This window comes from Ruegeria sp. E5 (genome assembly GCF_056534105.1).
Genome location: NZ_JBQFPA010000005.1, coordinates 225,407 through 340,749 on the forward strand (window position 1 = coordinate 225,407; position 115,343 = coordinate 340,749).

104 protein-coding genes, 1 tRNA gene and 1 riboswitch (1 of these 106 cut by a window edge) are annotated in these 115,343 nt (G+C 55.8%); of the genes, 34 read left to right on the top strand and 71 right to left on the bottom strand.

Translation table 11 applies throughout. The features are described from left to right. Window positions 1-131: 131 nt before the first annotated feature. Window positions 132-1,778, bottom strand: coding sequence for a hypothetical protein (locus ACR0BI_RS18260; protein WP_170597602.1), 1,647 nt, complete (start codon window positions 1,776-1,778; stop codon window positions 132-134). Between the two features lie 450 nt (window positions 1,779-2,228). Here ACR0BI_RS18260 and ACR0BI_RS18265 point away from each other — a divergent pair, with 450 nt between their 5' ends. After that, entirely contained in the window at window positions 2,229-3,623 is a 1,395-nt protein-coding gene (locus ACR0BI_RS18265) for an alpha/beta fold hydrolase (protein WP_480562572.1), read from the top strand. Window positions 3,624-3,974: 351 nt separating this feature from the next. On the opposite strand, the gene ACR0BI_RS18270 is transcribed toward ACR0BI_RS18265, so the two are convergent. From ACR0BI_RS18270 to ACR0BI_RS18285, 4 genes are all read right to left on the bottom strand, one after another. Continuing rightward, window positions 3,975-4,175 carry a hypothetical protein gene (locus ACR0BI_RS18270; RefSeq protein WP_170392775.1) on the bottom strand — a complete coding sequence of 67 codons (201 nt, stop codon included), beginning with the start codon at window positions 4,173-4,175 and terminating at the stop codon, window positions 3,975-3,977. A gap of 658 nt (window positions 4,176-4,833) precedes the next feature. Continuing rightward, window positions 4,834-5,823, bottom strand: a complete 990-nt coding sequence (locus tag ACR0BI_RS18275; RefSeq protein ID WP_480888637.1) for a HupE/UreJ family protein — start codon at window positions 5,821-5,823, stop codon at window positions 4,834-4,836. Continuing rightward, complete coding sequence (locus ACR0BI_RS18280; RefSeq protein ID WP_480878965.1) at window positions 5,820-6,614, bottom strand: peptidyl-prolyl cis-trans isomerase; 795 nt, start codon at window positions 6,612-6,614, stop codon at window positions 5,820-5,822. Before ACR0BI_RS18280 ends, ACR0BI_RS18275 begins: the two co-directional genes overlap by 4 nt. Window positions 6,615-6,808: 194 nt before the next feature. Continuing rightward, a complete protein-coding gene (locus tag ACR0BI_RS18285) occupies window positions 6,809-8,731 on the bottom strand; it encodes a DUF3604 domain-containing protein (protein ID WP_480562570.1) in 1,923 nt (640 codons plus the stop codon). A gap of 712 nt (window positions 8,732-9,443) precedes the next feature. Here ACR0BI_RS18285 and ACR0BI_RS18290 point away from each other — a divergent pair. Together ACR0BI_RS18290 and ACR0BI_RS18295 are read left to right on the top strand one after the other, a co-directional pair. Further along, the gene (locus tag ACR0BI_RS18290) at window positions 9,444-11,219 is read left to right on the top strand and encodes an amidohydrolase (protein WP_480562569.1); all 1,776 of its coding nucleotides are present in this window, start codon (window positions 9,444-9,446) and stop codon (window positions 11,217-11,219) included. A gap of 439 nt (window positions 11,220-11,658) precedes the next feature. Next, a complete protein-coding gene (locus tag ACR0BI_RS18295; RefSeq protein ID WP_170392770.1) occupies window positions 11,659-12,360 on the top strand; it encodes a hypothetical protein in 702 nt (233 codons plus the stop codon). Window positions 12,361-12,531: 171 nt separating this feature from the next. Here ACR0BI_RS18295 and ACR0BI_RS18300 read toward each other — a convergent pair whose 3' ends face one another. The 4 genes from ACR0BI_RS18300 to ACR0BI_RS18315 are packed head-to-tail and all read right to left on the bottom strand — an operon-like array spanning window position 12,532 to window position 18,397. After that, entirely contained in the window at window positions 12,532-14,049 is a 1,518-nt protein-coding gene (locus ACR0BI_RS18300) for an ABC transporter permease (RefSeq protein WP_480562568.1), read from the bottom strand. 10 nt (window positions 14,050-14,059) lie between these two features. Further along, window positions 14,060-15,109, bottom strand: coding sequence for a quaternary amine ABC transporter ATP-binding protein (locus tag ACR0BI_RS18305; protein ID WP_170392768.1), 1,050 nt, complete (start codon window positions 15,107-15,109; stop codon window positions 14,060-14,062). Window positions 15,110-15,167: 58 nt separating this feature from the next. Beyond that, window positions 15,168-16,136, bottom strand: coding sequence for an ABC transporter substrate-binding protein (locus tag ACR0BI_RS18310; protein ID WP_170392767.1), 969 nt, complete (start codon window positions 16,134-16,136; stop codon window positions 15,168-15,170). Window positions 16,137-16,171: 35 nt separating this feature from the next. Then, window positions 16,172-18,397 carry a DUF1989 domain-containing protein gene (locus ACR0BI_RS18315; RefSeq protein WP_480562567.1) on the bottom strand — a complete coding sequence of 742 codons (2,226 nt, stop codon included), beginning with the start codon at window positions 18,395-18,397 and terminating at the stop codon, window positions 16,172-16,174. 203 nt (window positions 18,398-18,600) lie between these two features. On the opposite strand from ACR0BI_RS18315, the gene ACR0BI_RS18320 reads away from it, so the two are divergent. Continuing rightward, window positions 18,601-19,611 carry a LacI family DNA-binding transcriptional regulator gene (locus tag ACR0BI_RS18320; protein ID WP_170392765.1) on the top strand — a complete coding sequence of 337 codons (1,011 nt, stop codon included), beginning with the start codon at window positions 18,601-18,603 and terminating at the stop codon, window positions 19,609-19,611. A 737-nt stretch (window positions 19,612-20,348) separates the two neighbouring features. Here the strand turns inward: ACR0BI_RS18320 and ACR0BI_RS18325 are convergent. Then, the gene (locus ACR0BI_RS18325) at window positions 20,349-21,197 is read right to left on the bottom strand and encodes a LysR family transcriptional regulator (RefSeq protein WP_170818946.1); all 849 of its coding nucleotides are present in this window, start codon (window positions 21,195-21,197) and stop codon (window positions 20,349-20,351) included. An 86-nt stretch (window positions 21,198-21,283) separates the two neighbouring features. Here ACR0BI_RS18325 and ACR0BI_RS18330 point away from each other — a divergent pair, with 86 nt between their 5' ends. The 4 genes from ACR0BI_RS18330 to ACR0BI_RS18345 all read left to right on the top strand — a co-directional run bounded on the left by ACR0BI_RS18330 (window position 21,284) and on the right by ACR0BI_RS18345 (window position 24,280). After that, complete coding sequence (locus ACR0BI_RS18330; RefSeq protein WP_170402540.1) at window positions 21,284-21,751, top strand: cytochrome c; 468 nt, start codon at window positions 21,284-21,286, stop codon at window positions 21,749-21,751. Window positions 21,752-21,764: 13 nt separating this feature from the next. After that, the gene (locus ACR0BI_RS18335; RefSeq protein ID WP_480562566.1) at window positions 21,765-22,673 is read left to right on the top strand and encodes a c-type cytochrome; all 909 of its coding nucleotides are present in this window, start codon (window positions 21,765-21,767) and stop codon (window positions 22,671-22,673) included. Between the two features lie 158 nt (window positions 22,674-22,831). Next, window positions 22,832-23,713 (top strand): cation diffusion facilitator family transporter, encoded by an 882-nt coding sequence (locus tag ACR0BI_RS18340; protein WP_480562565.1) that lies wholly within the window; start codon window positions 22,832-22,834, stop codon window positions 23,711-23,713. A 159-nt stretch (window positions 23,714-23,872) separates the two neighbouring features. Beyond that, window positions 23,873-24,280 carry a hypothetical protein gene (locus ACR0BI_RS18345; protein WP_480562564.1) on the top strand — a complete coding sequence of 136 codons (408 nt, stop codon included), beginning with the start codon at window positions 23,873-23,875 and terminating at the stop codon, window positions 24,278-24,280. 71 nt (window positions 24,281-24,351) lie between these two features. On the opposite strand, the gene ACR0BI_RS18350 is transcribed toward ACR0BI_RS18345, so the two are convergent. Continuing rightward, window positions 24,352-24,780, bottom strand: coding sequence for a MerR family transcriptional regulator (locus ACR0BI_RS18350; protein ID WP_170402534.1), 429 nt, complete (start codon window positions 24,778-24,780; stop codon window positions 24,352-24,354). Window positions 24,781-25,099: 319 nt separating this feature from the next. Between ACR0BI_RS18350 and ACR0BI_RS18355 the strand changes: the two genes are divergently transcribed. Beyond that, a complete protein-coding gene (locus ACR0BI_RS18355; RefSeq protein WP_480537045.1) occupies window positions 25,100-25,399 on the top strand; it encodes a hypothetical protein in 300 nt (99 codons plus the stop codon). A gap of 41 nt (window positions 25,400-25,440) precedes the next feature. On the opposite strand, the gene ACR0BI_RS18360 is transcribed toward ACR0BI_RS18355, so the two are convergent. Continuing rightward, a complete protein-coding gene (locus ACR0BI_RS18360; RefSeq protein ID WP_170611868.1) occupies window positions 25,441-26,103 on the bottom strand; it encodes a L,D-transpeptidase in 663 nt (220 codons plus the stop codon). A 215-nt stretch (window positions 26,104-26,318) separates the two neighbouring features. Next, window positions 26,319-26,531: riboswitch (cobalamin riboswitch) on the top strand. A 76-nt stretch (window positions 26,532-26,607) separates the two neighbouring features. Between ACR0BI_RS18360 and ACR0BI_RS18365 the strand changes: the two genes are divergently transcribed. Continuing rightward, entirely contained in the window at window positions 26,608-27,291 is a 684-nt protein-coding gene (locus ACR0BI_RS18365; RefSeq protein ID WP_170392744.1) for an energy-coupling factor ABC transporter permease, read from the top strand. A 105-nt stretch (window positions 27,292-27,396) separates the two neighbouring features. On the opposite strand, the gene ACR0BI_RS18370 is transcribed toward ACR0BI_RS18365, so the two are convergent. The 10 genes from ACR0BI_RS18370 to ACR0BI_RS18415 all read right to left on the bottom strand — a co-directional run bounded on the left by ACR0BI_RS18370 (window position 27,397) and on the right by ACR0BI_RS18415 (window position 40,204). Next, complete coding sequence (locus ACR0BI_RS18370) at window positions 27,397-28,020, bottom strand: transglutaminase-like cysteine peptidase (RefSeq protein WP_480562563.1); 624 nt, start codon at window positions 28,018-28,020, stop codon at window positions 27,397-27,399. Between the two features lie 504 nt (window positions 28,021-28,524). Further along, window positions 28,525-29,946: an AMP-binding protein gene (locus tag ACR0BI_RS18375; protein WP_480562562.1), complete on the bottom strand. Its 1,422-nt coding sequence runs from the start codon at window positions 29,944-29,946 to the stop codon at window positions 28,525-28,527. Continuing rightward, a complete protein-coding gene (locus ACR0BI_RS18380; protein ID WP_480562561.1) occupies window positions 29,939-30,784 on the bottom strand; it encodes a hypothetical protein in 846 nt (281 codons plus the stop codon). Before ACR0BI_RS18380 ends, ACR0BI_RS18375 begins: the two co-directional genes overlap by 8 nt. Beyond that, complete coding sequence (locus ACR0BI_RS18385) at window positions 30,781-32,112, bottom strand: hypothetical protein (RefSeq protein ID WP_480562560.1); 1,332 nt, start codon at window positions 32,110-32,112, stop codon at window positions 30,781-30,783. The genes ACR0BI_RS18380 and ACR0BI_RS18385 overlap by 4 nt, the downstream gene beginning before the upstream one ends. Beyond that, on the bottom strand, window positions 32,109-33,209 hold the full coding sequence (locus ACR0BI_RS18390; RefSeq protein ID WP_480562559.1) for a BtaA family protein: 1,101 nt from the start codon (window positions 33,207-33,209) through the stop codon (window positions 32,109-32,111). The genes ACR0BI_RS18385 and ACR0BI_RS18390 overlap by 4 nt, the downstream gene beginning before the upstream one ends. Then, on the bottom strand, window positions 33,202-35,658 hold the full coding sequence (locus tag ACR0BI_RS18395) for a PEP/pyruvate-binding domain-containing protein (RefSeq protein WP_170663002.1): 2,457 nt from the start codon (window positions 35,656-35,658) through the stop codon (window positions 33,202-33,204). The genes ACR0BI_RS18390 and ACR0BI_RS18395 overlap by 8 nt, the downstream gene beginning before the upstream one ends. Continuing rightward, window positions 35,655-36,566: a UbiA family prenyltransferase gene (locus ACR0BI_RS18400; protein WP_480562558.1), complete on the bottom strand. Its 912-nt coding sequence runs from the start codon at window positions 36,564-36,566 to the stop codon at window positions 35,655-35,657. Before ACR0BI_RS18400 ends, ACR0BI_RS18395 begins: the two co-directional genes overlap by 4 nt. Then, the gene (locus ACR0BI_RS18405; protein WP_480562557.1) at window positions 36,563-37,801 is read right to left on the bottom strand and encodes a hydroxymethylglutaryl-CoA reductase; all 1,239 of its coding nucleotides are present in this window, start codon (window positions 37,799-37,801) and stop codon (window positions 36,563-36,565) included. Before ACR0BI_RS18405 ends, ACR0BI_RS18400 begins: the two co-directional genes overlap by 4 nt. A 370-nt stretch (window positions 37,802-38,171) precedes the next feature. Then, entirely contained in the window at window positions 38,172-39,539 is a 1,368-nt protein-coding gene (locus ACR0BI_RS18410) for a sensor histidine kinase (protein ID WP_480888638.1), read from the bottom strand. After that, complete coding sequence (locus ACR0BI_RS18415; protein WP_480562556.1) at window positions 39,536-40,204, bottom strand: response regulator transcription factor; 669 nt, start codon at window positions 40,202-40,204, stop codon at window positions 39,536-39,538. Before ACR0BI_RS18415 ends, ACR0BI_RS18410 begins: the two co-directional genes overlap by 4 nt. A gap of 139 nt (window positions 40,205-40,343) precedes the next feature. Between ACR0BI_RS18415 and ACR0BI_RS18420 the strand changes: the two genes are divergently transcribed. The 5 genes from ACR0BI_RS18420 to ACR0BI_RS18440 all read left to right on the top strand — a co-directional run bounded on the left by ACR0BI_RS18420 (window position 40,344) and on the right by ACR0BI_RS18440 (window position 45,988). Further along, a complete protein-coding gene (locus ACR0BI_RS18420) occupies window positions 40,344-41,432 on the top strand; it encodes a tricarboxylate transporter (protein WP_480562555.1) in 1,089 nt (362 codons plus the stop codon). 79 nt (window positions 41,433-41,511) lie between these two features. Next, the gene (locus ACR0BI_RS18425) at window positions 41,512-43,542 is read left to right on the top strand and encodes a tripartite tricarboxylate transporter permease (protein ID WP_170565303.1); all 2,031 of its coding nucleotides are present in this window, start codon (window positions 41,512-41,514) and stop codon (window positions 43,540-43,542) included. A gap of 92 nt (window positions 43,543-43,634) precedes the next feature. Further along, window positions 43,635-44,723: a 4-oxalomesaconate tautomerase gene (locus ACR0BI_RS18430; RefSeq protein WP_480562554.1), complete on the top strand. Its 1,089-nt coding sequence runs from the start codon at window positions 43,635-43,637 to the stop codon at window positions 44,721-44,723. Between the two features lie 51 nt (window positions 44,724-44,774). Further along, window positions 44,775-45,011 carry a hypothetical protein gene (locus ACR0BI_RS18435; RefSeq protein WP_170391780.1) on the top strand — a complete coding sequence of 79 codons (237 nt, stop codon included), beginning with the start codon at window positions 44,775-44,777 and terminating at the stop codon, window positions 45,009-45,011. Further along, complete coding sequence (locus tag ACR0BI_RS18440) at window positions 45,008-45,988, top strand: D-2-hydroxyacid dehydrogenase family protein (RefSeq protein WP_170392732.1); 981 nt, start codon at window positions 45,008-45,010, stop codon at window positions 45,986-45,988. Before ACR0BI_RS18435 ends, ACR0BI_RS18440 begins: the two co-directional genes overlap by 4 nt. Here the strand turns inward: ACR0BI_RS18440 and ACR0BI_RS18445 are convergent. Continuing rightward, complete coding sequence (locus ACR0BI_RS18445) at window positions 45,957-47,021, bottom strand: AbrB family transcriptional regulator (RefSeq protein WP_170424977.1); 1,065 nt, start codon at window positions 47,019-47,021, stop codon at window positions 45,957-45,959. The two genes, ACR0BI_RS18440 and ACR0BI_RS18445, sit on opposite strands and share 32 nt — an antisense overlap. A gap of 78 nt (window positions 47,022-47,099) precedes the next feature. Here ACR0BI_RS18445 and ACR0BI_RS18450 point away from each other — a divergent pair, with 78 nt between their 5' ends. Genes ACR0BI_RS18450 through tcuB form a run of 3 tightly spaced genes read left to right on the top strand, consistent with a single transcriptional unit; the run spans window position 47,100 to window position 50,246 of the window. Continuing rightward, entirely contained in the window at window positions 47,100-47,780 is a 681-nt protein-coding gene (locus ACR0BI_RS18450) for a GntR family transcriptional regulator (RefSeq protein WP_170392730.1), read from the top strand. A gap of 11 nt (window positions 47,781-47,791) precedes the next feature. Continuing rightward, window positions 47,792-49,186: an FAD-dependent tricarballylate dehydrogenase TcuA gene (tcuA, locus tag ACR0BI_RS18455; RefSeq protein WP_480562553.1), complete on the top strand. Its 1,395-nt coding sequence runs from the start codon at window positions 47,792-47,794 to the stop codon at window positions 49,184-49,186. Continuing rightward, window positions 49,176-50,246 carry a tricarballylate utilization 4Fe-4S protein TcuB gene (gene tcuB / locus ACR0BI_RS18460; protein ID WP_480562552.1) on the top strand — a complete coding sequence of 357 codons (1,071 nt, stop codon included), beginning with the start codon at window positions 49,176-49,178 and terminating at the stop codon, window positions 50,244-50,246. Before tcuA ends, tcuB begins: the two co-directional genes overlap by 11 nt. Before the next feature lie 226 nt (window positions 50,247-50,472). Here the strand turns inward: tcuB and ACR0BI_RS18465 are convergent, their stop codons facing one another. Beyond that, complete coding sequence (locus tag ACR0BI_RS18465; protein ID WP_480562551.1) at window positions 50,473-53,565, bottom strand: hypothetical protein; 3,093 nt, start codon at window positions 53,563-53,565, stop codon at window positions 50,473-50,475. 670 nt (window positions 53,566-54,235) lie between these two features. Here ACR0BI_RS18465 and ACR0BI_RS18470 point away from each other — a divergent pair. Then, the gene (locus tag ACR0BI_RS18470; RefSeq protein ID WP_170597535.1) at window positions 54,236-55,270 is read left to right on the top strand and encodes a hypothetical protein; all 1,035 of its coding nucleotides are present in this window, start codon (window positions 54,236-54,238) and stop codon (window positions 55,268-55,270) included. Between the two features lie 58 nt (window positions 55,271-55,328). On the opposite strand, the gene ACR0BI_RS18475 is transcribed toward ACR0BI_RS18470, so the two are convergent. After that, a complete protein-coding gene (locus ACR0BI_RS18475; protein ID WP_480562550.1) occupies window positions 55,329-55,565 on the bottom strand; it encodes a chlorhexidine efflux transporter in 237 nt (78 codons plus the stop codon). Window positions 55,566-55,669: 104 nt separating this feature from the next. Between ACR0BI_RS18475 and ACR0BI_RS18480 the strand changes: the two genes are divergently transcribed. Together ACR0BI_RS18480 and ACR0BI_RS18485 are read left to right on the top strand one after the other, a co-directional pair. After that, a complete protein-coding gene (locus ACR0BI_RS18480) occupies window positions 55,670-55,930 on the top strand; it encodes a helix-turn-helix domain-containing protein (RefSeq protein WP_170597531.1) in 261 nt (86 codons plus the stop codon). Window positions 55,931-55,933: 3 nt separating this feature from the next. Then, a complete protein-coding gene (locus ACR0BI_RS18485) occupies window positions 55,934-56,572 on the top strand; it encodes a substrate-binding domain-containing protein (RefSeq protein ID WP_170597529.1) in 639 nt (212 codons plus the stop codon). Here ACR0BI_RS18485 and ACR0BI_RS18490 read toward each other — a convergent pair. From ACR0BI_RS18490 to ACR0BI_RS18515, 6 genes are all read right to left on the bottom strand, one after another. Next, window positions 56,569-56,745 (bottom strand): hypothetical protein, encoded by a 177-nt coding sequence (locus ACR0BI_RS18490; protein ID WP_480562549.1) that lies wholly within the window; start codon window positions 56,743-56,745, stop codon window positions 56,569-56,571. The genes ACR0BI_RS18485 and ACR0BI_RS18490 overlap by 4 nt on opposite strands. 84 nt (window positions 56,746-56,829) lie before the next feature. After that, window positions 56,830-57,450 carry an SDR family oxidoreductase gene (locus tag ACR0BI_RS18495; protein WP_480562548.1) on the bottom strand — a complete coding sequence of 207 codons (621 nt, stop codon included), beginning with the start codon at window positions 57,448-57,450 and terminating at the stop codon, window positions 56,830-56,832. Between the two features lie 56 nt (window positions 57,451-57,506). After that, window positions 57,507-58,622: a lyase family protein gene (locus tag ACR0BI_RS18500; RefSeq protein ID WP_170425004.1), complete on the bottom strand. Its 1,116-nt coding sequence runs from the start codon at window positions 58,620-58,622 to the stop codon at window positions 57,507-57,509. Continuing rightward, window positions 58,615-60,129, bottom strand: coding sequence for a tripartite tricarboxylate transporter permease (locus tag ACR0BI_RS18505; RefSeq protein WP_170392722.1), 1,515 nt, complete (start codon window positions 60,127-60,129; stop codon window positions 58,615-58,617). Before ACR0BI_RS18505 ends, ACR0BI_RS18500 begins: the two co-directional genes overlap by 8 nt. Before the next feature lie 6 nt (window positions 60,130-60,135). Next, a complete protein-coding gene (locus ACR0BI_RS18510) occupies window positions 60,136-60,603 on the bottom strand; it encodes a tripartite tricarboxylate transporter TctB family protein (RefSeq protein WP_480562547.1) in 468 nt (155 codons plus the stop codon). Between the two features lie 69 nt (window positions 60,604-60,672). Then, the gene (locus ACR0BI_RS18515) at window positions 60,673-61,632 is read right to left on the bottom strand and encodes a tripartite tricarboxylate transporter substrate binding protein (RefSeq protein WP_170597523.1); all 960 of its coding nucleotides are present in this window, start codon (window positions 61,630-61,632) and stop codon (window positions 60,673-60,675) included. 103 nt (window positions 61,633-61,735) lie between these two features. Between ACR0BI_RS18515 and ACR0BI_RS18520 the strand changes: the two genes are divergently transcribed. Then, window positions 61,736-62,653 (top strand): LysR family transcriptional regulator, encoded by a 918-nt coding sequence (locus tag ACR0BI_RS18520; protein WP_170392719.1) that lies wholly within the window; start codon window positions 61,736-61,738, stop codon window positions 62,651-62,653. 231 nt (window positions 62,654-62,884) lie between these two features. Here the strand turns inward: ACR0BI_RS18520 and ACR0BI_RS18525 are convergent, their stop codons facing one another. Continuing rightward, window positions 62,885-63,781, bottom strand: a complete 897-nt coding sequence (locus ACR0BI_RS18525; protein ID WP_480562546.1) for a LysR family transcriptional regulator — start codon at window positions 63,779-63,781, stop codon at window positions 62,885-62,887. Between the two features lie 70 nt (window positions 63,782-63,851). Between ACR0BI_RS18525 and ACR0BI_RS18530 the strand changes: the two genes are divergently transcribed. After that, window positions 63,852-64,298 (top strand): VOC family protein, encoded by a 447-nt coding sequence (locus tag ACR0BI_RS18530; RefSeq protein ID WP_170597518.1) that lies wholly within the window; start codon window positions 63,852-63,854, stop codon window positions 64,296-64,298. A gap of 27 nt (window positions 64,299-64,325) precedes the next feature. Beyond that, window positions 64,326-65,081 carry an isochorismatase family protein gene (locus ACR0BI_RS18535; RefSeq protein WP_480562544.1) on the top strand — a complete coding sequence of 252 codons (756 nt, stop codon included), beginning with the start codon at window positions 64,326-64,328 and terminating at the stop codon, window positions 65,079-65,081. A gap of 325 nt (window positions 65,082-65,406) precedes the next feature. Here the strand turns inward: ACR0BI_RS18535 and ACR0BI_RS18540 are convergent, their stop codons facing one another. Next, entirely contained in the window at window positions 65,407-66,243 is an 837-nt protein-coding gene (locus ACR0BI_RS18540) for a TauD/TfdA family dioxygenase (RefSeq protein ID WP_170597514.1), read from the bottom strand. Between the two features lie 507 nt (window positions 66,244-66,750). Further along, window positions 66,751-67,671: a LysR substrate-binding domain-containing protein gene (locus ACR0BI_RS18545; RefSeq protein ID WP_480888639.1), complete on the bottom strand. Its 921-nt coding sequence runs from the start codon at window positions 67,669-67,671 to the stop codon at window positions 66,751-66,753. A gap of 163 nt (window positions 67,672-67,834) precedes the next feature. Between ACR0BI_RS18545 and ugpB the strand changes: the two genes are divergently transcribed. From ugpB to ACR0BI_RS18570, 5 genes are all read left to right on the top strand, one after another. After that, entirely contained in the window at window positions 67,835-69,145 is a 1,311-nt protein-coding gene (ugpB, locus tag ACR0BI_RS18550; protein WP_170392713.1) for a sn-glycerol-3-phosphate ABC transporter substrate-binding protein UgpB, read from the top strand. Between the two features lie 61 nt (window positions 69,146-69,206). After that, window positions 69,207-70,088, top strand: coding sequence for a sn-glycerol-3-phosphate ABC transporter permease UgpA (ugpA, locus tag ACR0BI_RS18555; RefSeq protein ID WP_155150415.1), 882 nt, complete (start codon window positions 69,207-69,209; stop codon window positions 70,086-70,088). A gap of 20 nt (window positions 70,089-70,108) precedes the next feature. After that, a complete protein-coding gene (gene ugpE, locus ACR0BI_RS18560; RefSeq protein WP_170392936.1) occupies window positions 70,109-70,945 on the top strand; it encodes a sn-glycerol-3-phosphate ABC transporter permease UgpE in 837 nt (278 codons plus the stop codon). A 3-nt stretch (window positions 70,946-70,948) separates the two neighbouring features. Beyond that, entirely contained in the window at window positions 70,949-72,004 is a 1,056-nt protein-coding gene (gene ugpC, locus ACR0BI_RS18565; protein ID WP_170425030.1) for a sn-glycerol-3-phosphate ABC transporter ATP-binding protein UgpC, read from the top strand. Continuing rightward, entirely contained in the window at window positions 72,004-72,951 is a 948-nt protein-coding gene (locus tag ACR0BI_RS18570) for a glycerophosphodiester phosphodiesterase family protein (RefSeq protein ID WP_480562543.1), read from the top strand. Before ugpC ends, ACR0BI_RS18570 begins: the two co-directional genes overlap by 1 nt. Before the next feature lie 431 nt (window positions 72,952-73,382). Here the strand turns inward: ACR0BI_RS18570 and ACR0BI_RS18575 are convergent, their stop codons facing one another. The 8 genes from ACR0BI_RS18575 to ACR0BI_RS18610 all read right to left on the bottom strand — a co-directional run bounded on the left by ACR0BI_RS18575 (window position 73,383) and on the right by ACR0BI_RS18610 (window position 81,938). Then, on the bottom strand, window positions 73,383-73,991 hold the full coding sequence (locus ACR0BI_RS18575) for a histidine phosphatase family protein (protein ID WP_170625063.1): 609 nt from the start codon (window positions 73,989-73,991) through the stop codon (window positions 73,383-73,385). 417 nt (window positions 73,992-74,408) lie between these two features. Then, complete coding sequence (locus tag ACR0BI_RS18580; RefSeq protein WP_480562542.1) at window positions 74,409-75,908, bottom strand: mannitol dehydrogenase family protein; 1,500 nt, start codon at window positions 75,906-75,908, stop codon at window positions 74,409-74,411. Continuing rightward, the gene (locus tag ACR0BI_RS18585) at window positions 75,908-76,681 is read right to left on the bottom strand and encodes an L-iditol 2-dehydrogenase (RefSeq protein WP_170392708.1); all 774 of its coding nucleotides are present in this window, start codon (window positions 76,679-76,681) and stop codon (window positions 75,908-75,910) included. The genes ACR0BI_RS18580 and ACR0BI_RS18585 overlap by 1 nt, the downstream gene beginning before the upstream one ends. Further along, window positions 76,678-77,682, bottom strand: a complete 1,005-nt coding sequence (locus ACR0BI_RS18590) for an ABC transporter ATP-binding protein (protein ID WP_170425039.1) — start codon at window positions 77,680-77,682, stop codon at window positions 76,678-76,680. Before ACR0BI_RS18590 ends, ACR0BI_RS18585 begins: the two co-directional genes overlap by 4 nt. A gap of 11 nt (window positions 77,683-77,693) precedes the next feature. Continuing rightward, a complete protein-coding gene (locus tag ACR0BI_RS18595; protein WP_170543174.1) occupies window positions 77,694-78,524 on the bottom strand; it encodes a carbohydrate ABC transporter permease in 831 nt (276 codons plus the stop codon). Between the two features lie 12 nt (window positions 78,525-78,536). Then, the gene (locus tag ACR0BI_RS18600; protein WP_480562541.1) at window positions 78,537-79,403 is read right to left on the bottom strand and encodes a carbohydrate ABC transporter permease; all 867 of its coding nucleotides are present in this window, start codon (window positions 79,401-79,403) and stop codon (window positions 78,537-78,539) included. A 109-nt stretch (window positions 79,404-79,512) separates the two neighbouring features. After that, complete coding sequence (locus ACR0BI_RS18605) at window positions 79,513-80,817, bottom strand: ABC transporter substrate-binding protein (RefSeq protein ID WP_170392705.1); 1,305 nt, start codon at window positions 80,815-80,817, stop codon at window positions 79,513-79,515. Window positions 80,818-80,912: 95 nt separating this feature from the next. Continuing rightward, window positions 80,913-81,938 (bottom strand): LacI family DNA-binding transcriptional regulator, encoded by a 1,026-nt coding sequence (locus ACR0BI_RS18610; protein ID WP_170565216.1) that lies wholly within the window; start codon window positions 81,936-81,938, stop codon window positions 80,913-80,915. 121 nt (window positions 81,939-82,059) lie between these two features. Here ACR0BI_RS18610 and xylB point away from each other — a divergent pair, with 121 nt between their 5' ends. Further along, window positions 82,060-83,496 carry a xylulokinase gene (gene xylB, locus ACR0BI_RS18615; protein ID WP_480562540.1) on the top strand — a complete coding sequence of 479 codons (1,437 nt, stop codon included), beginning with the start codon at window positions 82,060-82,062 and terminating at the stop codon, window positions 83,494-83,496. A 473-nt stretch (window positions 83,497-83,969) separates the two neighbouring features. Here xylB and ACR0BI_RS18620 read toward each other — a convergent pair whose 3' ends face one another. From ACR0BI_RS18620 to ACR0BI_RS18710, 19 genes are all read right to left on the bottom strand, one after another. After that, window positions 83,970-84,104, bottom strand: a complete 135-nt coding sequence (locus ACR0BI_RS18620) for a hypothetical protein (RefSeq protein WP_480537039.1) — start codon at window positions 84,102-84,104, stop codon at window positions 83,970-83,972. 203 nt (window positions 84,105-84,307) lie between these two features. Further along, window positions 84,308-84,382 (bottom strand) — tRNA-Phe (locus ACR0BI_RS18625). Window positions 84,383-84,461: 79 nt separating this feature from the next. Further along, a complete protein-coding gene (locus ACR0BI_RS18630; protein WP_170513305.1) occupies window positions 84,462-84,644 on the bottom strand; it encodes a DNA gyrase inhibitor YacG in 183 nt (60 codons plus the stop codon). After that, window positions 84,641-85,663 carry a ribonuclease E/G gene (locus ACR0BI_RS18635; RefSeq protein WP_170597498.1) on the bottom strand — a complete coding sequence of 341 codons (1,023 nt, stop codon included), beginning with the start codon at window positions 85,661-85,663 and terminating at the stop codon, window positions 84,641-84,643. Before ACR0BI_RS18635 ends, ACR0BI_RS18630 begins: the two co-directional genes overlap by 4 nt. Then, window positions 85,660-86,238, bottom strand: coding sequence for a Maf family protein (locus ACR0BI_RS18640; protein ID WP_170392701.1), 579 nt, complete (start codon window positions 86,236-86,238; stop codon window positions 85,660-85,662). The genes ACR0BI_RS18635 and ACR0BI_RS18640 overlap by 4 nt, the downstream gene beginning before the upstream one ends. Before the next feature lie 10 nt (window positions 86,239-86,248). Further along, window positions 86,249-86,467 (bottom strand): translation initiation factor IF-1, encoded by a 219-nt coding sequence (gene infA / locus ACR0BI_RS18645; RefSeq protein ID WP_005978431.1) that lies wholly within the window; start codon window positions 86,465-86,467, stop codon window positions 86,249-86,251. A gap of 90 nt (window positions 86,468-86,557) precedes the next feature. Continuing rightward, window positions 86,558-87,433 (bottom strand): carbon-nitrogen hydrolase family protein, encoded by an 876-nt coding sequence (locus ACR0BI_RS18650; protein ID WP_170402459.1) that lies wholly within the window; start codon window positions 87,431-87,433, stop codon window positions 86,558-86,560. 333 nt (window positions 87,434-87,766) lie between these two features. After that, window positions 87,767-88,003, bottom strand: a complete 237-nt coding sequence (locus ACR0BI_RS18655) for a hypothetical protein (protein WP_170648561.1) — start codon at window positions 88,001-88,003, stop codon at window positions 87,767-87,769. Between the two features lie 134 nt (window positions 88,004-88,137). After that, window positions 88,138-88,692 (bottom strand): DUF333 domain-containing protein, encoded by a 555-nt coding sequence (locus ACR0BI_RS18660; protein ID WP_480562539.1) that lies wholly within the window; start codon window positions 88,690-88,692, stop codon window positions 88,138-88,140. Between the two features lie 86 nt (window positions 88,693-88,778). Continuing rightward, a complete protein-coding gene (locus ACR0BI_RS18665) occupies window positions 88,779-89,123 on the bottom strand; it encodes a DUF427 domain-containing protein (RefSeq protein WP_170392698.1) in 345 nt (114 codons plus the stop codon). A gap of 63 nt (window positions 89,124-89,186) precedes the next feature. Further along, window positions 89,187-90,977, bottom strand: a complete 1,791-nt coding sequence (locus ACR0BI_RS18670) for an aminopeptidase P family protein (protein WP_480562538.1) — start codon at window positions 90,975-90,977, stop codon at window positions 89,187-89,189. A gap of 77 nt (window positions 90,978-91,054) precedes the next feature. Then, window positions 91,055-92,221, bottom strand: a complete 1,167-nt coding sequence (locus tag ACR0BI_RS18675; protein WP_170733710.1) for an alpha/beta hydrolase — start codon at window positions 92,219-92,221, stop codon at window positions 91,055-91,057. A 265-nt stretch (window positions 92,222-92,486) separates the two neighbouring features. Further along, window positions 92,487-94,364 carry a cobaltochelatase subunit CobT gene (gene cobT / locus ACR0BI_RS18680; RefSeq protein WP_170392695.1) on the bottom strand — a complete coding sequence of 626 codons (1,878 nt, stop codon included), beginning with the start codon at window positions 94,362-94,364 and terminating at the stop codon, window positions 92,487-92,489. A 121-nt stretch (window positions 94,365-94,485) separates the two neighbouring features. Further along, the gene (cobS, locus tag ACR0BI_RS18685; protein WP_010437533.1) at window positions 94,486-95,472 is read right to left on the bottom strand and encodes a cobaltochelatase subunit CobS; all 987 of its coding nucleotides are present in this window, start codon (window positions 95,470-95,472) and stop codon (window positions 94,486-94,488) included. Between the two features lie 145 nt (window positions 95,473-95,617). After that, on the bottom strand, window positions 95,618-98,965 hold the full coding sequence (locus ACR0BI_RS18690; RefSeq protein WP_480562537.1) for an error-prone DNA polymerase: 3,348 nt from the start codon (window positions 98,963-98,965) through the stop codon (window positions 95,618-95,620). Then, complete coding sequence (locus ACR0BI_RS18695; RefSeq protein WP_480562536.1) at window positions 98,962-100,437, bottom strand: Y-family DNA polymerase; 1,476 nt, start codon at window positions 100,435-100,437, stop codon at window positions 98,962-98,964. The genes ACR0BI_RS18690 and ACR0BI_RS18695 overlap by 4 nt, the downstream gene beginning before the upstream one ends. Before the next feature lie 101 nt (window positions 100,438-100,538). Continuing rightward, window positions 100,539-101,270, bottom strand: coding sequence for an amino acid ABC transporter ATP-binding protein (locus tag ACR0BI_RS18700; protein ID WP_010437537.1), 732 nt, complete (start codon window positions 101,268-101,270; stop codon window positions 100,539-100,541). Further along, window positions 101,270-102,103, bottom strand: a complete 834-nt coding sequence (locus ACR0BI_RS18705) for an amino acid ABC transporter permease (protein ID WP_010437538.1) — start codon at window positions 102,101-102,103, stop codon at window positions 101,270-101,272. The genes ACR0BI_RS18700 and ACR0BI_RS18705 overlap by 1 nt, the downstream gene beginning before the upstream one ends. A gap of 1 nt (window position 102,104) precedes the next feature. Continuing rightward, window positions 102,105-102,920 (bottom strand): ABC transporter substrate-binding protein, encoded by an 816-nt coding sequence (locus tag ACR0BI_RS18710; protein WP_170402438.1) that lies wholly within the window; start codon window positions 102,918-102,920, stop codon window positions 102,105-102,107. Between the two features lie 322 nt (window positions 102,921-103,242). Here ACR0BI_RS18710 and ACR0BI_RS18715 point away from each other — a divergent pair, with 322 nt between their 5' ends. Continuing rightward, a complete protein-coding gene (locus ACR0BI_RS18715) occupies window positions 103,243-103,803 on the top strand; it encodes a CHAP domain-containing protein (protein WP_170392689.1) in 561 nt (186 codons plus the stop codon). A gap of 152 nt (window positions 103,804-103,955) precedes the next feature. Here the strand turns inward: ACR0BI_RS18715 and ACR0BI_RS18720 are convergent, their stop codons facing one another. Beyond that, window positions 103,956-104,441 carry a RidA family protein gene (locus ACR0BI_RS18720; RefSeq protein ID WP_480562535.1) on the bottom strand — a complete coding sequence of 162 codons (486 nt, stop codon included), beginning with the start codon at window positions 104,439-104,441 and terminating at the stop codon, window positions 103,956-103,958. A gap of 199 nt (window positions 104,442-104,640) precedes the next feature. After that, window positions 104,641-106,032, bottom strand: coding sequence for an aminotransferase class III-fold pyridoxal phosphate-dependent enzyme (locus tag ACR0BI_RS18725; protein WP_170392687.1), 1,392 nt, complete (start codon window positions 106,030-106,032; stop codon window positions 104,641-104,643). 221 nt (window positions 106,033-106,253) lie between these two features. Between ACR0BI_RS18725 and ACR0BI_RS18730 the strand changes: the two genes are divergently transcribed. Then, window positions 106,254-107,882 carry an acyl-CoA synthetase gene (locus ACR0BI_RS18730; RefSeq protein ID WP_170392686.1) on the top strand — a complete coding sequence of 543 codons (1,629 nt, stop codon included), beginning with the start codon at window positions 106,254-106,256 and terminating at the stop codon, window positions 107,880-107,882. Here the strand turns inward: ACR0BI_RS18730 and ACR0BI_RS18735 are convergent. The 6 genes from ACR0BI_RS18735 to ACR0BI_RS18760 all read right to left on the bottom strand — a co-directional run bounded on the left by ACR0BI_RS18735 (window position 107,879) and on the right by ACR0BI_RS18760 (window position 112,391). Beyond that, on the bottom strand, window positions 107,879-108,211 hold the full coding sequence (locus ACR0BI_RS18735; RefSeq protein WP_480562534.1) for a DOPA 4,5-dioxygenase family protein: 333 nt from the start codon (window positions 108,209-108,211) through the stop codon (window positions 107,879-107,881). The genes ACR0BI_RS18730 and ACR0BI_RS18735 overlap by 4 nt on opposite strands. An 88-nt stretch (window positions 108,212-108,299) precedes the next feature. Next, entirely contained in the window at window positions 108,300-108,938 is a 639-nt protein-coding gene (gene maiA, locus ACR0BI_RS18740; RefSeq protein ID WP_480562533.1) for a maleylacetoacetate isomerase, read from the bottom strand. 7 nt (window positions 108,939-108,945) lie between these two features. Further along, window positions 108,946-109,488: a VOC family protein gene (locus tag ACR0BI_RS18745; protein WP_480562532.1), complete on the bottom strand. Its 543-nt coding sequence runs from the start codon at window positions 109,486-109,488 to the stop codon at window positions 108,946-108,948. 4 nt (window positions 109,489-109,492) lie between these two features. Next, window positions 109,493-109,690 (bottom strand): DUF2783 domain-containing protein, encoded by a 198-nt coding sequence (locus ACR0BI_RS18750; RefSeq protein ID WP_170392682.1) that lies wholly within the window; start codon window positions 109,688-109,690, stop codon window positions 109,493-109,495. A 5-nt stretch (window positions 109,691-109,695) separates the two neighbouring features. After that, window positions 109,696-111,306 carry an FAD-dependent oxidoreductase gene (locus tag ACR0BI_RS18755; protein WP_170392681.1) on the bottom strand — a complete coding sequence of 537 codons (1,611 nt, stop codon included), beginning with the start codon at window positions 111,304-111,306 and terminating at the stop codon, window positions 109,696-109,698. A gap of 134 nt (window positions 111,307-111,440) precedes the next feature. Continuing rightward, the gene (locus ACR0BI_RS18760; protein ID WP_039541551.1) at window positions 111,441-112,391 is read right to left on the bottom strand and encodes an MBL fold metallo-hydrolase; all 951 of its coding nucleotides are present in this window, start codon (window positions 112,389-112,391) and stop codon (window positions 111,441-111,443) included. A gap of 52 nt (window positions 112,392-112,443) precedes the next feature. On the opposite strand from ACR0BI_RS18760, the gene ACR0BI_RS18765 reads away from it, so the two are divergent. Then, a complete protein-coding gene (locus ACR0BI_RS18765) occupies window positions 112,444-113,007 on the top strand; it encodes a DUF2585 domain-containing protein (protein WP_170402422.1) in 564 nt (187 codons plus the stop codon). 20 nt (window positions 113,008-113,027) lie between these two features. On the opposite strand, the gene fahA is transcribed toward ACR0BI_RS18765, so the two are convergent. After that, window positions 113,028-114,287 (bottom strand): fumarylacetoacetase, encoded by a 1,260-nt coding sequence (fahA, locus tag ACR0BI_RS18770; RefSeq protein ID WP_480562531.1) that lies wholly within the window; start codon window positions 114,285-114,287, stop codon window positions 113,028-113,030. A gap of 22 nt (window positions 114,288-114,309) precedes the next feature. Next, complete coding sequence (locus tag ACR0BI_RS18775) at window positions 114,310-114,933, bottom strand: LysE family translocator (RefSeq protein ID WP_480562530.1); 624 nt, start codon at window positions 114,931-114,933, stop codon at window positions 114,310-114,312. Window positions 114,934-114,998: 65 nt separating this feature from the next. On the opposite strand from ACR0BI_RS18775, the gene ACR0BI_RS18780 reads away from it, so the two are divergent. Then, window positions 114,999-115,343, top strand: partial view of a MarR family winged helix-turn-helix transcriptional regulator gene (locus tag ACR0BI_RS18780; RefSeq protein WP_170392676.1) — the 5' portion only. The gene runs 108 nt beyond the window's last position; the window shows 345 of its 453 coding nt (coding positions 1-345); its start codon is at window positions 114,999-115,001; its stop codon lies beyond the right edge, outside the window.

Genomic DNA, 115,343 nt, shown 5'->3' on the forward strand with positions numbered 1-115,343 from the left:
CGGCAATCGGCTAGGGCGCTGCGTTTTAGAGTTTTGGATTCTATGCGGCCGTTCGGCCAACTCGATTTGAAGCCCGCATTGCGGGTAAAGTAGATGTTGCTTTTGACTCAGACTGTCCTTCTGGCAGCCGATTACTCGGCTGCCAAAGCCTTGTGCCGGCAATAACATGATGCTTTGATTGGCACTTCGGCTCGGGCAGCGGCCTTGTCCAGTTGTAGTTTTATTTGGGGCGCTTCAACCGTTTCACCGCGCCGAGTCAGGCATTCGTACAAGCCGTGCAAGCTCCAGACATTGCCTGGGTGCTGGCAGGCCCGGCTAAGCGTTGCATCCAGACCAAGGTCGGCGCGATAGACGCTTTCCGCTTCCACCATATGGCCTTGCTCCAATAATAAAGCGCCGAGCGCATGCCGAGTGGGCTGCATCCAACCCCAGGGTTCGTCATAGGGCAGCGCATCATCAATCTCGACCGATCTGCGAAGATGCTCGAAAGCGCTCTCGTGCTCTCCCTTGTGATAGGCTAGCTCACCTAGCATCATTTGCTCAGCAACCTTCAAGATGTCGAGGCACGTGTTGTTGAACAGCATTCTGGTTTCAGGCACCCGATCCAAAGCTTCATAAAACTTTACCTTTTCACCATCGGCTTCAGTGATCTTGTGCTGGTTCGCCAAGGCAACGGTTCGCGCGTACCGCATCATGGCGGTAGTGACGCAGAAAAGCTCTTCATCCACTGGCAGGTCCTGATCGAGTATCTCTTGCCAGCGTCCGAACCGGATCAGAACATGTTGCTTCATAGGGATGAAACCTTCGAACCAGTCGGCCATGGGGCGAAGGGTCTCCGCAGGTAATGTCGCAATCAATTCTTCCGCCGCTTCTATCGCTGCACTCGGTTGTCCGAGGAACATCGCCCCGTAGATCTTGAAGTGGTAATTGTGGCAGCGATAAACGGAGTAGAAGTTGTCGGGGCCTTCGTGCTTCAGAAACTTCCTGTCGGCAACGATGGCCGCTTGATTGCGAAGCACCACGTTCATGTAGTCACCGCACAAAACGTCGACATGAGTAGGCATATGCAGTAGGTGCCCGGCGTCCGGAATCAGTGTGCTGAGCGCATCGCCATGGCGCAGCGCCCTTTCGGGGTGTGGGGACATTTCCATCAGATGGATATACATGTGTAGAAGCCCAGCATGTTCCCATGCGCCAGGAAGAGAGGAGAACGCTGTGTCGAGCACGCCAATTGCCTCAAGCGTGTCTGCGCCTTCGGCTGGCTTCCCGGTCCGTAAATCCCAAAGCTGCCAAGGCGTCCGGTTCATGATAGCCTCGGCAAGGACGGCGCACACGTCCAGATCATTGCTGAATTCGGCATGGACTTTGCGCATTGCGGTAGCAAAGGCATCATTCCAGGGTCTGAAATCCTCTACGTCTGGCGAACTCGGATAGCGGGATGGGATCGCCTCGATCAAGGCACGTTCAATTGGTGTCAATCGATCTAAAAGCGCGGTAGCGGCTTCGATTGATGCACTTGCCAATGCGATGCAGTCGGGCTTCTCGTCGTCCTCAAAAGTTTCCCAAGGCTTGTTGTAGTTAGGTCCGATGCAATACGCGATGCCCCAATGCGCCATCGCACAATCGGGGTCGGCGGCAAGAGCCTTTTGAAAGCAAACTATCGCCTCTTCGTGATTATAGGCATATGTCCACGCCAAGCCCCGATCAAACCATCTCTGAGCGTTATCTGACGACGTTGAAATCTTACGAGTGTAGTCGCCGAGGTCGTAGTACTCCATCGGGATTTTCCCCCACTAAATTCGCTAAGTTTATCATGGAACGCCTTGAGTCGATAGCGACGCCGCAATTTGGCGAGAAATGGAGTACCTGCTCATTCTTTTAGCTGATTTGCGCTCACTGTTGTCATGTGGGCGCTTCTGTCTGATGACGCCTGTCTTCGCTATGCGGTTCTTGGCTGTCTCCGGTTCGAGGTTTCAGTCTTTCAGGTCCGGTTCTTCCGTCTGCGTAAGCTCATCAAGATCGAGGCAAGGACAGAGACTCGGACAAAACGGCCTTTCGCAAAAAGACGTATCTGCAGGCACTTTACGTGACTGTATCTCCGATTTTCCGACTTTTAGAGACCTTGCGAACGGTAATCTCGAAGCAAAAAACACGCCTTCTGACAAGTTATCGATTCTAACATCTTATGGGCGTGGTAGAGTTTTCGAGCAATCTTGCGGGAAATAACCATGAGCCAACGTCGCCTTGCTGCAATCCTGTCTCTCGACGTCGTCGGCTTCAGTCGGATGATGCAGGGTGGCTCAAAGGCACTGCTCAAAACACTGAACACGCTGTACCGCGATTTGGTGACACCAATCGTCGGACAGCACCATGGCCGGGTGGTCAAACTTCTTGGCGATGGGGCACTAATAGAATTTCCGTCAGCGAGTCACGCACTCGAAGGGGCAATCGCGATTCAATCCCACCTTAGAGAGCCAGACCATCCATATTTGGTTCCAGAACGCATTCAGCTTAGAGCAGGCTTGCATGTAGGCGATGTCACTGTGGACGGTGAAGATATCTTCGGAGGCGGCGTAAACATTGCGGCACGTCTCCAAGCGGCAGCTGAACCCGGTGGCATTCTGGTCTCAAAAGTACTCTGCGATCTTGCCGGGTCGGATTATGCCAACCGATTGCACAGAGAGGGACTGCGGACACTCAAAGGTATTGCACAGCCGATTGAGGTATTGTCGATTAATTTCACTGATGAAGGTGTATCAAAGTCACGAGTTGATTTCGCCAAAACACAAGAAATCCGCTACTGTCAAACTGATGACGGCATTAGTCTGGCTTGGAGCGTAGTGGGTGACGGATCCCCGGTTGTTAAAGCACCAAGTTGGATTGGACATCTAGAACTGGACTGGCGCAATCCTGCGGTGGCTCCAATTTGCACTTCGGTTGCGCAACATCACCAACTAATTCGATTTGATGCACGGCTCAACGGTCTTTCCGACTGGGATGCAGAAACTTGCACGTTCGATAGGTTCGTTGATGACTTGGAAACCGTTTACGACGCGGCTGGTTTAAAGCGCGCGCCAATCCTTGCGATTTCACAGGGGTCTGCTGTAGCCGCCGCCTTTGCAGCCCGTCGACCAGACCGGGTCTCGGCAATTGTTATGATCGGTGGTTTCCCAGTAGGACGAGCAAAACGGAAGTCTCCGAAGGATGTGGCGCGGGCTCTGGCTATGAAACACATGATGACTGCAGGGTGGGACGACGAGTATCCGTCTCTACGCGATTTGATGGCGCAGATCATTGTGCCTAGCGCGAGCCAAGAAGCCCGGCGGCAATATGCAAAAGACATGAGCCAAATGATCTCGCCCGAAAACATGGGACGGTATCGCGATGTGATCGACCAAATTGATATCCGGCAAACATTGTCAAAGGTTGAGGTGCCGTGCCTGGTTTGTCATGCGACGGGAGACAGGATGCAACCGGTCGATCAGGGACGGCTGTTCGCAAAGGGATTGCCCAACGCGAAGTTCATCGCCTACGAAAGCTCTAACCATGCCATGCCGGACAACGACCCAGAGTGGCCGCGTTTCGAGAGAGACGCATTGGCTTTCTTAGCAGAGCACAACTGAAAGGTTTTGTCAGATTAACTACGCTTCACCGTGGCGCGGGATGGCGTTTGGGAATGACCAGACCAAACTCCGTCAAGTACTTCAAAAGCATTCCTGGGGTCATTCGCCCAATCGTGATCCTGGTAGGCATCGACCTCTATCCGGCGATTGAAGTAATGGTTTGCTTGGTCCGCAGGAGAACTGACCACTCAACCAAAGATCGCTTCATGTAAAACCCGTAAAACATCGCTTGTCGTTTGTTTTATCCCATTTATGGCGAGCGGGTTTGAAGGTGCTGGCTGAAGTATGCGTTCCGCAATTACCATGAATTCAAATAGAATGGCTAACGTTAGTTGTTTAACAAGTCCGCACTCAAAGTGCTTTTTCATATGCAAATTTGCCAGCATCGGCTTTGGTTTCTTTCTCACCATTTACATACGTCCAAGTCACCTCGTCGCTGGAAAAATCTAGTTTCAAAACGCCGGGAGCATTGGTGATCAACTGATCCGCAAAAGCGGCGGGTTCTAATCGATCGGTTTCTGTATTCCCTCCAGCGCCTGAGATGAAATTCATAGTGCCACCCTTGGCGGGCCTCCCATTTCCATCCGTCGGCTCGGTGCGCTCGTAAAATGGTTATGCCCATATAACACAAATAAAACACCGGAATCCGCAAGGACTTTAAAAAGTGCTTTTGCGTCGGAACCGCCCCTCGGAACGGTTGAGTAGGCAGGTTTGTGATAAAAGTCACCAATGCAAGCATCTGGGTTTGCGGTAATAATTTCGTTCAACCAGGTTGCCTGTGGAGAGCCAGGCGACGCATCAGCCTCGCTATTTAGCGATAGCAGGGGCCAATTACCTGATCGAAGCGCATAGTAGCCCTTCCGATCTGGCCCTGCGCGTTCTCGCCAATAATCATAGTATCCATAAGCACCCGGAGATTTGCATTCATGATTTCCGGGAGCAGGCCATGTCCGTGATTTTGCCGCCCTCCAGTAAGGCTCATGGTAATCGTCAAACGCGGCAGGTTCTCCACGCCCATACCCGATCCACAGTTTGGATATGTAGCAACTATGGCCGCTTAGGTAAACTAACGTTGGGCATGCGATGAAGTGGGCTTTTTTTCGCAACCTATTCTGCGCGGTTGCACCTGCATCCGGTCAATTTGCGCGCTTCGCAATCGACTAGTGCCTTGAGCCGATCTACCACCTCAACGACATCGAGGTAAATCGCTTTAGAACCCACTTAAACGTTCTATGAGCCAGTACATCGATACCGACCCGATGCCATAAGCGGCAATCACAGTCGCCCTTTGGCTAACTGGACGTGCCATCAATCGCCAGATCGCGACAAGAAGTGCCAAAGCTCCGACAAAGCTCAACTGACCAGCTTCGACGCCTAGGTTGAAGGCAAACAAGGCTGCAGGAATATCGTTGGAGGGAAGTCCTATCTCGGCCAAAGCGCCTGCAAAACCAAGGCCGTGCAAAAGCCCAAATCCGAAACAAACGATCCAGGGCTTTTGTTTTGAAAGTCGAAAACGCCCGTCACCGCCCTTAACAATTTCCATTGCCAAAAAAACGATAGAAAGCGCAATGACGGCCTCGACCGGCGGGCCGGGGACATTCAGAAATCCCAGCGTTGCCAGTGCCAGTGTTATTGAATGTGCCAAGGTGAATGCCGTGATTGCTCCCGCCAGTCTCCACGGATCAGGGACCAAAATAAATAGGGCGAAGACGAAGAGCAGATGATCCCAGCCTTCTAGTATGTGTTCATAACCCAACTGAAAATAAGCTATGAAAACAGACCATGTTGTCTGTTCAAAAGGTATGTTTTGGATGGCATCATCCGGGGTGAAACGAAGCGTGGCAGGCTCGGAGTGCAGAGGATGCACACGGACCAAAACGTCGTTCTTTTGTGCCGCCAGTCCGTCGATCTCGATGGATTGGCCCGCGATCTCAGCACGGCATTCGACAACCCAGGAAGAAACCCACGCTCGCCCATCGGAGATTGGGTCAGGGCCGTGCGTGGGTGTACAGCCATCCGGTAACACCGCATCAATCGCCATTGGTTGACCATACACATCTGGTTTTCGCCAATGGACACTCCAAGTGTCCGTAGTGATTTGTCGAATTTCCAAGTATCCCGGATCAAGCGCATGCGCGTTGGCGTACCCCGTGGGCCACGCGAACAGCAGAGCAAACATCAAGCTGAAGATGAAGTTCATTTGACCTGACCTGTGAGATCGGGTGCTGTGATCTCATAATTGTCGGCAAGAGCCTCGTATTGCGCCTGCGCCAAATCTTCGCTCATGGCGCGACGCCAATCACGAAGCACCACACTGTGGATCTCTTGCAAGCGAGGTATCCGGCTTGGTTCAATGGCAAGCACTTTCACCAGATGGATGCCGTAACCCGATTGGACCGGCCCCATCCACTGGCCTTTTTCGAGATTGGCGAGACCATTGGAAAATCCGGTTCCAAAGACCGAGTCGATTACCCGTGTCGCGGTTAGGGGCATTGATGCAGGCAGTAGTGTCGCGCTTTCCAAGCCGGAAGTCTCTTGCTCCGCACGCAAGGCGGCCAGTGCCCTTTCAATCTCGGTCTCACTTGGTTCTTCACCAAGAAAAACTTGAGTGAACGCGACCTTATTGGGTGTCGCGTAGCGGTCCGTGTTTTGTTGGAGGAAAGCCTCTAGATCTTCGTCTTCTGGAATAACTGAAGCGGCGATGGCTTCGGTCAGAAAATCCATCTTTTGGCTCAGCCGCGACCTGATCACGCTATCTCCGCGTTCTAAACCAAGTTTTCTTGCTTCCCTAACTAATACTTCTTCGCGAATTGAAGCGTCGACCAAAGCTTGTAACTCGGAACCGCTTGGCTGGCGTTTCCACCTTGCTTCGAACTGTGAAGCTAACAGCGCGGCATCACTTTCGCTTATAGTTATCGTCTCCGGATCTGCAGCGGCGTCGTTATCTGGTGATATTATGTGGAACCAAATGAATATGGCAGCTCCGATCATGAAGAAATGGAACAGAGGTTCTTTCACTATTCGCATGAAGGCTCCTGCGTGAAACGCGATACGGCATTATGTTTTATGCTGGCATCAGGCAGTTGAATAACACAAGGAATTGCAACTCAAGGCGCGCCGCTTATCATAAGTTCGTCCCGAGTTAGTGATTGCGACCTGGGTCCCCAAATCTGCACGAAGTAAGGTCACTCTGCAGGCGTGTACCAAATCGGCGAGGAATACGCGCGCTCCTGATGCGTAAGTACCGCATCTTCTGGCAGCTCCGCACCAAACCTCAGTTTGTCGTACAACACCCAGCGTGGGGTTGGGATTTCGAGCGCACGTACGTAATAGAATGCCCGCGCATTTGGATCGAAATCAGGGTCAGACCAAACGGTTACCAGTTCGGCGGTTCCAATTGTATTGGTCCAGCTGGCGGTTTCCAGATCCACGGTATTCCCAACCGCAGGGATCTTGCCGTTTTGATCGGCAACACGGTTGTCCGACCATGCCACGTCATAGACGTTTTCCTGCAAAGCACCTTCGGAATCGAGCCATCCCTTTATCACCTGTACACGATCCAGGTTGGCCCCGACCGGGTCGCGCAGAGCAGCGATCAGGAATGTGGGTGGACCTTCACCCTCGCGAGGTCGCAGATCCGAACCCATTGGAACACCTTTTGTGTAGCCCACATCCGCAAGGAAGCGAGTTTCGACATCAGCGTCGAGGAAATCCCATCCGCCAAAGAACCGTAGACCAATCCGCGGTCCAGTGCTCGCGTAGGTTTCGCGCCGCTTAAACGCATCGAAGATCGCAGCGCGAGTATTGTCGGTCGCCCAAACGGCCGTGTACCCGGAAGCTACAAGGAGGTCGCCAGGAATTTCGCCAAGATCGTTGGCGATGAAAGGATGCTTTATTCTCGTGGCCGAAGGTTCAACGCTGACGGATTTTCCGAAGAAGTTGTCTTCCTCAGCAGTTGCCAGAGACGTATGGCTGTCCGTCGCGCCACCCATGCCAAACTTATATGGATTCACGCCGAACTTCTCTTCCAACAACAAACCGCGCTTCAAGGCTTCTCGGGCGTACTCGCCGGCCAGCATGTCATCGGTTTTCAGCTCGGTTATGTCGAGGTTGCCAACGTCCCAGTTTTCGTAATCCGCGAATTCGTCGTCGGGGCTCAGATAGGGGTGCGCTTCGCCATCGCCCTTGATCTGAGTGACTTCGTAATGGGGTTCCCATTTTGCGCGGGCAGCCACATATTCCTCGTCGACCTTGCCACCGTGATAGGTGTCTTCGGTCGGGAACATCCATCCGTTCGAAAGGTTGCCATTATGGGCGAAAGCTACCGCGCGACCACCCGTTTTTTCTTGATAGTCATCTAGCCATGCATACAGCGTTCTTGGGTCGGTATCACCAAATGGCGGTTGCGTGACTGGCGGCACCATCTGAAGCGCCCTGATGGGCCCATCGCGCAGCATAACATTCCGGTGCAGGTTGAAGCCCTTGGGTACAGAAGTCCACTCGAACCCTATGAACGCCGTGAAATTGCCGGGGTCGTTATGTTCTTCCGCAGCCAGAACGATTTGCTCCCATGTAAAAGCAAAAGCGTCAGCACCCGGGCTGTAGGAGTCCAGAAGGACTTCTGGCAGGGTCATTTGCGAGAAATTGGTGATGATATCGAACGCCGCTTTGCCGGCCTCTTCGCCGCCTGCCTTGTAACCTTCGTACCATTCCAAACCTTTCGGATCGGCAAGAACGCCTGGCTTGCCAGCCTGAAGGTCAGGGGCGAATCCCATTAGGTCAGTGTGATCCGTGAGAACCATCCAGTCCAAAGGCCGGGCCAGTCTTACTGGTTGACCCGTTGAAGAAGTAACCTGTTCACCTTTTGCAAAACGCCATGCTTCATCAGGCAACAGAGTGTTCCCAAAAGCACCTGCGTCCAGCGAAAGCCCGGTGTGAAGATGCGTGTCTCCCCACAGCGGTCGCTCGGGGAAAGTGCGTTCGGCATACGGGGAATACGGTTGATCTGAGAACAAGCCTGCCGCGGCTTCTTCACTTGGAACAGCATCTGCAAGGACAGTCGATGATGCCAGCCCTAGTGAGATAGAACAAACAAAAGCTCGAAGCATGTGGAACTCCTAAATCAAGATAGCGCGGTGGTGCCGATGACCTACAACTCAAGAATTTATATTCCTATTTATCTATATAACATCAATTTTCCGTTTGTGGGGATATTCCGCTTTTGGCATTGTCACGATGGTATACTTAGGAGTTTGTCTGAAGAAGTTGGTCTAACAATAACTCCATAAGCCATCTCCTAGATTGTTGTGCTCAACATCGATAACGGAAGCTTTAGAGAAATTGCGACTCAGCACCGCTAGGATTGGCAAATGCTCGGCCGCCCTCCATTGCAGCAGCCATCTAACTTTAAGATGAAGGCCTGAGATGGATCTTGGGATAATTTAAGATCAGCAACTCGCCGCAGCCCAAACCAGGCCTTCAAACCTGCGCCTTGCAATTCTAGCTTTGCAGACTTTGCCGCTATTAGCGATTAACTGTTTTAATGTCCGCTCTCAGATCAAAGAAGAAAGCGAAAAAAAGCGGTCAGGCTAAGGAAAGCTGACCTTCGACGACCCGGAGCTGAAGGCCCCGCTTGCGGACAAAGCAAGGGTAAATTTCAGAACTGAATCGCGGTAATTTAAGTTGCTAATAGTATCAAGATATTCAACGCTGTGCATCAGATGGGCGCGCGCGCATTGCTCGGAAGCTTGCTTGAGGGTCCCGTTCAGCCAATCCCTGCGTTGGCGAGGATCAATGTTTGCACAATGATTGGATAGCCCCATGGCCTTCTCATTTCGCTTCCTGTTAGCGCCCGTTGCATTAATCGCCCTTGCGACGACGGCAGTACACGCTCAAACCGCCGACACCATATACACCAATGCGCAGGTCTATACGGTCGACCCTGAACAAGAATGGGCCCAGGCGTTTGCGATTGAGGATGGACGTTTCATTGCTGTCGGTTCAGCAGAAGAAGTCGTTGCGCTGGCTGGGAGCGAGACTGAAACGATCGACCTTGCGGGTGCGATGGTATTGCCGGGCCTTTATGACATCCATGTTCATTTCCGCAATTGGTACGTTGCTGCGGCATTGTCTGACGAGGTGATCCGACTCCCGGGCGATGCCGACCCGGAAGCGGCAACGGAGTTGATTCGCGAATTTGTAGCTGCGCGCCCAGATCTCGAATACCTTTTTGGATCTGGATTGGCCAACGAGCTGTTTGATGGAGAACCGAACACTACTTGGCTTGATGAGGCAGTCTCTGATATTCCGGCCTATATTATCACTGCAACCGGGCACGAGGCAGTGCTGAATACACCGGCGATGATCGATAGCGGTATTGATGTCGATACACCGGACCCACGGAACGGGATCATTGTGCGGGATCCAGAAACAGGAGAAGCAACAGGCTACATGAAAGAGGCCGCGATGGGTCTTTACGCGATGCCATTTCTACGCGGGCTGGATATCGAAACCCACGTTGATGGCGCAAGGGACGTGCTACACTTGCTTGCCTCAATGGGTGTGACATCTGCCAGAAACATGCATAGCGAATTGATAAATGTGCAGGCGCTACATCGGCTTGCAACGACCGAGGGGCTTCCGATCAGGGTTAGTGTGGCGTGGACCTACGATTCTCCGACGCGGGCATATCAATCCGTGGAAGACCAACGTGCTGCAATCGACACGTTTCAAGACTTGATCGCGCCACGGCTGGACCCAACCTTTATTAAGGTCAATATCGATGGCATTCCGACTGAAACCGGAGCGATGCTGGAACCTTTCCTGACGAACGCCTCGAAAGCGGAACAGTCCCAATCTGACGCGGTTTCAAAGTATGATCCTCTTGCTTCTGGTCAGGGCGACTATGGGCTAATCTTTTTCACCGAAGAGGAACTTGTGGCCGACATTATCCGGTTTGAAGAACAAGGTATGAAAGGCATGGTTTTCCACACTGTGGGTGATCGCGGTGCTAGGCTTGTTCTGGACGCAATGGAAATCGCACGAAACCAACTGGGCGAGCTGAAAGGCCGCTACCAGCTTGCCCATTCGTTTTTCATATCGGAAGATGACATGCCAAGACTGGTAGAACTCGATCTGACACCGGAATTCTCGCCAGTACTATGGTTTTCGAACCCCCACAACGATGTCGTCAACCGCGTGGTTGGCCCGGAACGCGCGCAGAGGGTTTTCCCAATGCGCTCTGTGGCTGACGCCGGAGGACGGGTCGTTATCGCTTCTGATGGTCCGTTGTTCATGCAGACCCCATTGGCATCGATCGAGGCGGCCGTGACCCGTATCGATCCTGTGGCTGACACGAGTCCACCCGATCCTGCGGTGGGCCAAGCGATCACGCTGAAGCAGGCAATTGATGCCCGCACAATCAACTCTGCATACTTGGATTTTGCGGAAGAAGAGCTTGGCTCAATCGAAACCGGCAAGCTTGCCGATTTCATCGTGCTTGACCGCAACCTATTTGAAATTCCGATCTCGGAGGTCAGTGAGACGCAGATATTAAAGACGTTCGTCGAGGGCGAGATGGTTTTTGAGGCCAAATAACGTTTTGATCTGAGTTTATTTAACTCACTGGCAGCAAGGCTTCCGAAAGAGACGCATGGTCCAGGCTCTCTTGGGGGTTACAAGGCCATGCGCTTGTGAACGCACCGGGTTCAATTCGGCAAGGCCGAGCGCCTGTACAAGTGTTTGTTTCAAGGCACGCCTTCAACCATGTAATTCTCGCTTTCCGTGCTTCTTTTTCATTGGCAAACCTTGCGTCATTGGGCGCGATGGGCTCGAGGCACGTGTTTGGCAAACTTGAATAATTGGCTGTTAAGCAGACAAAAGCTGCCGTTGATCGTTCAGTACGATCGGTACTCAAAAAAACTAGTCGGTGGGCATTCTGAGAAAGCCGCTATCGCACCTTCTTCACTTTCTGGGTTGTGCTTTTGATCACAACGAGTGTCTCATCTGCTTGTAATATGTTCGTTGGATCTTAGCCGTGTTCGAAGCGCCGACATACCTCGCGATAACATCGATTGCAGTCATTGGTACTGTTCACGTCTTCTGCGTGTCCTTTTTCCGCAGATTCCCGGCCCCGGCAAGCTGGCTATCTGATTTTTCATCAGGGATCGGACTTGGCTATGCTTTCCTATTCTTGCTGCCAAAAATCGGTGAATTGTCAGCCGGTTTAGCTGCAACCGGGAAATGGGAACACTCGCTGTATGGTTACTCTCTGCTAGGATTTCTCGCTTACTACTTGTTGGAAGCCGGTCGCGAGATAGGGGTCGACAACAGGTTGTCTCTTGGCTTGGATACAGTGGCACTCGGAACCTATAACTGCTTGCTTGCCATTACAGTCATGCAAGCAACCGCAACTTCGCCTGAACTGTACGTCATAGGAACGTTGGCCTATTCGCTGCATTTATTTGGAGTGAATATTTATCTCTATAAAACCCACCCCGGGCATATGTCTGGATGGTTACGTACATATTTTGTCGCTTCACTTACGGTCGGCATATTAATCGGTCTCAACGCGGACAAAAGTAGCATGCTCTATTCAATCGCGACCGGGTTAACGGGGGGCGTGATTATAGCTCTATCTCTTCGGGTTAAACTGCCCGATCGTTCTTCAATGAATACAAAGGCTCTTTTGATTGGTGTGGTGTTCGCTGCGGTCGCAGTCGTTGTAACCCGGTACTGATCCGAGGACACTATTGGACTTTTCTTTAGATTAATGCACCGGATGTTTCTCAGCCTTTTTTGAGAGGTATGGGCAAAGCATCGGATTGCTCTTCAGGCAGCGCCCGCCACCTACTGGCTTTGAAAACACACCTAGAACTTCAGACGGATGATCGTGCGTTTGCCACAATTGTTATTTTCGTCCGGCCACAATCCGATCTAAGATTAACGCGCAGAACAAGATTGCCAAACCGGCCAGAATTCCTTGTCCCGCCGCTGCGTATTGCAGTGCCTCTAGCACGTCCTCGCCCAAACCCTTGGCGCCGATCAGCGAGGCGACAACAACCATTGCCAGAGACATCAGGATAGTCTGGTTCACACCTGCCATGATGGTCTTGTGCGCCAAGGGTAGGTCTACCCGCCATAGCAGGTAACGAGGCGTTGCTCCAAAGGCCAACGCGGCTTCCCGCACAGTTTCAGGGACTTGCTGCAGGCCAAGTACGGTAAAGCGGATTACCGGAGGGCTACCGAAAATCATGGTTGCAACTACGCCCGCAGGCTTTCCAGATCCAATAAAAGCCACCACCGGAATCAAGTAGACGAAGGAGGGCATTGACTGCATGAAATCTAGAATGGGCCGCACGATGGCAAAAGCACGTGGGCGACGGGCGCAATAGATACCCAATGGAATGCCCAGCGTGATCGAAATCAGCGCCGCGGCGCCCAACAGGGCGATTGTAGTCATCGCCTTTTCCCAAAAATCCAGTAGGCCTAGATAGGCCAGCGCGGTTCCGGTGAAGATCGCCACACGGGGACCAGCCGACAGGTAAGCCAGCATGATGATCACCAAAGCTACGACCGGCCAGGGGGTATCGACCAGCACAACCTCGATCCAGTCCAGCAGGGTGCGCATCCCATAGGTCAGACCATCAAAGAAGCCGCGCCCGGCTGTCTTGGTCCACTCGAACACCGCTTGCACACCATCGCCTACGTTCAGACGCCAGTCCCGGTTGGTTGGGAAGGTCTTGAGCACAGCCACCGCGTCCGGTTGTGCAAATTTGATCATAGACAGGATCACCACCACAGCGGTCAACGCCGTTGCCACAATCAGACGAGAGATAGACCAGCCGTGGGCTACACTTGGGTCTGAACGCCAGCGCGCGAATTGACCTTCAAGCGTCCAGTTGGCCAGCGAAGCAGCTAAAAACTTGACTGCCAGCAGAAGGGCGATCCCAATAATCAGATACGTGACACCGGTAGAGTCCGCTGTGCGTGCGGCCTCCTGCGCGCCAGCCAGAGCTCCTTCGAGTGATTCCGCCGCGCGTTTCAACGATTCCAACGTGGTCGACCCGGTTTGCTCCGCCGCTGCAATCTGCTGTCGGCGCAGCTCCAGTGTCTGCTCGATCTGTACGGCCCGCTCGCGGAACTCGCGCCCAAGATCACCGAACAAACCCAGACCGATCTGGATGCAGGCCAGCGTTTCCAAAACCAGAAACCCAAGAAACCACGACCACAGCCCGCGTGCGCCAAACCAGATCGGCCCGAGGATTGCTGCAGCTGTGTTTAATGTAAAGCGATAGCCTGGGGCCTGCATCATATAGGCGAAGGTCTTCTGGTAATAGGCGTTCCCCTGACCAACAAAATCTCCTATTAGCCCATTCAGACGGTCGGCGGTTTCCGGTTGGATCTGTTGCGTATCAACATGTTTCATATCGTTGTCCTTACGCCTGACTGTCCTGAATTGCGCGGATCAAACCCGCACGGTTAATAACACCTACCGTCTTGCCATCCTGCGTCACAGCTACGACTCCATGTCCGTCCACGCAGAGGTTCATCAGGTCGGACAGATCCATATCTGGGTGAGCCTCTTTGGCATCCTCCGGGAGTTCGCCGTGATGCGCCTCGAACTCATCGACCGGTTTCATGACCGCATGGGCGAAGATCATATTGAGTTTCGAAATCCCCGCCACAAAGTCGGCCACATAGTCGTCAGCGGGGTTGAGTATGATCTCTTCCGGCGTGCCGATCTGCACGATGCGCCCGTCCTTCATGATCGCGATGCGGTGGCCGATGCGGATTGCTTCATCCAGGTCGTGGGTGATAAACATCGTGGTTTTGTTCAGCTTGTGACTGAGGTCCATGAACTGATCCTGCAACTGCTTGCGGATTAGCGGGTCTAGGGCCGAGAACGGCTCATCCATCAAAAGGATTTCAGGGTCTGCAGCGATCGCACGGGCCAGTCCCACGCGTTGTTGCATACCGCCTGACAGCTCATGTGCGTATTTGTCTTCCCAACCGTTCAGTTCAACCAGCTCCAGCACCCGGTCCGCTTCTTCCCAGCGGCGTGCTTTCCCGGTTCCGCGAATTTCCAGCGGCATTGCTACATTGTCGCGGACTGTGCGGTGAGGCATCAGGCCAAAGTTCTGGAACACCATCGCAACGCGCCGGTTACGCAGATCGCGCAGACCTTCATCGTTCAGGCCCATCACATCCTCGCCATCCAGATAGATATGGCCGTCAGTGGGCTCCAGCAGACGGTTCACATGACGCACAAGGGTCGATTTACCCGAACCCGACAGGCCCATGACGCAGAACAGTTCACCTCGTTCGATCTCAAAGCTGGCATCAGCCACGCCGACAACGCAGTTGAAGCGTTCCAGCACCTCAGCCTTGCTCAGGCCCTCGCTGTGGATAGCGTTCAAAGCCTCCTGCGAGCGTGTACCGAAAACTTTCCACACGCCTTTTGCGTCGATTGCTATTTCCGCTGTCATATTGGCCCCATTGGAATTGTGTTGGTTCGCGCCCCCGATAGTCAGGGGCGCATGGGCTTTAGTTGGTCGTCAGTCCCAGCCAACCGTCGACGATATCGCCGTTGGCGGCGATCCATTCGGCTACGACTTCATCCGTGTCACGGCCCTTGACTACGACTTCATAAGTCAGACCGCTTAGCTCTCCCGCATCCATGTCGATATTGGCAAGGAAAGAGGCCGCTGCCGGGTTGCGCTGTTCCAGCGATTTCGAATGCGCTACTGTCACGGTTTTGACCGGTTCACCCGTGCTGACATGGGATTTGTTATACCAATCGGCATCCTGATCGGGCTGAACCATCTTGTAGGTGGCCGCGTCGTGCTCGGGCTCTTCCAGAATGGTCACGTCATATAAGGCGTGTACGTAGTGTGGCGCGTAGCAGTAGAAGGCCGCGCCTTTCTTCTGGTCGATCTGATCTTTCAGACGGGAATAGAACACGGTTTCGTCTTCGGTGGTCGGCGTCAGAAATGTCTCGATCCCATAATCCCGCACCCGCACCTTGAACGTGTTGGTCGAGGCCCAGCCCGAGGCACCAACCCAGACCTCACCCATGCCGTCGCCATCGGAGTCAAACAGCTCTTGCGCGACGGGTGTCGCCAGGTCGTAGATCGAACGGATGTTGTGATCTTCGACCATGTAGTTTGGCACGCAAATCCCAGCGCGGCCTTCGTAACTGCCTGAGGACAAACCTACGGTGCCTTTCTGATCGACATATTCATCCGTAAAGGACGACTGGTTCGGCAGCCAAACATCCGGGTGTACGTCGATGTCACCACGACCGCCATCCATGGCGGCAAAGATCACCGCGTTTGCTCCGGGGGCATAGCCAGCTTCTCCACCCAAGCGGGTCTCAATGATCTGGCCGATCACACGGCTCATTATTTTGGCACCGGGCCAGCTGGGCTCGCCCACCATAACCTTTTCTTGTGCCATCGCCGTTGTTGCGCCGAAAGCAAAGGTCAAGGTTGCAATAAGTTTCAGTTTTTTCATGTACTTTCTCCCGTTGCGTTGAGTTGCATGCGCCTTCAGGCGCGCGCCCGCTTACGTTGCGGGTCTATGAATGGAATATCCGAGACGGTGGCGCGCAGGCGTTTCATCCGCCCGTCGAGTTGACCGATCTCAAGTTGAGTGCCGTTTTCCGCGTGTTCGATGGATAACCGTGCCATTGCGATTGCGTGTTCCAGCGTCGGTGATCGGGTGGCAGACGTTACCACTCCTACTTGCCGTTCACCTGTATAGACGGGTGCACCGTGCGCTGGCACATCATCGCATCCGATTAAAAGCCCTTTAAGCGCCCGACGTGGCTCGCGCAGGTTGCGTTCCAGTGCGGCTTTTCCAGTGAATTCGGTTTTTGTCAGATCGACGGCGAAGCCAAGACCAGCCTCAAAGGCATCGACACCCGGCGCAAATTCGGCATTGGCCGCGGCCAGCCCTGCCTCTATCCGGATGATGTCCAGGGCGGCCGAGCCCATTGGCGTGATCCCAAACTCTTCCCCAGCCGCCATCACCGCATCCCAGATCGCAACGGCGTCGGATTTGGAACAGAAGACCTCATACCCCAACTCACCGGTATACCCCGAGCGTGACAGCATAAACGGCGCACCCTCGCGGTCACGTAGCCGCGCGACGGTGACGCCGAACCATTTCAGATGATCCAAGCCTGGCACATGCGGTTGCGTAAAGGCGATCTTGCGTAGCAGTTCGCGCGACTTTGGCCCTTGAATGGCCAGGTTGGGCATTGCTCCACGCAGCGCATGGATCCGCACTTGCAGGCCACGCGCATCGGCCAGTTCTTGCAACGCGCGCCCGCTTTCCTCGGTGCCGCAACACCAACGGAAGATTTCGGGCGCAAGTCGGAACAGGGTGCCATCGTCGATCACCGAGCCGCTCTCGTCACACATCAATGTATAAGACCCGCGCCAGACCGATAGCTTCGCCACATTGCGCGTGGTGGCCAATTGCATCAGAGCCTCGGCATCCGGGCCGACAATATCGAATTTGCGAAGCCCGCTCATGTCCTGAACAGTCACCGCCTCGCGACAGGCCCAGTATTCACCCAACGTGCCGTGGGCAGGGTAACTGACGGGCGCCCATAGGTCGCGCGCAGGTGCGAAATGCTGGGTTAACGGGGCCAGACGGTCGTGAAAGGCCGACTCCTGACTGATCGACATGGGCGCGTCTTCCTTTTCACGATAGGCAACCGCACGGCGGATGGGCGTTTTGGGGCGGTAGATGCGTACATGCACATCGGTCGGGTTCCAGCCATTGATGGGATCAATGTCGTCCGGGCAGGCGGTCGAGACGCAAACCAGATCCTCAAGCGCGCGCATGGCGACATAGTCACCGGGACGCGAGTGGGATTCTTCGGTTAGAATGTGATGGTTCGTCGGGTCGATCCATGTATTCCAGAAGAAATTGATTGCAGGCCACGCAGCCCGCTGTGAAACACCGTAAGGGGCCAAGGCATTTGACATATTATCCGAACAGTTCAGATGGCCGGGGAACCCTCGCTCCTCATACCCGCGAGCGGTACAGGCTAGCCCGAATGTGTCATGCCGACCGCAGGTATCCTGAACCACATTCAACAGCGGGCGCATCTCACGATCAAAGAATTTGTCCAGCAAGCCGGGGCCGGGATAGGCACGGCGCACCATCGACCGAGTGGCAGTTGAATCGATCATCCATTCCTGGCCACGATCCAGCCCATCAGTTCGCAGCGCCATGAAGTCAGAACACTGCTGGCCTTCAATGTCGATGATTTGAACAAATTCTCCAGCCTTCAGTTCATAGGCCAGAGCGCTACCGCGTTGCACGGTGAATTCGTCCCGTGTATCACCCAGCAAAGGTGGCAAAGGCGGCCCTTTGACCATTGCTGGTTTGTGCAAGACTGTGATGTTCCCGGTCGTACTGCCTTCAATCAACCCTGTGACCGCGGTTGTACGGATCACCCAGACAGTAACCGTGCGGTCTGCGCGGAGAATCAGCGGCTCGGGTATATGGTCCAGCATGTGACAGGGAACCTGCCGACTGCCGCCATGCGCCGTAACCCAAGTCAGGAGCTGTGTACTGTCAAAATCGTCCCATTTGACCTGCCCGGTTACAGTCAAACTCAGTGCCGCCAGTCCCGACTTTCCATCATTGGTGAACGCCACAACATCCAGTGCCTGCTCTGGACCAACCCCTTCTATCGAAAGCAAATCACCGGGCTTTACGACCAGTCGAACAGCCTCACGTGGGGCAAGGATATGCATGCGGGTGTCAGAAGCGTTTTGAAACCCAGGAAACAGGCGGCCAGGGCTGTCAAACCCCGAGTTGGTAAACGCATGTAAGACGGATGACCCCTGCATATCGCTGCTGAATTCCCAAAATGTAACTAGTTACAGAGGTTGATGAAACTAGTTACATATGTCAACTCTTTACTCAGAAATCCGCGAAATGGACACCAAATCCTACGATGCAAAAAGCCCCAGAGTCTAAAAAACGCGCAAATCTCAGAGATGTAGCAAAGGCTGCGGGCGTGTCTGTCGCGACGGTGTCGCGCGTGTTGAACGAACCGAGTGTGGTTAAGAAAGATACTCTGGAAAAAGTTCAAGCCACCATCGCTGACCTCAAATTTGTCCCAAGTGCGGCCGCGCGCGCGATCAACTCCGGACGCACTAGATTTGTCGGCGCATTGGTCCCAACTCTGGACAACGCAATCTTTGCCCGCTTTCTTGCGGCGCTAGAGCGCAAGCTGTCGGACCACCAATTGTCACTGATCGTAGCAACCACCGAGGCAAATCTGGATATCGAAGCCAAGAAAGCCAAAAGCCTGCTGGATATCGGAGCTGAGGGGCTGATTGTCACCGGAGCCACACACAATGCCGCGCTGCTCGATCTGATCGAGCGCACTATGCTGCCAACAATCATTACGTCTTTCTTTGACCCCGAAAACCCGTTGCCGACCATCGGGTATGATAACGCAGCCGCGGCGCAACTTGCATTGCAGCACCTTGCAGATCTCGGACATCGTGACATTGCTGTCGTACATGGCCCGGTTCACGACAATGATCGCACACGAGCTCGCCTTGCAGGCATTACAACCTTTCCCTTCGCTGGAAATCTTTCAACCTTCGAAACCGAGATCAGCCATCAGGGCGGAGTAAACGTTGCAAAACACCTCGGCGGTCTAAACACCAAGCCAGATGCAATTTTATGCCTATCTGACGTCGTTGCGCTTGGGGTTTTGCTTGGTCTTCAAGCGCAAAACATCAGGGTCCCGGACCAGATTTCTATGATGGGCGTTGACGACCTTCCAATTTCGTCCGTGACCGTTCCGCCTCTGACAAGCGTGCATCTACCTGTTTCTAAGATGGGTGAACGAGCAGCAGACGCGCTAGCCGATTGGATCGCTTCTGATCAGGCACCTAAATCCGAAGAGCTCGCCACACGACTCGTTGTTCGGAGCTCTACAAAACGAATTTAGACGACCTGGACATCACGATTTGCGAAACGAACAACGCTATGGATGATGCCGAAGGCCTAGTGCGGGCTCTGATCGCCAGTCGGCGCAAACCACGGTGGATGTCAGCGAGAAGCGCGTTTGCTCATTAGTCGAGGCGCAGCGAATACCTGAGAAATTCTAAGAAGGGCGCTGACTAACCGGAAATGCCTTGACTTGCGAATGTTTATGTCTGCGCTCCTCTGAGGAAAAATAACATATAAAATCAGTAAGCTAATATCTATCAAATGGCGAAGCTGTGTGTCTCACCACACTCCTGTTGTTTAAAGTCAAACGAACCCGATCTAACCGTCATGGTTGGACCAGAAAAGCGGTGGACGTTCGTCATCAGAAGACGCCCCCAATGTTAGAAATTAGTTGAATTTGACATTTGCTTCATAAACTAACCCACCGCCCCCAGTTCATGCTCCGACGGACTGTTTGGTTTGATCTGACTTCCCTTTCGGAAAATCAGGGCTGATTTGTAGGTCAGGCAGCGAAGCTGTCTTGGGGACGAGGTAATGCTATTCGGCAATAGTGCTGCGGCCCGCAGACGCAAGCTGAGGACACGGTTTTATCCAATGGAGTTGCCTTAGAGGTCAGCCGCGCCTTTTGCGACGTTCGTAACCGTAATGATCGCGCGCTTCCTGCCACCGGACGAAACCCTTGAAGGCCTGAAAGCGTACAGTCCGCCTGAGCGAGGACGCGACTTCCCGTTGTTCTCAGCGGCAGAGTGTTTTGTTGGCTATGCGATCAACCAAAGCTCGTTGTACAATGGCAAACCTCGGAGTGTGTGCTATTTCATCAAGTGTCGCGACCCACAGTGGAACATCAATTCCAGGATCCATCTCGCTCGATAGCTGAAGCCGAGGGTCCGCGTTCCCGATGAACAAAGGCAGAAACGCTCTGCCCACCCCAGATGCAGCCATCTGCTGAAGCACTAAGAAGCTATCTGCTCCGTTGGTCATTTCATCCGCACTGACATGATCGGCAAGCCATTTTGCTGGAAGAGAACGACTCAATGCCCCATCAAGCCGCAACCATTTTCGATTGGTGCCGCCGTCGTCGAAAACTCCAAATGACAGCGTACCTGCGCGTTCCCCAACAAGCCCTTCTTCAAGTTTTATGGAGGGTCTTACGGCGATGTCCGCAGTTAATCTCGATAAATCATGATGGCTGTTGCCGCTCAATAAAGTCAGCTCCAAGCCAGGGTATAACTGGGATATCTCTTTAAGTATTTGGGGCAAAACAAGCTGGCAAAGGCTGTCAGTTGACGCGATACGTACGTGACCTACCGGAGACCGGTTTGCTCCTACAAGCGCACGTTCGACCGATAGCACCGCATCTTCGACGCTTTCCATAGCCGACAGAACTGCTCTGGCCTCGGGCAGGGCGGAGTATCCCGAAGGGCTTTTCTGGAAAATCACACAGCTATTGCGCTCTTCGAATGCGGCCACCCTTCGCAACACGGTCGCATGCGTGACGCCCAGTGCCGCTGCCGCTGCATTGAGTGAGCCGTATTTGCTTACGGCGAGCGCGTACCGAATATCATCCCAGTTTTCGTTGTTCATAAATTAACAAATGACGACCAATAACAAACAATTGCAAGAAAAATCGTTCAAGTTAACATTCGGAGCATTAAACAGGGAGACACATCATGAAGAAGAAGTTCTCAGTATTCGCGGCAGGTCTTTTGTCATTGGCCGCCATTGGCACAGCCATCGCCCAAGAAAGTGAAAACCCAGCTGTGAAAGCTCGTACCTCAATCATGCAACTCTATGCCTTCAACCTTGGTACACTGGGCGGAATGGCTAAGGGAGAGGTCGATTATGACGCCGAGGCCGCAACTCGGGCCGCGAATAATCTTGTTGTACTGACACAAATCGATCAATCCGCGATGTGGCCCCAGGGATCTGACAATGTGTCCGATCCGACCACCCGTGCATTGCCTGCGATCTGGGAGAACTTCCCTGACGTGGGTGCAAAAGGGCAGGCCATGGCAGACGCCGCTGTTGCGATGCAGGCTGCGGCAGGTCAAGATGTTGATGCCCTGAAAGCAGCGATGGGCGATCTGGGCGGAAGCTGTTCGGCATGTCACAAAGCATACAGAGCTCCAAAGAACTGATTGGGCACTAACGGTGCGGCGCTTTCTTTTCTTTGTCGCAATCGTCATTGTGTTGGTCGGGTTGGCCGGTTTGGTTCTGACCCGACCTCAACGAATGGAACAATCACGACTCGACGGTTTGAACCCAGATCTTGCCAGAGGTGAAATCGTGTTCCACGCGGCAGGATGCGCATCCTGTCATTCAGCGCCGGATGCGGTCGGTGAAGACAAGCTCGTGCTCGCTGGTGGTCGCCGGTTTGAGACGGAATTCGGCACGTTCATTGCCCCCAACATTTCCAGTGACCCGGAAACTGGTGTCGGATCCTGGTCTGCCCTGGATCTGGCCAATGCCTTGATCCATGGAACCGGACCCGAAGGGCAGCACTATTTCCCAGCGTTTCCCTATACCTCTTACGCCAACATGTCGGCCGAAGACGTGGTTTCGCTACACGCATTCCTCGGCACGCTGCCAGCGGCCGCAACCGAAAGTGTTGCGCATGAAGTAGGTTTTCCCTTCAACGTTCGGCGCGGATTGGGGGGATGGAAGCTCTTGTTCATGTCATCAGGCTGGGTGGTTGAAGGTGATCTGACCGACCAACAAAAACATGGCAGGTATTTGGTCGAGGCGCTGGGTCATTGTGCTGAATGCCATACCCCGCGAAATGGTTTAGGGGGCCTGAAACGAGACCTTTGGCTGACGGGTGCACCAAATCCAAACGGGAAAGGTCGTATCCCCGGCTTAACCTCAGACCAGCTTGATTGGTCAGAAGCAGACATTGCCGAATACCTAAAATCTGGCTTTACACCAGACTATGACAGTGCGGGTGGTGAGATGGTGGAGGTCATCGAGAACACCTCACGGCTGACGGATGAGGACCGTTTGGCGGTTGCCGCCTATCTCAAGGCTGTTCCTGTTTCGTCGACCGGGCTTTCATCCGAATAACAGTCGTTTGGCACCACGCACTGGCGACCAGATGCTGTCGCCGTTAGGATGCCGTAAGACCTATTCCCTTTTCGCCAAACACCTGATTTACGTTTTGAACATCGGAGCTCACCAATCACCCGAGTTTCTGTTCATGATTGACTGAGGGTCGCGGTCAAATGACACAAAAAATCGCTCTTTGGTCTATCCCGATATCCATTGCGGTACTGGCCCTGAAACTGTTGGCTTGGTGGCTGACAGGCTCGGTGGCTTTGTTGTCAGACGCAATGGAATCAACTGTGAATGTGGTCGCGGCTTTGTTGGCGTATTTCGCAGTTCGGGTTGCCAATAAGCCCCCTGACCAAAACCACCCCTTTGGTCATAAAAAAGCGGAGTATCTTTCAGCCGTGGTTGAGGGCGCGCTGATTGTGTTGGCGGCGTTCTTGATCATCAGAGAAGCTGTACTGGCGCTCCCGAACCCGCATCTTGAGGATGCGCCGCTGCTTGGAATTGCCGTCAATATCGTTGCAACGGGTGTGAACGGTGCATGGGCCTACCTCTTGCTTAGGACAGGTAGGCGCGAGGGATCGCCCGCCTTGGAAGCGAGCTCCCGCCACATTTTTACGGATGTTATGACTTCTGTTGGTGTCGTCGCAGGACTGATACTAGCGCTTGTCACCGGCTGGTTGATCCTTGACCCGATCCTGGCAATTCTTATTGCGCTGAACATCTTGTGGGAGGGTTGGAAAGTTATTCGGGCATCCGTCGATGGCCTGATGGATGTGAGCCTGTCGGAACATGACTTGCAGACTGTTTCTAATGCAATCGAAGCAAACCTCGGCGCAGCCTTAGAGTATCATGACCTCAAAGGGCGCAGATCCGCGAATGTTATCTTCGTGGAGTTTCACCTTGTTGTGGATGGCACGATGCCAGTCAGCGCAGCGCACGATATATGCAACGACATAGAGGAAGAACTAGAGTGTCTGTACCCGGGTTCCGTCTTTGTCATTCACCTCGAACCTGATGACGAGCTGAAAGGCGACGGGCTTGATCCCCACTAAACTGCTCATTTGGTTCTGCAAAAAATCTATTGGCTTGACTGATCTGATTAAGACGTTCGGCTTGAAATTCGTCAGACCTAAGCCCGATGTGGGAAAGTCGGGCCGGTAGTAGCCTGTCTCCAATGTCATGAAGCGTGACGATCAAAATTGGAGGTGAAAATGAAAATTCAAAGAAAGCTGGGTCAACTTCTAAGTACCGCGGCGTTGGCTTCGTTGATTGCCGCGACGCCTTATGTGCCAACCTTTGATGACGATGGCCGCCTACATTTTGAACCGTCATATGCCTTTGCCAAAAGCGGCAAAGGGAAAGACGGGGATGATCGTGACGATGACCGGGATGATGATCGTGACGATGACAGGGATGATAACTCGGGGTCGGGTAAGTGCGTTACGCCGACGGAACCAAGGAAGAGATCGAAAACGGGCGGTATGAGAGAAAGAATGCTCAGAACCGAACTGTTGAGGAGCGCGCCGCGACCGGCGCTGACGTTTCAAGGCTTCGGTCCTTGGCGAATGGTAGCAACGGGTCACGGTTCAGCATTTGGTCTCTCGTCGAATCAACTCTAAAAGACTTGTAATTGCTATTGTGACTATAGCTTCAAGGGGCTAATTCCAGTTCGCTACGACGCTGCTCAGGGTTACGCGCCGATTTCTTCGTGATCAGTAAGACATTCGGAATGATCGCGTAGAACTTCGAGAACACGACAATCCGAGGTGTTGCCGCCACAGCTTTCATGCACCATGCGCTCCAGCTCGTTCCGTAACGCTTCCAGCCGTGCCATTCTTTGCTCAATCTGTTTGAGTTGTCGGCGCGCAATACTGTCAGCTTCATGACATGGGCGATCTGGATCGTCGGACAAATCAAGCAGTTCGCGTATTGCCTCAAGCGAAAACCCCAGTTGGCGGGCGTGACGGATAAAAGCCAGACGATCCAGTTCGGTATGGCCATAACGCCGCTGGCCACCTTCGGTGCGCCCCGGTTCCGGCATAAGTCCGATCTGCTCGTAGTAGCGGATCGTCTGAACCTTGGTTCCGGTCTTTTTTCCAAGCGTTCCGATCGTCAGCATCTGGGTCTCCTTACAAAGTTACAGCTTATGTAGGTTCGAGTTGGCGCCGCACAATAGCACCTTCCGGCCGGTGGGCCTGTGACACCCAGCCGCTACCGCATGCGTGGTGACCATGTTTGTTTTCGTGGCCATGGTCGTGGCTATGGGTATCGGATGACATGATTGGACCTCAAGAATCTCTATGGTCCTTTGTAAATAGTTCCTACAGTAACTATAGCTTCAATACCTTTTATATTTTTTTCATCCGGGTTCTTTGCCTGCGATATTGTTAGTTCATTTCGTCTTGCGGGCCGGCCGTGTGGATGCAATCTAATTGCAGATGACGCAAAAAATTTGGAACAGATCAATGCAGAAACGGATCGCCATTACCATCACGTTAGTCTCGATTACGGCTGGTTGCTCAGCCCAGTTCACCGGGGCCAAAAGCAAAGCACTTGAACCAGGCAACGTGCCAGATTCGGTCGTAGCGCTGGCAGGGCCGGCGCAGGATTTGACCACAGCGCGCCTCCTGCCCGAAGACAATTGCTTTTGGTATGAACACAGCGGACCCGTCGAGACGACATTGGTACCATTGCGCGCGACGAATGGCGCTCCGATCTGCATTGCGCGCGACGCCTGATCGAAATGAGGGCAGCGACGTCCATGTACGCTGCCCAATATTCATGAGCGGGCTGTGACGCTATCTTCGGCAGAGTATAGGAAAGCGGTCGAGCCGGTTTTCACGTTTGGGTAGAGGTCATTGATATGAGCCATGATCATTCGCACACATCCAGAACTTGCGCGACCGCCGATGCTTCTTGGCTCAGGCGTGCCGTGAATTCTGAGATATGTGTCTCGGTCTCCAACGTATAGATAAAGGGCACGAGAACCGAGAGCATTATTCGGCCCGGGCTCCATGCCATTCCGGAATTCCGCGTATTCGGGGTTGCGCTCGATCATTGAAGCGGTTGGTGTCCAGTGTGGCCATTCGACCTTTCGGCGGATAACATAGGTGCCGGGCTCGTAAAGGTTCCCGCGCGCGATCGCTACGCCATAGCGCATTGCGGTCCCGCCTTCTTCGATATGGTAGAGATAGCGCGCGACGGCATCCACATGGATGTCACCTGGAACCAAACCATCATTTGCCGCGACGCGTCTTGGTAAAAAACGGTCATGAACACCCCACGGATTTGAGGTCATTGGATCGTAACCAATTGGCGTGACCTGACTGTCCCAATAGGTCTTCTGCGATGCGGTTGGCCAGGTTTTGGCGATCAATGGACTGGCCACAGACGCCGAGAACAGCGCTGTGGTGGATTGAATGAAATGGCGCCTTGTAAGCATAGGTCTCGTCATGGTTCACAAGTTTAACGTATTTGGATCGCACTATCGCGAATTAATCCGAATCTTAAAGCCTCTAGCAGCTAGAGCTTCAAGAGGTTTCAGGTAACGCTTGGTTTACCCTGTCGATCAAGTGACCGGTTGCGTGAATCCTGCTTCGGTCGAGTTTACATTAGAATAGGTCGCAAAGACAATTGACCCAGGCGAAGCCGCCATTGTAGCGGTGATTTGTTTTCGGTTCCTGATGGCTGAAGCCAAAAGGATTAAAAGGGAATACGGTTCGGTGTTTTCAATGGCGCCAATTCCGTAACTGCCCCCGCAACTGTGAACGGAGAGCGATGCCAAGACACCACTGGTTCGTAATGGAACCGGGAAGGTTGGCGGAGCGAGCACCCGCGAGTCAGGAGACCTGCCGTAAAGCACCGGGCTATGCCCAGACTGAACCTGTCGGCCTTACGGTCGATTCAACCTGACAAGCCGCCGGGTGAGGCGGTAGGGAGAAAGAACATGCATATCGAACCGGGCATCGTGAATGGTGCCAAAATCGCGCTTTCCTATGTTACCGCCGCAGGTGCGGCTACTTACGCAGCGAAAGAAACGTTTTCCACATTGCGTGCGAATGGACCTGCATCTTTCGTTATGCGCTCGGTGCTCGCCACCGTTGGGGTTTTCCTTTTCTTCGAAGTCCTGCCGCATTTCCCGGTTGGTGTCTCTGAAGTCCACTTCATCCTGGGGTCGACGTTGTTTCTGCTTCTCGGTGCTGCACCCGCGGCTTTTGGATTGGCAGCTGGTCTCCTGATTCAGGGTGTGTTTTTTGCCCCGTTCGATCTTCCGCAGTACTTCATCAACCTGACCACTCTGCTGGTGCCGCTATTTGCGCTACAAGCACTGGCCAGCCGCATCATCGCACCCGGCACAGCATATGTTGACCTCAAATATGGCCAAGCTCTTGCGCTGAGTGCGACGTATCAGGGAGGAGTAGTCGCATGGGTTGGGTTCTGGGCCTTCTACGGCCAGGGTTTCGGCGCAGAAACCATGGCGTCGGTTCTGTCCTTTGGCGGCGCTTATATGCTGGTAATCGTCATTGAGCCGATTGCTGATCTGGCAGTGCTTGCGGCAGCCAAGGCGATGCGCGGTTTGAACAGTACAGGTCTGGTGACTCCGCGTTTGTACAACGCTGCGAAAGCTTGACCAAAGTTTGAAGCGGTGTCCTAAACTTGGGTTGCCGCGAAACAACCAATAGTCGCAGGACCAAAATTTTATTGTGGCGCGTCTCGAGGGCGCGCCACATTGTTTTTAGCCGCTAGAAACCTGTACCCAACGATCAGGGTGATTTGGGTCCTGTATTCGTAGGAAAAGATACCTCGTTTCCTTCCACGATTTGATCCTGTTGGTGACATTGTCCAGAATCAAATCGCCTTCACTCGAGCGATAAACTAAAACTGCATGGCCACTGCGATTGGTGTCTAAGACAGTTGCAATAAGTAGCTTCGTAGGATCCAGGCCGTTCTGCATTAGTTCAAACTTCTTTTGCAAAGCGAAATCTTCGCAATCCCCTGACCCCTGCATTGGTAGTGTCCAGTATTCCTTTGTCCCGTATTGGTTTTGATCCGAAACGGCGCGGATCCTCCGATTGACGCGCAAGTTAATCGCTTTAACGATCTGTTTCTCCCGCGCTTCTGACAGACCAGAAGTACGAGTATTCGCGCACGCCCACGAATAATCTTTGCAGAGTGATTTGGCACCCGATGGCGCCTGAACCTCTCTATCTAGTTTGATCCAGGGAAGCTCAGAAGCTTGCAATGAAGCGGCGGAGACAAGGTAGCTGCATATGGTACAGGCCAACGATAGATAAACTGGTAACCGTTCCGAGAGTTTTTTTTGAGCGGAAGTAGGTTTTGTCATATCTGCTTTCCCCATGCTCGTTTCTCCTGGGTATCTGAAGCTACCGAGCCAAGAGAACTCTATTTCAATCTTTTATGTTCATCGACGCATTACAACAGCTTATTCAATTTAAAATGCAGAGCAGCAAAGTTCGCGAGCGCGCAGTTTTTAGTCGTGATTGTGTGGGTGAGCTTAATTGAGATTCTTGCAGCGGCATAGAAGAAAACCCGCTAGTAGATCTGGGTTATAAACGCTTGAGGTTTGGGACGGATTTGGATGACGCGTCAAGCTGAACATCTTTGTGCAATGAAATGGGTATCAACCGTTCGCCGGGGCGCACCCTAACAGTGTATCTGCGATAATATGTTTCATGCGGCCAGATGTAACTGGCAATTGCAGATTTCCCCTGACCAAGGTGTGCAGGTTTTGATTGGAAATTCTAAAACAATGACTTCGTCGCTACACTCAGTCCTCTGTTAACGCGCACAGCGACGGGAGCGATGAGTTGGGCAGGTTCAGTGGTCTACGAGACATATTGCGTCAGGTTTCTATGATGCGTGCAAGTTTCGTACGATCGACTTTGGAGGCATGACGCTTGTCCATAGGGATGTTCTTAATCGAAATCACATTTGGAACGCCAAAACCAAGCGCAGATTTAGTCCAATCGTCGATGTGATCCGCGGAACCTTGGACGCAAAGTGTGGGGCCTGCTTTGGTATTGACGAGCGCGCATCGATCTACACCTGGCCATCGCTGTGCCGCGACTTCGATAGCAAAGGGGAAGAGCGTACCTGAAAAGACTTCAATTTCGGACCCGACGCGCCCCCATAACCATAAACGCCCGTCATCATCCAGCGCGCCAGCGTCACCGGTCCGGTGCCATATGACACCACCTTCTTCGATTTTGTTGTTCTTCGAATGGGTCGGGTTCAAATACCCGTCATTCACATGTGCGCCGGCGACCTGAATTTCATTGTCGCGGATGCGGAGCGTGATTTCGGGCACCGGGTATCCCACAAGAAGACCCCTTCCAACAGCCATGTCGCGGTGATCCTTCACCGAGATATCCGCGGCGTCGAGATGGGCAATCGGTTCAGCCTCGGTCGACCCATAAACGCACACAACCGACAGGCTGTGCCGGGTTCTCAACGCCTCGACAAGATTCGGAAACACCGGACCGCCGCCGGTGAACACCGTGTGCAACGGACCGGTATCGTCGGATTGAACCAGTTTTTCACATAGCGATGGTGGGATGAGGGCCCGGGTGATCTGTTGCGTTTGAAGCCAGCTTTCCAACTGCACAGTCGACAGGCGGTCCAGCTTGCTGAACCTCCAGTTGGGTAGAACACTTGTGCGCCCGGCCGCCAGATTGATCAGCGTGAACACCGGAAAGGCCACCAGATCGCGCTCGGCCATACGGCTGTCGAGCAGGTGTGCGATGGCATCGTGCTGCGCCATCAAAAACGCGTGCGAGCGCGGAATGGCTTTGGGCTGGCCGGTTGTCCCAGAGGTAAAGGAAATAAGGGCGATATCGTCCGGTTGTACCTTTTGCGCCACCGGGCTACTGCGGCTTTTACCAGGCGTCAGCAGGGGCAGGGCCCAGAGATCCGGAACCAGAAACTTCAGCAAAGAATACGCACCCGCTGCACAGAACGCTTTTGGCTTCGTTGTTCGGGCGGCGTGGCGCAGACCGGCCAGCCCCAAGGCTGGCTCTGGTAAGACAACGGTTGCGCCAAGGGTCCAAAGCGCAGCCAGACTCGCATATAGGTCCGCGTTGACAGGCATGGCCAACAACACGCGATCACCTGACTGGATACCCTTGTCCTGCCACCGACCTGCCAAGTGCTGAACGCGCGTGTGCAGGGTTTGAAAGATGATCTCGCGGCCCTTGCCGTCCACTATGGCTGTCCGGTCAGGAACCCGTTTAACCGCCGCGGCGAATTGGGACAGCAGGTCAGCCATTCAGCTTCCGTCCAAGCAAAGTATAGCGCCGGAATATTGTCGCGCCTTCCGCTGCACTGCGCTCGGCGGAGGTGTTGTCATCATGGATCAGCGCATGAATGGCGGTTTCGTACCCCATCCTGAGCGCCGCCTTGTGAAACCGGTGAGCCAGATGCCGTCCGGCGCCCGGTTCGAGACTTGCATAGGTCTTGAGGATTGCGGATGCCGGATTGGGGCCTTCGGCATAATTGGGAATGCCAAACAGAAACCCGGCCAATGTCCCGTCATGGCGGCGCGCAAAAAGGATCAGATCGCGCTTCATCATCGGCACAACTGGCATATACATGGCCAGAAAATCTGCCTCGGCAATCGGCTTGTAGAACGCGTTGTTTGAGAACGCACGGGTTGAAAGTTTGAAGACCTGACGAAACAGGGCCTCGGGGTCTGTTCCATCCCATTCTTCCACGACAAAACCATCGGTTTCTGTCGGTGCTGATCCAGCGGCGGTCCGCAGCGACACCCGAGCCGAGAAATAGCGGCTGATCTCGGTGAATCCTGCGGATCGGAACACCTCAAGCTCATGCGGTTTGTTGGTGGGCTCCATCAGGAACGGAGCGGACCCGTCGCTATCCGAGACGAACCGGTAACTGTGCCAGGTATCGCCTGACATCGGCCCGATGATGCGATCCAGGCCTGCGTCTTGCACCCTCTCGATCCCTTTGCGCAGGATTTCGGCACCGGCTTCGGGCGTTTTGCAGGAAAAATCGCCGAAGGTCGCGGCGCGCGCGCCCTCCCAGATCGGACCGTTCAGATAAACGGTCAGCTTTGCATCCGCCGTTCTGATGATCTCATTGGTCATGAAAAAACTCCGGCAAAGAACCCAGCACTTAGCGATCCAGCAACGATCCAAACGTAGTAAAGCAACGGCGGCGCGAGGGCCAACAGCGTCAGCCTGAGCACCCTATCTTTTTCGAACCAATGTGGTCGGAGCAACGGCGCTGCGACTGAACAAGCTAATGAGAGCAGGGCCAGTACCGTCAGCGGCTCGGCCCAGTTCGACTGTTCAGAATTCTGGGAAACAGCCCAAGTTCGAATGAAATAAAGGACAGCCGCAGCAAGTGGTATAACAACAGGAATGGGACGCAGCGCCACAGCAGCGAGGCCCATAGCCAGCCCCATCGCACTGAGCCCAAAAAAGGAAACTGCATCCCATCCCGTTGCATTTCCCACCGCAAGCCAACCAAATCCCAAAAGCCCCAAGGCGGCTATGATATCCAGATCGGGGTACTTACTGTCACTAGGAGAAGCGGTACGCGCCCAGCCATGTGCGGCAAGAACCATGATCGGCAGTACTGTGTTCTGCAGCTTTGCGGCGGCCAGCAGCAAAAAAACCGCGACAACATAGACACGGGTCGCATGTTTGGTCAGGCCCAGTTTGGTTCCCACTACGCCGAAACTGGCAAGGGCGGCAAAGAACATGGCGGCCAACAGCGCGAGCTCTGCCAAAGAGCTGAAATAGTGGCCGTTTAGGAAAATCAACAAGCCAAGCGGCAGGAACAGGTTGTCAAACCCGCGCCAGCTTTGTGCCTCGACTAATGTACCAAAAGCCGCAACCATAAGGCACAACATCATGATGTTAGATGGCGGGAGTTTCGATAAGAACAAAAAGCAGATGATCGCAACCAATAGTGTTACGACAAAAAACACCACTGATCCTTCTAAGCTCTTGTCGCCATCTTCTACCACGTAGCGTTTGGTTCCATACGTGGTCCCGGCAAGCGCAGCGGCTGCATCCGCGAGTGTCAGAACGGCGATTGGCAGTATGTAGAACAGCGTGTTTTCCCCGGCTAGCAGAAAGCAAAGCCCAACTGACAGGGCGAGCAGAAAGTCGCCGTAGGACGTACGATCCACACCATGCAAAGTTGCACCCAGACCCGACGAAAAACGAGGCAGGCGCAGCACCAGCATCACCAGGATTGTGGCCGCAATCAGCATGTAAACCGGCCAGCGATCGGGAAACAACCAGGGCAGCAACAACGCAAAGAGGCCGGTGCTGACATGCATAAGCTTGCGCTGCACTTCGGGTTTCAGGCCCGCTGTATTAGCCAGATTGCGTATAATCATCATTACGCCGACCAGAGCCAGCACCGACCCCGCCGCCAGCAGAATCTGCCCAATAACAGTCACGGTTGAAACTCTTCGACGACGAAATCCGAATAGAAGAATGCCATGTCGCGGGCCTTCTGCTGTGTTTCGATGTCGGTCAGGGTTTCAACCTTGTTTCTGAATTCCGGCGGAACCCTCCGGGGTGCCATCATGTTCCAATAGACTAGTCGGGCATTTGGCTCTGCAGCGGTCAGGATCGACCCGTAAACCTGATGGAAGGTCTCGGGCGACATGTACTCGAAGATGTCGGACAGGTTGAATCCTCTGGCTTTTTCGTCGGTCGACACAAAAGCCTCAAGCGATCCAAGGCGGATGTCGAGACGATCCAACCGGGATCGGATTGTCTCATAATGCTCGGAACGCCACGCCATCGGCAGCGCGTCGCCATGATCGCCTTTGAGAATCCAGTGCAGATAGGGATTTTGCGAGGGATCGGTGGTGACTCCCGCATGACGGATGCGGCGGGCGACATGTTGGGCCGGGCTACCCTCGACATGGTCGAAAAACGCACTGTCCCGGCCCATGCGACCCATGACGAGGCGAGAGAAGAAGATGTTCAGCAAAAGACGCCATCGCACCGTGTTGAACCGTGTGTCGAAGAACGACTGTCGCTCTGCGGGCGAGCGGGGAACAAACACTGCGTCAATCGTTCGGCGTGAATGCACAAGAGGCAGTAACCAAGTTCGAAAGATGCGAAAATAGCGCTCGAACTTGCCGACGCCACCGATGCCGTGTTTTTCGACTTCCGTGATCAGAGTCCGCCAGAGAGCGCGCGTTTCGGCATCTGTGGCTTCCAAAACCTGGTTCAGCAATGCGCCCCGTCGGCTACTTCGCCGCGAGCCGGTGAGTTCAATGAATTCGGGATGGGTCAGCACTTTAAAGGCCGCGATCCTGAGCTTAAGGCAGGCGATCTGGGCCGGTGAAAGATCCAGAACGACAATGCGCGCGGGATCGAGTGTCAGCATTGCCAGCGCATTATCCCCGGCAGAGCAGATGGAGACCAATGTCTTGCCCGCACAATCGCCCAGGGCGGAGGTGAGAACATCCGCGTCTTCCCACAGTTGGGCATAGCGGATATGGTCGAAATCCGCCTTTTTCTCAATCTCACTGCTATCCATCGCACCGCTCCACCGCGCCGCTTGCCCCGTCGACCCGGATCATCTCACCATCTTCGATCCAGTTGGTTGCGCCTTTCAAGCCAACCACGCAGGGGATACCCAGTTCGCGTGCGACAATCGCAGAATGTGACAACAGAGACCCCCGTTCGACGACGATGGCGGATGCGTTCGAGAATACGGCGATCCAGCCCGGATCGGTGTGGCGCGCCACGAGTATATCTCCGGGGTTTAAGGCCTCGGTGCGCGGGTCGCGGATCACGCGCGCGCGCGCCTTGATCTGACCTGCAGAACAACCTGTGCCGTGCTTCATCCGTGCAGTGTCCGCCTCCGCTTCTGCGTTCTCGGACCAAACCGGGGCGATGGCGGGGCCACGGATTTCGATGCGTTCCGGCGGATCTGGGCGTCGGGACGAGGCTTCGTCTTCCAGTTTGCGCTGCGCAACGATGCCTTTCAGATCAGGTGACAGGCTATAACCTTCGACTGCTCCGAGAACTTCATGTGTTGTCAGGAAGAATACATCCTTTGGCGATGAAAGCAGGTCACGGGCAGCGAATTCGCGGCCGATGCCCAGAAACACGCGCCGCGCATAACCAAATATGCGCGTGCGTTCAAAGCGCAGGTTTTCACGGTCGCGCACCCGCGCCTTGGTCCAGCCTAAAATCCATTTGGCGAAGTACCGTTGGAGTGGGTTTGACGGAAACAGAGCCTTCCAGTCCGGTTCATCGCCGTCCTGACGCCCGGAAGGTGGACGTTCAGCGCTGGCTGCAATGGCCAGCAACAGACTGGTCGGGTCATCGCGTAACGGAACGCTTTCCAGCTTGAGCTCTTCCGTACACCGGTCGCCGAACTTCTCAAGATACGCATCAACCTCAGCTTCGATTTGCCGGTGTTCTGACAAAACCAACAGATGTGCATTGGCCTTCAAAGGAGCGGCAAGCCCTGCCTGCCGAACCAACTCTCCCATCCGGGCGATGCGTTGCGCGGGTTCCGCCGAAACGATATCACCTTGCCCGATCATGAGGTCGTTGTGCAGGCTCAACCCGGCCTCGCCCAGCCACTTTTGCAGCAGGTTGCGCGAGCCGCCAAAGGCAATCATGCACAGGAAATCGTTGATCAGCGGGGCATCCCACCGATCCAGCAGAGTGCTTTCAATGCGCCGGTATTCCGCAGCCAGTTGGGTCGCGTTAGAGGCATCCACGTTCAGCCCCGTCTGTAATATGTCGTTCAGCCTGCGGTAAAAATCACGCCGGGTCTGCGGTAGGCGGATGGCCTGCCAGATCAGGCCGCCCGCAACCTTGGCCAGTTTCGCGTACTCCACGACCTTGCGCCAGCCGGTGGTGGGGGGGGGGGCAAGAGCATCCGTGACCTCACGCGGCATCGGTTCAGAAACGCCCATCATCGTTTCCATATAGTCGCGGTTCAGTGAAAACCCGGGCAACAGTGCCAGCGCGCGATACCAGTTGATCAGATTGTAATAGGCGCGCCCGTCCACCCGCCCCAGCAAATTGTCAAACACAGTGGGGTTCAGCGCGACCGTGTACCGGGACACGCCCAGCAGCCTAACGAAAGCTCGATATACCTGAGAATACACGTGCAGGGCAAAGGAATAAGTCAGCGGACTGACGATGCCCGGATAGCTTTCGACGATATTGGAATTGTCGAAAATGGTAAGCGTCTGATCTTCGAGCGGGGCAGGGCGCAGGGCCGTGGTGATCGGGCGGGCCTGCAGAATATGCAGCCCTTGCGCATCAATGGCCCATTCGATGTCCTGAGGAGAACCGAATAGCACCTCGGCCTTTCGGGCGAGGGCTGCGATGGATCGCGCCTCCGTGACGGTCAAATGTGCAGGGGCGTCAGGAGCGCTTTCCGGTACGCCATCTGCATCGATGACCCAGTCTTCTCCGTCCGCTTCCCCCGACACAAGCTGCTCTGCAAGCCCGTCAATCGCTGAGATCACGACCACATCGCGCCGGCCATTGACCGGATCGGCGGAAAAGGCGACACCGGCCGCTTTGGCATCGATCATGCGTTGCACGATGATTGCGGGGGCCTCGGCCTCGCCACCGGATTTGACCGCGCGGTAGGTTTCGACCGTTGATGAGAAACCGGATTGCCAAACCTGCTTGGCCGCCGCGATCACACTCTTGCCGGGAACATTCAGGACCGTTGCGAACTGTCCTGCATGGCTGTGGTCCACGCCATCTTCGGACTGGCCAGAACTGCGTACCGCGTAAGGCCCGGACCCGAGTGTTTCAAGCGCGGTGGACACAGCCAGTCGCAGGCCTTTTTGCGCGATCGGGCCCGATTGCCCCATACGAAACGCGTCATTTGTGATGACAAAGAATGCGGGCGGGGAAAACCCGTGCTGTGTCAGATGCGACAGGGCTGCCGCTTTGCCTCCAACCACAGAGATGTCATTGGCATCCATTTGGTCGACGATGAAAGTCATGCTACGGCTCCGATCAGGTAGGGTAGGAAACCAGCCGTGGCATAGCAGAAAAATACCCACAGACCGGAAACAGTGTCCATCCTGTTCTGTGCTTTCTCAGTGGGTGTCTGACCGTAGTGGAATACAGCAACCCCGCAGGGAACCAGCGCTAGTGCGCCGATCAGGGCGCTTGGCCAGCCAACTCCGGTGGCGCGTCCTGTGCCGACGAGAAGCGCGTAGGATAGCAGAACGCAGCCGATCCAGATAAGTCCTGCTAGGCGCTGACCCCATAGGGAGGAATAGGTGTCGACCCCTTCAATCTCGTTTTCGGGCGCCCACAATTTCCGCCCGATCTCAAGGACGCAGCCATTCACAAAGGACAACGCCAGGAACAGCCATAGTGAGGGTGCCGCGCCGCCTGCCGGCAGCCATTCGAGGCCAGTCAGCAATAGATCGATCAAGGGCATGATTGCCATATGGCTGAGCAGGTACAGAACCGGCCGGGCCTTCAGCCAGGCCGGGACACCGAATTCAATTGTCATCGCAGCGAGCCAGATCCAAACCGCGCCCAACAGCCACAAAACCGACGGGTGCCAGAACCAGGCAGCCGCAAGTGCAATTGGAATGGTCAGTAAGCCCAAGCTCAAAACTTCGCCTGGTGAGACCAATCCGCGTGGGATCGGCCTGTCGGGCCGGTAACGTCGGTCATCCTCGGCGTCCTTGAACTCGTCACAGACCCGCATCTGGAAGAACAGCGCCATGGCCAGCACAAAACCGGCGGCAAAGGCAGGCCACTCGGGCAAGGGGCGGTCTGCCAGACGGGCAGACACACAAATGCTGGCCGAGGAAAACACCAGCAGCAGGGGGACGGTTTTCTTAAGCGGAAAGCGCTCGGATTGGTAAATCCAAAATCGGTTCTGAAAGCTCATCTGTGGCGGGCCAGACTTTCATGGGCGCGGGTGAAATGACCGGCAGCAATCGCGGCGACAATGGAGATTTCGCCGCATAAGCACGTGGCCGCAGCAACTTCGGCCAAAGCCGTGCCACACCCGCTGCCCCGTAGACCGAGTATGTTCAGCGCTGCTGCCTGGCTTGGCAAACCGGTTCCGCCGCCGACCGAGCCGACAAGGATATTCGGAAGCGTAACCGAGCAGAATAGATCGCCGCCCCTAGGTTCCATACGCGTGACGCCCATTGCACTTTCGGCAACGCAGGCCGCGTCCTGTCCGGTTGCGATATAGAACGCAGCCAGCCCGTTGGCATAATGCGCCTGTGCGCCAAACTGGCCAGACAAATGTGCGCCCAGATTGGCGACACGGCCATAGTCCAGCATCGCCTCGACCGTCGTTCCCAGTGTCTTTTCGACAATCTCAGCCGGAAGCGTAACCGAGGCGCTGACTTTCCGCCCGCGCCCCGTCACCAACCCCAGCGCCGAGGCCTTTTTGTCGCCCGAGAAATTACCTTCGACATACCAGTTCTCAATCGCAACAGGACAGCTATCCGCGATTGCGTGGCAAAGGGCGTCGGTGGCGATGGTCACCATGTTCTGACCTGCAGCATCACCAGTGGTATAGCGGCAAATCAGGAAAACGACGTTGGTGTCAATGAATGGCTCCAGCGATACAAGCTTGCCATGACGGGTCGTCGCTTCGGCCGCAGATTTGAGCCTGTCAACATTGGTCACCACCCAATCCACAAATTGCCCCGCTCTTAGCAGGCTATCGAACACAAAGGCCGGGGTCCGCAGCACGCCTTCGTATAAAACAGCGGTACTGATACCGCCCGACCGAGTGGCGGCGTAGGCGCCCCGGGCATAAGATGCGACCAGCGCTGCCTCGGTTGTTGCGAGGGGGACATGAAAGTCGCCGTTGGCGTTCATTCCGTTCAGGCGTAAGGGGCCAATAACCCCGACTGGAAGCTTAACCGTCCCGATGAAATTCTCGATATTGGCGCCATAGGTTTCGGCATCTTCGATAGCCGCCAAATCTGCAATTTGTGCCTGATCCTTGTCGCTGGCCGTTGGTTTCAACTTTTCCCAGAATCGTGCGACCATCTCCTTGGTCGGCTTGCGAGATGGGCGTAAGGTTGAAAACTCTGCATCGCTTGGCGCCATCTGCTGAGGTATCTGGTCAGCATCAAATCGTGCTTTTATGCGTTGAAGCATTTCCCGGACATGAAACGGAATTACCAATAGCGCGCTCCAATAGATTTTCTGTGCAACGCTGTTGCAATCAAAAACCGCTGCGAGGCAAGTTATCAGTCGTTTGATCGAAATCCAGTCAAATGTTCATCGATCAAGTGTTTGATCCTAAAGGGTCTCGCATTTGTCGCAGTTGAAATTACCGGTAGGCCTGAGGACGATGATCTTGGCACGACACGCATCGCCAATGCGGGCCCCCAACTCACGCGGGGCCGGCACGTTTAGTGAACATCTCAGTCGCAGCAAAAAGGACGCGGAAAACCTACATTCGCAGCAATTTTAAATAATGTATTTCAATCCTGATAGGGGCCGGATTTGTCAAAAACGAAACAATTCAAAGAATTATCGGAAGCTCAAGCGTAACGCTCGCTCCTCTTTCGACCTGGTTGATTAAGACTGATCCGTCGTGGCGCTGCGCCACCGCAGAGACGATTGACAAACCCAGACCACTGCCTTCGGAATATTCCAACTGGGAGAACCGACTAAATGCAGCTTCGCTTTGGTCGGGCGAAAGGCCAGCGCCGTCATCAGCGACAGTAAGCCTAACGTTTCCGCCGTCAGAACGCAGCACGACTGAAATGCGGCTCAGTTTAGCGCCACCGTGCTTAACAGCATTGTCTAACAGGTTCTTTAGAGCTTCAGTTAGAAACACCTGATCACCTGATACTGTGACCGCCGTCTCTGGCATCGTGACATCAAACTCGATGCCTTTTGCAAGAATGTGAACTCCCATTTCTGCGCAGGCTTCTTCGACAACCGAGCGGAAATCAATTTCAACCATTTGATCTTGGTGCGTCGGTTGCCTGAGCCGTTCAAGTGATAGCAGTTGTTCAGCGACTGTTGCTGAGTTCTTTGCCGCTGCAACAAGCTCGATGATGCGCTTATCTCGGTCTTTATCGGTTTTCGCATCTCGAAGCGCTTCGGCCATCGACTGAACGGCGGCCGCCGGGTTCCGTAGCTGATGTGCGGCTTCGGATATGAACACCTGATGGGCATTGATACTTTTTTCCACCTGTCCAAAGAGTCGGTTCAAGGTTTTGACGACACCTTGAACTTCGGCCGGTACAGGGCGTTTTATCTCACTCAGGTCATCTGGGGAGCGCAGGTCGATTGCGTCCTGTAAATCCAGGAGGGGCCGCAGGCCGCGAGCAACTCCGAACCATACCACAAATGCCAGAGTGGCAAGTAGGATTCCCATGAGAATTCCTGCGCGGATTGACAGCTCATTTGCAAACGCGTTGCGATCCGCCATACGTTGCCAAACTGTGACCGTCGCATCTCCTATCAAATTTTCTATGGTCACACGTTCTGTCAGCTTAAGAACTCGCACCGGCTCGTCGCGATAGAGTGCTTCGAAAAACTGCGGCCTGTTCGCCTCTTGTGTAGACGGGTTCGCGGGTGCCGGAGGGTATGCATAGCCAGTCACGTAGATGCCACCCGGGCCCGTAACATGATAAAAGATCTCTCCGCCCGACGCGTCGCGGATCAAGCTGCGCGTGGTGGGCGAAAGTGCGTCACCTCCTGAAATCGCGACATCTCGTGAAATTGCAAGACCGGCAGATAGCAGGCTGTCGTCAAACAGCTCCTGAGCCGTTTCCTGGGCAATCATAAAGCGCCAAAGCCCAAGAAGGATCGCAAGCAACACCAAGGGTGTCAGGATAAGAATGAAGAGTCGTAGCCTGAGGGAGCCGTGCCTGATCACTTCTGCACCTCAAGAATGTATCCCAGACCGCGCGCTGTCTTGATCTTAATGCCGAGATTCTGAAGGCGTTTTCGTAACCGCGACACATGAGGTTCAACAGCTGAGTCATCGACATCGGCCCCAACGCCATAGACATAATCTGTGAGTTGGCTTTTAGGAACAATTCTGCCCCGACGCTCCAACAGGCATTCAAGCACCGCTATTTCCCGCCGTGGTATATCAATGACTTCGCCCTGAACACTAACCTGACGCGATGCGCGGTCGAATTCGAGGCTACCGATGCTCTCCCGCGCTCCGTAGTCAAGCTCTTTGCGCCGAGAAAGTGCTCGGACGCGTGCTTCTAACTCGTCCATTTCGAAGGGTTTGACCAGATAGTCATCTGCGCCCATATCCAAACCGGTCACCCGGTCGCTTGTTTCGGTGCGCGCTGTTAGCAGGATCACGGGCGCACTGTCACCACGTTCGCGAAGCGACCTCAGGATGTCCAACCCTGACCGGCCGGGTAGGTTGATATCCAAAACGATCAAATCCGCGCCTTCTTGTTGAAGGTAAAGGTCAGCCGCATCTCCGTCAGTCAGTATATCTGCCGCATGACCTCGGTCACGAAGGCGATAAGCAATGGCATTGGCGAGTGGCTCATTGTCCTCGACTATGACGATCCGCATTAGGTCTCCTGCAAGTTTCGCGCAAGGTTGGCGCTCCATGATTGCCAGATGGGAGGGGGAATCAACCCCACAGTTCTATTTGCGATCACGGTAGCGCCGGGGGCGATGACGTGATTGTCTGGTCAACAGGGAGGAACCAATGACCATTTCCAACTTCACCCGTCGCGCCGTCGTGGGGCTGATCGCCGCCGCCGGTATCGCTGCACCTGCCGCTGCCGAGGTTGATTTCTCGGGCAAGACCATCGAATGGGTCATCCCGTTCTCGGAAACGGGTGGTTCGGCGAAATGGGCCAACTTCTTTGCGCCGCTTCTGTCCGAAGCTCTTCCGGGTCAACCGACCGTGGTCGTGAAATTCATGCCGGGTGCTGGTTCGACCAAAGGCGCAAACTGGTTCCAGGAACAAAGCCACGATGATGGAACCTTGTTGTTCGGCACTTCCGGTTCAACTCAATTCCCTTATCTGCTGAGCGATCCGCGCGTGCGTTATGAATACAACGACTGGATCCCGGTTATGGCGTCCGGGACGGGTGGTGTCGCCTATCTGAACGCAGAAGATGGTGCCAAGTTTGATGGCTCCGCAAATGCGTTGAAAGACACGAACTTCATCTACGGCTCGCAGGGCGCAACGCGTCTGGATCTCGTGCCGCTGTTGGCATGGCAAATGCTGGGTATGAACGTTGAGCCAGTCTTTGGCATCAAAGGCCGTGGCGATGGTCGTCTGATGTTCGAACGTGGCGAAGCTAACATCGACTATCAGACCTCATCCGGCTATTTGGGTGGATCCGCCCCGCTGGTTGAGGCCGGTCAGGCTGTGCCGATGATGACCTGGGGGGCGCTGGATGCCGATGGAAACATCGTCCGCGACCCGACCTTCCCTGATATTCCAACCTTCAAAGAGGTTTGCGAGGAAACGGATGGCTGTGAAACCAGTGGCGAGGCGTGGGACGCTTGGAAAGCGTTCTTTGTCGCGGGTTTCCCGGTTCAGAAGTTGGCTTTTCTGCCTGGTGATACACCACAGGAAGTGGTCGATGCCTACACCGCAGCGTTTCAGGCTGTGACCGAGCGCGGCGACTTTGCTGATATTTCGTCCAAACGCGTCGGTAAGTACCCGGTATTTGTGGGCGACGGTTCCAAGGCGGCGCTGCAAACCGCGACAAACGTCGACGACAATGCCAAAGGCTACGTTCTGAACTGGCTCAAAGAAGCCTACGGTGTCGAGCTGAACTAAGCCCACACACCACAGCGCGCACCCCAATGTCGGGTGCGCGCTTTTTTAAACACAAGACAGTATATGAAAGGCGGCCGCTATGGAGGTTTTCGCCACCGCTCTTCCTGCGCTCAATGATGCGTGGGGTTTGATCCTGCAACCTATCGTACTGGGATATCTTGTTCTCGGTGTCGTTATGGGACTGGCCGTAGGTGTTTTCCCGGGACTTGGCGGTATTGCCGGTTTGTCCCTGTTGCTGCCTTTCATGTTCGGGATGGACCCAATCCTTGGTTTGGCGCTGATGATCGGGATGGTCGCCGTTGTTCCGACCTCTGACACCTTTGCTTCTGTTCTTATGGGGATCCCCGGCAGCTCCGCCTCTCAGGCAACTGTCCTGGACGGCTTCCCAATGGCGAAGAAGGGTGAGGCCGCGCGGGCATTGTCTGCCGCGTTCGCTTCATCGCTGTTTGGCGGTTTGGTCGGCGCAACCTTCCTAACAATGTTCATTCTGGTCGCGCGGCCCATCGTTCTGGCGTTTGGTCTACCAGAGATGCTGATGATCACCATCCTCGGCCTTTCCATGGTTGCCATTCTGGCTGGGCGCATCCCCTTAAAGGGCGTCGCAGCTGCTGGGCTTGGGTTGATGGTTGGCACAATTGGTGAGGCGGACGCTGGCGGTTCGCTCCGTATGGCAACCTATGACATTCCGTATCTGACAGATGGTTTGAAGCTGGTCATCGTTGGATTGGGCATCTTTGCCGTTCCCGAAATCGTCTCGCTGCTGCGGCAGGATCGATCGATTGCCAAAGGGGCTTCGCTGGGGGCGGGTTGGCTGGACGGCGTCAAAGACTGGGCCGCGAATATCTGGCTGTCTGTTCGCTGCTCGATCATCGGGGTGGTCGTTGGCGTCATTCCCGGCCTAGGCGGTTCGGTCGTCGACTGGATCGCTTACGGCCATTCGGTTCAATCGACCAAAGATAAAAGCAACTTCGGCAAGGGCGAAGTGCGTGGCGTCATCGGGCCGGAAAGCTCAAACAACGCCAAGGAAGGCGGCGGGCTGGTGCCTACGCTACTGTTCGGCATTCCCGGCTCGGGCTCGATGGCGATCTTCATCGGTGCAGTGGCTCTGTTGGGATCTGGTGACATCGAGGTCGGTCCGAGCATGCTCAAGGACAATCTCGACATCACCTATTCGATCGTTTGGCTTTTGGCGCTTGCCAACGTCGTGGGCACCATCCTGTGCATCGCGGCTTCCGGAGGCATCGCCAAGCTGACAACGATCCGCTTCACCTATCTGGCACCTTTCCTGTTCATGCTGATCAGCTTTGCAGCCTTCCAGTCCGGTCAGAACTTCGAAGACCTTCTGGCGCTGTTTGTGATCGGCCTGATCGGGATCTTCCTGCGCCGGTTCGATTGGTCGCGCCCGGCCTTTCTTATTGGGTTCGTGCTGTCGAACCCGGTTGAGAAGTTTACCAATCAGGCATTCCAGATTGCCTCATTCCGGTTCCGCAAAAGCTTTGGTGAGGGCATGGAGTATGTCTTCAGCCCGATCGTGATTGTTCTGATCTTGGTCACCGTGGCTTCGGTCATTTTAGGAATTCGGCAGGCTAAGATGATCATGGCCGAAGGTGAAGTCCAGTCTGGCAGCAAGCGCGCGCCGTTGATCTTCCTGCTGGTGATCATGGCCTACCTAATCGCGGCATTGATCAACGCCAACATGATCCCAGACTACAACATGACCGACAAGATCATCCCGTTGGTGATCGGCAGTGTGTCCTTGTTCTGCTGCGTGATCCTGCTGATCCAGATGATGCGGAGACCCGAGGGTGATGCAATCTTTGCCGATAAGGAAATTGCCGGTGAAGATGCGAGCGCTCCGCATGGGCTTTGGTCGACGTTGGCGTGGTTTGCAGGTCTTATCGCGGCAACGTGGGTTGTTGGTTTCATCCTAGCCCTGATCGGGTTTCTGATTGCCTTCTTCCGCATTCGAGCCGGTTCAAGCTGGCAGATGACGCTGATCCTGACAGCCTGCGGCATCGGTTTCATGTGCGTCATGGCAGGCGCTCTGAACCGGGATTTCCCACCGGGACTGTTGCAAGACATGGTGAGCCTGCCATGGCCACTGAAATGAATGCTCCACTGAGGTCCGGCCTGCGAAGCAGGCAGGTCGGACAAAGCTGAAAACACAACAGTTTTTGACGGTTTGTAGAGGAGGGGTTCGAGATGACCCAGACAGCAATCCCGTATATTTTCATGCGTGGCGGCACTTCGCGGGGGCCCTATTTTCGTCGCTCTGACCTGCCCGCGGATATGGACACGTTGGCTGATGTGCTGGTCGCTGCCCTAGGGGCCGGGCAGGCGTTTAACATTGACGGAATCGGTGGCGGTACTGCTGTGACGACCAAGGTAGCCATGTTATCTGTCAGCGATGATGAATGGGCCGATATCGATTATTTCTTCGCGCAGGTTTCGGTTGAGGAAAAGCTGGTCGACTTCAAGCCAACTTGCGGAAACATTCTTTCCGGCGTCGCTCCGGCCGCAATTGAAATGGGTTTGTTTCAGCCTCAAGGCGATGAGACCGTGGTCCGGATACGCGCAGTTAATACGGGTGCGCGAGTGGTTGCCAAAGTGCAGACCCCGGGTGGTGAACTGGCCTATGAGGGCGATGCCGAGATTGCCGGAGTTCCCGGGCAATCTGCACCGGTACAACTGAGTTTTATGGGAGTTGTGGGTTCGGCAACGGGTGCATTTCTGCCCACCGGAAATCTGCGCGATACGGTGCAAGGGGTCGAACTGACCTGTATGGATGTCGCGATGCCTATGGCTATGGCCCGCGCCACCGATTTTGGACTAACTGGGTATGAAAGTGCAGAAGAACTGGACGCCAACCGCTCTTTCTTTGCCCGGATGGAGGCAGTTCGGATCGAAGCCGGGGAACTGATGGGTATGGGGGATGTATCGAAATCGGTAACCCCCAAATTCGGGCTGTTGGCACCAGCCAAAGAGGGCGGAACCCTTGCAGTTCGGTATTTCATGCCATGGAAAACTCACCCGACAATGGCCGTTACGGGTGCGCAGTGCATGGCGTCTTGTGCTTTGACGCCCGGAACCGTCGCTGATGGGTTGTTGGACCGACCTAAGGCAAGCCCGGCTGAAGTTGTGCTGGAACACGCTTCTGGGAAGATTGATGTGCTGGTGGACTTCTCGAATGACGGGGACTTCAACGTAAACTCTGCTGGTCTGGTGCGGACTGCGCGAAAGCTTGCAGATGGGCATGTTTACATACCCGGATCTGTGTGGAGCGGCAGTTGAAACTGGGATCTCCGTTATGTATACTAAGGTATACAATATGAAGGTGCCACGATGAACAATTATTCTGAATGCCTCGATATTGCGCGTCAGGAACTCAGGCTGGCGCAGTCGGTCCTGCGGCGGGATATTGCGGAATACCCGACGCCGATCGCCGGGTGCGATGAGCAGTTCAACCATTTGCTGGATCAAAGCGAGCGGGTCCGCAATGCGCTTGCAGCACTCGATACGCTGCATTTTGTGCCGACGCCAAGAAAACTGAACACCGGGCAAGGTGTGGAAAGTCGATGAAGGTTCACATTCTGGATGATTGGTTTGATACACTGCAGGGCTTGCCTTGTTTTGGAAAGCTATCCGACCACGAAGTGAAGATCTGGACAGATCATGTCGAGGATACCGATGAATTGGCGGCACGGTTGCAGGAGGCCGAGGCGTTGGTTCTGTTTCGCGAACGCACCAAGGTAACCCGCGACTTGATCGAAAAGCTGCCGAACCTGAGATTGATAAGTCAGCGCAGCGTGTATCCGCACGTTGATGTGCAGGCATGCTCGGACAACGGTGTTCTGCTGTGTTCAAACATGCATGGTGGAACGCCTTCGTATGCTGCAGCCGAACTCACTTGGGCGCTGATCATGGCCGGGATGCGCGATTTACCGGCGCAGATGGCCTCGGTCAAAGCGGGGCGGTGGCAGGCCGGAGTTGGCAAGACGCTGAGAGGGCGGCAGCTGGGACTGTACGGCTATGGCCGTATCGCACGCGCTGTCGCGGGCTACGCCGAGGCATTTGGAATGAATGTAGTCTGGTGGTCCTCAGATGAAGGTCGGGTTCGGGCGCAGGCAGATGGTGTTCAGGTCGCCGCGAACCGCGAAGCTTTCTTTGCCAACAGCGATGTTGTCTCGATCCATGTTCGCCTGAAGCCAGGCACAAACGGCATCATTACTGCGTCGGACTTCGCACACATGAAGCCGGGATCACTGTTTGTGAATACATCTCGTGCTGGCCTTATTGCAAAAGGGGCATTGCTTGGGGCGCTGAATGCCGGTCATCCCGGGAAGGCCGCAATCGATGTCTTCGATTCCGAACCCCTCAATGATCCGAAAGACCCCTTGCTTTCGCATCCAAATCTGATTGCGACGCCGCATATCGGCTTTGTGACCGAGGATGAGTTCGATCTGCAATTTTCGGACATTTTCGATCAAGTGAACGCCTACGCTGCAGGCGCTCCGGTTCACATGATCAACCCCGAGGTTTGGACCAGCGCAGGATAAGGTTGGCCGCTATCGGCGCACCGATGATTACCAACACGATCCTTGTCAGATGATGCGTGATCACAAAGCCCAGATCCGCGCCTGAGACGATGGCCAGAACTGTCATTTCTGCCTGCCCGCCGGGGGCAAAGGCCAAAAATGCCTCGACCGGTTGGCCCAGCCCCAAGGTGGTGACAACGGCAGTGAAAGCGGCCGCCAGAACGGCGAGGACAATGACATAGGCGAATCCCGCCGCTACCACACGGCGTAGTTCGACCCATGTGACACCTACGAATTTCACGCCGATACCGCAGCCGATAAAGAACTGAGCTGCAAGGATGGCCTCGCGAGGCGGTCGGGTGTGAATGAAGTCGCCCAGTGACAACGCAGCCGTCAGGATCATTGGCCCTAGAATCGACGCTCCGAACAAGCCGATCCGCTCACCGCCTTTCCAGCCGACAAAGGCAGCAAGAACCATCAGCGCCAATTCATGTATCGGCAGGTTGCGCGCGGGTTCTCCGATTGGGTTAGTGAGTTGGGCGTCGTAAAACACCGTAAGAAACAGAGGGGCCAGCGTTACAATAATCAGAACGCGGGTTCCGTGGATCAGGGACAGCGTTCGCGGGTTAGCGCCAGCCTCGGCCCCGAAGATGATCATATCCTGCAATCCGCCGGGCATGGCCGCGTAAAACGCGGTCGTGGTATCAAAGCCCCAGACCTTGCGGAAGAATGGCACTCCGACCAGCGCGATCAGCAGGATAAAGAACGGGATCAGTGCAATCGACGCTGCCATCTTCGGCAGTTCTGCAAATAGGGCTGGGGTAATCGAAGCCCCCACAGCCACGCCAAGTATGGTGCGCGCCGCAATCGAGACCTGACCAAAGCCTTCCATTGGCGCATGAGCCAGAGCCGCAATCAGACACGCGCTCATCGGGCCGAACAGAAAAGGCAATGGCAGATCCAACGCCCAGAATAGCCCTGTGCCAAGAAGTGCCAAGCCCAGTGTTAGGGCCCGCTTTGCGAGGAGAGAAGGTGTTTTGTTCTGGGTGGGCAAAGTGCAGCTTCCGACAATATTGACTCACTATGTATCCAAATGTATACAAATGGACGCAAGAAGACAAGTGAGCACGCGATGACCATTCAGGACGACCCCTTACAGCCTGGCCCGCAAGGCAATTCGGCGTATCAACGCTTGTTGGATGAGATTCGCGAGGGCACCCTTCTGCCCGGCGAGCGCCTGCGCGAGATTGAGCTGTCTGAACGGTTGGGTGTCAGCCGAACACCGGTGCGCGAGGCGATCCGGCAGCTGGAGACCGACGGCCTGGTCACGCATGTACCGCGGCAGGGCGCGACCGTCCGCAGTCTGGATTACGCCGAGGTGATGGAACTCTATGAGATGCGCGCAGTGCTCGAGGGCACTGCGGCCCGTCTAGCAGCGCGTGCGGCGTCGGATGTCGAATTGGACGAGTTGGATGTTTTGAATGATCGATTGGCCGAGGCTGGCACAGGTCCAGACGCGGCTCGGATCAACCGGATATTTCACGCCACGCTTTTGGATGCAGCCAAGAACCGATTTCTCGCGAAATCCATGCTGTCCTTGCAGAAGGCGCTGCTGATCCTTGGGCCGTCGCAATTGTTGGACGGGGATCGGGCCGAAGCGGCAGTCGCTGAACATCGGCGTATCATGGCCGCGCTGAAGGCACGTGATGGCGCGGCGGCCGAGACAGAAATGCGCGGGCATATTCAGGCCGCACAACGAATGCGTATCCGGGCGTTGCAGGAACGCGATCGGACAACCGACGAAAATCACTAGGTAGACAGGATATGGCCACCCAAAAGGAAGCTTACGATATCGCTGTGATCGGTGGCGGGAACGCTGCTCTATGCGCCGCGATGACCGCCGCCGAAGCCGGTGCCCGCGTTCTGATACTGGAAACCGCGCCAAAACCCTATCGCGGAGGAAACTCGCGCCATACGCGCAATTTTCGCTGCATGCATGGTGGTCCTTTGGGCCCGTTGATCGAAGAGTATAGCGAAGACGAATATCTCGCGGACTTGATGAAGGTCACCGGCGGCAAAACTGATGAGCATCTGGCCCGCCTTGCGATCCGCACTTCCGAGGAATGCCTGCCATGGATGGAAGAGCACGGTGTCAGGTTTCAACCCTCTCTTTCCGGAACACTTTCTTTGGCACGGACAAATGCCTTTTTTATGGGAGGCGGGAAGTCTCTGGTGAATGCTTATTACCGAACTGCGGCGGGTTTGGGTATCGATGTTTTGTATGAAGCCGCCGTCACGCATTTGGAGCTGAACGGGGATCGGATCGAATGGGTCGACTATACCTATGAAGGTCAAAACCACCGGATAATGCCAAACGCAGTCATCGTCGCCTCGGGCGGGTTTCAGGCCGATACGGATTGGCTGACCCGTGCATGGGGTGAGCCTGCAAAAAACTTTCTGATCCGAGGCACTCCTTATAACCGAGGCGTGGTCCTAGCTGATCTTCTGGATCAAGGCGTCGAGAGTGTTGGCGACCCGACCCAATGCCACGCCGTTGCTATCGATGGGCGTGCACCGAAATTTGACGGTGGTATTGTCACCCGTCTGGATTGTGTGCCGTTTTCGATCGTCTTGAACAAGGATGCCGAGCGCTTCTACGATGAGGGCGAGGATGTCTGGCCCAAGCGCTATGCAATCTGGGGGCGCTTGGTGGCAGCCCAACCAGATCAAGTTGGCTATGTGGTCATCGACGCCAATTCGTTGAATCTGTTCATGCCGTCGGTGTTTCCACCGCTGAAGGCAGATACGTTGGAAGAACTGGCCGGGATGATGGGCCTGCCTGCCGAAAAGTTGGCCGCAACAATCGCTGAATTCAACGCCGCCTGCGGAGACACCAGCGCCTTTCATCCGACAGAGCTGGACGGCGTTTCAACATCTGGCTTGAACCCGCCCAAGACCAACTGGGCGCGTCCGATCACCGAGCCGCCATTTTACGGTTATTCGCTGCGTACGGGCGTAACCTTCACCTATTTGGGCCTCAAAGTCGACGATGCCGCGCAATGTTCGAGCGCCGACGGCAAGATCAAAAACATGTGGGCGGCTGGCGAAACCATGGCGGGCTCGATCCTTGGGCAAGGCTATCTAGCCGGTTTCGGCATGACCATCGGAACCGTCTTTGGACGCATCGCAGGACGTGAGGCCGCCGCTTATGCAAATTGAATTGATACAGGAAGCCCGCCGTCAGGCTGAAATTTGCAACGCCTGCCGCTATTGCGAGGGCTATTGCTCGGTCTTTCCGTCGCTTCATGCGGAACGCGCGTTCTCGGATGGGGACATCACGCAACTGGCCAACCTGTGCCACAACTGCCGCGGCTGCTACTACGCCTGCCAGTACACAGCCCCGCACGAGTTCGACCTGAATTTGCCGAAGGCTCTGGCCGAGGTACGGAGGGACAGCTGGGAAAGCTTCGCATGGCCGCAGCCGCTGGCGCGTCGATTTCACACCCATGGCGGGGCGATTGCGCTGGCACTTGTGGTCGGATTTGCCCTGTTGTTCTGGGCAATTCGCGCGATAGGTTCCAGCGGAGGGGACGGGTTTTATGCCGTTCTGTCGCATAATGCGATGGTTGCGGTTTTTGCTCCGGCATTCTTGCTGCCACTCTTTAGCATTGCCATCAGCCTAAGGCGCTATTGGGCCGAGGTGGGGGGAAAACCCATCAAAATGGCGGACCTGCTGGCCGCCTTCAAACGAGCGGGCAAAATGCAGGATCTTGCCGCAGGTCATGGTGAAGGCTGTAATTTTGAAGACGAAGACCGGTTCAGTCAGGCGCGACGTCATATTCACCACGCGATCATGTATGGCTTCCTGCTTTGCTTCGCGTCGACCTCGATTGCAACGGTTATGCATTATGGCTTTGGAATTCACGCGCCGTACGGGTTCTGGTCTTTGCCCAAACTATTCGGAATTTCCGGCGGTGTGATGTTGACAGTGGGTTGCTGCGCCATGGTAATTCTCAAGCAAAGGTCCGATCGTAATCTAGGTGATGCTTCGGCATGGGGCGGCGATATCGGTTTCATCCTGTTGCTGGGATTCGTCGGTTTTAGCGGACTTGTTCTTTACGCTTTCGGATCAACGGCTTTGATGCCCGCGTTGCTTGCTATTCATCTTGGATCGGTCCTGACATTCTTCCTGCTAACGCCCTACACCAAGATGGCCCACGGTTTCTATCGGCTTGCTGCTCTTATTAAGGATGCGCAACGGAAAAGAGATAGTTACTAGGCTGCGGCGACCCTGTCGCTCCTTGGGAAACGGTGAAAAAGTAAACTTAAATCGCAGCTTGAGGTCTGACTTTGGGATCAGACAGGGCGGTCCCACCTTGGTGTCGTTGAAGCAAATTGCCCTCCCGTACGTAGAGCGCAATCACGATCATGATGCAGCCTTGCGACCAGCACCTCTAGATCGCGCAGCCCGGGCCGATAATGGCCCGGGCCACTCCCAGTTTGCTTTAGCTGGCCAGGCCGCAGGAGGAAGAGTCGCTGTTGTTGGTGGTGTCTGTCTCCGTCACACCATCGGCCGGATTGGCATTGACGGTGATCTTGAAGGGGATCTGCTCGCCACCTTTGACCTCGTCCGGGAATTCGAGCGATAGCGTGGTCTCATCCCCGTTTGGCCCCAGTGCCGGTGTCGGCAGATCGACCACCACGCCGCTCTGGAAGAAATCGACCCGCGTGGTCGAAGGCCCGGCAGCCCCTGCACCAATGTTACGCACGATGATCCTCAACTTGCGCGGCTCCTCACAATACCAAGCCGGGAAGGGTGGCGGGCCGGGAGGGAAGGGCTGCACCGGGATCAGGTCCGGCTTGTCCTCGGGTGGAGGCGGCGGCGGAGGTGGCGGTGGCGGGGGCGGTACCTTTTTGATCAGCCGAGGCACGACTGGTTCGACATCGATGGTTTCCACTTCGCCTTCACCATGGGCAGCGGTGTATACCGCGACCACGTCCAGCGGTGTTTCGCTGTCGATAAAGACAAACCCTTTCAGGAAACAGCATTCGGCCACCCGCAGGTGTCGTGCCACATCCTCGCAATCGATCTCCATCGATTCCCAGGGACCGAGTTTGTTTTTCGTTCTGGCCGAGACATTGCCCGGTTTTTCGTTTGGCAAGGCCGACGACACCCGTTTACGAAAACGCACAGCATCGCCGCTGCCGTTTCCGATGTTGATTGCTGTGTGATAGCGGCCCTGGGACAAAATGCGGCCCTTGGAACAGCCGCAGACGAACTTGACAGCGTAACGATACGTCATCTTCGGTTCTTCCTCCTCGCAGCAAGGGGTGTCATCTTCGGCGCGGTTCACCTCCATTCGGCGAAGGGCGACGTTGTTGTCACCAAGCGCCAGTCGATCGACAGGCAGACTGCCTGCGATCGTTTCGACATTGCTGCGGTCTTCTGGCGTATCCACGCTGGCAAGAATGTATTCCTCGCACAGGTCCTCGGGGCACCATGGGATCGGGCCGACGATCACTTCGTCGCCACAATGCACTGATTGGCCGATAGGTTCGCCTACGATAAGCGGATCCCAGTCATCCGGCCATGTGGTGCCCTTGCCTTCCGTCGCGCGGGCTAGTGACAAAGTCACTGATTGGGCTGGGTAGTTGCCGCGATTGCCGATCCGGACATACAGATAATTCTCGACGCAGCGGCGCGGAGTCTCGTGGTCGGTGCCGCCGTCAGGGCGGTGCCGATTCCAGAAGCCGGGAGCATTGTTGCCCGGTTGGTGCCAAGGGTATTCACCCTGTCGTCCGTCATCAATGAAGACGTCAACATCAGGCGGGGATCCGTTGTAGAGCGCCTGTTTCTCAAAGCCCCAGCGTACCACTTTGTGTGCCCAGCCTCCGGCTGCACCGTCGAATTGAGCGGTGTTCTCGTCTGATTCCTGCAAGGCGCGGGAAAAACCTTCGACTGTGTTGGGCACGATCCCGGCCAAAAGCGGCACCGCCTGCAGGATCAGATAGATCGTGTAGCGGCTGGCATGCAGCCTGTCGTCGAGTTCTGTGGAATCACCTCCGAGAGATCGATAGATTCGGCCTAACGTAGTGGCATTGATCTCGGTCGACCGATATCCGCCCACGTCCATCGTGCCACCCCAGCCCCAACCCGAGGCGACCGACCGGTCCCATCGCCGGGTGATTAGGTTGCTGAAGGGGAAGGTACGGAAACGATCCGGCGCAATACCTTGAGGATCGTAGAGTATTGCCGCCAGCGCGTCACCAAACCCATGACAAAAGCCGAAATTGGGCCAATTGAGATGATCCCATAGCACCGCGTGCCCGAATTCATGCGCCGATACGCGCGAGTCTGTGGCCATGCCGACTGTGGAGCCATTTGCCGCAAGCGCATAACGAAAGCGTAGCACACCATTGCCTATGGCATTGCCTGGCGCCTGAGCATTCACCGGTCCTGCAATGGGATTGAACCAGCGGTGATCAACATCCACTGGGAAGGTCACCCCGTCGAAATAGCTGGGCAGATCGAAGCCCAAAGACTGGACGAAGCGATACAGGAAATCATGGTTGTAGTACGCACAGACCGCCGCGAAATCGTCGCTGTCGGCGGGATAATCAAAGATCGATGCTGCACCGGCGTTTTCAGTCGGTGGGGCGATGTTTGGTGTGTCGAGATCCCGTACCGCCACCAATTCGCCGCTTAGTTCCACCGGTGCGCCACCGCCCGGTAATATCAACCGTTCCAGCGCCACCAGTTCGCGTTGCGCATCCAAAAGCGCAACCGGGGCCGTCGGATCAAGCTCTGAATCTCCTGAAAGTGATATCGGGTCGTCTGTGAAGACGTAACCCGAAACACACCCCACCAATGGCCGGATGTAAAGCACCGCGCCGGTTTCCCAATCGACCAATGCTCGCCAGTTCAGCTCTCCGTAGTCGGGAATTTTGCAGCCAAAATGTACAAGGCTTACGAAACGCCATTCGCCGTCCTTGATGCCCTTTGGCACACGACCAATCTCTGGCAGCGGGGTTAACTCGGCCCCTTCGATCTCGCCCGGTTCTTTGTGTGGCAGGCGATGTTCTGCGTCGTAGCGATAGACAAAGTCCCGGGTGTCATTAACCTTGAATTTTGTGAACTTGGCCCCTTTCACAGCTTCGCGCAGAACCGTGCCAGCTTGTTTGTCGCGGCCAGCAGGCGGAGTAGGGGCGTTGCTGAGTTCGATATCGGCAGCAACACTTGAGGACGAACCGGTGACCACATTGTCTGGGCCGGCCATGCGCAGTGTCAGACCGCGCTCCCAGACCGGGATGCCGTGATGTGTCTGACGAAATGTGTAGACCAGAAAGGACTGTACTGCCTTGGCTTCTTCCAGCCGCAGCTTGCTGCCCTCCTCGCGATTATACTTGCCTGAAACACTCTCGCCGAGCCTGTCAAGAAAATCGGGCTTTATCCGGTAAAGCCCCGCCACTTCGGCGGCATAAGCCTGCGCCACATCCAGCGCACTGGTTCCTTTAGAACGCCCTCCAAGAGGGTCGCCATGATGCTGAAGTCCAATGATTGCGCCGTCTGGCGCGCGTTCAAATACTGTTTCGGGCATGTCTGCCTCCGTTCAAAATCATTCTAAAACGCTGGGCCAGAAGCCCCGGATCGCCCGGCCGAACGGCAGAAAAAAGAACTTGTTGTAATAAAAAAGAATAACGAAGCGCGATGGCCGGAGAGACCCAGCGGCGATCCTGCCAACAAAGCTATCGTAGCATTTATTGCCGATTCCCGCAAAAATCTGCCAGCTAAGCCTGAAGACACGATCACCTTTGTTTTGCTATCGCCGCTCACCCGAGGCTCTCGGTCAAGGCGGAGCTGTAGCTGTAGGTATGTAACGGTTAGCGCCGTGCAACTGGCATCGAATTTGCAACGCCATCACGGATGTAATCACTGTGTTGCTGAAGAAGAGGGTCATCAGACTAGGAAGCCATGAATATCCTCTACGCGGACATTCACATTGATGGCCTAGAATGGTGCGACCGGATTTTCGGGAAATACCGTCCTATCGCACCGCTGCATTGCCTGACCAGTCGTTCGCGACAACGCTTGGCATTTGGGGCGCTATTAGAAATGGTGGCGCGGAATTGCGAGCGCGGCGAGATGAGTTTTCCGCATTCCTGTTGCATAAGCTACATCAGCTTTGTTTGGGCATACCCAAGCAACCATCTTGGGTTGGTGCACAAAGATGGTAACCTGATCTGCAAGACGATTGCAGGAGAAATGCCATGAACAATTCGTCGCAGCTTTGGGGCACCATGTCAGTGCGCGATCATCTTCGACCGAGCGCTTTCGTCGCCGAGTTGGTGCTTTTCGAGACACTGGTGATCCCCCGGCCACCGCAAGGAGCGACTTGGCCTGCAAAATGGAACCCGGTGCGCCAGGACAAGATACTAAGCTGGATTCCCAGAGATCGTTTGATGGAGGTTTCCTGGGACAACGCGCACCACATGGAGTGGAAAAAACGAAAGATCGCTACGGACGCCGAAATGGATGTGGCCGATCTTCAGCAACAGCCCGGATTCGAAGCAGCGCTAAAGGAAGAGGATTTCGATGCGCCTGCGTTTCACCTAACCCGTCGGATTCTTCAGGATTTCGTGGATGCCAAACGGAACCGGGCGCTAATCAAGGGAATACCTCTCACCGAGGTCGCAGTTATCCCGGCCTATGATGGCCCTCAGGCTTTCCTTGATGACACTCCAGAGCAGGAACCTTTGCTGCGCGCGTTTGGTTGGGAATTTCTGGTTCCACATCACGAAACTGCTGAGGGCAAGACACGCTCTCATCAAGACCAGATCAAGGCCGCGCTTGATCTTTGCGCAATGCCTGAGGTGCAGGAACACCGCAACGCCTTGCGTGCCTGGACATCGGTCGAAGCTTTGAGAGGAACCAGCAAACAAGAGGCGCGCGAGCGCATGGAGACGCTGGTTAAGGCCTACGCAAAGGCTGTTGCAGCCACCAAAATACCAGTCAGATTGAAATGGGGCGCGGGCATCGCTGAATTCATTGGTGCGATCGCAGCTCTGTCCATCAATCCTGCCTTCGCACTGCTCGGACCGGCGATCAAATTGGGCGAAACAGCAGTCGAGCCCCATGTTGAAAAGGCGGCAGAGATTCCCGATGCCATAAAACCCGCAGGATTAATCCATGCCATGCGAGAAGAGTTCACAAATGCTCAGGTCGCACACCTGAACTTTGACGACGCTCAACGGACCAGGATTGAAGATCACTGGCCCAATGGTTCCCCATATCTGTTCCTTTAGCGGATGATGAGAATCCCATCATCAGCATAAAGGCATACGCATTGGGCGTAATCACTGGTCAGTTGCGATAACTCGAAACAGACGAATTGGACTGGTTGACCAGTTTGAAATGCGACCAATCAAACGTGATATTAAAGACAACGTTCCAAAGCATCGCTGCCAAGGAGAAGAACACCCCAAGCATCAATGATTTCTGCGCGTCGATATGTGTGATTAGCGGAAGTATTAGGGCAATACTTATAAGCGCAAAGATCTCGAACAACACCGCGTGCACAAGCCGACCGGCAAAGCTCATGAAAGTTCTCCTCAATTCATATCGTTGGGCAAGTAACGGACTGTTGTTGCGATCCATAAAGATGCCTACCATACTGATAATAGATAGATGGAAAGAGGGTTCTGATGCGCGCGTCATTCGAGCAGTTGGCGGCGTTCGTTACTACCCATAACGAAGGTTCCTTTTCCGCCGCAGCCAGAAAACGCAACAAAGCACAATCGGTGATCAGCACTTTGGTCGCCAATCTGGATGTCGATCTGGATGTCGAGCTTTTCGATCGCAGCCGAAGATATCCCTCGCTTACCAAAGCAGGAGAGGCGTTGATCTCACCGGCCGAAATTCTGTTGGAACAGCGCAGCCGTTTTCTAGCGGTTGCAGATGCCTAGTCCATGACATTGGAAAACCGCGTTACCCTCGCCATGGCGCCGCACATCAAACTGGCCAATCTGGGAGAGATCATTCGCAGCTTCAGAGAAGAATTTCCTTCTGTCGATGTGGAGATACGTGCCTTTACTGCCGCTGAGATTCAGCGATTGATCGTCGATGGTGTGGTGGATTTGAGGGTTATTCTGGAACCTGAGGGCATCCCCCAGGCACTGGACTTTTGCTCATTGGGCACGCTCAGGCTGGTGTGTGTCAGCCATCCCGAAGGTCCGCTTGCTCAAATGTCGTCAGTCTCTTGGGAAGAATTGCGACTACATCGTCAGATATTATTGAAGGAAGCCGATAATCCCAACAGCGCTATCCTTAAGGCATCGTCGTCTATTTGGCAGGTCAGCACTGCATCGGAAGCCATTGATCTTGTGCAGGCCGGCCTAGGGTGGTCGGCGCTGCCATTGCACGCGGTGGACGTCTTTGTTCAGACCGGAGCGTTAAAAATCCTGCCACTGCAATTCGAGACCAAGAACTACGCCGAACGCTCGGTGGATATGATCTGGTCTTTCGAAAGGCCTATAGGTCGAGCGACGGTAAGGCTTAAGGAGTTGCTCGCTGAAAAAGCCGTTATTCAAAATTCCAACGTGACTTAAGCCTCATTTCGAAGCTCCTCGGCGAATGAGGTAATGGTGTGTTTTGGCGCTCCAAGAATCCCACGGGTTTCTCTGTCCACTTGCTCTTCCCGCAACTGTTGCACAAACGTCAAAACGTGTTCGATGAAAACGGCCTGCTCTTCCGGCAGCCCCATTTCATCAAGAGCATCCATGGGTAACTCAACCACCTCCGCCTCGGGGGCGAAAGAAGCGAGAAATTCTTTGGCCGCTTCGGTATACGTGACGGCCTGTTGACCCTACACGGCAAATTCCATGTTTTTGGCAGCATCGTTACCGATGGCATTGTGGACGAGTTCTGCAAGATCGCTGGAATTGGTGAACCAGATTGGATGAATGTGATTTCCGATTACGGCCAATTGATTGTCCATCAATAGCTTGGGCAATGAATCCAAAAAGAAGGAGCAAAAGAAAAGAGTATAAGGAATGCCAGATGCTTTGATGGCATTGATCCCGCCCGTGCGTATCGCGTTGGTGCCATAGGCCATGCCCTCGGTCGAAAACTGCGGATAAGCGTAGTCGACCCCTGCAATTTGCATGATGTGCTGAACATCGACCTCTTTTGCTGCCGCGATAATGTTAATTACGCCTTCCCGCTCTGTGTGGAATGGTGCGTTGGTGTCCAGAGATTCGGTATTCAGCGTAATGTACAGCGTCTCAGTGCCGTGAAGGGCTGATCTCAGGCTGGCCAAGTCCGACACGTCGCCCTGGATAAGCCGAACCTGCGTGGGAAGCATTGATTTTGCCGCCTCAGGATCACGCACGATGGCAGTTACTTCTGCACCTTTCTCAACAAGTTTCGCGGTCACGCGATGCCCCAAATGGCCTGTGGCACCGATGATTGTGATCTTCTTGGTCATAGTGGCATCTCCTGTGTTCTGCCACGCTTCGACAAGTCAGGATGCGATGTGTTTAGTTATGATCTATCTAGATGATAGATACTATTCACAGGGCGATAAGACGAAACCAGCAGCGCCATCGCGTTAGTATCGGTCACTAAACTCTTGAACATCCGTTCCGACCAATGCAGCGCGCCGGAAGTCAAAAGAAAGACCTCGGGAACAACGATCCATTCCCCAATCCAGACGCCACCCGATCGTTCATGCTCATGATGGGTCAGTTCACCTATTTGTCCGGCCCGTTGGCGTCCCAGCCGAGCGACGGCCTCCCCAAATTCCGATGCGCGTTGATTTCGTTTGTGGGCCATCGCTGAAGACGATCCTTTGCCAGGTTCATGAACTTCGGCGAATTCACCGATGTCGGATGATGACAGTTGATTGACGTTGTGGGCGATTTTGCACAGCGTCCCGCAAAGCGAGCCAAGGGCGGTGACGATGTCAGCGATACCGTCACGAGCGTTCTGCCAGTGCGGTTCGACGACGTTCAGACCGAGTGAATGAGCAACATCCTGTTTAATCTGGCGACCAATGCCATTTTCATATTCGCGCAAGTCTCCGACGGGGCCACCAATCTGAACATTCAATCCACGTTTTGCCGCCTCTTGAAGTGCCTCAGACCGCCGACCCAGTTCAGATCGCCAGACTTCAAGCTTCGTCGCAAGGCGAATGGGCACAGCATGCTGACCATTGGTTCTTCCCATCATCATTGTGTCTGGATGGGCGGAAATATGATGAGCGATCGCAGCCATGACATCGCCGAGGGTGCTTTGTATTTGCTCAAGCCCCAGTTTCATCTGCATCGCCAACGCCGTGTCCATCACATCCTGCGTGGTCGTACGATAGTGCACATGGGCCGAGTGTTCTGGCAATAGTTGGCGCAACTGTTTGGCCAGTCCTACGATGGGGCGGCCAACAAACATCATCTCTTTCCGCAATTCCTCATGGTTCAGATCGCAGATCGAAATCTCCTCAATTGCTTCAGCAGCCTCAATCGGGATTAGAGCAGCCGCAGCTTGATGCGCCGCAAGAACCTGTTCGACCTTAAGCCAGGCGGATATCGTGGCGTGCTCAGACCAGATCGACCGCATATCGGCGCTGGAAAAGCAATCTCGGTAGATACTGTATTCAAGCATCTTCGAGCCCTCCACGAGAGATGCGGCGTTCTTTGACGATACCTCGGATTCGGAACGCCATGGCAGCAAAGCCGACGATGATGAACGCAAGAGCTATGGGGCGTTCGACAAATATCAGTGCGCCGCCTTCGGACATCAGTAGGGATTGGCGAAAGGTTTCCTCGGCACCCTTAGCCAGCACAAAGGAAATTACGAACGCTGCAACGTTAAAGTCGTATTTCCGCATCAGCCAGCCGGCGAACCCCGCTACGGTCATGACGGTTACGTCAAACATCGATCCACTGGCTGAATAGGCTGCTACAAACGCGGTTAGGAAGATCAGTGGATACAGCACATTGGTCGGAATCTTCAGGATCAGGCGGGCAACTTGTGTGGCGCCGAAATAACCGATCAAGCCATAAGCCAGAATACCCAGCATGCCGCATGCGAAAAGTTTGTACACCAGCTCCTTATCCGTCAGGAATAAGGTCGGACCAACCTGAATGCCGTGGATCAGGAAAACGCCCAGCAATATTGCCCCGATGGTCGAACCTGGAATGCCCAGCGTCAGCAATGGAGCCATTGATGGACCGGACACAGCATTATTGGCAGCCTCAGGTGCGGCAACGCCTTCTAGTGCCCCCTTGCCCCACATCTCGGAGTTGTTCGCGTGGCGTTTGCCTTCTCCATAAGAGATGAACGCCGCGATCGCCGATCCCAGGCCGGGCAATACACCGATGCCTGCGCCGATGAACCCACCACGCAATGCGTGCGGAAGACAGGGTTTGTATTCCGCCCAGGTTAGACTGTTGCCATCCGCTGTGGTTTCATTCTCTTTGGTCTCTCCGGTGGCCTTGCGGCGGGATTCTAGCTGCGCGAATACTTCGCCCAATACAAAAACACCTATCATCAGGGGTACCAAGCCGATGCCATTGGATAGATCGAACGATCCGAATGTATAGCGCTCTTCGCTCGAAATCGGGTCCAGCCCGACCATGGCGATCAGGATGCCCATCAAGGCCGATGCCAGACCCTTGACGATGGAAGTGCCAATGACAGAACCGATTACGACAAAAGCGGCAAAGTAGATGGCGAAAGTCTCAGGCGGGCCGAGTTTCAGTGCGACGGCCGCAATGAAACCTACACCGATGACCAGCAGGACATCCCCCATCAGGTCGCCGATGACGGACGAGATTGTCGCCACTTTCATAGCTTTTCCTGCTTTGCCCGCTCGTGCCAACGGATAGCCATCGATCTGAGTCGCTGCACTGGCCGCTGTTCCGGGTGTGTTGAACAGGATTGCTGCGATCGAGCCGCCGTACCGACCGGACTTGCCGATCACATACAGAAATGCCAACGCAAAGATCGGCGACATATAAAAGGTGATTGGAAGCAACATCGCGATAGCCGCAGAGGCAGTCAGGCCAGGTGTCGCACCAACCACCATCCCAACCGCCGCTGCAAGTACGATGGCAAAGAGCAATGTAGGGTCAGTCACCACCGACAGAAGTGCAGGAAAGATCTCCATGATGTTTTACCCCTGAATCCAGCTGAGAAGGTCGAAAACTTCGCCATGTGGCGGGTACACACCCAGCAGGACAAAAAAGATGAGATGGAAGACCAGCGGGCAAAGAACGATCGACAAAACCAATCCGATCCGACTGCGTACGCCGAAAATGTAGAGGACGATCGGCGTCACGATCGCAGTCGGCAGCAGGTAGCCGAACCAGCGGAACGACTGCTGGTACAGCATAGCGATGATAAACAGACCTATGATCTGTAAAGTCGCGCTGCTGTCTTGATCGTCACTTGTGTCACCCGCCGTCTGGCGCGTTGCGCTCAACACCATAACACCGGACAGAGCAAGTAGAGCGAGAGCGGCGGAGAATGGCACAATCCCGGCCCATGTATCGCCCGGAGATGCGGCCGGTACTTGCCAGGCCCCCCAGATTGCAAAGATTGAGATGAGGGCAAGCACCAGACCTTCTGCATAGGCACGCATGTCTTTCCTCCGAGATATCAACATGAACAAGGGGGTCGGGTGACCATTGTTCACCCGACCATGAGGACATTAGTTGGTCAGGCTTTGGACCAAGGGAGTGGCGTCCTCTTTCATTGCGGATAGAGTTGTTTTTGCGTCCGCTCCATTCTGATAGACCGGGCCGGTTCCGCGTGAGGCAAGGAGTTCCGCAAATTCTGGCTTGGCGGCAATTTCTTCCAGCGCGGTCTCCAACGCAGCAATCACTTCTACCGGTGTGCCCTTAGGTGCAAAGACGATCACTGGGGATGATACTGCAGCGAATGGAATGCCCAGCTCACCAAACGAGGGGACATCAGTCATGATGCCATCCCGCTCCTGACTGTTGACGGCCAGTGCCCTCAATTGCTCTTGAAAACCAGCAAGTTGCTGAACGCCAAGGAACCCGAAATCAGCCTGCTCGCCGATCAGGGCAGCCCGGGTCGGCCCGCCGCCTTTGAACGGCACATCCTGGGCGTCAATCCCGTTACTGGCCAGAAAGCCCAACCCACCGACGTGGTGGAATCCACCACGCCCAGAGTGTGCCCAACGCAGCTCGCCGGGATTGGCCTTGGCCGCGTCAATTAAATCCTGAACGGTCTGATACGGACTGTTGACTGGCACCATAAGCGACGTCTGCAATTGTCCTACCTGAGCGACAAAATCGAAGCTCTCCAATGCATCAATGTCAGTATCTCGGGTCATCGTCGACAAAAGGAACGATCCTCCGGATGTCATCATCAGAGTATACCCGTCGGGCCGTGCGCCAACCACCGCATTGGCCCCATTCAGGCCGCCCGACCCCGGCTTGTTGACCACAACAACGGGCACATCCAGCGTGCCTTCCGCCGCGGCCGAGATGGCGCGGGCATAGGCGTCAGTACCGCCCCCGGCCTTGTAGGGAACAACCAGGTTGATTGGTCGTTTTGGCCAATCCGCTGCAAAGGTTGCGGTGGCAGTCGTGGTGACGGCTATGGCGGCAATAACAGCACCAAGAAGCGTTCTGCGTTTCATGAGTAACCTCCCAAATTCGCTTGGGATCAATTTACGCGAAAACATCAATTGTAAAAAATGCAAATATGTTATCTACTCTTGCAAAAATTGAAAGTATAGATTGATGAACATCAAGGCCCTACGCGCCTTTCGCGCAACATTGTCCGAAGGCTCGCTAGTTGCCGCATCCGAGATTCTGCACCTTAGCCAGCCTGCGATCAGCCGCTTGATTTCGGGGCTCGAGGCCGAACTCAAGCTGACGCTGTTTGACCGCAGCGGCCGCAATCTGACCCCGACACCCGAAGGGTTGGCGTTCTACCGCGAGGCAGGCCGCATCCTGGACAACCTTGATGAAGTTCCTCGGATCGCTGCCGAAATCCGGGCAGGTCGCACGGAAACTCTGAGGATTGTAACCATGCCCCGAATTGCGCAGTCGCTGTCAGCCCCGGCCGTAGCGCGATTCATGAAGGCCAGCCCCGGCACCAATATCAACCTTGATGTCCGGGCAAGACGTGAAGCGGGGAAATGGTTGGCCGGACGAGAATACGATATCGGTATTGGTGCTTTGCCCGTCGATCATCCGGGCATTGTCACTAAACCTTTGTTGAGAGTGAGAGCACAAGCGGTCTTACCATTGGATCATCCTCTTTCCATCCGAGAAGAAATTACGGCGAGTGATCTCGCGGAAGAAACTATCATACGCTTGATGCACGGTCTGTTGTTGCGCGACCAGTTGGACGATATTTTTCACTCTGCTGGTGTCACACCAAAGCAAACTTGCGAAGTGGCAGCATCTCAACTCGCGTGCTCGCTTGTTGCAGAGGGTGCTGGTGTAACTGTTGCGGACGAGTTGGTCGTCGCCCAAACCAATTCGGACAAACTAGCACTTGTACCGGTGACGCCTGAACGCTGGATGACGTTTGGCCTGCTTTACCCGATCGTGGATGCGAAGTCCGATGCCTTGCTTTCATTCGAAAATGAGTTGTTTGGCGTGGTCAACGCGTTGGCTCAACTAAGCCCGACGCTTGAACGTGTTCAATGACCCTGTTTGCCGGATTCCATGTTTCGACAGATTAGGAATTGCGGGAAAGATGTAATGATTGCAGTTTTCTACCCATTATTTCCCATCAGTCAGCTCATTGCTGCCTATCGTGGCGTAAGTAAAACTATGACGTGGTTGATCAAATCAGACATTGCTGCAAGGCGCGATACTGTCCGCAAGAAGACTGCTCACAGCAAACGAAGGACTTTGAAACTTCGGCGGCACCTGACTTCAGCCGCTCATTTCGACCAGAAAATCGATCATAGCGCGGGTCTTTGCGGGCAGGTTGTCGCGGCTGGCATAGATCACATGGACTCCGATAGAAGGCGGGCTGAAATCGGGTAAGATCGCCACCAATGCCCCGGCATCCAGTTCAGCCTGACAGGAGAGCTGAGGCAGACGTGTAATCCCACGACCAGCAAGGGCCAGCACCTTTTCGGTATGACCATCGTTGCATCGAATACGAGGAGCGATTGGAACCGCGATTGCCTCACCATCTGGTCCTGGGTAGGTCCAGTTTTGGGTGGCCCCGTGAAACGAAAAATCAATTAGTTGATGCCCCTTTAGGTCATCGGGGTGGCGGGGCGTGCCGTTTCGTTTCAGATAGGCGGGGGAAGCCACTGTAAGACCTTGTGTGCGAAAAAGTTTGCGTGCAATCAAATCGGACGGAGGCAAATCACCGATGCGCACCAGCAGATCGATGCCTTCACCGATCATGTCGGCCCGGCGCTCGGATATGTCAATGTTCAGATCAACTTCGGGGTATCGCTGCAGAAATTCGGGCAACCGATCGTTCAGCCATCCATGTGCAAAAACCACAGGAACGCTCATCCGAAGCTCTCCAAAGGGTCTGTCGCCGATGGAATGCAACCTGTTTTGTACGGCGCGGGCGTCATCCACAATCCGGCGGGCGTTTTTATAGTATATGCGCCCGGATTCCGTCAGGCTGATCCGACGCGTGGTCCGATTCAATAACCGGGCGCCAAGCCGGGCCTCAAGCCGTCCGATTTCTTTACTGACATGGCTAGGCGTATGGCCCAGCAGTTTTGCGGCGGCACTCATGCCTTCCTGTTCCACTACTGTGCAGAACAGAACCACGCCGTCGAACAAATCCTTATTATGATCCATTTGGAATAAATTACCTTCCAGATGAGCTATTAAGCATCAATACAAGTATAGTTACGTTGGTTGCAGTGTAATGAAAGGCCAAACCATGTTGGATATAAGAAACTTCGATCACATTGGTATCCGCATCAGCGACCGCGATACATCAGTCGCCTTCTATGAGTTGCTGGGATTCGAGTTGATCGCGGATGGCGGCTATGACCATGGCCATCCGTTGGTGATGCTGCATCCGTCCGGGATCAACATCAACCTGTTAGGCCCCGCTACAGCAAAAGCTGGTGAAAACGTCTTGATGGATGAGGTCGAGAAGTTTCCCGGCATCACGCACCTGGCCGTCAAGGTAAGGGACGCCGAAGCAACCGAGGCCTTTGTTACCGAACACAGCATAGCCATCACAGGCCGTCGAGAATTTCGCGGTACCAAGACAATTTTCATCCGCGATCCGGATCGTAATGTCCTGGAACTTGTTGGTCCCGGACCATCTGTCGCGCGACTGATCGCCGAGCATGTGCACGGTTGAACCCCCATCATTAATGGAGATGCTCCCATGACCACTTTCATCAAACCGTTCGCCGCAGCCCTGAGCTTGACGATCAGCGCCGTAGCACTCCCAGCAACCGCAGAAATACCTATGATCAAAACAGTGGATGGTGTCGCAACATACCCAGACGGCTATCAAGGCACGCCTGTCCGAGTCGCAGATAATGACCCGTTTCTGTCACCGACCAACTCGGCGCTGATCCTTATCGACTACCAGCCGCCGATTTTGGCTGGGGTTAAGAATATCAACCACGAAGAGCTGATCAACAATACCACGGGTCTGATAAAGACCGCCGTGATCTACGACATCCCGATCATATTCAGCCATGTAGCCGTAGGATTGAACGGCTATGATCCTATGATCGAAGATTTGCGCGAACTGGCCCCGAACGCGGTATTTGTTGACCGGACCAATGTGAACGCTTGGGAAGAGCCTGAATTTGTAGCTGCAGTTGAAGCAACGGGCCGAAAGAAGCTGATAATGGGCGGTCTTTGGACGGATGTATGTCTGGCTTATCCCGCGATTGAGGCCGAGTTGCCCGGATATGACGTCTACGTTCCGGAAGATGCCGTTGGATCGATCACTCAGACCAGCCACGCAAACGGCATGCGCCGCATGATCGAGGCTGGTGTTGAACCTATAACATGGAATGTGGTTCCAGCCGAACTGCAACGCGACCACGCGCGCACCGATAAACTGCAGGCCGTCACTCGCGTGTTTATGGAGCATCTTTTCAAAGTTGACCCGGACTCAACCTGGTAAATTCAACATCTGTCAGGGGCTTCGGTCCCTGACGAATTCTGCTTGAAATCAGGCTTTGCCTGTTTGCACTTGAGCAATTTCTAGAAAGCCGGCGTCGGTTACTATGGGGAACCTGATTGGGACAGCTCCCCGCTGCTGATTGCGGTTCAGCAACAATTTGTCCTTCCGGGCACAAACACCAAAATCGAGAACAGCCCGAACCCACCATTTGCTTGAGGTTGCCATTGTGACGGTTGGGTCCGTCAAATCAGGCATTCGCGACATTGGCAATTTAATGGTCCGAACTCACACCATAGGCAATTTTGCGCACCCTCGGGGCTGTATTCTATGTCGGCTGAATGGCGGAAACAGCTGAGCCCTCCACAGTTACTCGATGCATCAGGCGTCGAAATCCGTGATAGTCGTTGATGGCCTTGTGCCATGTCGCTCGGTTGTCCCACATGGTGATGTCTCCAGTCCGCCATCGGACGCGGCATTGGAATTCAGGTTGTTTGCAATGTTCATAGAGCATGGCAAGGATTGCATCGGACTCCTCACGGGAGAGGCCCTCGATATGCGTGGTAAACACCGGGTTCACGAATAATCCGCGACGCCCACTCAAGGGATGCGTGATGACTACTGGGTGGCGTGCGTCTTGAACGGCGTTTTCTGCGTTGCTCAGACGCCCGCTTGTTGCAGCCTCGCTTTCTTGCGCAGCTGCACCAAAGACATGCCGCGATGAATGAATGGCTGTAAGCCCATGCAGAAACTGGCGCACCGGCACGGACAGTGCGTCATAGGCTGCGCCCATTGAAACAAAAAGCGTGTCCCCGCCGTATGGCGGCATTTCGATGGCATGGAGAATAGAACCCATGGCGGGTTCTTGATCGTACGAATGGTCGGTATGCCAACCTTCGCCGACCGCTTCTCTTTGATCCTTTTCCTTAAGCACCATGGCGATCTCAGGATGGCCATCGACAGGTCTGAAGAATCGATTGACATTGATCGGACCGAAGCGACGGGCAAATTCCAGGTGATCGTCTGGGCTGACCTGCTGATCTCTGACGACGATCACAGAGTACTTTGCAAACGCGGCGTGAATATCTTCAAACTGGGTACTGTCGCGGATGTCAGCATCCATGATCTCAGCTCCCAAACCGCCTGTCAGTGGTCTTATGTCCATTATTCTGCTCCTTGCTCTAGTGGCGGAAGTTTAAGGGTGGCCAATGATCGGAGAAACTGAACTATCTGGACACAGTTTTGTTGGTGCTGCGTAAAACCTGCATCTGAACTGGCTCGATCATTTCGTGTACAGTGCGCTGGTTCAGCATAAGTGCGTTTACGTTGTTCAAACTTAACCTTCGATAACATCGGTCCCCGCATTTCGATCAACCTGCACTACGGATAAGCCTGCCTCTTACTGCAGCGCTAGCACGTTGGTCAGACGAATGCTATTTGCGCGGTCAAATGGATTTTGGCGAGCAAGGATTAGGAAGCTTGCAATTGATGCTCCTTTGCGAAATTTATGGCTGTTTCACTGATCATGGCTGAATGGGTGTGGATCGCTTTGGTGCTGGATCCGGATGATGCCCAGAGGTCTCAAAACTCTGATGTTTCTTATGCAGAAAGGGGTAGGTGATTTGTCGGCAGCGCAAAGGCTCTTTCATGTACCGTGGTTTTTTTGACGGGCTCATTGGGCTTTGAACGGTTTTAAGCTTTCTTGAAACTGTTCGATGAATTCGAGTGTCACCAGTGACGGTTGTTTCAATATTGGGCGCACAAGCGATAGTGTATGTGGAAGCAACGGCTTGAACGGCCTATAGCTCAATCCACGCGTTGAATACTGGATGGCGTCCAACTCGCTTACCACGGAAACTCCGACACCTTTTAGTGCCAACTCACAAGCTGCGGTGAACTGCCTGACTTCGATGTGGGAATTCAACTCTACGTTGGCGCTCTGAAACGCTTTGGAAAGCCGCCCAAAAAAGTCGCTGTCGCGTCGTGTATGGATAATTTTAGCATCTTTAATATCCGCTGGTGTCACCTCAGCGAGGCTTTCCAATTCATGCCCGGTGGGAAACACGCAAACTGTGCGGACATTGATGTTTCTGCTTTCAACGGCCGGGTGACCGTTAAAGCTGTCCGTGATCCCGAAATCATACTGCTCACCTATCATCCACTCGAGAATCCGTTCCGGTCGGTCTGGTTCAATCGTCAGGGTGACGCCGGGCCGATCCTGCAAAAACTTGGCGACGACATCGGGAAGATGACTTGTGGCGAATCCCGGTAAGCAAGCGACGCGGATGTGACCCGCTTTGCGCTGTGTGATGTCCTGACTGACATCCGAGATTTGCTTCATCAATTCCAGAACGCGCTCTACGCTGGGTTGCAGATATCGTACCTCCTGCGAGGGCACCAAGCGACCTTCGCGGCGATCAAAAAGCTGAAAGCCAAGTGATTTTTCCAAATCAGAAAGCAGTCTGCTGACTGCGGGCTGACTTATCCCAAGATCCGTTGCCGCAGCAGTGACCGACCCATTGGTGGAAACGGCCATGAGCGCTTCCAATTGCCGGATTCGCAAAGTTTGACTCATTTTTTGAACCTGGTTCATTGTTTGCCTGGCTGGTTTATAATGTAATGTTATGTTTTTCTCAAAAATTAAATGCTTGAATTATAAAATTGTAACGTTAACGTCGTGAAATCGTCATGTGTGCTGATTACGCGTTGCGGTCGGTATTCAACGAAGCATCAACCCCTGATGCATGGGAGGAATCATGAAAAAGAATTTTCTAGGCGCTCTCGCCTTAACAACTGCTCTGTCGCCGGTGGCGGCTATGGCGCAAACCGAAATTCAGTTCTGGCATGCCTTCACCGGTCGACTAGGCGATCTTGTGAAGGCTCAGGTTGAAGAGTTCAATGCCAGCCAAGATGAGTTCACTGTAGTAGAAAGCCATAAAGGCAACTATTCGGAAACCTTGAATGCGGGTATTGCTGCTTTCCGAGCAGGTGAACAACCACATATCCTGATGGTTTTCGAAGTAGGCACGGCAACGATGATGTCGGCCGAAGGGGCTATCAAACCCGTGTATGAAGTGATGGCTGAAAGCGGTGCATCATTCGATCCTGATGCCTACATTGGTGCTGTCAAAGGCTACTATACGACCACTGACGGGGACATGCTGTCGCTGCCCTTCAACTCGTCCACACCCGTTCTCTGGGTCAATCGCGATGCTATGGAAGCGGCGGGTGTTGACCCTGACACGGATTTGTCGACCTGGGAAAAGGTTGGTGACGTTCTTGACCAGCTTAAGGCTGGGGGTGAAGACTGTCCGCTGGTCACTGCTTGGCAAAGCTGGATCCACCTTGAGAACCTTTCGGCCTATCACGACGTCCCATTCGCATCGAAGGACAATGGATTTGCCGGTCTTGATACCGAACTGATGTTGAATGGACCGACGCAGGTGGCGCACCTGACCGCGATGGGTGACTGGGCCAAAGATGGTAAATTCATCTATACCGGCCGCAGAAACGAAGGTGGCGCGAACTTCCGGGCAGGTGAATGCGCGCTATTCACCGAAAGTTCGGCAGGCTATGCCGGCATTAGCTCTGAGGCTGAGTTCGAATTCGACGTGCGCCCATTGCCCTATTGGGAGGCGGTCGTAAGCGAGCCGCAAAACACCATTATTGGTGGCGCTTCGCTTTGGGTGATGGAGGGTCACGATCCTGAAGAATACAAAGGTGTCGGTGAATTCCTGAGCTTCCTGTCGTCTTCGGACGTTCAGGCGAACTGGCACCAGAACACAGGGTATCTTCCAATCACCGCCGAAGCTGGCGTCGCGACCCGAAATGCTGGTTTCTATGAAGAAAACCCAGGTACTGACATTGCTGTCATACAGATGACCGCCAAAGAGCCGACTGCGAATTCGAAGGGTCTGCGTCTGGGGTCGTTTGACCAGATCCGCGGCATCATCGACGAAGAGCTCGAGGCTGTCTGGTCCGGTGAAAAGACCGCTCAGGAAGCAATGGACAGTGCGAAAGAACGCGGCGATGCCCTGCTGCGCCGGTTCGAGTCTGCCAATCAATAAGTCCTAATTCGATGCGGGCCTGTTTCGGGCCCGCATCTTCTTTATTCGGTGGTTTATCGGGATGGAAAAACGCGTCACCTTTCGCGGCTGGCTTCTGCCATTGGCTCTAATCGCCCCTCAGGTCATTATCTCCGCCGTTTTCTTTTTCTATCCGGCCGGGCAGGCGGTGTGGCAGTCCCTGTTCATTCCTGACCCATTTGGGCTGTCGTCCCAATTTGTTGGATTGGGTAACTTCGAGTTTCTGCTGAGCGACAAGTTCTATCGCGCATCTTTCGTGACGACGGCGGTGTTTTCAACGCTCGTAACACTGTGTTCAATGATCCCGGCGTTGTTTCTGGCGGTCATAGCGGACCGCCTGATCAAAGGATCGGGTGTTTACCGGACGCTGCTGATCTGGCCCTACGCCGTTGCCCCCGCTGTTGCAGGCGTGCTGTGGCTGTTCATGTTCAACACGCGTGTTGGTGTCGTGTCGTGGTACCTCGGCCAGCTTGGTTATGACTGGAACCACGTTCTGAACGGCACCGAGGCCATGGGCCTGGTGGTTGTAGCCTCAGCCTGGGGGCGTATCAGCTATAACTTCTTGTTCTTCTTCGCAGCGCTGCAGTCGGTCCCAAGATCGGTGATCGAGGCTGCGGCAATTGACGGCGCGCGCTTCTGGCGCCGGTTCTTCACAATCGTGCTGCCGCTTTTGTCGCCAACCGCGTTCTTCCTGTTAGTGGTGAATGTTGTCTATGCATTCTTTGAGACCTTTGGCGTCATCCACACGATCACTGGCGGTGGCCCACAGCAGGCGACGACCATTCTAGTCTACAAAGTCTTCTCGGATGGGTTCGTTGGACAAGATCTCGGTTCGTCCTCCGCTCAGTCCGTCATCCTGCTTATTGTCGTTGGTCTGCTGACCGTCATCCAATTCAAATACGTGGAAAAAAGGGTGCACTACTGATGGCAGCCCAACAACACGGAATGGTCGAAAAACGTGGCATGGGGATCTGGTTGACCCATGCCATGATGATCCTTGGCGTCTTAATCATCTTTTTCCCGATCTGGCTGGCGTTCGTGGCATCGACTGTGACCCAGCCGGAAATCGTGTCGCCGCCCATGCCCATTCTTCCCGGCGATCAATTCTGGGAAAACTATAAGGCCGCGCTGTTTTCCGGCGTGAACGTCCCGGTCGCCACAATGTTGTTCAACAGTCTCGTGATGGCCATCGGAATCGCAGTGGGCAAGATCATAATTTCGCTGCTGTCAGCTTTTGCGATCGTCTATTTCCGTTTTCCCGGGCGAACGACGTTCTTTTGGCTGATCTTCCTAACGCTGATGCTTCCGGTCGAAGTTCGTATTGTGCCGACGTTCGAAGTTGTCGCCGGGTTCGGCATGCTCAACAGCTACTATGGGCTGATCTTCCCCTTAATCGCCTCGGCCACGGCAACGTTCCTGTTCCGGCAGTTCTTTCTGACGATCCCGGATGAACTGGCCGAAGCTGCACGCGTCGATGGTGCCCGCCCGATGCGGTTCTTCATTGATATCGTGGTCCCCATGAGCCGAACGAATATCGCGGCGCTATTCGTGATCCTTTTTATCTACGGGTGGAATCAATATCTCTGGCCGCTGCTCATCACTACCGATCCTGAAATGAACACCATCGTGATGGGTATCAAACAGATGTTCCCATCCGGCGACGACGTGGCGGAATGGCCGGTCATCATGGCCACTTCGATTTTGGCAATGATCCCGCCGGTCATCGTAGTGGTGTCTATGCAAAAGCTCTTTGTCCGCGGCCTTGTCGATAGCGAGAAATAAAAAATGGCAACAGTAAACTTAGAGAATGTCAAAAAGAGCTTTGGCCCGACGGACGTTATCCATGGCATCGACATAGATATTGCGGACGGTGAATTCATTGTGATTGTTGGCCCTTCGGGCTGCGGAAAATCCACGCTTTTGCGAATGGTTGCGGGCCTTGAAACCGTAACGTCCGGTGAAATCCGGATTGGAGGAGAACGAGCCAACGACAAAGAGCCGATGGATCGCGATATCGCGATGGTGTTCCAGAATTATGCGCTCTACCCACATATGTCGGTGCGCCAGAACATGGGGTATGGGCTAAAAATCGCGGGGCTTCCAAAAAACCAGATTGACCAGAAGGTGACCGAGGCCGCCAAACTGTTGCAGCTGGAAGCTTTGTTGGACCGCAAACCCCGGCAGCTTTCAGGCGGTCAACGCCAAAGGGTGGCAATGGGGCGGGCAATTGTTCGCGAGCCGGCGGTTTTCCTGTTTGATGAACCACTCTCAAATCTTGATGCCAAGCTGCGTGTTCAGATGCGTTTAGAAATTCGCGAGCTTCAGGAAAAGTTAGGAATTACATCGCTTTACGTGACTCACGATCAGGTCGAAGCGATGACGATGGCAGACAGGATGATCGTGATGAACGGAGGCATCGCTGAGCAGATTGGGACGCCATTGGAGGTATATGAAACACCAGGAACCCTTTTCGCGGCTCAGTTTATTGGTAGCCCTGCAATGAATATCTTTGATGCTCAGCGTGAAAACGGAACGGTTAAGATAGGGGGCTTAGAGATTGGTCCATCCACGGGGCCTGATACCCCACTAAAGCTTGGAATCCGACCAGAGCATCTGTTTCTGGACGACAATGGTCCGTTGGAAGCCGCTATTCAGATGGCGGAACCGCTAGGCGCAAACACCTTATTGCATGGCCAGCTCACGGATGCAGGCGACGCGATTACGATAAGTCTTCCGGGTGTCCACCCAATCGAAGGCCGGCATCCGAGCATGCGGTTCTCAGTTGCCTCAGAGCACATGCATCTGTTTGACCATTCATCCGGCAAGAGGTTGGAAGGCTGATGGTCTTTCCACAGGTTGAAGCCTTTCGTGGTGGCAAAAACCTGATCCGGGTTGTGGGGCATCGAGGTGCGCGGGGTGTGCTGCCCGAAAACAGTATGATTGGCTTTGACTTTTCGCTCTCTATCGGCGTCCCGCTGCTTGAGTTTGATGTTGTCCTGACGGCCGATGACGTACCGGTCATAACCCACAACCATCGGCTGCACGCTCCCAGCTTTCGTGACGCAAATGGCCTGTTTCTGACCGGAGAAGAGCCGAAGGTCTCGTCATTGACGTTCGAGCAAATCCAGCAATTTGACATCGGGCGGTTGGATGGTCATTCGGCTTATGGCCAACGGTTTCCGGACCAAGCTCAACTGGATGGCATCCGTGTTCCAAAGTTGCAGGATTTGCTGGATTTGGTTGATGATCCAAAATACGGCGATGCCTATTTGATGCTCGAACTGAAGTCGGATCCGGATTTGGCTCACGATGCGCTTTATAGGAAGAAATTTGTCGGGCGGGTTCTTCAAGAAGTACGTGACAAAGGATTGTCTTCGCGCGCGGTGCTCCACAGTTTTGATTGGAACCTGTTGGAGGAGTGTCAGCGGCAGGCTCCTGACATGCCGTCTTCCTACCTGACGCAGCTTCCGGAAAACGCGGCGGATGTTGGTGAGGATTCCTCGAAAGCGGTTTGCCCTGACTTTCGTGGTCGTCGTGATGAAATTCCAAATTTGGTCAAGCAAGCGGGCGGTTCGCTTTGGTGCCCATACTACACGGATGTAACGGCTGAAAATGTGGCGCGCGCAAAAGAACTGGGCCTATGTGTTGCCGTGTGGACGGTCAATTCGCACGAAGAAATAGGCAGAATGATCGACCTGCGCGTGGATGCAATTGTATCTGATTATCCTGGGCGGGTTCAAAGGCATCTGTCGGATTTGGGCGTGAGGTGGAGTGTCGATTGCCGGTGAGCACCGCGCCACAAAAGCTGACGCCGTTCATGTTCTTTTCAGTTGCAGTTGGGAAGGATCAGACACATCAACTAGCCTAAATTTGCAAAAGAACCATCGTCTAAAGCACCGTGCAATTGTTAGGTAGCCGCATTGGATCATGCCGAAAGGCTGGCCAATGGATGCGATTAAGATCCGTGTGCAGCAGAAATTGCTTCGCTTGGAGAGGTCGGCGTGAACAGTGTGTTACACTAACAAAAAAACATACCGAGAAAAACAAATCTATCCTTGAAGTGGCGCATTCAACTAGAGGGGCGCAGTTTGTGAAAACTCAGTGTCGTATTGAATTTGCGGTGAATGAGCCGATATCCCCCGCTTCATCGAGATAATAATCTGGACCTGCAACCAACGGAAAACCGGATACTCGGGACAAATGCCCAATCAACGAAGCTTTAGTGTTCAATGTAGGCTGAATGTCCGTCTTGCAACCTGATGAAGCCGTCTTGAGGTTCGTTCAATTCAAATACCTCTTGTGCGGATAGGCCCAGGAAGATTCCTCGAAACACGCGGGATGTTAATCTGTGGCCAACAATTATCACTGTTCCTTCGAACGAGCTGCTCGAATACCATGAGGAAACACGATTGTGCACGTCAGCATAGGACTCTCCACCCGGGGGTGGATAATTCCAGCGATCAGAGCATCGCGCTTCCCATTCCTTGGGAAACTGTCGAGTGATCTCTTTTTCAGTCAATCCTTCCCATTGCCCGAAACTGCATTCCACCAAACTGGTCTCGTACTCGATGATTTCTGGCGGCAGACCTAGTTCCTTGATCACGATTGATGCTGTCTGTGCAGCTCGGCCAAGCGGGCTCGAAAATATTGAAAGCGAATGATCGAAAGAAAGGCGGCTTCGTAGTTTACTTGCGTTTGCCAATGCTTGACGAATGCCTCGGTCGGTCAGGGGCGAGTCCCGACGTCCTTGCCTCCGTTTTTGGGAGTTCCATTCGGTCTCGCCGTGACGAAGCAAATAGAAGGTTGGGCTGATGTTCTGGTCTCGCACTTGTTGACTACTTTATTCATCGACGCAAAGCGAAGTAATTCTGATTTTTAGTTTAAGCAGTGTCTCGTCTAAGCGGGCAACTATTGTCGAAAAAAGCAACCAATCCTCTGGTTGACACAATTGATAACACGAATGAAGGGCCGCTACACGACCTGTGCGTTAAATGAGGCGTCGCTCATTTTGATCCTTTAAGGGCTCTCCGCCGACTTGGTTTGCGCTTAAATTCGATGACAACTTCTCGGATGCGTGGACATGATGGAAGAACTTATAGGCGAAAATCGCAAAACTTGCGCGTAGTGGGTATTGGGGTCGTATCAAAATCAACGGCTTCGCTAAGGCCGGATGGCTGAATACTGTGTCGCTCGATATTCGTATCGGCGACTGACCCTGCTCTGCAAAGCGCGTTCAGAAAAGGGCTCAACTGCGATTGATATATTCCGCGATAGCTGCCCGACTGCCGTGTTTCCAGATCGTAGTTAGCCAGAAGGCAAAAGCTCTGGGAAAGCCTGCGCCGAGGGCGCAAGCATCGCTATAGTGTTGCTGGCCGACCCAGAGTTCTGGATCGTCTTTGGAAGCCAGCGAAGCTTTCTGTAGACTCTCCCATTGGGGGTCATTGGGGGCGATTTCGGAGCCATCTTCACGGTATCCTGCACACATCCGGCACCAGAAAGCTTCGGCCAGCGCGAGCCCGCTTATGGAAGAGCCTGCCGCAAGTGCATCACGAAGTGACGGCAGCAAGAACCCGGGGTGTCGCGCCGATCCATCGAAAGCAACCCGGCGCGTCGTGTCGTGAATGGCCGTATTTGCAAATCGCGTCTCAACCTGCTCAAGGTATTCATTTGCAGTCGCTCCGGGGACGGCTGCGACATGAGGCAGAATTTCTTCTTCTTGGACCTTTCTGAAAAACGCCAGGATATCCCGGTCCTGCATGCAATCCGAAATTGTCGGGACATTAAGTATTTCGCCGACATTAGCAAGCAACTGGTGACCGCCGTTCAAAATGCGCAGTTTCATCGTCTCATAGCTTTGGACATCACGGGTCAGCGTGACGCCAACCTGTTCAAGGGGTGGGCGCCCGGCGCAGAAATCGTCCTCGATCACCCATTGGCGATAGTTCTCGTGCGATACGGGTGCTTGGTCATCGACGCCAAGTGCGTGGCATTGTGATATCACTTGGTCTGTTGTAGCAGGCACGATGCAATCCACCATTGAATTGGGGAATGCGCCGTTCTGGTCTATCCAGTCGGCCAGAGCAGGGTCAGACAGGCGTGCTAGACCGACAACGCAGTTCCTCAGGATAACGCCATTATCCTTAAGGTTATCGCAGCTCAGCGCGGTGAAGGGTTTGATGCCCTGCGCCCTGCGCTGCTTGAGCGCCGCAATGATCGCACCGAAGGCCGTGCGCGGCTGGTTTGGATTTGCTGCATCATGAAGAATTTCTTGGTGATCTGTGTCGAGGGCACCCGTGTTGGCATCTCGGTAATATCCACCTTCGGTCACTGTCAGAGACACAATCTTGATGGAAGGCTCGGACATCTTGCGGATCAACGCTGCATTGCCGGCCTCGACCGGAAGATAATCGATCATCGGACCAATTACCTCGGCGGACATCCCTTTCGGGTCCAGTTCGATCAATGTCGTCAAGCAGTCCTGCGCCAGCAGACGCCCTCGCATCTCGGAATCGTAGCTTCGCACACCGGCTCCGATGATTGCCCAGTCGTGGGCCTGACCTTGCTGCATCAACTGGTGGATATACCAAGCCTGATGCGCGCGGTGAAAATTCCCGAGACCGATATGGACAATGCCGGGCGTCAGGTCCGAGCACCTGTAAGATGGGGTCCTGACAGTTGTCGGCAGGTTTGAAAGGTTATCTCGCCTTAGATGTACTGCAGGATTTGCGTTTACCACAGGGTTCATCAGCTCATCCAGTTTCCGCCATCGACGTTATATGTCTGGGCGACAATGTACCTGGCTTCGTCAGAGGCCAGAAACACCGCCATCCCGGTCAGATCCTCTGCGCGACCCATCCGCCCATAGGGAACAGCTGCCGCCACTTCGCGTTTCTTTTGGCCGAGCGGTTTATCTTCATGTTTTGCAAAGAACGCATCAACGCCGTCCCAATGCTCGCCATCAACAACACCCGGAGCAATTGCGTTCACGTTGATCCCATGAGCGATCAGGTTCAGCCCTGCCGATTGGGTCAGCGATATGATCGCCGCCTTGCTGGCGCAGTAAACCGCGACCAAAGGTTCCCCCCTTCGCCCAGCCTGAGATGCCATGTTGATGATCCGACCTTTGGTCCCGTGCTCGATCATGTGCCGGGCGACCGCCTGCATCGTGAACAAAGCACCCGAGACGTTGATGTCAAACACGCGGTTGTAGTCTTCCCGCTCAATCTCAACGATTGGGGCGGCGGTGAAGATTGCCGCATTGTTGATCAGAATGTCGATAGGGCCGAAATGTGTAGCGGCTCTTGCGACGGCCTCATCTATGCTTTGTTGGTTTGTCACGTCCATCTCGATGGCGAATGCAACCTGACCCAATTCTGCGGCGGCGTCTTTCGCACGCTGGATGTCGATATCGGCGATGGCAACACGCGCGCCTTCTGCAACATAAGCTTTGGCAAAGGCCAATCCGATGCCTCGCGCAGCCCCGGTGATCAGGGCGGTTTTGCCTGCCAAGCGTGTCATTCGATCCGCAAGCCTTTCGCGTCAAACCGATGGATGACATCTGCACGCGGGGTCAGGTGAATTCGATCCCCATGGCGGAAGCCGACCTCACCATCTGCGCGGACGGTAATGGTTTCGGCCAGGCCGGTCTCGTGGACGTGAAAAAAGGTGTCCGATCCCAAGTGTTCTGAAACGCTGACGATCCCGGACCATTCACCTTCAGTCTCCGAAACCGCGATGTGTTCCGGGCGAATACCGATTGTTTGTGCACCGTGTTTCGTCGCCTCTGGTCCTTCGATGAAGTTCATTTTGGGCGAGCCGATGAACCCTGCAACAAATAAGTTGCGCGGCGTCCGATATAATTCAAGCGGGCTGCCGACCTGTTCGATCACACCGGCCTGAAGCACGACGATCTTGTCGGCCATTGTCATAGCTTCAACCTGATCGTGCGTCACGTAAATCATCGTTGTCGCCAGACGTTCGTGCAGTTCGCTGATCTCCAGCCGCATGCCAACGCGCAGCGCCGCGTCTAGGTTTGAAAGGGGCTCGTCGAACAGGAATGCCGCGGGCTCACGAACAATGGCGCGACCAATGGCAACGCGCTGGCGTTGCCCACCTGAAAGCTGCCCTGGGCGGCGGTCGAGATAATCGCTCAGGTTCAGGACGCTTGCCGCGCCTTCGACCCGCTTGTCGATTTCGGCCTGATCCAGCTTGGCCATACGCAAGGGAAAGGCGATGTTCTTGCGCACACTCATATGCGGGTACAGAGCATAAGACTGGAACACCATTGCCAGACCACGTTTGGCGGGCGGTACGTCGGTTGCATCCGCGCCATCAATGTCGATGGAGCCCGAAGTGATGTCCTCTAGCCCCGCAATGAGCCGCAACAGCGTGGACTTGCCACAACCAGAGGGCCCGACGAAGACGGTGAATTCACCGTCCTCGATAGTCAAATCTAGTGGTGGAATGACCTCTACATCACCGAAGCTTTTGGTCACTGACTTGAGTTGGATACGTCCCATAGTCGTCTTCCTTATTTCACAGCGCCGAAAGTCAGGCCGCGGACAAGTTGTTTCTGGCTGAACCAGCCAAGGATGAGGATTGGTGCGATCGCCATGGTCGATGCCGCGCTGAGCTTGGCGAAGAACAGGCCTTCGGGGCTGGAATAGCTGGCGATGAATGCGGTAAGCGGCGCTGCGTCAACGGCGGTCAGGTTGAGCGTCCAGAATGCCTCGTTCCAGGCAAGAATGAAGTTCAGTAACACGGTCGAGGCGATGCCGGGCACGGCCATGGGTGTCAACACATAGAGGATTTCCTCTTTCAGCGTGGCACCATCCATCCGGGCGGCTTCCAGAATCTCACCGGGGATTTCACGGAAATAGGTGTAAAGCATCCAGACGATGATCGGCAGGTTGATCAGCATCAGCACCACGACCAGCCCTCCGCGCGTGTCCAGTAGACCCAACCGGATGAACAGCAGATAGATCGGGTAGAGAACACCCACCGCGGGCAGCATCTTGGTGGACAGCATCCACAGCAGGATGTCCTTGGTACGCTTGGACGGCACGAAGGCCATGGCCCATGCTGCGGGCACTGCGATGATCACGCCCAGAATGGTTGATCCACCTGCGATGATCACCGAATTCCACAGGAACCGCATGTAATCCGAGCGTTCCTGTACGATTGCATAGTTCTCGAGCGTCCAATCGAAGTTCAGGAACAGCGGTGGGCTGGCGATCGCCTGAGCTTCGGTTTTGAAGCTGGTCAGGATCGTCCAGAGGATCGGGAAAAAGATCAGCAGACCAACGGCCCAGGCAAGGGCGGTGTTCAGCGATTTACGACGGGTTGTGACGGCGCGGGCCATGGTCGTTCCTCCTCACGCGTCCAGGTTTTTGCCGACGATGCGCATCAGGAAGATGGCAACGATATTGGCAAGGATGATGGCGTAGACACCTCCGGCTGATCCGAGGCCGACATTCTGGCTTTCCAGCACACGCTGGAAGATCAGGTAGGTGAGGGTGCGGGTGCCGAAGGCGCCGCCGGTGGTCACGAAGATTTCGGCGAAGATCGACAGAAGAAAGATCGTCTGGATCAGGATCACGATGGTTATCGCGCGGCTCAGATGTGGCAGGACGATGTGATAAAAGCGTTTCAGGACTGGCGCACCATCCATTTCGGCTGCTTCCAGCTGTTCACTGTCCAGTGACTGAATTGCGGTCAGCAGGATCAGTGTCGCGAAGGGTAGCCACTGCCATGAGACGATCATGATGATCGAAGTCATCGAGGCCTCGGATAGCCATGAGATCGGCTCGGCCCCGAAAAAGCGCCATAGATGGGCCAGCAACCCATTCACAGGATCCATGAACATGTTCTTCCACACCAACGCAGACACCGTGGGCATGACAAAGAAGGGAGCGATCACGAGGATACGGACAACGCCCTGACCCCACATGGGTTGATCCAGCAGCATCGCTAGTAGAATGCCTAGAATTACGGTGATCACCAAGACGCCGCCTACGATCATCAACGTCGATTGCACGGCGGGCCAGAAGGAGCTGGACGAGACGAACCGGACATAGTTGTCGAACCCGACCCAGCCCAAGTCGCCACCGCGAAGGGGCAGATATTTCTTGAAGGAAAAATACAGCGTCATCGTCAGGGGCACGAGCATCCAGCCAAGTAGCAGGACCACTGCGGGTGCCATCATCAGGCGCGCGACGGATCGGGAATGTTGAGTTGCCATGACGCAAACCCTCTCTGTTCAGGCATAACCAAAGCCTGCGAGAAAAACGCGAGTTGTGGAAGGGTAGAGCGGGGGGCAGACCTCTGCCCGCCCGCCGGGGAGGGATGCCTCAGTAGCCTGCGGCTTCCATTTCTTCGGTGGTGAAGGCCTGCGCTTTGGCGAGTGCTTCGTCCACTGACTGCTGTCCGGCATAAACTGCCGAGAACTCCTGACTTACTTGCGTAGCGATGCCGGCAAACTCGGGGATCGCGACGAACTGGATACCCGTGTATGGCGTCGGCTGTGCGCAGCAATTCTGTGGATCGGCCATCAGGATCGACTCTAAGGTCATGTTCGCAAAGGGAACTTCCTTGTAGTTCGGGTTCTCATAGAGCGAGGTTCGCGCGCCCGGCGGCACATTGGCCCAGCCTTCATTTTCGGCCACCAACTCAATGTAGTCTTTCGAGGTCGCCCATTCGATGAATTGCTTTGCCGCGTCCTCTTGCTGCGTGCCCGCTGGGATCGCTAGCGCCCAGGCCCACAACCAATTGGCGCGTTTATCTACGCCTTCCGAGTTCGGTGCCAGTGCAAAACCAACCTTGTCTGCCACTGTCGAGTCGTCAGGGTTGGTCACGAAGGACGCCGCGACGGTTGCGTCGATCCACATGCCACACTTGCCCTGCTGGAACAGCGACAGGTTTTCATTGAACCCATTGGTGGCGAAGCCCGCCGGGCCAGATTCATTCATCATGTCGACGAAGAAAGTGAGCGCTTCTTTCCATTCCGGCTGATCGAACTGGGGCTTCCAATCCTCGTCAAACCAGCGTGCGCCGAAGGAATTGCCTGTCACGGTGATAAAGGCGCCGCCTTCACCCCAACCAGCCTTGCCACGTAGGCAGATGCCGTTGATGTCATTGTCCCGATCCGTCATCGCAGCGGCAGCTTCGCGGATGAATTGCCAGGTCGGCGCGTCGGGCATTTCAAGGCCGGCCTGTTCCATCAGGTCAGTGCGGTACATGATCATCGAGCTTTCACCATAGAATGGCGCTGCGTACAGCGTCCCTTCATGGCTTAGGCCCCCCGCCATTGCGGGCAGAATGTCCCCGACATCGTAGTCTTCGGACAAACCATCAAGCGGAACCAACCAGCCATTCGCGCCCCAGATGGGCGTCTCGTACATGCCGATGGTCATGATGTCGAACTGACCGCCCTTGGTCGTGATGTCGGTGGTGACGCGCTGACGCAGCACGTTCTCTTCCAGCGTTACCCATTCGACGTCGATACCGGTCGCTTCGGTGAATTTGTCAGTATAGCCCTGCATCCGGATCATGTCGCCATTATTCACGGTGGCGATCGTGATAGATTGCGCGTGGGCTGCGGCCGTAGCGACGAATGTCAATGCAGTCGCCGCGCGAAGTGCGTGCTTCAGATACATCCCTGTCCTCCCTGAGCTTGGATGTCGTGCAGAGAGCGTAGAGCGTAAATTGTCGCGCCGTCAATAAAAACTTTACGCGCGTTAAAATTATCGAGTTATGCCGAATTCCTTAATACGAGCCGCGCAGGGAAAAGGGTTTCTGTTCGCGTCTCAAATTCTCCCCCGTTTTCAATGAGTTCGAACAGCGTTTCGACACTTCTTCCGGCCACGTTGTCGTAGTCATGCGCAGCTGTGGTCAGAGAAGGGCAGGTGAATTTTGCGAACGGATGATCGTCATTTGAGGCCACGCGCAGCGTGCAATCGTTCTTGCGTCCGACCCGAATCCCCTGTTCGTAACAGGCCGCAAGAAAGCCAATTGCCAGTCGGTCATTGCTGCATAGAACTGAATTCGTCCTCAATTGACGCTCGTCCAGAACCTTCAACGCGCCCCGGTGACCGATCTCTTCAAATGCCCAGCCTATGCCGTCGACTTTGATGATATGAGGCTCGAAACCGAGACGCTCCATCACCTCAACATAGGCTTTTCGACGTTTGTTGGCGTTCGGATTCGCAGGCGTACGCATTTCAAAGAAAGATGGCGGTTCGCCAGTGCGGGTCATGTATTCGACCGTTTGTGACACAAAACTGAAATTGTCCGACCCAACAAAGGCAGCCCCCAAACCATCCAGGTTGCTGTCAAATAAGACCGTTGGCACGTTGGCACAGAACTTCTCGATCGCGGATCTGTCCGAGATACGCCCCAAAGGGGCTAGCAAAACCCCGGCGGGTTTCAGGGATTGCAGGCCGTCCAGAATTTCGTTCTCGAGCTTTTGCTCGCCATGTGAGCTGAAGAGAGACGGTCGATAGCCCGCCGCGATGCAGGATTGTTCCAGATACCGTGCGATTTCTGCAAAGAAAGGGTCAGACAAATAGGGTACGACGATGCCGATATTCTTGGTCAGCTTTCGGTTTTGGTTCACCGCATAAATGTTAGGGCGGTAATCAAACCGTTCGAGCGCTTCTTCGATGCGCGCCCTTGTCGTCGGGCGAACACTTTCGGGATCATGGAAATATTTGGATACTGTGGGCCGCGAAATGCCGCTGAGGGCTGCGAACTCTTCCATGTTCTTAATCTTGGTCATGCTAGTCTGCCTGCGGATCATAGCCGCCTTGATCTTATCGTATCTTTACATATTCTTTGCGCGCGCTAAAAAATCAATAGCCAGACGGTCTCCGAGTAGTCGAATTGGGCGAGGGGTTTGAATGTATCTCGGGATCGATATCGGAACTTCGGCTGTCAAGCTTGCCTACGCGGATAGGGACCGGATTCTCGCGACATCTTCGGTGGGGATACAGACATCTTCACCCCAACCCGGCTGGTCTGAGCAGCACCCGGACCTTTGGTGGAAGGCGACAGTAGACGCTTTGAACCAACTTGTGGGCCGAATTGAGTTGTCCGAAATCAAGGCCGTCGGGTTGTCCGGTCAAATGCATGGAGCCGTTTTGCTGGACCGCGATCTGCGTCCGATCCGCCCGGCGATCCTTTGGAATGACAGCAGATCAGCACGCGAGTGTGATGCACTGCGTGCGGCCGAACCAAAGATTGGACAGATTGCGGGTGTCCTGCCCTTGCCAGGCTTTACCGCACCTAAGATTGCATGGCTTAGACAACATGAGCCCGAACATTACGGTCGACTTGCCCATATCCTGCTGCCCAAAGACTATATCGGCTTATGTCTGCATGGAGAATTGGCAACCGATACGTCCGATGCGGCCGGAACAATGTGGCTTGATCAGGCGTCGCGCAAATGGAATGCCGCTGTCGCCGAAGCCACATTTGTAAAGCCCGACTGGTTACCGCCAGTATTCGACGGTCAAACGGTTGTTGGGAAAGTGACCGCGCGAGCTGCGGCAGAGACAAGGCTGAAACCCGGTATTCCCGTCGTGACCGGAGGAGGGGACGCGGCAACAGGGGCGGTGTCATTGGGTGCTACCGAGCCAGGGCGTGGGTTCATCTCACTCGGGACATCCGGTCAGCTATTTGTGGCTAATCGAAGTTATAAGCCTAACCCTGAAAGCTATGTTCATGCTTTGGCACACACGCTGCCCGATCGTTGGTATCAAATGGCTGCGATGCTGAACGGGGCAAGGCCCATTTCATGGATTGGGGATCAGTTGGGGCTGACTTCTACCGAAGTTGTCGCGCTTGCTGAAACGGTCAACGGTGATCGCGTTCCGATTTTTCTGCCCTATCTGACGGGTGAACGCAGCCCGCACGGAGACCCACGTATTCGGGCCAGTTTCTTTGGACTGGAGGACTCAACAACGCGTGCTGACATCTGCCGCTCTGTAGTTGAGGCAATTGCGTTTTGCTTTGCCGATGCAGCGCTCAGTTTTGGTGACGCAATTGACGACCTGCCCGAATTGGCCGCCATAGGAGGCGGCAGCCGATCAGAATTGTTGCTTGGTTTGATCGCAACGGTGATTGGAAAACCCATTGTACGATCTGATGGGGCGGATTCCGGTCCGGCATATGGCGCAGCCCGGCTCGCGGCGTGTGGTCTCGGCGCGTTGACGAAAGCCGATTTGGCATATCACCCGCCCACAACCGAAGGGTTTGAACCCGCTGAAATGGCTGCACTTTCCGAGCGGTTGATGAAATTCCGCCGACTTTATTCTGCGGTTAAAGGTGTAAATTGATCGCACTAATAATCATCAGTATTTAGATCGTCCCCCGCGCTAGATGGACCTGCGTCGGTGAAGCAATAGGCATGACATGGATCGACGTATGGGAGGTGCAGATCATGCCGTCAATTTTCGGTAGGATTAGGTGCTGCGGATCTGAGTTTTGGGCTGAGCTATGGCTATCTTGATCACAATGAAATGCGTGATGTTAGAGACCCAGAGCCCCTCAGGAACAAATCTGCACCATTACAGCAAGAGCGAAAGGGGTTGCGAAGCAAAAACTCGTTATCGGCATAGCCATAGATTAATCCATGTTTCTTGGCGGTTGTTGATAGATACTCGTGGCCTTCAATCTTGTGCTCAGGCGGTAGCACATACTCCCTACCTGCGCGATCCGCTTGCCGTGATTGGTAGTCTTTTCGGGCGCTCGGAAGAACTCTTTCCAACACTTTTGACTGCGAAGCATTTTTTTCGATAGGCAGTTTCAATTACTCGACCGAAACGTGTTTCGCACCACAATCAGCGAATCCGCGAATTAGTTTTGCCGCGTCTTCTTCGTTGTCCGGTACAAGCGGCTGCAGCCTCGCCGAGACGGGAATCCCCAGCCTTACGAGTTCAGCCATCGCATTGAGTCGCTCGGAGACCGCCGGAAAGCAACACTTCTCTGCAGCTAGTGGTGATCGAGGTCCTTCGGGACCCGTCGTGTGAAGTAGAAGACCTCTGCATTCACAAATGAGAAGGGAACGGTTTTGTTCTCCAGCATGTACTACGCCCTTGATCAGCTCCGGTTAAAGCTGAAGGGAAACAGAAGTTTACCTGTTGGGAATGGTGCCCGGGGGCGGAATCGAACCACCGACACGAGGATTTTCAATCCACTGCTCTACCCCTGAGCTACCCGGGCACGGGAATGGCGTTTGCCATTGGGTGGAGGCCTTCTATGACTTGCCACAGGCAGTGTCCAGAGGCTTTTTGACATTTTTTCAATGCGGGCGAGACGTGGGGCTTTCGGTTGGTTCCGAGGTCGTCTCGGCGTCTTCTTCACGTTGCGATGGCACCGCATAAGAACCGTTTAGCCATTTTGCCAGATCGATATCCGCGCAGCGTTTGGAGCAGAATGGTCGAAAGGCCTGCTGGGTATCTTCTCCGCAGATCGGGCAGCTCATTTCAGAATCTCCGTCAATGGGATACGACCACGTTTGCGCTGTAGTTCGAAATGGCCAAGCGGGGTCCAACCGGCCAAAATCGTCTCGTCAGGATCGGACTTGAATGCCGACCGCAAGGCCGATTCGAAACCCCTCCGGTCTTTCTTGGGCATCGGTGCAAGGTCCAGAGTGATCTGCCCCCCCAACCCGCGCACGCGCAGGGCGCGCGGCAGGGCTTTGGCGCAGGCGAAGTTAGCTTTGGTTCCCGCCGCGAGAGATGTGTCGGCGCCGGTGTTCACATCCACCGCAACCAGCGCGCGGGTCGGTTGGATATAGAGGTGTCCTCCACCGGGAAGCGCTTCGGAAATCCCCTTTGCTGCATCGAGCGCATCAACGACACCGTGGTCCTCAAATCCGCCGGATGCGGTCACGACCTCGGCCGGGTCCGTCCAATCACGCCAGGCCAGGATATGCGGACCATCGCCCTCGCTCAGCAATTCTGGTTCACTGCCCGTATCAGCCAATACCTGCTCGGCAAGTACCAGCATGGCTGAGATATCTTCAGCGATTTCATCTGCATCCGCCGCCTGACAGCACGAGCGCAGGATCAGGCCGTGCGTGCTGTTTCCCATTTGCTCATGCGCGATTTCGAGAAGTTGGTCGCGCATATCTTCATCACGGATTCGGCGCGAGATGTTCAGGCCGGGCGCGTCAGGTGTCACGATCGCAAAGCGGCTTTTGAACAAAATACGATTCGAGACGGGTATGGCTTTGCCGGGCTCGGCATATCCAGTCACCTGCACCAGTAGCAAAGCACCGGGCGACAACCCTTTGACTTGCCTCAGAAAAGCCGGGCCGTCGGGTGTGGTGAGAAACATGCCGCCCTGACCTTTGACCGGGCGATCGGCGCGGGCGCGGTAGATCGTACCTGGCGCAGGGGCATCTGTGGCGATCAGGAAATCGTCGAGAACACCATCCACCATCAGAGCTGCAGCTTCGCGTCCCTGAATATGATCCAGAATGATGGTACGACCCTTCATGAAACCTCGCGATATAAGGGATAGCCGATGCCTTGCAGCAGTGCAGCAGTTTCGGACAGGGGTAGGCCGACAATACCGGTGAACGAGCCTGAAATCCACGGGATGAACGCACCGGCAGGACCTTGTATTGCATAGGCTCCGGCCTTGCCCTGCCAGTCATCCGTCGCAAGATAGGCATTGATTTCGCTGTCGGACAGACGTTTCACTTTTACCTGAGAAACCACATCACGCTGGAGGATTTTAGCCCCGCTCCGCACAGCGACCGAAGTGATCACCCGATGGCGTCGGCCGGACAGGGCGTGCAGAAACTCTGCAGCTTGTCCCGCGTCTTCGGGTTTGCCAAGAATGCGGCGACCCAGTGCGACCGTAGTGTCAGCACATAAGGTGATATCATCGCTATCAGCTTGAACAGCCTGAACTTTTTGCCGGGTAATGCGGCTGCAATAGGGGGCTGGCAGTTCGCCATTCAGCGGCGTTTCATCGATATCCGGCGGACGGATCGCATCGGGCCGAACGCCAAGCTGCGCCAGCAGGTCCAGCCGCCGCGGGCTGCCCGATCCGAGGATAAACGCCATGTACGAAGCGTTACTTGAAGCGATAGTTGATCCGACCCTTGGTCAGATCATATGGGGTCATTTCGACCTGAACTTTGTCGCCGGCCAGAACACGGATGCGGTTCTTGCGCATCTTGCCTGCCGTATGTGCGATGATCTCATGGCCGTTTTCCAGCTCGACCCGAAACGTCGCATTAGGCAGGAGTTCCTTCACGACACCGGGAAATTCGAGCGTATCTTCCTTGGCCATGTTGTCTCCATCATTAGGTTGCACCTGCAGAATCTGCAGATCGTGCGCTTAAATGAGCCTATTTCGGCCTTATTTCAAGGGCGAAGTCACCTAAAGGGGTGATATTGTGACTGAATCGACCCGAGCGTCTTGCTCGGTCCAGTGCGTGCGGTTCAACACCCACCCGTCTGCGCGGACGTTTGCAATTGTGGACAGGTCGGCCTCGGCATAGGTCCAGCCGGCGGTATTCAGCGTGCCCTCGGCAAGCACTCCCGTCGGTGGGAACCCGATATCGGGCGGGCCAAACACGCCACCCATGCCGGTATTCATGTCGACTGCTTCGGACCATTCATTGCCGCCAACTAACGATGACATTACCGTAACGCATTGATTTTCAAGGGCACGAGACATGGCGCCGATCCGCACACGCCAATACCCGGACAGGGCTTCGGTGCAGGATGGTACGAGGATCAAGTCGGCCTCGCTCAGGGCCCGACCCAAGAGAGGGAACTCACTGTCATAGCAGATCAGAACGCCGATTTTACCCAATGCGGTATCAAACAGTTTCAACGAACCGCCCGGGGCGATGTCCCAGGCCTCGCGTTCAAACCGTGTCATGATCTGCTTGTCCTGATGATCGAGACGACCGTCAGGAGCGTAGAACACTGCGCGGTTCACCGGGCGCCCTGGTCCGTCGATGACCGGGGCGGAAGCCCCCAGAATGTATGTGTTGTACATCTTTGCAAGGCGCGAATGCACAACTTGTACATCTTCCATCCGGTCGGAAACCGCCCGGATTGAGCGTTCGAGATCACCGGCCACCTTAGGGCCGTCGAGCGTCGACAACTCCATTGCGCCATATTCGGGAAAGACCAGAAGGTCGGCACCTTGTCCTGCGGCCTCGGAAACCCATGCCTCAAGCTTGTCTTCATATTGAGCCCAACTATCGAGCCAATCGAGGTCGTAGGCGGCGGTGGCGATTTTCATTCCCGAGTCCTATGTCTGGTCGCTGCGCGACACTAGAACAGCAGATCGTCCAGGGCTACTGCAATCGCGGCACGGGTGGTTCTGAAACCTATGTTGCGACTTACTGTTTCGAGGCGGGTGTGTGTTTATTGGCAGGCTTTCTCGGCCGCCGGTGCAGAGATTGCATCGAATGGCTGATCAGAGGTCGATTTGACCTATCGAAGAACCTGAACGAAACAGGCAAGGAACTCCACCTCGGGCATCAACTTTGCAACTTCTTCAAGCGCGCGAAGGGGCAGTTTTACATCAAGAACATTGGCCCCGGGGATATCGACTCACAGAAACAAGGCGTTGTCATTTGTAACGGCATCGTGCACCAAGGATGCGGCCAGAAGGGCAAATCCGGGGATCAGGTATGTCGTCGATCCGGTCGGTCAGGCTGGTTTGCGAAATCCCGAAAAAGCGGTGAAACGCCTTGTCCAGACCTTCGTGAATCTCGAACCCTTCATCGAAAGCGAGGAAGGCGAACCCCAGTGTAATCAGCAGCCAGATAATATGCTTGCGTTGCAGGAAAACCTGAAAATTAGCCAAGGCGACTTAATGGACGCGATCAGGCTGTCGCAAAACGGTCACTAACACGCGCTCTGATCTTCGGTAAACTGCGGCTCAATCGGGGCTTCAAGTTCATTTTGGGTGTGGATGTCGGGCTTGATTACCGGATCGGATCACTCGGGATTTTCCGCACGGAACAGGGCCCATGCGTCCTGCGAGGTGCCGTCCGGCTTGGTGCATATACCCACCTGACCCGAACCAGTGTCTTTGATCTTGTAGCTGCCGCCGATCTCAAGGCAGTAGGCTGCTGCTGGGTTCACCACCTGATGCGTTTTTCCATGTGCCTTGCGGTACAGCTCCCATGCATCGGCGGACGTACCGTCGCTCAGTGCGCAGCGAGACGTGGTCAGGTCATATTCGCCTCCAATTGAGCCACAGTACACGGCGGCGGGATTTGCAAGGCCGACCGGCTTGCTGCCATCTGCGCCCGCATGGTGTTCGCGAAAATAGGTCCAGGCATCGATCCGGGTGCCGTCGGGCAATTGGCAGATACCGCTCTGACCGTCCGGGCCGTCATGTATACCGTAGAGCCCGCCTTGCGCGATGCAATATGTTGCCGCGGGATTGGCCAGACCGGTGTTAGCAGAGCTTGCGGCGGGCAGGGCCATTGAAAAGGCCATCGTCAGGGCCGCAATCGGGCCTGCGGAATTCAATAGATGCTTTGTCATGGTCACCTCGCAACATTGTGGACAGGGCAGGTTCTGAGGATTTTCGCCGTTTTGCAGATCGATCCGGTCCTGCGCGGATACTTGGATCAGAGTTGTTCCACCTTGATCGAGTCTGCGGGATAAAAGGCCAGGTGATCCTTGATTTCGGCCACCGCGTCGATCGGGTTTTCATAACTCCAAGCGGCGTTTTCGGTGACTGAGGATTTGTTTACGATCGAGAAATGCGTGGCGTCTCCCTTGCCTGCGCATTGGGTGACTTTGTTGGTCCGATCCAGAAAGGCCATCGCAATGTCCGCACGCGGGAAGTAGATAACCGGGTCTTTGTCGCCTTCCAGAAGTTCCAGCGCGTTGTTGGTTTCACCCAAAATCGCGCCGCCTGAACGGACGCTCCATTTGCCCGGTGCTTTGCGGATCGTGATGGTGTCTGTCATTCCTGTTCCTTCCCTCGTCGTGTCAGGGCTTCTCCTCTGCCCAAACTATGTAACAATCCGGTGTCAGACCGGTGCGGTTGCGGCATCCAACCACAGTTGAGCGGCGTCGCCCAGCCTTGGCCGGACTTTTTCCGCGACGTCGCGGTGATAGGCGTTCAGCCAAGCACGTTCCTCTCGTGTCAGCATATCGACTACAATCAAACGCCTGTCGATTGGGACATAAGTCAGCGTACGCCAGTTCAGCATGGCGCGTTCATCGTCACCGCTGGGCAGGTTTGGGGCCTCTTCCACTACGACAAGGTTCTCAAGCCGGATGCCAAAAGCACCCTCGCGGTAATATCCCGGCTCGTTCGACAGGATCATACCCGGCTCAAGCGGGACATGGCTGACCCGAGACAGGCGCTGAGGGCCCTCATGCACGCTGAGATAGGTACCGACCCCATGACCAACCCCATGGTTGAAATCCTGCCCGGCCAGCCACAGCTGCAGCCGCGCTACGCATTCGATATCGCGTCCTGCCAAGCCAACAGGCCAGCGTAGCATCGACATGGCGATCATGCCTTTGAGGACGCGTGTAAAGCAGGCCTTCTCCTCATCCCCAACATCGCCGATTGCAATTGTGCGGGTGATATCGGTGGTGCCGTCCAGATATTGCCCACCGCTGTCCAGCACCAGCAGGTGACCGTTTTCCAGCCTGCTGTCGGTTTCCTCGGTCACGCGATAATGCATGATGGCCCCGTTCGGCCCGGTGCCCGCGATGGTGTCGAATGAGATATCCTGCAGCGCGTTGTCCCGGCGGCGGCTTTCTTCCAGCCGCGTTACTACCTGTGTCTCGGTCAGGGTGCCGGGCTTCTGCGCGTCTAGCCAACACAGCAGTTCGATCACCGCTGCGGCATCTCGCAGATGTGCCTCGGCCGTGCCTGCGATTTCGGCCGGGTTCTTGCGGGCTTTGGGCAGGGCGCAGGGATCGCCGCCATCGACCATACGGTCCCCCAACGCATCTGCTATGATCTGCGGAACCGTTCCCGGATCGACCTGTACCCTGCCTTCAAGTGCCTCAACCGCTGTCAGGAACGCGTCGGGTTGGTGTTGGGTGACCTGCGGGCCCAGATGATCCCCGATCCCGGTCAGTTTGGCAGCGGCCATGAACAGATCCACCCGCCCATCACCGTGCAGGATGGCAAAGCCATGGGCCACAGGGTTGTATGCGATGTCCGCGCCGCGGATATTCAACAGCCACATGATCGAATCCGGCAAGGTGATCACCGCTGCCGCGCGATCTGCGCTCTGCAGGTCACTCGCGAGGCGCTTGATTTTGCGCTCGGCGCTTTCACCTGCAAATTCAATCGGATGTGCCCTGACAGGATTCATCGGAGGGTCGGGTTGATCCGCCCAAATTCGGTCTACAAGGTTATCACAGCGCACCAGTTCGACGCCGCTGCCTTCAAGCTCTTTCTGTGCAGACGAAATCTGTCCTGCAGCGTGGAGCCACGGATCAAACCCGACTTTGCCGCCATTTGGCAATTGCTCTTTCAACCACGCGCTCAGGCTGACATCTGGCCATGGGACCGGCGTGTAATCCTGTGCGACCTGGGCCTTTACCTGAGTGCGATAGCGCCCGTCGATGAAAACCCCGGCAATGTCCGTGAGCGCCGCGCAAAACCCCGCAGAACCGGTGAACCCGGTAAGCCAGGCCAGCCTTTCATCCCGAGGGGCCACATATTCACCCTGATGCGCATCCGCACGCGGGATCAGGAAGCCCTGCAGGCCTTCGCGCGCCAGCTCGTCCCGCAAAGCGGCCAGTCGTGGTGGGCCTTGCTCGGGGCGTGCGGTCACTTCGAAACTCTGGAACATGGGCGGCCTCATTCGTCGGTCTTGCTGCGCGCAAACCTGCGGCCTGCGGTAGGAAATGTCCAGCGCCTCGGCGCACACTATTCTTCTGTCTCAAGAAAGCGTTGAATGGCCTGGATATACGGGTTGTAGGCCTCATTTCCAGGCAATGGTATCTGGTTGCCGGTCTCAAGGATCACAAGCGAGGCATTGGGGATTCCAGCCGCCAGTTTGCGCGCCTCGGACAGGGGGTGAACGGCTGTGTGCCGCCCGTGCAGAACCAGAGTGGGGCATTGCACCATCGGAAGAAGTTGCAGCACCGAGGTGCTATTGGCGATGTCACGGTAGTGAAGTCTTTCCTCGCTTGAATAAAGTGTCTGCAATTCATTGACCATGTGCCGAACGCTATCCAGCGGACCTTCTGGAAAATAGCTGAATTCAGCGCCCATAGCATAGCCGCTGCCCGGCGTGTTCCAGCCTTCCGCGATCAGTGACCGGATCGAGTCGGGTTGTTTGGTATCTTCCCGGTAATCTCGCCCTTCTGCCCATCCGCCGGAGATAATCAGCTTGTCAATCCGCTCGGGGTGCCTTGCGGCGAAGTGTAGGGCAGGGAAGGTGCCGCCCATTTCACCGAGAATGGAAAAGCGGTCAAACCCCGCTGCATTCACGACGGTCAGGATTTCTTCTATTCTGCGGTCATACACCGCCTGATGATCGATGTTTGAGCTGACGTCATTGTCCTTGTTGTAGCGTAACAGGCGGAAACGGTTTGCCATGTCCTGCAACCGGGTACGCTCGGACGGGATGCGCCATTCCGCCTCCAGATCGTGCACGACCGAACCGATGCGCAGCACCGGCAACCCATCACCGGAAAGCGTGTATGGAACAGCGCGGCCCTTCGCACCGCGCGCGTAACGCAGCCGTTGCGTATGGTTTTCTACGCCTGAATCGGTGTCGGCGTCACAGGTCACATCCGCCGCCATTTGCAACCCGCGCCGTACGACTGTCCGAATGATCCGTTGCGCTTTGCCATCATCGCCGACTGCTTTACGCGCCGCTGCGATACGTGCGCTGATGGTAGAATCCGAGACAAAGCGGCCACTCCATACCCGCGCGATGATCTCGTCCCGGGGCACCAGCTTACCTGGGTGCTGGGCCAAGAGGACCAACAGATCGAATACCTGAGGTTCGATTGCGACGGGCTCACCCCGGCGGGTCAGGACGTGTCGATCCACATCCAGAATACAGTCTGCAAACTCATAGCGCATGCGGCAAATACACTCCGTTTCTCGCGGAACGACAAGGTTCAACAACAATCTCAAGGGTTTCTAGGGCGTATCTCAGGACCAGCTACAAGCAGGCCGGGCAGGGTTGGGACACTATCCAAGCAGATAAACAGGAGAACGAATGATGTTCCTGCCCTTCGATATAGCGCTTATGCGCTATCCGTTGCGCCACCATAAGCAAAGTCGCCTTCAGCGGTGCAAAAACTGGCTTGGATGGCACTAAGTCTGCACTGTCGAAGCAGGGCCGTCAACTGGCCCGCTTCATCCCCATCACGCGCGCGCGGGCGCGCGGGTCGCTGTCGAACAGTGCGGCCAACTGCTCGGTCATAGCACCTGCAAGCTGCTCGACATCGGTGATCGTGACGGCGCGGTCATAATAGCGCGTCACGTCGTGGCCGATGCCGATGGCCAGTAGTTCTACCATCTTGCGTTTTTCGACCATGGCGATCACGTCGCGCAGGTGCTTTTCCAGATAGTTTGCCGGGTTCACGCTAAGCGTGGAATCATCCACCGGCGCGCCGTCCGAGATCACCATCAGGATCTTGCGGGCCTCACGCCGCGCGAGCATCCGGCGATGCGCCCATTCCAACGCTTCACCGTCGATGTTTTCCTTCAGCAGGCCCTCTTTCATCATCAGACCCAGATTGGGTCGCGCGCGACGCCATGGGGCATCGGCGCCTTTGTAGATGATGTGGCGCAGATCGTTCAGTCGCCCCGGTTGTTGCGGGCGGCCATCGTTCAGCCACGCCTCGCGCGCCTGACCGCCTTTCCAGGCCCGGGTGGTAAAGCCCAGAATCTCGACCTTGACGTTGCAACGTTCCAGCGTCCGCGCCAGGACATCTGCACAGATCGCGGCAATCGAGATCGGACGGCCCCGCATCGAGCCGGAATTGTCCAGAAGCAGCGTCACCACTGTATCGCGGAATTCGGTATCTTTTTCGACCTTGAAGCTTAGCGGCGTGGTCGGGTTGGCCACGACGCGCGCCAGACGTCCGGCATCCAGAATGCCTTCCTCGCGGTCGAATTCCCAAGACCGGTTCTGCTGTGCCTGCAAGCGGCGTTGCAGCTTGTTGGCGAGACGGCTGACCGCACCTTTCAGCGGCTCCAACTGCTGATCCAGATACGCACGTAGGCGCTCCAGCTCTGCCGGTTCCGCCAAATCTTCAGCTGCGATCTCTTCGTCGTGGGTGTTCAGATAGACCTTGTAATCCGGGTCCGCCTCGGACGCAGGTGGCGGGGCAGGCGGTTCTAGCGGAGCCTCGCCCTCGGGCATTTCAGCCTCATCGCCCATCTCATCCTCGGCCATCTCGTCCATCGAGACCTGGGCTTGAGACTGGTCCTGCTGTTCTTCCTGAGTTTGCTCAGGCGTCGCGTCGGCGTCCTGTTCGTCCTGATCATCCTGCCCGGTGCTGTCGGGATCGGGCTGCTCTTCGGCGTCTTCTTCGGCCTGATCTTCCTGTTCGTCGTCCAGTTCATCCGGGTCATCACCCAGCTGATCGCCGTAACCCAGGTCTTTGATCATCTGTCGGGCGAATTTGGCAAATTCGGCCTGGTCCGAAAGGATTTCGTCAAGATTTTCCAGCGTCCCGCCGGCCTGTTCCTCGATAAATCCGCGCCACAGGTTCATGACATTCTCGGCGGCAGGCGGCATGTCGCGGCCCGTGGCCAGATGCCGGATCAGATAGCCCGCCGCCACAGCCAATGGCGCATCCGCAGGCTGTTTGCACTGATCATAGCCGCGCCGGATCGCCTCATGCCCGATCTTGACGTCGATATTCGACGCGGTGCCGGGCATGTCCCGCGCACCCATCGCCTCGCACCGGGCGGTCTCCATCGCCTCATAAAGATCCCGCGCCATATCACCTGGAGGGGCATATCGCGCATGGGTCGCGTCATCATGATATTTGCGTTGTAAAGCTAATGCGTCTGCCGTCCCGCGCGCCAACAGAACCTCTTCGCGCGTCATCCGGCGTGAGACCTGCGGCAAACGCATCGACTCGCCCGACAGGCCCGATGGATCAACAGTGTAGCTCACCGACAATTCGGGGTCGTCGGCCATAACTTTAGTAGCCTCGGCCAGAGCCTTCTTGAACGGATCAGCAGGATTGTCGTTCTTCTGCACCATGTTCAATCGCCCTTTGTGTTGCAGTGACCCGCCGCATCAATGCGAAACCGGATCCCCCTTCATCTGGCCAAAAATACCTCCGCCGGAGGCATTGCGCCCCGCAGGGCGCAATTCATATTGCTTAGCCCAAGCTCGCGCTCGCCGCGCTTTCCGGCAGTTCCTCATCAAAGCAGCGCTGATAGAACTCAGCAACCGTCTGGCGCTCTAGCTCGTCACATTTGTTCAGGAACGACAGGCGGAAGGCATAGCCGATGTTGCGGAAGATTTCTGCGTTTTGGGCCCAGTTGATCACGGTCCGGGGGCTCATGACGGTCGACAGATCGCCGTTCATGAAGGCGGTCCGGGTCAGGTCGGCGACGGTGACCATCTGGCTGACGGTCTTGCGGCCCTCGGCGGTGTTGTAATGCGGCGCTTTCGACAGAACGATCATCGTCTCGGCATCGTGGCTGAGATAGTTCAGCGTCGAAACCAGCGACCAGCGGTCCATCTGCGCCTGGTTGATCTGCTGTGTACCGTGATAGAGGCCGGTGGTGTCGCCCAGACCCACGGTGTTGGCGGTGGCAAACAGGCGGAAGTTCGGGTTCGGTGTGATGATCTCGTTCTGGTCCAGCAAGGTCAGCTTGCCGTCATGCTCCAGCACGCGCTGGATCACGAACATCACATCCGCACGGCCCGCGTCGTATTCGTCGAAGACGATGGCAACGGGGTTGCGCAGCGCCCAGGGCAGGATGCCTTCGTGGAATTCAGTGACCTGCTTGCCGTCGCGCAGTTTGATCGCGTCCTTACCAATCAGGTCGATCCGGCTGATATGGCTGTCGAGGTTCACGCGCACGGCAGGCCAGTTCAGACGGGCTGCAACCTGTTCGATATGGGTCGATTTCCCGGTGCCGTGATAGCCCTGAATCATCACCCGGCGGTTATGGGTAAAGCCCGCAAGAATCGCCAGCGTGGTTTCGGGATCGAACTTGTAGGTCGGATCGATCACCGGCACGCGGTCGCTGCGTTCGGCAAAGCCTTTGACTGCCATATCGCTGTCAATGCCAAACACCTCGCGAACCGAAATGTCCTCGGTGGGTTTTGCGTTGATGTCGATCGATCCGTCAGCCATGCGCCTTGTCCTTATCCTTTGGCCCGTTCACCGGGTTTGAACCCGTGTGTGGTGCAACATATTGCGGGCAAGGGCAAGGGAAAGAGGTGACCGGATCACGTTAGCCAGATGTTTCTTTGAAACTGGCCTTATGCTGGCGCGGGTTCTAGTGAAAATCCCGGCTTGGGAACAGACGCTTGGCCTGTTCGCGCGGATGGCGGGCGCTTGGGCCGTTCTGCCGGGGGCGCGGGGTGTCATCCGCTTGCGGTTGGGTGATGCCGATGGCCTCATCCAGCGGATGCCCAAGCTCGGACAGTTTATGCGACATATCGGTGATTTCCTGCGCGATCAGATGCACAACGATTCCCTCGCGTTGCAGATATCCACGGACCTGCAGCAACCGCCCGCCCATCACGATGCGGCGAAAGCGTTCATAGACCTTGGGCCAGACAACCACATTGCTGACCCCGGTTTCATCTTCAAGCGTCAGAAAGATCACGCCCGAGGCGGTTCCCGGCCGTTGGCGCGTGATCACCAGCCCGCAGACGCTGTAGCGGCCCAGCGGGATGTCCTGCAGCGTGGCATGCGGCACAAGGCCGGGGATGGATGGGCGCAACAGCTCCATCGGGTGCGAGCGTAGGGTCAGACGGGTCGAGACGTAGTCTTCGACAACCTCCTCGCCCAGATGCATCACCGGCAGGTTGACCTGCGGCTCATTGATGCTTTCGCCATCGATAGGGTCATTGAACAGCGGCAGAGCGGTCCGGCTGCGGATGGCTTTGACATGCCACAGGGCGTCGCGCCGGGTCAGGTCCATGCCGGAGTACGCATCCGCCTCGGCCAGACGGGTCAGCACATCCGGGCGCAATCCGGCCCGCAGCCACAGCGTTTCGGGGTCCGGATACCCATTGCCCCGCGCGGCCACGATCCAATCCGCGTCCTCCTGCTTGAACCCCTTGATCTGGCGAAAACCCAGCCGCAGGGCCAGAGCCCCATCGGCGCGGCGTTCCAGCAGATTGTCCCAGGTCGAGGCGTTTACGCAGACCGGGCGGATCTCGACCCCATGCTCGCGCGCGTCGCGCACGATCTGGGCGGGGGCATAAAACCCCATGGGCTGCGAGTTCAGTAGCGCGCAGGCAAAGATCGCCGGGTGGTGGCATTTCATCCAGGCCGAGACATAGGCCAGCATCGCAAAAGCCGCTGCGTGGCTTTCGGGAAAGCCGTAATCGGCAAAGCCTTCGATCTGGCCAAAGCAGCGGTCGGCGACCTCGGGCGTATAGCCGTTGTTCAGCATCCCCGCGATGAACTTGTCACGATATGTGCCAATCGTCCCCATGCGCCGGAACGAGGCCAGCGAGCGGCGCAGGTGATCCGCCTCTTCCGCCGAAAACCCTGCACCAACCACGGCGATTTGCAGGGCCTGTTCCTGAAACAGCGGCACGCCCAGCGTGCGCCGCGTCACCTCTTCCAAGGCAGGGCCGAAGGGTTCGGATTTTTCCAGCCCGTTGCGCCGTCGGATATAGGGCTGCACCATATCGCCCTGGATAGGGCCGGGGCGGACGATGGCAACCTCGATCACCAGATCGTAGAATTCGCGCGGTCGCATCCGGGGCAGGAAATTCATTTGTGCCCGGCTTTCGACCTGAAACACGCCCACCGCATCAGCGGCACACAGCATGTCATAGGTCGCCGTGTCCTCTTGCGGGACGGTCGCGATGCTGAGGGTTTCGCTGTTGTGCTGTTGCATCAAGTCAAACGCCTTGCGGATGCAACTGAGCATCCCCAGCCCCAATATATCCACCTTCAGAATGCCAAGCGCGTCGATGTCATCCTTGTCCCATTCGATCACGGTGCGGTCTTCCATCGCGGCGTTTTCGATCGGGCATAGCTCATCCAGCCGCCCTTTGGTGATGACGAACCCGCCCACATGCTGCGACAGATGGCGCGGGAAGCCGATGATCTCGCCAATCAGGCGAACCGTCTGCATCAGGCGCCGATCTTTGAGGTCGAGGCCCAGTTCCTGCAACCTCTCAGCATCAACGCCACCATTGCTCATCCCCCAGATCTGGCCGGACAGACCTGCGGTGACGTCCTGAGACAGGCCCATCACCTTGCCCACCTCGCGGATTGCCGCGCGAGATCGGAAATGGATGACCGTGGCACAGAGGCCCGCGCGGTGGCGGCCATATTTCTCATAAATCCACTGGATCACCTCTTCGCGCCGCTCGTGTTCGAAATCCACGTCGATATCCGGCGGCTCGCCTCGGTACTTCGAGACAAAACGCTCGAACACCATGGCGATCATGTCGGGGCTGACATCGGTGATGCCCAGCAGATAACACAGGATCGAATTGGCGGCTGATCCGCGCCCCTGACACAGAATGCCTTGCGAGCGGGCGAATTGCACAATGTCATGCACGGTCAGGAAATAGGCCGGGAAATCCAGATCGGCGACCAGGGCCAGTTCCTTTTTCATCAGGTTGACGGCCTTCTCGGTTGGGCCATCTGGATAGCGCCGTTTCAACCCCTCGCGCGCCAGACGTTCCAGTCGCGCCAGCGGGGTCTCGGTGCTGGCGATCTCGTCTGGGTATTCATAAGACAGCTCGCTCAGGTCAAAGCTGCAGCGGTCGGCGATTTCCAACGTGCGGCGCAGTGCGCCGGGGTGATCCTGAAACAGCCGAGCCATATCCGCGTAGCCTTTCAGCCGCCGCTCGGCATTGGGCAGGGCGCGGGTGCCGATCTGGTCAATCGTGATGTGTTCGCGCATGCAGGTCAGCACATCGGCCAGTTGGCGGCGGTTGCCACGGTGCATCAGCACATCGCCTACCGCCACCATGGGGGCCGAGGCCCGCAGCGCCGCCTGCGCACAGGCCGCCAGATAGGCCCGGTCACTGCCGTCATAACGCGGTACGGCCCCCAGAAAGACCGCGTTGGGAAACTGCCGCCGGACGGTCTGAATGTCGGGGATGGCCTGTTTCAACCCTGACTGAGGCAGCGCGATCAGGATCATCCCCTGACAGGCCGCCAGCATGTCTTTCAAATCCAGATGACAGTCGCCTTTCTCGGCCCGTCGCTTGCCCAGCGTCAGCAGCCGGGTCAGTCGCTGATAGGCGGCGCGGTCGCGGGGCAGGGCCAGCCAGTGCACCGCGCTGTCGCGCAGAACCAGACGGCAGCCAACGATCAGCTTGGGCAGGGCGGGCACGTCCGGTTTGTCGATCGGCTGCAGATGCCCGACCTCTTGCCGGGATGAGGAATCGAGCCGGTGTTGCGAGCGGATTTGAACCGCGCCTTCCGCCTCGCGCCGCAGCTCTTTCAATGCGCTCCAACCCCGGACCACCCCGGCCAGTGAGTTCCGGTCGGTGATCGCGATGGCCTTCAGGCCCAGCTCTGCCGCGCGGGTCACCAGCTCTTCTGGGTGCGAGGCTCCGGTCAGGAAGGTGAAATTGGTGGTCACGCACAACTCGGCATAGCCGGGGTCCTGCGCGTGTGAGCTGGGCGGGTTCGGTTTGCTCATGCGAATTCCCCATGCACGAACCATCCCGGATTCTGCGGCGTGTAATACAGCCACAATCGCCGCCCCTGTCGCGTTTCAACCTGCCAGTAATCGCGCAAGCCCGTGCGCCAGTTCTCATCTTCCAGCCACCATTCGGGGCAGATGCGTTCGGGGCCGGTTGAGCGGCCTGTGGTCAGCGACATGCGTCGCCAGCGAAAGCGGCGCGGCGGGTGTGGGCCCGATCCGGCGATGGGTTCTGGCGGAAACAGCTGCAGGGGGCGGGGGCGCAGGGCGACCCACCCGCCTGCAGGGTCGGAATAGGCGGCGGGCGAGATGATGAAGCTGCGTTCGGGGATATGGCTTTGCGCGGGCAGCAGGCGGTGGACCTGTTCCAGCCCGATCCGGGTGCCGATGCGGGTGATCAGGTCATCCAGTTGATCTTTGCCCCGGCTTGCGGCGCGGCTGATCTGGCGCACCGGCAGGGGTTCCACCAGCGTAGCCTCCAGCCGCAGCTGATCGACGCCAAAGCCTGCATCCACCTCGGTCAGTCCACGCTCGAACAGGGGCAGGATGCGATATGGATCACGCAGAGGGCGAGCCAGCCGCAGTTCGACCTGCTGATGATCCTGATCCACCCGGCGCAAGGTCATGCACAGCTTGCGGGCGCCCATTTCCTGCGCTTTCAGCTTGTCGCAGAGCCGTTCCAGCAGCCGTTCCGCCCCGGCCATCATGTCGGACAGCAGGCCAATAGGCTCGGGCAGGGTCATGCGCACGCCGTAATGGGGCGGATCGGCCAGCGGTGTGATCTGTTCGGGCTGATCCCCCAGCGCCTGATCCAGCCGCATCAGCACCTCGGGGCCAAAGCGGCGTGTCAGCGGCGCGCGGGGGGTTTGCGCCAGCTCACCAATCCGGCGCAGGCCCAGTCGTTGCAGCGCGACCGAGGTATCCTCATCCAGCCGCAGCGCCGCCACCGGCAGGGCACGGATGGCCTTCAGCGTATCCTGGGTCGCAACCCCTTCGCCATAATGTGCCAAGGCCCAGGCCGCGCCGCGCGTCGGGGCCAGACCGATCTGCACCGCCAGCCCGGCGCGGGCCAGACGCCTGCGCATATCCGTCAGCATCATCTCTTCCCCGCCCGCAAGATGCGCCGATCCTGTGATGTCCAGAACCAGCCCATCTTCGCCCTCCAGCCCGACCCAGGGGCAATAGCGCGTGGCCCAGCGGCGCAGGGCGTGCAGAAACCGCTGATCCCCTTGCGGATCGGCGGGATGGCTTTGCAGATCGGGGCAAAAGGCGCGGGCATCGGAATAGGGCATGCCGCAATGCAGGCCCTGCCGCTGGGCCTGCACATTCAGGCAATACACCCGGTTTGCATTATTCTGTTTCAGCGTCAGAACAAACGGCCCATCCACCGGGCGCACACGCAAAGCCCGGTCGCTTGCCAGCCGGGGAAACCAGAGTGAAACGATGCGGCGCTGTATCCCGCCGAACATATAAAACCCCCAAATGTTCTACATTTGTTCTTATATGTTCTTGACCCTCAAAGAGTCGAGTCCTTGAGGGCCAGATCGTCAGGGATTCAGAGCCCGGGCGCTTACTTCAACGCCCGCGCCAGAAAGGCCTGCGTGGTCTGGTGCGAGGGGTGGTCAAACACCGCTTCGGGCGGGCCTTCTTCGATGATCCGTCCGCTGTCGAGGAAACAGATCTTGTCGGCGGCCTCGCGGGCAAAGCCCATTTCATGCGTGGCCATCACCATCGTCATGCCCTGTTTCTTGAGCATCAGAAGAACATCCAGCACCTCGCCCACCAGTTGGGGGTCGAGGGCTGAGGTGATTTCATCAAACAGCATGACCTCAGGCTGCATGGCCAAGGCGCGCACGATGGCGACGCGTTGCTGCTGACCGCCCGACAATTGGTCAGGATAGTTGTGCATCCGGTCGGCTAGCCCGAACCGGGCGAACAGCGCCTCGACCTCAGGCTGCAATTCGGCGCGCGTCAGTCCGCGCACCCGGCGGGGGGCGAGCATGACATTTTCCAGCGCGGTCATATGCGGAAACAGGTTGAAGCTCTGGAAAACGATCCCGATCCGGGCGCGCACCGATTGCGGGTTCAGACCGGGGATCGAGATATCCTCGCCATCCAGAAAGATTGCGCCGTCTTCGATGGGTTCCAGCAGGTTGATACAACGCAGCAGAGTCGACTTGCCCGACCCGGATGCGCCGATCAAGCAAACCATTTGGCCCTCATCAACAGTGAGATTAATCCCGTCACAGACCGTGCGGTCGCCAAAGCGTTTCACCACGCCCTGAAGTTCCAGTTTGGGCATCAGCGCCTCTCTCGCATTTGGCGGGCCATCAGGTGATCGGCGTAGCGGGTGGCGGGGATGGTGACGATCAGGAAGATGATCGCGGCCCCCACATAGGGGGTGAAATTCGCCAGTAGCGATTTGAATACCCCCGCCTGACGGAAGATTTCGACCGGGCCGATAAAGCTGAGCAGCGAGACATCCTTTTGCAGCGCAATCAGCATGTTCATCTGTGAGGGCACCACGTTGCGGATCGCCTGCGGCAACACCACGTCGCGCATCACTTGCCGTTCCGACAGACCCAGCGACAATGCGGCGGCGCGCTGGCTGTGGTGGACGCTGTCGATGCCCGAGCGGAAAATCTCGGCCACATAGGCCGAATAGGTCAGGATCAGCGCCAGCGAGCCCCATATGTAAGGCGAATTCCACGGGCGCGGCAGGCCCAGCCCCGGTATGCCGAAGCCGATCAGATAGACCGTCAGGATCACAGGCACGCCGCGAAAAATGTCAGTGAACGCCGCGCCAAAGATGCGCAGCGGAAACAGGGCGGGCGATTTGGCATCCCGCGCCAAGGCAATCAACAGGCCAAGCACGGCGATCGCCGGTGCGGACCACAAAAAGATCATCACGTTGATCCGAAACGCTTCAAGCAGTTTCGGGAAGGTTTTGACAAGCGTCTCGCCGTTAAAAAAGCTCTGCTGAACCTTCGACCAGCCCGGAGCCAGCGGCACCAGAAAGTAAATCGCGGCCACAACTGTGACCGTGCTTATCGTGGCGATCACCAACGACCTGCGTCGTTGGTGCGCCTCGTACCGTTCGCGGCGGGTCATCCCCGCCGCCTTATGATCTGCCATGTTACTTGATCAGAGGGACACCAGTGGTGTCCTGCAGCCATACGGCTTCGATTTCGGCCAGTTTGCCGTTAGCTGCCAGTGCCGCCAGCGCCTCGTCCACGCAGGCTTTCAGCGGGTTGCCTTCTTCCATCAGCATGCCGAAATGATCCGGATTGTCATTTTCATCCGCCGGGAACTGACCGATGACCTTTGAGCCTTCGATCATCACTGCGCTCAGGAACAGGGCGGTGGGCAGGTCGAACAGGGCCGCATCGATCTGGTTGGCCGACATGGCGGCGTTAACGTCAGCATTGTCACCATAAAGCAGCGGATCGCTGTCGGGCTGGATGATGCTTGCCAGTTTCGGCACCGCCGTGGTCGAACCGACGGCCCCCCATTGCAAACCTTTCAGCGCTTCAAGCGTCGGGGCAGTGTCGGTCGAATTGGGGCTGACCAGAACTGCCATCGGGGCTGTGTAGTAAGGGGTAGAGAAATCGACCACCTGATCCCGTTCGGGCGTGATTGAGTATTGCTGCATGTTGACGTCAAATTCCTTGGCACCAGGCTGAATCGCCTCATCGAACGAGGATCGGACCCAGACCACATCATCGGCCGCGAACCCCATTTCTTCGGCGACGGCGTAAGCCACAGCAGCCTCGAACCCTTCGCCACTTTCAGGCGCGTCATCGATCACCCACGGATAGTAGGCCGGGTTGCCCGTTGCGATGGTGAATTTGCCGTCTGTCAGCGTTTTGCCAGCAGCGCATTGTTCTTGCGCATAGGCCGCTGTTGACAAAAACAGAATTGAAGTTGCCGCGATCGAGAGTGTCTTGGACATCCGATACAAACCTCCTGTTGGATTGAGTTGCGGCCAAACTAGTTCTGCCTACTCCGCCTGTCCAGCGGATGCTTGATCGGTGACCATCATGAGGGGTTTGCGTTCATGTGTCCGATGACATTGTGCCGGCCTCTTGGTCTGCCAGGAATCCCAGGGACGGCACAGGGAGGTAACCTGTTGCATAAGTGACCGCACGCTCGGCCAACGGCCGGAATGCGGCGCAGGAACTGGCAATATTCTGCCGGGGAGCAGCTGGGCTCTTTTCTTTTTCCTAAAGATATTATTAAAACTGCTTCACCACTCAAACCGGCAAAGAACCTTCTTGCAGTACAACGCACGCAATACCGATACGATCTGGTCGCGCCTGCCCGGCGTCGCGCGAATTGCCGTTGTTTTGGGACTTTTCAGTCTGATCTCGGCCTGTGCCAAGAATCCGAATGAGGTGGACTTGGATCCCGAACGTCAGGCCATGGCGTTGCAAGAGGTCTCAAGAAAACATGCGCTGGGACAAAGGGTGTGGTGCGTGCCCTACGCACGCAACCTCAGCGGCATCGAAATTCGTGGCAACGCCAAGGATTGGTGGGGCAAGGCCCGCAATGGGTTTGACCGGGGTAATGAACCGGAGGTCGGTGCGGTGATGTCGTTTCGGGCCACCAGAGGGATGCCCCTGGGACATGTGGCTGTCGTGTCCGATATTGTCACCGAGCGGGAAGTCATTGTGAACCACGCAAACTGGCTCCGGAATAAGGTGTCGTTGCAGATGGGCGTGAGGGACGTGTCCAAAAACAATGATTGGACGCTTGTCCGGGTTGAAAGCCGGCCGGGCAGTTACGGCAGTTCGTACCCGGTGAACGGGTTTATCTATCCGAATTTTGGTGAGTAATCTAAGCTCTCCGCGCCCCCGCCGGCAGCTGGTACGGTGAAGCCGAGCGTCCGACGTGCCGCTGTCATCCGGGCGCGTGTGTTCGGTGGCGGGTATGTTTACTTTGACACATGATCAATGACTGCAGGGCGGACTAAGCCGTCGCAGGCCTGTCAGGCAGAGATCATGACTTCGCCCTCAATTTCCATTGCGAAACCGAGCGGTAGTCCAGACACACCGATAGCAGAACGCGCATGGCGACCGATGTCTGGGCCGAACACCTCAATTATCAAATCGCTAAAGCCATTTACCACAACATGTTGATCCGAGTATCCGGGCGCAGATGTCACCATACCAAAGACGCGGACCCATCCAACAATTCTTGATAGCTCGCCTATTTCTGCTTTCAGGTTAGCCAGTACCGTTAGTGCCACTTCGCGGGCCTCAGCATACGCTTGATCCGTATTAATTTCGGCTCCGACAACTCCAAAGGGCCCGGCCAGACTACCATCCATTGCGTTTTTTGGGTGACCAGAGAAAAAGGCTCGGTCACCTCTGACATTAACAAATTCGAAGGGTATGTGCAGGCCATCCGGTAACTTGGTAGGCGCAGGTAATTTCAAGCCCAATTCTTCGAGCCTGCTTTCTGGCATCGACATAGTAATCCCTCCAACTAATGCATGACCTGCAAGCTAGGCGGAAAGAAAACCAATGTCATCTTCGGGCTCGTTCCTGCCATTTGAATGTAAACTGAGTATCCTTGGCATCAGCTAATACGCTTGGATGGTGTCCACATAAAAAGAAACCCGCCAAAAGCTGGCGGGTTTCATCTGTTTTAGCAATACTACAGTGGTCGGATCAGCCGAACACACGTCCCAGCGCGCCGTCGACGGCGTCGGTGATCTGGTCGATATCGTCCGCTGTTGCAATCAGCGCTGGCGAGAAGCACAGCGTGTTGTTGCGGCTGGGGATCGAGCGGTTGGTGGCACCGATGATGACGCCCTGCGCCATACAATCAGCAACCACGGCCTGAACGCGCTTTTCGTCCATCGGATCCTTGGTGGTCCGATCGGTTACCAGCTCGGCGCCGAGGAACAGACCCTTGCCGCGCACGTCGCCGATGACTTTGTGCTTTTCCATCAGCGCCTGCAGGTTGCCCATCATGCGATCACCCATGTCGACGCAGTTCTGCAGCAGGTTTTCATCCTGAATGATGCGCATGTTTTCAACCGCTGCCGCCGGACCGGCAGTGCAGCCACCAAAGGTCGAGATATCACGGAAATAGTTCATCGGGTCTGCCGCGTCGTCTTTGAACATGTCAAAGACTTCCTCGGTGGTGACCATGCAGGCGATCGCGGCATAACCCGAGGCAACGCCCTTGGCCATGGTCACGAAGTCCGGCTTGATGCCGTATTGCTGATAGCCGAACCAGGTGCCGGTCCGACCTACGCCGCAGACAACCTCGTCAATGTGCAGCAGGATGTCGTATTTCTTGCAGATTTCTTGCACACGGGGCCAATAGCCTTCAGGCGCTTCGATGACGCCACCGCCTGCGGTCACGGGCTCAAGGCACAGGGCGCCAACGGTGTCGGGGCCTTCGCGCAGGATGACCTCTTCGATCTGATCTGCAGCCCATTCGCCAAAGTTCTCTTCAGGTGCGCCGTCCAGCTCGTGCTTGCGGTACTCCATGCAGTGAGGCACGCGCACGAAATCGGGTGCAAAGGGACCGTACTGCGCGGTGCGCTCGTCCTGACCACCTGCCGACATGGTCGCCAGGGTGGAGCCGTGATAGTCGCGGTCGCGATACAGGATTTTGGTTTTCTTGCCGCCATATTTCTTGTGCGCGATCTGGCGGATCATCTTGAACGCCTTCTCGTTCGCCTCAGAACCTGAATTGGTGTAGTACACGCGGCTCATGCCCGGCATCTTGTCGATCAGCATTTCCGCGAAATTCGAACCGGGGATCGAGCCTGCGGTGTTGGCGAAGTAGCACAGCTTCATCAGCTGGTCATAAACCGCCTTACAGATAGATTCGCGGCCATAGCCCACGTTCACGGTCCAGACACCGCCTGATACGGCATCCAGGTGCTCTTTGCCCTTTTGGTCCCACACGCGCATGCCTTTGCCTTCGACAATGATACGGGGATCGTTGGTCTCAAACGGCTTGTGCTGGATCAGGTGATGCCAGAGGTGGGCGCGGTCGGCTTCGACGACGCGGGAAAGATCGTTTTCGTTGAACGTGCCGTCCATGACATGTCCTTTCAAAAGTGGGGCGCGCGGGGAATCAGTAGGTCCCGGCGGGCACAAAGTGACGTGATACTGCAGATCAACGCGAATGGTGCGCGTGAAGTAGGGCCAGATTAGCCCATAGGATATCTCCAGTGTAGCTCAAACTCGTATTAATACGGGTTTGTTATGACGTAAACTTTGTGCTCAATACGACAATCTGACGAGTTTGGGAGGATCGCCGGATGACAGCCACACCTATCTACCAGCAACATCTGGATAAAACCCCGGCGAATTTCACGCCGTTGTCTCCGCTGAGCTATCTTGAGCGGACGGCGGCAGTGTATCCGGATTACCCATCCGTTGTGTATGGCGAGCGCCGGTATAGCTGGGCAGAAACCTATGCGCGGAGCCGACGTCTGGCCAGCGCGCTGACTACGCGTGGCGTAGGCGTGGGCGATACAGTCTCGATCATCGCGGCCAATATCCCCGAGCTGTATGAGGCGCATTTTGGCGTGCCCATGGCAGGGGCGGTGCTGAACGCGATCAACACGAGGCTAGATGCGCCGATCATCGCCTTCATTCTGAACCATGCCGAAGCCAAGGTTCTGCTGGTCGATCCCGAGTTTTCAGGCGTCGTGAAACAGGCGTTAGCGCAGGTGGATCACAACATTCTGGTGATCGACATCGAAGACGCCAGTTTTGACGGTGGCGAGCGATTGGGAGATCTGACCTATGAGGCTCTGTTGGCCGAGGGTGATCCAGAGTTCGACTGGTCTTTGCCCGCAGATGAATGGGATGCGATCACGCTGAACTATACCTCGGGCACCACCGGCAACCCCAAGGGTGTGGTCTATCACCACCGCGGCGCGGCGCTGAACGCAACGTCGAATATCCTGACATGGGGGATGCCGCAGCATTCGGTCTATCTGTGGACGCTGCCGATGTTTCACTGCAATGGCTGGTGCTTCCCGTGGACGATGGCGGCCAATGCGGGCACCTCCGTCTGCCTGCGCGCCGTGCGGGACGAACCGATCTATCGCGCCTTCCGAGAAGAGGGTGTGACCCATTTCTGTGGCGCACCGATCGTGTTGAATATGCTGGCCAACGCGCCCGATCATCTCAAGGATTTCACGCAGCAGATCAAGGCGATGACCGCTGGCGCTCCACCGCCGGCCAAGGTGATCGAAGCGATGGAAGGGATGGGTGTTGAGGTTACCCATGTCTATGGCCTGACCGAGACCTATGGTCCGTCCGTTGTCTGTGCATGGAAGGACGAATGGAACGAGAAAGGCGCGGAAGATCGCGCCGCGCTGAAGGTGCGTCAGGGGGTGAAATACGTCGCCCTGTCCGGGTTGATGGTGGCTGACCCCGAGACGATGGAACCCGTGCCTTCGGATGGCGAAACCATGGGTGAGATTTTCATGCAGGGCAACATTGTCATGAAGGGCTATCTCAAGAACGCTGAGGCGACAGACAAGGCCTTCAAGGGCGGGTGGTTTGCCTCGGGCGATCTGGGGGTGATGCATCCGGATGGCTATATCGCGCTGAAGGATAGGTCCAAGGACATCATCATCTCGGGCGGTGAGAACATCTCGTCGGTCGAGGTCGAAGATACGCTGTATAAACACCCGGCTGTGATGGAGGCGGCGGTGGTGGCCCGCCCGGATGAGAAATGGGGCGAAACGCCGTGTGCATTTGTTGAATTGAAACCGCAGGCAGAGGCGAATGAGGCGGAGATCATCGCTTTCTGCCGGGATCATATGGCCCATTTCAAAGCACCCAAGACGGTTGTGTTTGGGGCGTTGCCCAAGACGTCGACGGGGAAGATTCAGAAGTTCATCCTGCGCGACCGGGCGCGTGAATTGGGTTAATCAAAGATCGACAGATCAAGCTCCAGCATCTCGCCCATCCAGATAGCGCGATCCCGGTGATCAGCCAAGTGATCGCCGGTTTCTGGATGGGTAAAGATGGTCAGCCCTTGCCGGTTCAGGATCAGCCAGGGAAAGACCTGATCAAAGGCTTCGGCGGGAAAGCCCAGCTGGCAACTCCATCGCGGATGCGGGCCAACATTGCGCGCATGCATGCGGCCCATCTGCACAGTGGGAAACAGACGCGCGGCCTTTTCACAGACCTGCCGTGCCGTGTCCTGAGTGTCGGCGTCGAAATAGACATGGGCGTGGTAGCCGGTGATCTTGGGCATGGGGTTCTCCATCTGTCGTTGCATAGAAACCTAAGGACGGCGCGAGGATTTGTGCACCCGCACCGCCACACAGACTCTGTGCGCCGGTTCAGAGCGGAGCGTGCAGGTCAGGATGGGCTGCGGCAAAGGCCGAATGCTCGGCGCAGACGGCCTCGACTGCTGTCAGGCGTGGCATATCGGATAGATCAACTTCCCACCGGCGCGCATTATAAAGCTGTGGGATCAGGCAGATATCGGCCAGGCCCGGCGTTTCACCGGTGCAGAACGGGGATTGATCAAAGCCGCCCAGCAGCGATTCAAACGCGAGCAGACCCGGCCGGATGAAGTGACGCATCCAGTCGCCGGGCATGTCGCCTGCACCTTGGCTGAGCGCGGTGGCATGTTTGGCAACCGACAGATTGCAGACCGGATGGATATCCACCGCGATACTGTGCGCCAATGCCCGCGCCGCGGCTCGCTTGGCCGGATCGGTTGGCAGCAGACCCAGTTCGCGGGTCTCATCCAGATAATCGATGATCGCCAGCGATTGGGTCAACCGAACCCCATCGATATCCAGCACCGGGACCAGACCTTGCGGGTTGCGGTCCAAATGATCCGGGGCGCGATGCGCCCCGTTCACCAGATCCACGACGACCGGGCGGTAGGTGATCCCAGCCAGATTCAGTGCAATCCGCACCCGGTAACTGGCGGACGAACGCCAGTAATCAAACAGAACCACTTCGGACATACGATGGTTAGCCTTTGCTTAGTTCCTTGGCATGCAGCCAGTCGGCATGCTGAGGGGCTCGTTTTGTGCGCGACCATTCTTCGAGCATATCCCATTTGACCGAATCCAGCCGGGCCAGCATGGCCTCTTCCTCGGGGTCGGGGCAAGCCAGTTCCACCCGGTGACCGTTCGGATCGAAGAAATAGATCGAATGAAAGATCGAATGATCCGTGACACCCAGAACCTCGACGCCGTTGGCTTCGAGATGGTCCTTGAATGCGATCAGCTCATCACGGTCCTTCACCTTGAATGCGATGTGCTGCACCCAAACCGGCGTGTTGGGATCGCGCCCCATTTCCGGCTTGGTAGGCAGCTCAAAAAACGCCAGCACATTGCCATTTCCGGCATCCAGAAACAGGTGCATGTAGGGATCAGGTTCATGGGTGGAGGGCACATGGTCTTCGGCAATCGCCAGAATGAAATCCATGTTCAGCATCTTGCCGTACCATTCTACGGTCTCTTTCGCGTCCTTGCAGCGATAGGCGACGTGGTGAATCTGTTCGATTTTCATGGGCTTACTCCTGTTTCAGGGCTGCGGCGTCCAACGCCTGCTTCAGCACCGCGTTGTCGCCGATGTGGTTTGCCAGAACCAGCACAAGGCGCGCGTTGAACGCATCGCTTTCGGCTTTCTCAAGCCCTTCATGGGCGGCCACCAGATCGGCATAGAAATCGTCTGCCTGGGTCAGATTGGATGAGAGGATCAGATCAGCCATGTCGTTTACTCCTTGCCTGTGGCGCGGCGCACCGCGTGCCGGAATGCATTTTCTTCGTAGGTGTCGCGGCGGGCGGCAACGTGCTGATCGGGACGGATCAGATAGACCGCTCCGCTGGCATCGCCTAAATAGCGGCGCTTCAGCGTTAGGGTCGGGTCGTCTTTGACCGAGAGTGCCAGGCGTTTGACGATGATGCCATCGACCTCGATCTCATCTGGTGCATCGGCGTCGATGGTCAGCAGCGTGAACTGTCCAGCCAGTTTAGGCAGTAGAAAGCCGTCACCCAAAGGCGCATCGGGACAGGACGCTCCGGGACGCGTCTGCGTCGGCCCGTTCAACGCATCCGCCGAATTCAACGACGAGCCGTCATAGACGCAAGGTACGCTCAGGCGGCCAGAATTCACCATCGGGCGGGCGAAGTCATAGTGCTCGCTCAAGTCCAGCACCGCGTCGCGCAGGATGCGTGACATCTGCGATTTCGGGGTGATGAAATCGGTCGAGCGGGTTGAGTTCAGGATATTCTCGTCCGCGCCGTGAATGCGTTCCTGATCGTAACTGTCCAGCAAAGATTCAGGGGCGTTGCCTTCAATCACCAGTTTCAGTTTCCAGCACAGGTTGTCGGTGTCTTGTACGCCCGAGTTTGCGCCCCGTGCGCCAAACGGGCTGACCTGATGCGCGCTGTCACCGGCAAAGATCACGCGGCCATGGCGGAATTGCTCCATCCGGCGGCACTGGAAGGTGTAGATGCTGACCCATTCCAGCTCGAAATTTACCTCCTCGCCCAGCATGGCCTTGAGGCGCGGGATCACGTTTTCCGGGCGCTTTTCGCGTTCCTTGTCGATATCCCATCCCAGTTGCAGATCGATGCGCCAGACGCCATCGGGTTGTTTATGCAGCAACGCAGATTGGCCTTTGTTGAACGGCGGATCGAACCAGAACCAGCGTTCCGAGGGGAAATCGGCCTCCATAATCACATCAGCGATCAGGAAGTTGTCTTCGAACACGCGGCCGACAAAATCCTTACCCATCATTGCGCGCATGGGTGAGCCCGCGCCGTCGCAGGCGATGACCCAATCCGCTTCGATGGTGTACGAACCCTCAGGCGTTTCGACCTCAAGCTTGACGTGATCGGGGTGGGTTCCAACGGCTTCGACCTTGTTGCGGCCGCGGATTTCGATCGGTGCACCCTGCGCTTGCAATTCGCGGACGCGGTCGACCAGAAACTGCTCGAAATAGTATTGCTGCAGGTTGATGAAGGCCGGGCGCTGATCGCCGCTGTCGGGCTGCAGGTCGAACTCGTAGACCTGACGTTCGTCGAAGAACACCTTGCCCTTGTTCCAAAGAACGCCCTTATCCACCATCGGCTGCCCGCAGCCCAGACGGTCGAGGATTTCCAGCGGGCGCTTGGCAAAACAAATGGCGCGGCTGCCAAAGCTGACCTTGTCGTTGTCGTCCAGCACCAGCACCTCGACCCCTTGCTGGGCCAGATCGATGGCGGCGGCCAGACCCACCGGACCGGCCCCAACGACGATGACCTTGTGGCGCACGGGCGCTGGCGCGGATTGATCCGGGCTGGCCTCGTAGGCATAAAGTGGAACTTCAAAAATCTTGTTCACTCTCTCTCTCCCATTTCTGGCGCATCGGGCGCACCCCATCTGTTCCCCGGCACAGTTGCGCCGGAGGTCTTGCGTTAGAGTTTCACCGTCAAATCCGGGCCGCCACGATCTGGATCAAATCCGGCCCGGAATTCTTAGCCCTGAAGGGCCTCCCACATCTCCAGATCGCGCTGGGCGGTCCAGATCCGGGGCGTATCGATGCCGCGCGCCTCGTCATAGGCTCGGGCAACGTTGAACGGCAGGCAGTGTTCGTAGATCGCATAGTCGGCGAATTTTGGGTCGCATTCTGCGCGCACGGCGTCCCAGGCTTCTTTCAGCGAACCGCCACGCGCCGCGACCTTTGCTGCCGGGCGGTAGGTGCTTTCCACGAAATCGCGGGTGTTTTCGATGGCCGCATTGACCATGTCCTTACCAACTAGAGCGTCGCCGCGCCCCGGCGCGATAGCGTCTACGTCGAACCACTTGATCTCATCCAGCGTATCGCCCCAGTCGCTGAAATGCCCATCGCCGCAATAGCACGCCGAGTGGTATTCGACGATGTCACCGGTGAACATGACATTCTGATCGGGCACGTGGATGACGATATCGCCAGCGGTATGCGCACGGCCCAGATGCATCAGGTCGATCCGGCGGTTGCCCAGATAAACCGTCATTGTGTCGCTGAAGGTGGTGGTGGGCCATGTGAGGCCGGGGATGCTTTCGTGTCCTTCAAAGAGACGCGGGAAGCGTTGGAATTCGCTGTCCCAGTCTTCCTGACCACGTTCAACCACCATTGCGCGCGCCATATCCGACATCAGTATCTGTTGCGCACCAAAGGCGCTCGCGCCCAGCACGCGTACTGCGTGGTAATGGGTCAGCGCCACATGGGTGATCGGCTTGTCAGTCACCGACCGCACGCATTCGATCACCTTGTTGGCCAGACGCGGCGTCGCCTGCGCCTCGACAATCATCACGCTGTCATCGCCGATGATCACGCCCGAGTTCGGGTCGCCTTCGGCAGTGAAGGCATACAGCCCTTCGCCCACCTCAGTGAAGCTGATTTTCTTTTCCGACATGTCCCCCTGGGACGCAAATGCCTTGGCCATATCAGTGATTTCCCTTCTGGACAGCGACTGGCTTTGATGATGTTGTCGCCATATGTTTGAACGTCGATTTTTGCCTTATTGGGCAACCGCTTGTGTTGTCATTGCCTGCGCCATCATCCTGCTGTGGATGGGCCGCGAACCGATTTGCAAATGCGGTTATGTCAAGCTGTGGCATGGTGAAACCTTCAGTTCCGAAAGCTCGCAGCATCTGACCGATTGGTACACGCCCAGCCACATCATTCATGGCTTTCTGTTTTACGGTCTTCTGTGGCTGGTGGCGCGCCGCCTTGCCGTTGGCTGGCGGTTGTTCATCGCCACCTTGATAGAAGTCGCGTGGGAGATTTCCGAGAACACCAATGCCGTGATCGAACATTACCGCGCGGTCACGATCTCGCTGGATTACTACGGCGACAGTGTCGTCAACTCGATCGCCGATATTGGCGCGATGATGCTGGGGTTCTGGTTGGCGCGTCGCCTGCCGATCTGGATGACGGTCACCATTGCGCTGGGATTCGAGATCCTGACCACCACGCTGATCCGCGATGGTCTGACGCTGAACGTGCTGATGCTGCTTTATCCCATCGAGGCCGTTAAGGACTGGCAGAGCGCGCTCTGAATATGCGGACTGGACCTGCATCAATCTCTGGCGAATGGATTTTCGAGTGCGGGCAGCACAGTGCCGGTGCAATCGCCGAACCCGACGGTATAGCCGTCGCCCTTGGCTGCGCCGGTCAGGGTCAGCGTGTCGCCGTTCTCGATGAAGGTGCGGGTCTCGCCTGTGTCCAGCGTCAGCGGCTCTTTCCCGCCCCAGCTGAGTTCCAGAAGTGATCCGCGCTCTGGCTTGTTCGGCCCCGAAATGGTGCCGGACCCCAACAGGTCGCCCGTGTTCATCGGACACCCAGACGTCGAGTGATGCGCCAACTGCTGCGCCGCCGAGTAATACATCTCGCGATAATTGGTTCGTGCGATGGTCGTGGCGTCTTTATTCTCGGGCGTCATCGTTACGGATAGATCGATGTCATAGAGCATCGGGCCGCAATCCTTCAGGTGGTCCAGCAGTGCAAACTCACGGTCGGGCGTATCGCAGCGGAACGGTTCCAGCGCCGCTTTGGTCACGATCCACGGACTGATCGAGGTCGCGGTCGCCTTGGCCTGGAACGGCCCCAGCGGCTGGTATTCCCAGGCCTGAATATCGCGCGCGGACCAGTCGTTTAGCAGGACATAGCCAAAGATGTTGTCATCGGCTTCCTGCACTGAAATTGGGCCGTCAGACGGTGTGCCCACGATTGCACCCATCTCTAGTTCGATATCAAATCGACGGCTGGGCAGGAAAGCAGGCAGGTCCTGATCGGGCGATTTCAACTGACCCCAGGGGCGACGGATATCTGTGCCTGAAACGACAACAGACGACGCGCGGCCGTTATAGCCGATGGGGATGTGCAGCCAGTTCGGCGGCAATGCGTTTTCCGGGCCGCGGAACATGGTGCCCACGTTCTGGGCATGGTGGCGGCCCGCGTAGAAATCGGTGTACTCGCTGACGGCAAAGGGCATATGCATCTCGGCCTCGTCCTGCGGGATCAGCAGACTTTCGATCTTGTGCTGTTCGTCCGAATCTTCAGCCAATAGCGTAGATAGGCGGTCGCGCAATGCAGCCCATACGGCAGGGCCTTCTTCCATTAGCGGATTCCAGAAGGGCAGATCGAACAGCGGCTCATCCGACAGCGCGATTAATCCATCAGCCTCGGCAGCAGTCACGTCGAAGATCATGTCGCCGATGGCAACGCCGCAGCGGGGCTCGGTGGTTTCGGTCGAGAACACGCCATAAGGCAGGTTGTTCAGCGGGAAGGGGTGGTCGGCGGAATTGGCCGATGCGACCCAGGATTTCTTCAAAGGCATATTGCGTCCTTATGTCTTTCGGTTATGAGGCGGCGCGCAGGGATTTGAAGCCCAGCAGGACTGCCGCCAATATCATGAAGCTGCCACCGATCCGGTCGAGCCAAAGTCTTGCCGGCCCCTGCCGGCGCCGGGCCAGCCAACTGGCAGTGGAGCCATAGGCCATCAGAAACAACCCGTCTATGATCAGATATGTGGCCGAGAGGATGGCGAATTGCGGCCAGAATGGCAGCGCGCCATCGATGAACAGCGGAAACAGAGCGGCGAAGAACACCACCGCCTTGGGATTCGCGGCAGAGGTGATGAAGCCCTGCATCCAGAGCGCCCTGCGGCTGGCACGTGGCGCATCGTTGGTTTCGGCAACACGTGCCTTCACGATTTGCTTGACGCCGAGATAGACCAGATAGGCCACGCCCAACCACTTGATCACGGTAAAGGCGGTCCCGGACGTGGCGATCAGGGCAGCCAGACCCAGACCGGCGGCCAACATTTGAAAGAAATTGGCCGTCAAATCACCCGCAGCGGTAAAAAAACCTCGCCGCAGCCCATTGGTTGCCGAGTTCGACAGCATCAGCAACTGGCTTGGCCCCGGTGTGCTCATCAGCAGCAACACCGTCGCCACATAGGTGATCCAGATATCAAAACTCATCTCGTCTCCGGTGATCCTTCAACTTGTCACTTGTCGAATAATAGTTGATTTTGTAACTAACAAGGATGACCCAGCCTAAAAATGACCAAAAAGATGAGTTTGATTTGCGAAATTTCCTGCCGTTCCTGTTGAATCAGGCGGCCGAAGAAAGTTCGCTTGAGTTTCAGCGCGTTTACAAGGATCGCTACGGAATGCTGCGAACTGAATGGCGGGTGCTGTTTCATCTTGGCAATCATGGTGAGATGACCGCACGCGACATTGTTGAGCGTGCCAAAATCCACAAAACCAAGGTCAGCCGAGCGGTCAGCCGATTGCAACAGCGCCGATATTTACAAAGGTTGCGGGATGAAAATGACCGGCGGGTTGAGCGGCTATCGCTGACCTCGGCTGGCCAGAAGGTTTATCGTGAG

Bases quoted from the DNA above. Each gene is read 5' to 3' on its own strand.
- ACR0BI_RS18495 (WP_480562548.1), bottom strand. From the start codon at position 57,450: ATGACCAAGAAGATCACAATCATCGGTGCCACAGGCCATTTGGGGCAT.
- ACR0BI_RS18470 (WP_170597535.1), top strand. From the start codon at position 54,236: ATGAACAATTCGTCGCAGCTTTGGGGCACCATGTCAGTGCGCGATCAT.
- ACR0BI_RS18505 (WP_170392722.1), bottom strand. From the start codon at position 60,129: ATGGAGATCTTTCCTGCACTTCTGTCGGTGGTGACTGACCCTACATTG.
- ACR0BI_RS18730 (WP_170392686.1), top strand. From the start codon at position 106,254: ATGACAGCCACACCTATCTACCAGCAACATCTGGATAAAACCCCGGCG.
- ACR0BI_RS18735 (WP_480562534.1), bottom strand. From the start codon at position 108,211: ATGCCCAAGATCACCGGCTACCACGCCCATGTCTATTTCGACGCCGAC.
- ACR0BI_RS18300 (WP_480562568.1), bottom strand. From the start codon at position 14,049: ATGAAACATGTTGATACGCAACAGATCCAACCGGAAACCGCCGACCGT.
- ACR0BI_RS18610 (WP_170565216.1), bottom strand. From the start codon at position 81,938: ATGACCAAGATTAAGAACATGGAAGAGTTCGCAGCCCTCAGCGGCATT.
- ACR0BI_RS18355 (WP_480537045.1), top strand. From the start codon at position 25,100: ATGACGCAAAAAATTTGGAACAGATCAATGCAGAAACGGATCGCCATT.
- ACR0BI_RS18490 (WP_480562549.1), bottom strand. From the start codon at position 56,745: ATGGATGCTCTTGATGAAATGGGGCTGCCGGAAGAGCAGGCCGTTTTC.
- ACR0BI_RS18535 (WP_480562544.1), top strand. From the start codon at position 64,326: ATGACCACTTTCATCAAACCGTTCGCCGCAGCCCTGAGCTTGACGATC.
- ugpE (WP_170392936.1), top strand. From the start codon at position 70,109: ATGGTCGAAAAACGTGGCATGGGGATCTGGTTGACCCATGCCATGATG.
- ACR0BI_RS18350 (WP_170402534.1), bottom strand. From the start codon at position 24,780: ATGCTGACGATCGGAACGCTTGGAAAAAAGACCGGAACCAAGGTTCAG.
- ACR0BI_RS18345 (WP_480562564.1), top strand. From the start codon at position 23,873: ATGAAAATTCAAAGAAAGCTGGGTCAACTTCTAAGTACCGCGGCGTTG.
- ACR0BI_RS18265 (WP_480562572.1), top strand. From the start codon at position 2,229: ATGAGCCAACGTCGCCTTGCTGCAATCCTGTCTCTCGACGTCGTCGGC.
- ACR0BI_RS18320 (WP_170392765.1), top strand. From the start codon at position 18,601: ATGCAAAAAGCCCCAGAGTCTAAAAAACGCGCAAATCTCAGAGATGTA.
- ACR0BI_RS18570 (WP_480562543.1), top strand. From the start codon at position 72,004: ATGGTCTTTCCACAGGTTGAAGCCTTTCGTGGTGGCAAAAACCTGATC.
- ACR0BI_RS18475 (WP_480562550.1), bottom strand. From the start codon at position 55,565: ATGAGCTTTGCCGGTCGGCTTGTGCACGCGGTGTTGTTCGAGATCTTT.
- ACR0BI_RS18435 (WP_170391780.1), top strand. From the start codon at position 44,775: ATGAACAATTATTCTGAATGCCTCGATATTGCGCGTCAGGAACTCAGG.
- cobT (WP_170392695.1), bottom strand. From the start codon at position 94,364: ATGGTGCAGAAGAACGACAATCCTGCTGATCCGTTCAAGAAGGCTCTG.
- ACR0BI_RS18635 (WP_170597498.1), bottom strand. From the start codon at position 85,663: ATGAAGGGTCGTACCATCATTCTGGATCATATTCAGGGACGCGAAGCT.
- ACR0BI_RS18675 (WP_170733710.1), bottom strand. From the start codon at position 92,221: ATGCGCTATGAGTTTGCAGACTGTATTCTGGATGTGGATCGACACGTC.
- ACR0BI_RS18510 (WP_480562547.1), bottom strand. From the start codon at position 60,603: ATGCGTGCCTATGCAGAAGGTCTGGTGCTTGCCCTCATCTCAATCTTT.
- ACR0BI_RS18440 (WP_170392732.1), top strand. From the start codon at position 45,008: ATGAAGGTTCACATTCTGGATGATTGGTTTGATACACTGCAGGGCTTG.
- ACR0BI_RS18670 (WP_480562538.1), bottom strand. From the start codon at position 90,977: ATGTTCCAGAGTTTCGAAGTGACCGCACGCCCCGAGCAAGGCCCACCA.
- ACR0BI_RS18315 (WP_480562567.1), bottom strand. From the start codon at position 18,397: ATGCATATCCTTGCCCCACGTGAGGCTGTTCGACTGGTCGTAAAGCCC.
- ACR0BI_RS18370 (WP_480562563.1), bottom strand. From the start codon at position 28,020: ATGGGGAAAGCAGATATGACAAAACCTACTTCCGCTCAAAAAAAACTC.
- maiA (WP_480562533.1), bottom strand. From the start codon at position 108,938: ATGTCCGAAGTGGTTCTGTTTGATTACTGGCGTTCGTCCGCCAGTTAC.
- ACR0BI_RS18405 (WP_480562557.1), bottom strand. From the start codon at position 37,801: ATGCTTCAACGCATAAAAGCACGATTTGATGCTGACCAGATACCTCAG.
- ugpA (WP_155150415.1), top strand. From the start codon at position 69,207: ATGGAAAAACGCGTCACCTTTCGCGGCTGGCTTCTGCCATTGGCTCTA.
- ACR0BI_RS18390 (WP_480562559.1), bottom strand. From the start codon at position 33,209: ATGGATAGCAGTGAGATTGAGAAAAAGGCGGATTTCGACCATATCCGC.
- ACR0BI_RS18585 (WP_170392708.1), bottom strand. From the start codon at position 76,681: ATGACACGCTTGGCAGGCAAAACCGCCCTGATCACCGGGGCTGCGCGA.
- ACR0BI_RS18365 (WP_170392744.1), top strand. From the start codon at position 26,608: ATGCATATCGAACCGGGCATCGTGAATGGTGCCAAAATCGCGCTTTCC.
- ACR0BI_RS18415 (WP_480562556.1), bottom strand. From the start codon at position 40,204: ATGCGGATCGTCATAGTCGAGGACAATGAGCCACTCGCCAATGCCATT.
- ACR0BI_RS18380 (WP_480562561.1), bottom strand. From the start codon at position 30,784: ATGACCAATGAGATCATCAGAACGGCGGATGCAAAGCTGACCGTTTAT.
- ACR0BI_RS18700 (WP_010437537.1), bottom strand. From the start codon at position 101,270: ATGCCCAAACTGGAACTTCAGGGCGTGGTGAAACGCTTTGGCGACCGC.
- ACR0BI_RS18760 (WP_039541551.1), bottom strand. From the start codon at position 112,391: ATGGCCAAGGCATTTGCGTCCCAGGGGGACATGTCGGAAAAGAAAATC.
- ACR0BI_RS18665 (WP_170392698.1), bottom strand. From the start codon at position 89,123: ATGACAGACACCATCACGATCCGCAAAGCACCGGGCAAATGGAGCGTC.
- ACR0BI_RS18515 (WP_170597523.1), bottom strand. From the start codon at position 61,632: ATGAAACGCAGAACGCTTCTTGGTGCTGTTATTGCCGCCATAGCCGTC.
- tcuA (WP_480562553.1), top strand. From the start codon at position 47,792: ATGGCCACCCAAAAGGAAGCTTACGATATCGCTGTGATCGGTGGCGGG.
- ACR0BI_RS18775 (WP_480562530.1), bottom strand. From the start codon at position 114,933: ATGAGTTTTGATATCTGGATCACCTATGTGGCGACGGTGTTGCTGCTG.
- ACR0BI_RS18580 (WP_480562542.1), bottom strand. From the start codon at position 75,908: ATGAACCCTGTGGTAAACGCAAATCCTGCAGTACATCTAAGGCGAGAT.
- infA (WP_005978431.1), bottom strand. From the start codon at position 86,467: ATGGCCAAGGAAGATACGCTCGAATTTCCCGGTGTCGTGAAGGAACTC.
- ACR0BI_RS18395 (WP_170663002.1), bottom strand. From the start codon at position 35,658: ATGACTTTCATCGTCGACCAAATGGATGCCAATGACATCTCTGTGGTT.
- ACR0BI_RS18540 (WP_170597514.1), bottom strand. From the start codon at position 66,243: ATGGACATAAGACCACTGACAGGCGGTTTGGGAGCTGAGATCATGGAT.
- ACR0BI_RS18280 (WP_480878965.1), bottom strand. From the start codon at position 6,614: ATGATCGGAGCTGCCATATTCATTTGGTTCCACATAATATCACCAGAT.
- ACR0BI_RS18260 (WP_170597602.1), bottom strand. From the start codon at position 1,778: ATGGAGTACTACGACCTCGGCGACTACACTCGTAAGATTTCAACGTCG.
- ACR0BI_RS18425 (WP_170565303.1), top strand. From the start codon at position 41,512: ATGGAGGTTTTCGCCACCGCTCTTCCTGCGCTCAATGATGCGTGGGGT.
- ACR0BI_RS18630 (WP_170513305.1), bottom strand. From the start codon at position 84,644: ATGAGCTGCCCGATCTGCGGAGAAGATACCCAGCAGGCCTTTCGACCA.
- ACR0BI_RS18360 (WP_170611868.1), bottom strand. From the start codon at position 26,103: ATGCTTACAAGGCGCCATTTCATTCAATCCACCACAGCGCTGTTCTCG.
- ACR0BI_RS18485 (WP_170597529.1), top strand. From the start codon at position 55,934: ATGACATTGGAAAACCGCGTTACCCTCGCCATGGCGCCGCACATCAAA.
- ACR0BI_RS18725 (WP_170392687.1), bottom strand. From the start codon at position 106,032: ATGGACGGCACGTTCAACGAAAACGATCTTTCCCGCGTCGTCGAAGCC.
- ACR0BI_RS18520 (WP_170392719.1), top strand. From the start codon at position 61,736: ATGAACATCAAGGCCCTACGCGCCTTTCGCGCAACATTGTCCGAAGGC.
- ACR0BI_RS18465 (WP_480562551.1), bottom strand. From the start codon at position 53,565: ATGCCCGAAACAGTATTTGAACGCGCGCCAGACGGCGCAATCATTGGA.
- ACR0BI_RS18640 (WP_170392701.1), bottom strand. From the start codon at position 86,238: ATGGCGTTTATCCTCGGATCGGGCAGCCCGCGGCGGCTGGACCTGCTG.
- ACR0BI_RS18375 (WP_480562562.1), bottom strand. From the start codon at position 29,946: ATGGCTGACCTGCTGTCCCAATTCGCCGCGGCGGTTAAACGGGTTCCT.
- ACR0BI_RS18340 (WP_480562565.1), top strand. From the start codon at position 22,832: ATGACACAAAAAATCGCTCTTTGGTCTATCCCGATATCCATTGCGGTA.
- ACR0BI_RS18650 (WP_170402459.1), bottom strand. From the start codon at position 87,433: ATGAAAATCGCCACCGCCGCCTACGACCTCGATTGGCTCGATAGTTGG.
- ACR0BI_RS18430 (WP_480562554.1), top strand. From the start codon at position 43,635: ATGACCCAGACAGCAATCCCGTATATTTTCATGCGTGGCGGCACTTCG.
- ugpC (WP_170425030.1), top strand. From the start codon at position 70,949: ATGGCAACAGTAAACTTAGAGAATGTCAAAAAGAGCTTTGGCCCGACG.
- fahA (WP_480562531.1), bottom strand. From the start codon at position 114,287: ATGCCTTTGAAGAAATCCTGGGTCGCATCGGCCAATTCCGCCGACCAC.
- ACR0BI_RS18605 (WP_170392705.1), bottom strand. From the start codon at position 80,817: ATGTATCTGAAGCACGCACTTCGCGCGGCGACTGCATTGACATTCGTC.
- ACR0BI_RS18690 (WP_480562537.1), bottom strand. From the start codon at position 98,965: ATGAGCAAACCGAACCCGCCCAGCTCACACGCGCAGGACCCCGGCTAT.
- ACR0BI_RS18310 (WP_170392767.1), bottom strand. From the start codon at position 16,136: ATGAAAAAACTGAAACTTATTGCAACCTTGACCTTTGCTTTCGGCGCA.
- ACR0BI_RS18290 (WP_480562569.1), top strand. From the start codon at position 9,444: ATGGCCTTCTCATTTCGCTTCCTGTTAGCGCCCGTTGCATTAATCGCC.
- ACR0BI_RS18695 (WP_480562536.1), bottom strand. From the start codon at position 100,437: ATGTTCGGCGGGATACAGCGCCGCATCGTTTCACTCTGGTTTCCCCGG.
- ACR0BI_RS18275 (WP_480888637.1), bottom strand. From the start codon at position 5,823: ATGAACTTCATCTTCAGCTTGATGTTTGCTCTGCTGTTCGCGTGGCCC.
- ACR0BI_RS18530 (WP_170597518.1), top strand. From the start codon at position 63,852: ATGAAAGGCCAAACCATGTTGGATATAAGAAACTTCGATCACATTGGT.
- ACR0BI_RS18305 (WP_170392768.1), bottom strand. From the start codon at position 15,109: ATGACAGCGGAAATAGCAATCGACGCAAAAGGCGTGTGGAAAGTTTTC.
- ACR0BI_RS18765 (WP_170402422.1), top strand. From the start codon at position 112,444: ATGTTTGAACGTCGATTTTTGCCTTATTGGGCAACCGCTTGTGTTGTC.
- ACR0BI_RS18270 (WP_170392775.1), bottom strand. From the start codon at position 4,175: ATGAATTTCATCTCAGGCGCTGGAGGGAATACAGAAACCGATCGATTA.
- ACR0BI_RS18660 (WP_480562539.1), bottom strand. From the start codon at position 88,692: ATGACAAAGCATCTATTGAATTCCGCAGGCCCGATTGCGGCCCTGACG.
- ACR0BI_RS18325 (WP_170818946.1), bottom strand. From the start codon at position 21,197: ATGAACAACGAAAACTGGGATGATATTCGGTACGCGCTCGCCGTAAGC.
- ugpB (WP_170392713.1), top strand. From the start codon at position 67,835: ATGAAAAAGAATTTTCTAGGCGCTCTCGCCTTAACAACTGCTCTGTCG.
- ACR0BI_RS18500 (WP_170425004.1), bottom strand. From the start codon at position 58,622: ATGCTTGAATACAGTATCTACCGAGATTGCTTTTCCAGCGCCGATATG.
- ACR0BI_RS18720 (WP_480562535.1), bottom strand. From the start codon at position 104,441: ATGTCGATGCCAGAAAGCAGGCTCGAAGAATTGGGCTTGAAATTACCT.
- ACR0BI_RS18420 (WP_480562555.1), top strand. From the start codon at position 40,344: ATGACCATTTCCAACTTCACCCGTCGCGCCGTCGTGGGGCTGATCGCC.
- ACR0BI_RS18450 (WP_170392730.1), top strand. From the start codon at position 47,100: ATGACCATTCAGGACGACCCCTTACAGCCTGGCCCGCAAGGCAATTCG.
- xylB (WP_480562540.1), top strand. From the start codon at position 82,060: ATGTATCTCGGGATCGATATCGGAACTTCGGCTGTCAAGCTTGCCTAC.
- ACR0BI_RS18545 (WP_480888639.1), bottom strand. From the start codon at position 67,671: ATGAACCAGGTTCAAAAAATGAGTCAAACTTTGCGAATCCGGCAATTG.
- ACR0BI_RS18620 (WP_480537039.1), bottom strand. From the start codon at position 84,104: ATGGCTGAACTCGTAAGGCTGGGGATTCCCGTCTCGGCGAGGCTGCAG.
- ACR0BI_RS18600 (WP_480562541.1), bottom strand. From the start codon at position 79,403: ATGGCAACTCAACATTCCCGATCCGTCGCGCGCCTGATGATGGCACCC.
- ACR0BI_RS18750 (WP_170392682.1), bottom strand. From the start codon at position 109,690: ATGGCTGATCTGATCCTCTCATCCAATCTGACCCAGGCAGACGATTTC.
- ACR0BI_RS18710 (WP_170402438.1), bottom strand. From the start codon at position 102,920: ATGTCCAAGACACTCTCGATCGCGGCAACTTCAATTCTGTTTTTGTCA.
- ACR0BI_RS18745 (WP_480562532.1), bottom strand. From the start codon at position 109,488: ATGAAAATCGAACAGATTCACCACGTCGCCTATCGCTGCAAGGACGCG.
- tcuB (WP_480562552.1), top strand. From the start codon at position 49,176: ATGCAAATTGAATTGATACAGGAAGCCCGCCGTCAGGCTGAAATTTGC.
- ACR0BI_RS18480 (WP_170597531.1), top strand. From the start codon at position 55,670: ATGCGCGCGTCATTCGAGCAGTTGGCGGCGTTCGTTACTACCCATAAC.
- ACR0BI_RS18595 (WP_170543174.1), bottom strand. From the start codon at position 78,524: ATGGCCCGCGCCGTCACAACCCGTCGTAAATCGCTGAACACCGCCCTT.
- ACR0BI_RS18525 (WP_480562546.1), bottom strand. From the start codon at position 63,781: ATGGATCATAATAAGGATTTGTTCGACGGCGTGGTTCTGTTCTGCACA.
- ACR0BI_RS18285 (WP_480562570.1), bottom strand. From the start codon at position 8,731: ATGCTTCGAGCTTTTGTTTGTTCTATCTCACTAGGGCTGGCATCATCG.
- cobS (WP_010437533.1), bottom strand. From the start codon at position 95,472: ATGGCTGACGGATCGATCGACATCAACGCAAAACCCACCGAGGACATT.
- ACR0BI_RS18590 (WP_170425039.1), bottom strand. From the start codon at position 77,682: ATGGGACGTATCCAACTCAAGTCAGTGACCAAAAGCTTCGGTGATGTA.
- ACR0BI_RS18705 (WP_010437538.1), bottom strand. From the start codon at position 102,103: ATGGCAGATCATAAGGCGGCGGGGATGACCCGCCGCGAACGGTACGAG.
- ACR0BI_RS18330 (WP_170402540.1), top strand. From the start codon at position 21,284: ATGAAGAAGAAGTTCTCAGTATTCGCGGCAGGTCTTTTGTCATTGGCC.
- ACR0BI_RS18400 (WP_480562558.1), bottom strand. From the start codon at position 36,566: ATGAGCTTTCAGAACCGATTTTGGATTTACCAATCCGAGCGCTTTCCG.